104 protein-coding genes, 1 tRNA gene, 2 pseudogenes and 1 riboswitch (2 of these 108 only partly in view) are annotated in these 113363 nt (G+C 63.3%); of the genes and pseudogenes, 58 read left to right on the forward strand and 49 right to left on the reverse strand.

From position 1 onward, the window contains the following. The 3 genes from C0Z16_RS09145 to ribB form a co-directional block, all read left to right on the forward strand. On the forward strand, positions 1–567 hold the final stretch of the coding sequence (locus tag C0Z16_RS09145; protein WP_102631840.1) for an MFS transporter. It extends 621 nt beyond the left edge of the window; the window shows 567 of its 1188 coding nt (coding positions 622–1188); its start codon lies off the left edge, out of view; it ends in the stop codon at positions 565–567. A 271-nt stretch (positions 568–838) separates the two neighbouring features. Beyond that, positions 839–1528, forward strand: a complete 690-nt coding sequence (locus C0Z16_RS09150) for a helix-turn-helix domain-containing protein (RefSeq protein ID WP_102631841.1) — start codon at positions 839–841, stop codon at positions 1526–1528. Positions 1529–1643: 115 nt separating this feature from the next. Then, positions 1644–1828: riboswitch (FMN riboswitch) on the forward strand. 147 nt (positions 1829–1975) lie between these two features. Beyond that, positions 1976–2695 carry a 3,4-dihydroxy-2-butanone-4-phosphate synthase gene (ribB, locus tag C0Z16_RS09155; protein ID WP_102631842.1) on the forward strand — a complete coding sequence of 240 codons (720 nt, stop codon included), beginning with the start codon at positions 1976–1978 and terminating at the stop codon, positions 2693–2695. 147 nt (positions 2696–2842) lie between these two features. Here ribB and C0Z16_RS09160 read toward each other — a convergent pair whose 3' ends face one another. The 4 genes and pseudogenes from C0Z16_RS09160 to glpD form a co-directional block, all read right to left on the reverse strand. Continuing rightward, on the reverse strand, positions 2843–3529 hold the full coding sequence (locus C0Z16_RS09160; RefSeq protein ID WP_102631843.1) for an HAD family hydrolase: 687 nt from the start codon (positions 3527–3529) through the stop codon (positions 2843–2845). 153 nt (positions 3530–3682) lie between these two features. Next, a pseudogene (locus tag C0Z16_RS09165) lies at positions 3683–3787 on the reverse strand (aquaporin family protein); the annotation flags it as partial. Positions 3788–3925: 138 nt separating this feature from the next. Next, entirely contained in the window at positions 3926–5425 is a 1500-nt protein-coding gene (gene glpK, locus C0Z16_RS09170) for a glycerol kinase GlpK (RefSeq protein ID WP_102631844.1), read from the reverse strand. A 169-nt stretch (positions 5426–5594) separates the two neighbouring features. Beyond that, positions 5595–7124: a glycerol-3-phosphate dehydrogenase gene (gene glpD, locus C0Z16_RS09175; protein ID WP_102631995.1), complete on the reverse strand. Its 1530-nt coding sequence runs from the start codon at positions 7122–7124 to the stop codon at positions 5595–5597. Between the two features lie 199 nt (positions 7125–7323). Here glpD and C0Z16_RS09180 point away from each other — a divergent pair, with 199 nt between their 5' ends. Beyond that, entirely contained in the window at positions 7324–7698 is a 375-nt protein-coding gene (locus C0Z16_RS09180) for a hypothetical protein (protein WP_102631845.1), read from the forward strand. 205 nt (positions 7699–7903) lie between these two features. On the opposite strand, the gene C0Z16_RS09185 is transcribed toward C0Z16_RS09180, so the two are convergent. Both C0Z16_RS09185 and C0Z16_RS09190 read right to left on the reverse strand, forming a co-directional pair. Then, on the reverse strand, positions 7904–8101 hold the full coding sequence (locus C0Z16_RS09185) for a hypothetical protein (protein ID WP_102631846.1): 198 nt from the start codon (positions 8099–8101) through the stop codon (positions 7904–7906). A 333-nt stretch (positions 8102–8434) separates the two neighbouring features. After that, a complete protein-coding gene (locus C0Z16_RS09190) occupies positions 8435–9214 on the reverse strand; it encodes a DeoR/GlpR family DNA-binding transcription regulator (protein ID WP_102631847.1) in 780 nt (259 codons plus the stop codon). 330 nt (positions 9215–9544) lie between these two features. Here C0Z16_RS09190 and ggt point away from each other — a divergent pair, with 330 nt between their 5' ends. The 3 genes from ggt to C0Z16_RS09205 all read left to right on the forward strand — a co-directional run bounded on the left by ggt (position 9545) and on the right by C0Z16_RS09205 (position 13038). Next, a complete protein-coding gene (gene ggt / locus C0Z16_RS09195) occupies positions 9545–11182 on the forward strand; it encodes a gamma-glutamyltransferase (protein ID WP_102631996.1) in 1638 nt (545 codons plus the stop codon). Between the two features lie 385 nt (positions 11183–11567). After that, on the forward strand, positions 11568–12395 hold the full coding sequence (locus C0Z16_RS09200; RefSeq protein ID WP_102631997.1) for a ferritin-like domain-containing protein: 828 nt from the start codon (positions 11568–11570) through the stop codon (positions 12393–12395). A 121-nt stretch (positions 12396–12516) separates the two neighbouring features. Then, on the forward strand, positions 12517–13038 hold the full coding sequence (locus tag C0Z16_RS09205) for a hypothetical protein (protein ID WP_102631998.1): 522 nt from the start codon (positions 12517–12519) through the stop codon (positions 13036–13038). A 104-nt stretch (positions 13039–13142) separates the two neighbouring features. Here C0Z16_RS09205 and C0Z16_RS09210 read toward each other — a convergent pair whose 3' ends face one another. From C0Z16_RS09210 to C0Z16_RS09225, 4 genes are all read right to left on the reverse strand, one after another. Further along, entirely contained in the window at positions 13143–14678 is a 1536-nt protein-coding gene (locus C0Z16_RS09210) for a DEAD/DEAH box helicase (protein WP_102631848.1), read from the reverse strand. Between the two features lie 218 nt (positions 14679–14896). Further along, on the reverse strand, positions 14897–15517 hold the full coding sequence (gene trhA / locus C0Z16_RS09215) for a PAQR family membrane homeostasis protein TrhA (protein WP_102631849.1): 621 nt from the start codon (positions 15515–15517) through the stop codon (positions 14897–14899). 132 nt (positions 15518–15649) lie between these two features. Continuing rightward, entirely contained in the window at positions 15650–16948 is a 1299-nt protein-coding gene (locus C0Z16_RS09220) for a c-type cytochrome (protein ID WP_102631850.1), read from the reverse strand. A gap of 21 nt (positions 16949–16969) precedes the next feature. Next, on the reverse strand, positions 16970–17701 hold the full coding sequence (locus C0Z16_RS09225; protein ID WP_102631851.1) for a c-type cytochrome: 732 nt from the start codon (positions 17699–17701) through the stop codon (positions 16970–16972). Between the two features lie 394 nt (positions 17702–18095). On the opposite strand from C0Z16_RS09225, the gene copC reads away from it, so the two are divergent. Then, on the forward strand, positions 18096–18473 hold the full coding sequence (gene copC / locus C0Z16_RS09230; protein WP_102631999.1) for a copper homeostasis periplasmic binding protein CopC: 378 nt from the start codon (positions 18096–18098) through the stop codon (positions 18471–18473). Beyond that, positions 18470–19399 (forward strand): CopD family protein, encoded by a 930-nt coding sequence (locus tag C0Z16_RS09235; protein WP_102631852.1) that lies wholly within the window; start codon positions 18470–18472, stop codon positions 19397–19399. Before copC ends, C0Z16_RS09235 begins: the two co-directional genes overlap by 4 nt. Positions 19400–19562: 163 nt before the next feature. Here C0Z16_RS09235 and C0Z16_RS09240 read toward each other — a convergent pair whose 3' ends face one another. The 3 genes from C0Z16_RS09240 to dgoD all read right to left on the reverse strand — a co-directional run bounded on the left by C0Z16_RS09240 (position 19563) and on the right by dgoD (position 21573). Beyond that, complete coding sequence (locus tag C0Z16_RS09240) at positions 19563–19811, reverse strand: YodC family protein (RefSeq protein WP_102632000.1); 249 nt, start codon at positions 19809–19811, stop codon at positions 19563–19565. A 26-nt stretch (positions 19812–19837) separates the two neighbouring features. Next, positions 19838–20140 carry a hypothetical protein gene (locus C0Z16_RS09245; protein ID WP_102632001.1) on the reverse strand — a complete coding sequence of 101 codons (303 nt, stop codon included), beginning with the start codon at positions 20138–20140 and terminating at the stop codon, positions 19838–19840. A 284-nt stretch (positions 20141–20424) separates the two neighbouring features. Next, positions 20425–21573, reverse strand: coding sequence for a galactonate dehydratase (dgoD, locus tag C0Z16_RS09250; protein ID WP_102632002.1), 1149 nt, complete (start codon positions 21571–21573; stop codon positions 20425–20427). A 93-nt stretch (positions 21574–21666) separates the two neighbouring features. Between dgoD and C0Z16_RS09255 the strand changes: the two genes are divergently transcribed. Then, positions 21667–22374: a FadR/GntR family transcriptional regulator gene (locus C0Z16_RS09255; RefSeq protein WP_102631853.1), complete on the forward strand. Its 708-nt coding sequence runs from the start codon at positions 21667–21669 to the stop codon at positions 22372–22374. Positions 22375–22424: 50 nt separating this feature from the next. Further along, positions 22425–22529 (forward strand): annotated as a pseudogene (locus tag C0Z16_RS09260) (MarR family transcriptional regulator); the annotation flags it as partial. 33 nt (positions 22530–22562) lie between these two features. On the opposite strand, the gene C0Z16_RS09265 reads toward C0Z16_RS09260, so the two are convergent. The 5 genes from C0Z16_RS09265 to C0Z16_RS09285 form a co-directional block, all read right to left on the reverse strand. Further along, the gene (locus tag C0Z16_RS09265) at positions 22563–22913 is read right to left on the reverse strand and encodes a hypothetical protein (protein ID WP_102631854.1); all 351 of its coding nucleotides are present in this window, start codon (positions 22911–22913) and stop codon (positions 22563–22565) included. Between the two features lie 106 nt (positions 22914–23019). Beyond that, positions 23020–23096: transfer RNA gene (locus C0Z16_RS09270), tRNA-Met, on the reverse strand. 86 nt (positions 23097–23182) lie between these two features. Next, entirely contained in the window at positions 23183–24841 is a 1659-nt protein-coding gene (locus tag C0Z16_RS09275; RefSeq protein ID WP_102631855.1) for an MFS transporter, read from the reverse strand. 217 nt (positions 24842–25058) lie between these two features. After that, positions 25059–26606: a sensor histidine kinase gene (locus C0Z16_RS09280; RefSeq protein ID WP_102631856.1), complete on the reverse strand. Its 1548-nt coding sequence runs from the start codon at positions 26604–26606 to the stop codon at positions 25059–25061. A 9-nt stretch (positions 26607–26615) separates the two neighbouring features. After that, positions 26616–27422 carry a response regulator transcription factor gene (locus C0Z16_RS09285; RefSeq protein WP_102631857.1) on the reverse strand — a complete coding sequence of 269 codons (807 nt, stop codon included), beginning with the start codon at positions 27420–27422 and terminating at the stop codon, positions 26616–26618. Positions 27423–27659: 237 nt separating this feature from the next. Between C0Z16_RS09285 and recA the strand changes: the two genes are divergently transcribed. The 8 genes from recA to C0Z16_RS09325 all read left to right on the forward strand — a co-directional run bounded on the left by recA (position 27660) and on the right by C0Z16_RS09325 (position 36205). Further along, positions 27660–28736 carry a recombinase RecA gene (recA, locus tag C0Z16_RS09290; RefSeq protein WP_102631858.1) on the forward strand — a complete coding sequence of 359 codons (1077 nt, stop codon included), beginning with the start codon at positions 27660–27662 and terminating at the stop codon, positions 28734–28736. Between the two features lie 7 nt (positions 28737–28743). Then, positions 28744–29550, forward strand: coding sequence for a recombination regulator RecX (recX, locus tag C0Z16_RS09295; RefSeq protein WP_102631859.1), 807 nt, complete (start codon positions 28744–28746; stop codon positions 29548–29550). A 191-nt stretch (positions 29551–29741) separates the two neighbouring features. Continuing rightward, positions 29742–30479 carry a DUF2889 domain-containing protein gene (locus tag C0Z16_RS09300; protein WP_102631860.1) on the forward strand — a complete coding sequence of 246 codons (738 nt, stop codon included), beginning with the start codon at positions 29742–29744 and terminating at the stop codon, positions 30477–30479. After that, positions 30476–31645, forward strand: coding sequence for an ADP-forming succinate--CoA ligase subunit beta (sucC, locus tag C0Z16_RS09305; protein WP_020069250.1), 1170 nt, complete (start codon positions 30476–30478; stop codon positions 31643–31645). The genes C0Z16_RS09300 and sucC overlap by 4 nt, the downstream gene beginning before the upstream one ends. A 126-nt stretch (positions 31646–31771) precedes the next feature. Then, positions 31772–32653, forward strand: a complete 882-nt coding sequence (gene sucD, locus C0Z16_RS09310) for a succinate--CoA ligase subunit alpha (protein WP_006049960.1) — start codon at positions 31772–31774, stop codon at positions 32651–32653. Positions 32654–32798: 145 nt separating this feature from the next. Then, a complete protein-coding gene (locus C0Z16_RS09315; protein WP_102631861.1) occupies positions 32799–33503 on the forward strand; it encodes a TerC family protein in 705 nt (234 codons plus the stop codon). A gap of 160 nt (positions 33504–33663) precedes the next feature. Continuing rightward, on the forward strand, positions 33664–34287 hold the full coding sequence (locus C0Z16_RS09320; RefSeq protein WP_102631862.1) for a pilin: 624 nt from the start codon (positions 33664–33666) through the stop codon (positions 34285–34287). Between the two features lie 133 nt (positions 34288–34420). Next, a complete protein-coding gene (locus C0Z16_RS09325; RefSeq protein ID WP_102632003.1) occupies positions 34421–36205 on the forward strand; it encodes a PglL family O-oligosaccharyltransferase in 1785 nt (594 codons plus the stop codon). Between the two features lie 52 nt (positions 36206–36257). On the opposite strand, the gene moaC is transcribed toward C0Z16_RS09325, so the two are convergent. Continuing rightward, positions 36258–36734: a cyclic pyranopterin monophosphate synthase MoaC gene (gene moaC, locus C0Z16_RS09330; protein ID WP_102631863.1), complete on the reverse strand. Its 477-nt coding sequence runs from the start codon at positions 36732–36734 to the stop codon at positions 36258–36260. A gap of 174 nt (positions 36735–36908) precedes the next feature. Here moaC and C0Z16_RS09335 point away from each other — a divergent pair, with 174 nt between their 5' ends. Then, entirely contained in the window at positions 36909–38669 is a 1761-nt protein-coding gene (locus tag C0Z16_RS09335) for a M48 family metalloprotease (protein WP_102631864.1), read from the forward strand. Between the two features lie 44 nt (positions 38670–38713). On the opposite strand, the gene C0Z16_RS09340 is transcribed toward C0Z16_RS09335, so the two are convergent. The 6 genes from C0Z16_RS09340 to C0Z16_RS09365 form a co-directional block, all read right to left on the reverse strand. Next, the gene (locus C0Z16_RS09340) at positions 38714–39298 is read right to left on the reverse strand and encodes a DUF2946 family protein (RefSeq protein ID WP_102631865.1); all 585 of its coding nucleotides are present in this window, start codon (positions 39296–39298) and stop codon (positions 38714–38716) included. Continuing rightward, on the reverse strand, positions 39291–40403 hold the full coding sequence (locus C0Z16_RS09345) for a YheT family hydrolase (RefSeq protein ID WP_102631866.1): 1113 nt from the start codon (positions 40401–40403) through the stop codon (positions 39291–39293). The genes C0Z16_RS09340 and C0Z16_RS09345 overlap by 8 nt, the downstream gene beginning before the upstream one ends. Positions 40404–40445: 42 nt before the next feature. Then, the gene (locus C0Z16_RS09350) at positions 40446–40892 is read right to left on the reverse strand and encodes a nuclear transport factor 2 family protein (RefSeq protein ID WP_102631867.1); all 447 of its coding nucleotides are present in this window, start codon (positions 40890–40892) and stop codon (positions 40446–40448) included. 165 nt (positions 40893–41057) lie between these two features. Then, the gene (gene waaF, locus C0Z16_RS09355; protein WP_102631868.1) at positions 41058–42083 is read right to left on the reverse strand and encodes a lipopolysaccharide heptosyltransferase II; all 1026 of its coding nucleotides are present in this window, start codon (positions 42081–42083) and stop codon (positions 41058–41060) included. Positions 42084–42373: 290 nt separating this feature from the next. Beyond that, positions 42374–42568 carry a zinc-finger domain-containing protein gene (locus C0Z16_RS09360; protein WP_020069238.1) on the reverse strand — a complete coding sequence of 65 codons (195 nt, stop codon included), beginning with the start codon at positions 42566–42568 and terminating at the stop codon, positions 42374–42376. A 90-nt stretch (positions 42569–42658) separates the two neighbouring features. Next, complete coding sequence (locus C0Z16_RS09365; RefSeq protein ID WP_102631869.1) at positions 42659–43582, reverse strand: branched-chain amino acid transaminase; 924 nt, start codon at positions 43580–43582, stop codon at positions 42659–42661. Positions 43583–43861: 279 nt separating this feature from the next. On the opposite strand from C0Z16_RS09365, the gene C0Z16_RS09370 reads away from it, so the two are divergent. The 9 genes from C0Z16_RS09370 to C0Z16_RS09415 all read left to right on the forward strand — a co-directional run bounded on the left by C0Z16_RS09370 (position 43862) and on the right by C0Z16_RS09415 (position 53661). Beyond that, positions 43862–44608, forward strand: coding sequence for an AzlC family ABC transporter permease (locus tag C0Z16_RS09370; protein ID WP_102632004.1), 747 nt, complete (start codon positions 43862–43864; stop codon positions 44606–44608). Further along, positions 44605–44928 carry an AzlD domain-containing protein gene (locus tag C0Z16_RS09375; RefSeq protein ID WP_102631870.1) on the forward strand — a complete coding sequence of 108 codons (324 nt, stop codon included), beginning with the start codon at positions 44605–44607 and terminating at the stop codon, positions 44926–44928. The genes C0Z16_RS09370 and C0Z16_RS09375 overlap by 4 nt, the downstream gene beginning before the upstream one ends. Positions 44929–45197: 269 nt before the next feature. Continuing rightward, the gene (locus C0Z16_RS09385) at positions 45198–46391 is read left to right on the forward strand and encodes a phosphoglycerate kinase (protein ID WP_102631872.1); all 1194 of its coding nucleotides are present in this window, start codon (positions 45198–45200) and stop codon (positions 46389–46391) included. A gap of 496 nt (positions 46392–46887) precedes the next feature. After that, entirely contained in the window at positions 46888–48324 is a 1437-nt protein-coding gene (pyk, locus tag C0Z16_RS09390; RefSeq protein WP_102631873.1) for a pyruvate kinase, read from the forward strand. A 216-nt stretch (positions 48325–48540) separates the two neighbouring features. Beyond that, positions 48541–49605: a class II fructose-bisphosphate aldolase gene (fba, locus tag C0Z16_RS09395; RefSeq protein WP_102631874.1), complete on the forward strand. Its 1065-nt coding sequence runs from the start codon at positions 48541–48543 to the stop codon at positions 49603–49605. Positions 49606–49750: 145 nt separating this feature from the next. Next, positions 49751–50641: a phosphoribosylaminoimidazolesuccinocarboxamide synthase gene (locus C0Z16_RS09400; RefSeq protein WP_102631875.1), complete on the forward strand. Its 891-nt coding sequence runs from the start codon at positions 49751–49753 to the stop codon at positions 50639–50641. A gap of 36 nt (positions 50642–50677) precedes the next feature. Further along, positions 50678–51196 carry a 5-(carboxyamino)imidazole ribonucleotide mutase gene (gene purE / locus C0Z16_RS09405; RefSeq protein WP_102631876.1) on the forward strand — a complete coding sequence of 173 codons (519 nt, stop codon included), beginning with the start codon at positions 50678–50680 and terminating at the stop codon, positions 51194–51196. A 193-nt stretch (positions 51197–51389) separates the two neighbouring features. Further along, the gene (locus C0Z16_RS09410) at positions 51390–52586 is read left to right on the forward strand and encodes a 5-(carboxyamino)imidazole ribonucleotide synthase (protein WP_102631877.1); all 1197 of its coding nucleotides are present in this window, start codon (positions 51390–51392) and stop codon (positions 52584–52586) included. 10 nt (positions 52587–52596) lie between these two features. Further along, the gene (locus C0Z16_RS09415) at positions 52597–53661 is read left to right on the forward strand and encodes an L-threonylcarbamoyladenylate synthase (RefSeq protein ID WP_102631878.1); all 1065 of its coding nucleotides are present in this window, start codon (positions 52597–52599) and stop codon (positions 53659–53661) included. A 169-nt stretch (positions 53662–53830) separates the two neighbouring features. Here C0Z16_RS09415 and C0Z16_RS09420 read toward each other — a convergent pair whose 3' ends face one another. The 3 genes from C0Z16_RS09420 to dacB form a co-directional block, all read right to left on the reverse strand. Beyond that, positions 53831–55081, reverse strand: a complete 1251-nt coding sequence (locus C0Z16_RS09420) for an SGNH/GDSL hydrolase family protein (RefSeq protein WP_102631879.1) — start codon at positions 55079–55081, stop codon at positions 53831–53833. A 94-nt stretch (positions 55082–55175) separates the two neighbouring features. After that, complete coding sequence (locus C0Z16_RS09425; protein ID WP_102631880.1) at positions 55176–56129, reverse strand: sterol desaturase family protein; 954 nt, start codon at positions 56127–56129, stop codon at positions 55176–55178. A 167-nt stretch (positions 56130–56296) separates the two neighbouring features. After that, positions 56297–57994: a D-alanyl-D-alanine carboxypeptidase/D-alanyl-D-alanine endopeptidase gene (gene dacB / locus C0Z16_RS09430; protein ID WP_102631881.1), complete on the reverse strand. Its 1698-nt coding sequence runs from the start codon at positions 57992–57994 to the stop codon at positions 56297–56299. Positions 57995–58313: 319 nt separating this feature from the next. On the opposite strand from dacB, the gene C0Z16_RS09440 reads away from it, so the two are divergent. The 6 genes from C0Z16_RS09440 (at position 58314) to C0Z16_RS09465 (ending at position 63989) form a co-directional block, all read left to right on the forward strand. Further along, positions 58314–58976 carry a response regulator gene (locus tag C0Z16_RS09440; protein WP_102631883.1) on the forward strand — a complete coding sequence of 221 codons (663 nt, stop codon included), beginning with the start codon at positions 58314–58316 and terminating at the stop codon, positions 58974–58976. A 4-nt stretch (positions 58977–58980) separates the two neighbouring features. Next, positions 58981–60282 (forward strand): ATP-binding protein, encoded by a 1302-nt coding sequence (locus C0Z16_RS09445; protein ID WP_102631884.1) that lies wholly within the window; start codon positions 58981–58983, stop codon positions 60280–60282. A gap of 143 nt (positions 60283–60425) precedes the next feature. Beyond that, positions 60426–61943 carry a DegQ family serine endoprotease gene (locus C0Z16_RS09450; protein WP_102631885.1) on the forward strand — a complete coding sequence of 506 codons (1518 nt, stop codon included), beginning with the start codon at positions 60426–60428 and terminating at the stop codon, positions 61941–61943. Between the two features lie 249 nt (positions 61944–62192). Next, a complete protein-coding gene (locus tag C0Z16_RS09455; RefSeq protein WP_102631886.1) occupies positions 62193–62690 on the forward strand; it encodes a hypothetical protein in 498 nt (165 codons plus the stop codon). Positions 62691–62818: 128 nt separating this feature from the next. Then, the gene (locus tag C0Z16_RS09460; RefSeq protein ID WP_102631887.1) at positions 62819–63211 is read left to right on the forward strand and encodes a DUF427 domain-containing protein; all 393 of its coding nucleotides are present in this window, start codon (positions 62819–62821) and stop codon (positions 63209–63211) included. A gap of 31 nt (positions 63212–63242) precedes the next feature. Next, positions 63243–63989, forward strand: coding sequence for a CoxG family protein (locus C0Z16_RS09465; RefSeq protein ID WP_102631888.1), 747 nt, complete (start codon positions 63243–63245; stop codon positions 63987–63989). 164 nt (positions 63990–64153) lie between these two features. Here C0Z16_RS09465 and C0Z16_RS09470 read toward each other — a convergent pair whose 3' ends face one another. Continuing rightward, complete coding sequence (locus tag C0Z16_RS09470) at positions 64154–65176, reverse strand: helix-turn-helix domain-containing protein (RefSeq protein WP_102631889.1); 1023 nt, start codon at positions 65174–65176, stop codon at positions 64154–64156. Between the two features lie 174 nt (positions 65177–65350). Between C0Z16_RS09470 and C0Z16_RS09475 the strand changes: the two genes are divergently transcribed. Beyond that, complete coding sequence (locus C0Z16_RS09475) at positions 65351–65977, forward strand: cysteine hydrolase family protein (RefSeq protein WP_102631890.1); 627 nt, start codon at positions 65351–65353, stop codon at positions 65975–65977. An 89-nt stretch (positions 65978–66066) separates the two neighbouring features. Here the strand turns inward: C0Z16_RS09475 and C0Z16_RS09480 are convergent, their stop codons facing one another. Then, on the reverse strand, positions 66067–66699 hold the full coding sequence (locus C0Z16_RS09480) for a TetR family transcriptional regulator (protein ID WP_102631891.1): 633 nt from the start codon (positions 66697–66699) through the stop codon (positions 66067–66069). 428 nt (positions 66700–67127) lie between these two features. On the opposite strand from C0Z16_RS09480, the gene C0Z16_RS09485 reads away from it, so the two are divergent. Genes C0Z16_RS09485 through C0Z16_RS09495 form a run of 3 tightly spaced genes read left to right on the forward strand, consistent with a single transcriptional unit; the run spans position 67128 to position 73131 of the window. Further along, complete coding sequence (locus C0Z16_RS09485) at positions 67128–68360, forward strand: efflux RND transporter periplasmic adaptor subunit (RefSeq protein ID WP_102631892.1); 1233 nt, start codon at positions 67128–67130, stop codon at positions 68358–68360. An 18-nt stretch (positions 68361–68378) separates the two neighbouring features. Then, positions 68379–71600 (forward strand): efflux RND transporter permease subunit, encoded by a 3222-nt coding sequence (locus C0Z16_RS09490; RefSeq protein WP_102631893.1) that lies wholly within the window; start codon positions 68379–68381, stop codon positions 71598–71600. Between the two features lies 1 nt (position 71601). Next, on the forward strand, positions 71602–73131 hold the full coding sequence (locus tag C0Z16_RS09495) for an efflux transporter outer membrane subunit (RefSeq protein ID WP_102631894.1): 1530 nt from the start codon (positions 71602–71604) through the stop codon (positions 73129–73131). Between the two features lie 159 nt (positions 73132–73290). Here the strand turns inward: C0Z16_RS09495 and C0Z16_RS09500 are convergent, their stop codons facing one another. Beyond that, positions 73291–74700, reverse strand: a complete 1410-nt coding sequence (locus C0Z16_RS09500; RefSeq protein ID WP_102631895.1) for a nucleobase:cation symporter-2 family protein — start codon at positions 74698–74700, stop codon at positions 73291–73293. A 50-nt stretch (positions 74701–74750) separates the two neighbouring features. Here C0Z16_RS09500 and C0Z16_RS09505 point away from each other — a divergent pair, with 50 nt between their 5' ends. The 4 genes from C0Z16_RS09505 (at position 74751) to fghA (ending at position 78803) form a co-directional block, all read left to right on the forward strand. Then, positions 74751–74927, forward strand: coding sequence for a prephenate dehydrogenase (locus C0Z16_RS09505; RefSeq protein WP_244201207.1), 177 nt, complete (start codon positions 74751–74753; stop codon positions 74925–74927). A gap of 200 nt (positions 74928–75127) precedes the next feature. Beyond that, entirely contained in the window at positions 75128–76642 is a 1515-nt protein-coding gene (locus C0Z16_RS09510) for a xylulokinase (protein ID WP_102631897.1), read from the forward strand. A gap of 165 nt (positions 76643–76807) precedes the next feature. After that, positions 76808–77914 (forward strand): S-(hydroxymethyl)glutathione dehydrogenase/class III alcohol dehydrogenase, encoded by a 1107-nt coding sequence (locus C0Z16_RS09515; protein WP_042321278.1) that lies wholly within the window; start codon positions 76808–76810, stop codon positions 77912–77914. A 37-nt stretch (positions 77915–77951) separates the two neighbouring features. Next, entirely contained in the window at positions 77952–78803 is an 852-nt protein-coding gene (fghA, locus tag C0Z16_RS09520) for an S-formylglutathione hydrolase (RefSeq protein ID WP_102631898.1), read from the forward strand. A 79-nt stretch (positions 78804–78882) separates the two neighbouring features. Here the strand turns inward: fghA and C0Z16_RS09525 are convergent, their stop codons facing one another. From C0Z16_RS09525 to C0Z16_RS09540, 4 genes are read right to left on the reverse strand one after another with little or no spacing between them, the layout of a single operon-like run. Then, a complete protein-coding gene (locus tag C0Z16_RS09525; protein ID WP_102631899.1) occupies positions 78883–79665 on the reverse strand; it encodes a metal ABC transporter permease in 783 nt (260 codons plus the stop codon). Then, positions 79658–80623, reverse strand: coding sequence for an ABC transporter ATP-binding protein (locus tag C0Z16_RS09530; protein ID WP_175130624.1), 966 nt, complete (start codon positions 80621–80623; stop codon positions 79658–79660). The genes C0Z16_RS09525 and C0Z16_RS09530 overlap by 8 nt, the downstream gene beginning before the upstream one ends. Next, positions 80620–81561: a metal ABC transporter solute-binding protein gene (locus tag C0Z16_RS09535; protein WP_102631900.1), complete on the reverse strand. Its 942-nt coding sequence runs from the start codon at positions 81559–81561 to the stop codon at positions 80620–80622. Before C0Z16_RS09535 ends, C0Z16_RS09530 begins: the two co-directional genes overlap by 4 nt. 55 nt (positions 81562–81616) lie before the next feature. Then, positions 81617–82105, reverse strand: a complete 489-nt coding sequence (locus C0Z16_RS09540) for a Fur family transcriptional regulator (RefSeq protein WP_102631901.1) — start codon at positions 82103–82105, stop codon at positions 81617–81619. Positions 82106–82384: 279 nt separating this feature from the next. On the opposite strand from C0Z16_RS09540, the gene C0Z16_RS09545 reads away from it, so the two are divergent. The 6 genes from C0Z16_RS09545 to C0Z16_RS09570 all read left to right on the forward strand — a co-directional run bounded on the left by C0Z16_RS09545 (position 82385) and on the right by C0Z16_RS09570 (position 88449). Beyond that, entirely contained in the window at positions 82385–83167 is a 783-nt protein-coding gene (locus tag C0Z16_RS09545; RefSeq protein ID WP_102631902.1) for an L-iditol 2-dehydrogenase, read from the forward strand. Positions 83168–83246: 79 nt separating this feature from the next. Further along, positions 83247–84569, forward strand: coding sequence for an ABC transporter substrate-binding protein (locus tag C0Z16_RS09550; protein ID WP_102631903.1), 1323 nt, complete (start codon positions 83247–83249; stop codon positions 84567–84569). 190 nt (positions 84570–84759) lie between these two features. After that, complete coding sequence (locus tag C0Z16_RS09555) at positions 84760–85695, forward strand: carbohydrate ABC transporter permease (RefSeq protein ID WP_102632006.1); 936 nt, start codon at positions 84760–84762, stop codon at positions 85693–85695. A gap of 38 nt (positions 85696–85733) precedes the next feature. Beyond that, positions 85734–86567 carry a carbohydrate ABC transporter permease gene (locus C0Z16_RS09560; protein WP_027802807.1) on the forward strand — a complete coding sequence of 278 codons (834 nt, stop codon included), beginning with the start codon at positions 85734–85736 and terminating at the stop codon, positions 86565–86567. Continuing rightward, complete coding sequence (locus C0Z16_RS09565; RefSeq protein ID WP_102631905.1) at positions 86564–87265, forward strand: HAD family hydrolase; 702 nt, start codon at positions 86564–86566, stop codon at positions 87263–87265. Before C0Z16_RS09560 ends, C0Z16_RS09565 begins: the two co-directional genes overlap by 4 nt. Before the next feature lie 74 nt (positions 87266–87339). Next, on the forward strand, positions 87340–88449 hold the full coding sequence (locus tag C0Z16_RS09570) for an ABC transporter ATP-binding protein (RefSeq protein WP_102631906.1): 1110 nt from the start codon (positions 87340–87342) through the stop codon (positions 88447–88449). A 124-nt stretch (positions 88450–88573) separates the two neighbouring features. Here C0Z16_RS09570 and C0Z16_RS09575 read toward each other — a convergent pair whose 3' ends face one another. From C0Z16_RS09575 to dalD, 3 genes are all read right to left on the reverse strand, one after another. Continuing rightward, positions 88574–89521 (reverse strand): sugar-binding transcriptional regulator, encoded by a 948-nt coding sequence (locus C0Z16_RS09575; protein WP_102631907.1) that lies wholly within the window; start codon positions 89519–89521, stop codon positions 88574–88576. 89 nt (positions 89522–89610) lie between these two features. Then, on the reverse strand, positions 89611–91092 hold the full coding sequence (xylB, locus tag C0Z16_RS09580) for a xylulokinase (RefSeq protein ID WP_102631908.1): 1482 nt from the start codon (positions 91090–91092) through the stop codon (positions 89611–89613). A gap of 114 nt (positions 91093–91206) precedes the next feature. Further along, positions 91207–92619: a D-arabinitol 4-dehydrogenase gene (gene dalD / locus C0Z16_RS09585; RefSeq protein ID WP_102631909.1), complete on the reverse strand. Its 1413-nt coding sequence runs from the start codon at positions 92617–92619 to the stop codon at positions 91207–91209. Between the two features lie 383 nt (positions 92620–93002). Between dalD and C0Z16_RS09590 the strand changes: the two genes are divergently transcribed. Together C0Z16_RS09590 and C0Z16_RS09595 are read left to right on the forward strand one after the other, a co-directional pair. Continuing rightward, positions 93003–93983: an AraC family transcriptional regulator gene (locus C0Z16_RS09590; RefSeq protein WP_102631910.1), complete on the forward strand. Its 981-nt coding sequence runs from the start codon at positions 93003–93005 to the stop codon at positions 93981–93983. Between the two features lie 149 nt (positions 93984–94132). Beyond that, the gene (locus C0Z16_RS09595) at positions 94133–95677 is read left to right on the forward strand and encodes an FGGY-family carbohydrate kinase (protein ID WP_102631911.1); all 1545 of its coding nucleotides are present in this window, start codon (positions 94133–94135) and stop codon (positions 95675–95677) included. 365 nt (positions 95678–96042) lie between these two features. On the opposite strand, the gene kynA is transcribed toward C0Z16_RS09595, so the two are convergent. Genes kynA through kynB form a run of 3 tightly spaced genes read right to left on the reverse strand, consistent with a single transcriptional unit; the run spans position 96043 to position 98964 of the window. Continuing rightward, positions 96043–97017 carry a tryptophan 2,3-dioxygenase gene (gene kynA, locus C0Z16_RS09600; protein ID WP_102631912.1) on the reverse strand — a complete coding sequence of 325 codons (975 nt, stop codon included), beginning with the start codon at positions 97015–97017 and terminating at the stop codon, positions 96043–96045. Between the two features lie 10 nt (positions 97018–97027). Continuing rightward, on the reverse strand, positions 97028–98278 hold the full coding sequence (gene kynU, locus C0Z16_RS09605) for a kynureninase (protein WP_102631913.1): 1251 nt from the start codon (positions 98276–98278) through the stop codon (positions 97028–97030). A 47-nt stretch (positions 98279–98325) separates the two neighbouring features. Further along, positions 98326–98964 carry an arylformamidase gene (kynB, locus tag C0Z16_RS09610; RefSeq protein ID WP_102631914.1) on the reverse strand — a complete coding sequence of 213 codons (639 nt, stop codon included), beginning with the start codon at positions 98962–98964 and terminating at the stop codon, positions 98326–98328. A 129-nt stretch (positions 98965–99093) separates the two neighbouring features. On the opposite strand from kynB, the gene C0Z16_RS09615 reads away from it, so the two are divergent. Then, the gene (locus tag C0Z16_RS09615; RefSeq protein WP_102631915.1) at positions 99094–99609 is read left to right on the forward strand and encodes an Lrp/AsnC family transcriptional regulator; all 516 of its coding nucleotides are present in this window, start codon (positions 99094–99096) and stop codon (positions 99607–99609) included. Positions 99610–99670: 61 nt separating this feature from the next. Here C0Z16_RS09615 and C0Z16_RS09620 read toward each other — a convergent pair whose 3' ends face one another. Next, on the reverse strand, positions 99671–100180 hold the full coding sequence (locus tag C0Z16_RS09620; protein WP_102631916.1) for a flavin reductase family protein: 510 nt from the start codon (positions 100178–100180) through the stop codon (positions 99671–99673). Between the two features lie 267 nt (positions 100181–100447). Here C0Z16_RS09620 and msrA point away from each other — a divergent pair, with 267 nt between their 5' ends. After that, positions 100448–100996, forward strand: a complete 549-nt coding sequence (gene msrA / locus C0Z16_RS09625; RefSeq protein WP_102631917.1) for a peptide-methionine (S)-S-oxide reductase MsrA — start codon at positions 100448–100450, stop codon at positions 100994–100996. Positions 100997–101067: 71 nt separating this feature from the next. Here the strand turns inward: msrA and C0Z16_RS09630 are convergent, their stop codons facing one another. The 3 genes from C0Z16_RS09630 to pdxH all read right to left on the reverse strand — a co-directional run bounded on the left by C0Z16_RS09630 (position 101068) and on the right by pdxH (position 104611). After that, a complete protein-coding gene (locus tag C0Z16_RS09630) occupies positions 101068–102540 on the reverse strand; it encodes a DUF72 domain-containing protein (protein ID WP_244201208.1) in 1473 nt (490 codons plus the stop codon). A 71-nt stretch (positions 102541–102611) separates the two neighbouring features. After that, the gene (locus tag C0Z16_RS09635) at positions 102612–103826 is read right to left on the reverse strand and encodes an SAM-dependent methyltransferase (RefSeq protein WP_102631918.1); all 1215 of its coding nucleotides are present in this window, start codon (positions 103824–103826) and stop codon (positions 102612–102614) included. A 143-nt stretch (positions 103827–103969) separates the two neighbouring features. Beyond that, positions 103970–104611 (reverse strand): pyridoxamine 5'-phosphate oxidase, encoded by a 642-nt coding sequence (gene pdxH, locus C0Z16_RS09640; protein ID WP_102631919.1) that lies wholly within the window; start codon positions 104609–104611, stop codon positions 103970–103972. 209 nt (positions 104612–104820) lie between these two features. Here pdxH and tcdA point away from each other — a divergent pair, with 209 nt between their 5' ends. Then, positions 104821–105672 (forward strand): tRNA cyclic N6-threonylcarbamoyladenosine(37) synthase TcdA, encoded by an 852-nt coding sequence (gene tcdA, locus C0Z16_RS09645; RefSeq protein ID WP_102631920.1) that lies wholly within the window; start codon positions 104821–104823, stop codon positions 105670–105672. A 56-nt stretch (positions 105673–105728) separates the two neighbouring features. On the opposite strand, the gene trxA is transcribed toward tcdA, so the two are convergent. Both trxA and C0Z16_RS09655 read right to left on the reverse strand, forming a co-directional pair. After that, positions 105729–106577 carry a thioredoxin gene (gene trxA, locus C0Z16_RS09650; RefSeq protein WP_102631921.1) on the reverse strand — a complete coding sequence of 283 codons (849 nt, stop codon included), beginning with the start codon at positions 106575–106577 and terminating at the stop codon, positions 105729–105731. Between the two features lie 125 nt (positions 106578–106702). Further along, positions 106703–107578 carry a pirin family protein gene (locus C0Z16_RS09655; RefSeq protein WP_102631922.1) on the reverse strand — a complete coding sequence of 292 codons (876 nt, stop codon included), beginning with the start codon at positions 107576–107578 and terminating at the stop codon, positions 106703–106705. A gap of 177 nt (positions 107579–107755) precedes the next feature. On the opposite strand from C0Z16_RS09655, the gene C0Z16_RS09660 reads away from it, so the two are divergent. Further along, entirely contained in the window at positions 107756–108655 is a 900-nt protein-coding gene (locus tag C0Z16_RS09660) for an EamA family transporter (RefSeq protein WP_102631923.1), read from the forward strand. A 63-nt stretch (positions 108656–108718) separates the two neighbouring features. Here the strand turns inward: C0Z16_RS09660 and C0Z16_RS09665 are convergent, their stop codons facing one another. Next, complete coding sequence (locus tag C0Z16_RS09665; protein ID WP_102631924.1) at positions 108719–110314, reverse strand: N-acetylmuramoyl-L-alanine amidase; 1596 nt, start codon at positions 110312–110314, stop codon at positions 108719–108721. After that, positions 110296–110868: a tRNA (adenosine(37)-N6)-threonylcarbamoyltransferase complex ATPase subunit type 1 TsaE gene (tsaE, locus tag C0Z16_RS09670; protein ID WP_102631925.1), complete on the reverse strand. Its 573-nt coding sequence runs from the start codon at positions 110866–110868 to the stop codon at positions 110296–110298. The genes C0Z16_RS09665 and tsaE overlap by 19 nt, the downstream gene beginning before the upstream one ends. Before the next feature lie 17 nt (positions 110869–110885). Here tsaE and queG point away from each other — a divergent pair, with 17 nt between their 5' ends. From queG to xerD, 3 genes are all read left to right on the forward strand, one after another. Beyond that, positions 110886–112133: a tRNA epoxyqueuosine(34) reductase QueG gene (gene queG, locus C0Z16_RS09675; RefSeq protein WP_102631926.1), complete on the forward strand. Its 1248-nt coding sequence runs from the start codon at positions 110886–110888 to the stop codon at positions 112131–112133. Positions 112134–112211: 78 nt separating this feature from the next. Then, on the forward strand, positions 112212–112682 hold the full coding sequence (locus tag C0Z16_RS09680) for a methylated-DNA--[protein]-cysteine S-methyltransferase (protein WP_102631927.1): 471 nt from the start codon (positions 112212–112214) through the stop codon (positions 112680–112682). Then, positions 112679–113363, forward strand: the 5' portion of a protein-coding gene (gene xerD, locus C0Z16_RS09685; protein WP_102631928.1) for a site-specific tyrosine recombinase XerD. It continues 275 nt past the right edge of the window; 685 of the gene's 960 nt are visible here — the first part of the coding sequence; its start codon is at positions 112679–112681; its stop codon lies off the right edge, out of view. Before C0Z16_RS09680 ends, xerD begins: the two co-directional genes overlap by 4 nt.

Here is a 113363-nt window from a genome sequence, read left to right on the forward strand (position 1 = left end):
ACAGTGCTCGGCTTTGGCGGCGTGTTCGTCGTGTTCACCTATGTCGCGCCGATTCTCGAACAGGTGAGCGGCTTCTCGCCGCGTGGCGTGACGCTGATTCTCGTGCTGTTCGGTGTAGGACTCACGGTCGGCAATACGGTGGGCGGCAAGCTCGCGGACCGCGCGCTGATGCCTTCGTTGATGGCCATTCTCGTGGCGCTCGCGGTCGTGATGGCGATCTTCACGCGCACGAGTCATTCGCCCGTGGCCGCGGCGATCACGGTGTTCGTCTGGGGCATTGCCGCGTTCGCGACGGTGCCGCCGCTGCAGATGCGTGTGGTGGAGAAGGCCGCCAAGGCGCCGAATCTTGCGTCGACGTTGAACATCGGCGCGTTCAATGTCGGCAATGCTGGCGGCGCGTGGCTCGGTGGTCTCGTGATCGATCACGGCCATTCGCTCGATACATTGCCGTGGGTCGCGGCGGCAGTGACCGTGGCCGCCTTGTTGCTGACGTGGTTCGCGTCGCGCATGGATACGCCGTCCCGGGAGTTGGCGCAGCGTGGCGTGCAGGTGCGCGAGCGGGCGTGAATGTGTGAACGTGTGAAGGCTTCTGAAGGTGTCTCAACGTGCGCATCCGCCACCGCCACCGGATCCGCCACCGCGTACAGGCGAGATTGCCGGCGTCTCCAGGAAACCGCCACCGCCCGCATATGAAAAAACCGCAAAAGCTTTGCGAGAAACGCCCTCCGCAATGCTGATAACAGTGTGAAGATAACTTCGTTGGGCGCGACCGGGCGCGATGCTATCTTGCTTCCACTAACCGCTTGCCCGCCGTTTGGCGGCGCTTCTGGAGGCAATCATGCATTCCCCGCTTGCTCTGGTTCGCGATCCTACGGCTGATCCCGCTGCGCCGCCGCGTGCGGCCGAACCCTTCGATGCACTGGAACATCTCGTCGGCGTGAATCTCGCCCGCTTGCGCGCCGAGCGTCAGTTGTCGCTCGACGCTTTGGCCCGCGCGTCGGGCGTGTCGCGAGCGATGCTCGCGCAAATCGAATCGGCGCGCAGCGTGCCGTCCATCAAGGTGCTGTGCAAGGTGGCCGCGGCGTTGAAAGTGTCGGTCGCGGCCTTCCTGCGACGCCACGCGACCAACGGCGTCGAGCACTTGCCGGCGGAGCGCTCGTCGCGCGTCGTCAGTTCGAATGGACGCTATTCGGCTCGTCCGCTTTATCCCGACAACGAACCGACCGCCGCCGAGTTTCACGAGCTGCGCATTGCGCCGTTGCACACCGAAGCCGGCACGCGCCGCGCGCCAGGCACGACTGTGAACCTCGTGGTCAGCGAGGGCACGCTCGAGGTCAGCGTGCACGATCAACGCCAGTTGCTTGCCACGGGCGACGCAATCGTTTTCGACGCCGATCAACCGCACAGCTTGCGCAATCCCGGCGACACCGAAGCGCGCGCATTTCGCGTGACGTTGAAGGCCGAGACGCCGCCGCGCTGGAACGTGCCCGTCCAGCATGACACGGCGCGCGAGGCCGGACCGCTTTGATCGCATGCCTTCGGCGGGATGTGACCAGTCAGAGATCCCGTCCGGTCAGTAGGGGTTGCGCTGCAGTTCGCGCGCAGCTGTTGTATGCTTTGCCCGCCGGTTTGTCCGGCAATCAGTGCGTCTTCAGGGCGGGGTGAAATTCCCCACCGGCGGTATGCCGGCAGCGCGAAAGCGTGAGCCGACGAGCCCGCGAGCGCCCGCAGTCGTACGGTTTTCAGCGAATGGAAAGCCGCCGCGGGGTCAGCAGATCTGGTGAGAAGCCAGGGCCGACGGTCATAGTCCGGATGGAAGAAGATGTGCAGATAGTCATGTTCGTTTCCGTGGCGCCGCTCGCAGATTTGAGCGGTGCATGAGCGCCGCCGTGTGTGGCGCTCGCCGGTGCGTCTTTGTCTGTTTGCAATGCCCTGAAACGTTTCTCGCCCAACTTTTGCGATGAGCGTTTCAACTATGTCCTTTGCTACTTTTCCTGCTCCGTCGACGATTGCAGACGATGCCTTCGCCGATCTCCCGCTGCTCGACACCGAACCCGTTCCGCCGCGTATCGCCGCCGCGTTGCAAGCAATGCGCGATGGCCGCGCTGTCGTCCTGCAAGACGACCACGACCGCGAGAACGAAGCCGATCTGATCGTGTCCGCCGAGCGTCTTTCCGTCGAAACCATGGCGCTGCTGATCCGCGAATGCAGCGGCATCGTGTGCCTGTGCCTGCCCGACGAGAAGATCCGCGCGCTCGAACTTCCGCCGATGGCCGTCAACAACGAAAGCCGTCATGGCACCGCGTTCACGGTGTCGATCGAGGCGCGCGACGGCGTGACGACCGGCGTGTCCGCACTCGATCGCGTGACGACGATTCGCGCGGCGATTGCCGATACCGCGAAGCCCGCCGACATCGTGCGCCCCGGTCATGTGTTCCCGTTGCGCGCGATGCCCGGCGGTGTGCTCGCACGGCGCGGACATACGGAAGGCACAGTGGATCTCGCGATTCTCGCGGGCCTGAAGCCGGCCGGCGTACTGTGCGAATTGATGAACGCCGACGGCACGATGACGCGTGGCGCGGACGTCGAACGCTTCGCTGAACATCACAATCTGCCGATGCTGACCATTGCCGAGCTCGTCGAATTTCGCCAGGCGTTGGCGCAGGCGCGTGAATGCGTCGCGGACGAGGCTTGATGTCGTAGAAGGTGCGCGGCGCGGCGCGCTCGATTCAGCGCGCGCTGCTCAACGCAACGCAACGCACGCCGTAACCCGCTAAAAAAGGAAAAGCCGACTGCGCGCAACCAGTCGGCTTTTTGCGTTCGGCAGCGTTCGCTGTGACGATTACGACTGCACGTCGCCGAACTCACCGCGTATGCCCGCTTCGATCAGCGCGGGCAGTTCGTCCATGTGCTTCATGATGCGCGTCATGCCCATGTTGCGCAGCGCCTCCGCGTACCCATCGGGAATATGACTCGCGCCGACGAAAGCGATCGTCTTCATGCCCGCCGCGCGCGCCGCATTCAAACCCGCCACGCTGTCTTCGACGACGACGCATCGCGATGGCTCGACGCCGAGCGTCTGGGCGGCGAACAGATACACGTCGGGAAACGGTTTCGGCCGCGCGACCTGGTCGGCGCTGAAGATGCGTTCGCCGAAAACCTGCTGCAATCCGGCGCGTCGCACGGAAGCGTTCACACGCGTCATCCGACTGTTCGACACGACCGCGACCGGCAGCGTCACGCGTTGCAAAGCGTCGCGCACGCCGTTGATCGGGCTAAGCGATGCCGCGAGCGCGAGCTCGACATGGTGTTCGATGATGTTCAGAAAATCGGCCGGCAGGGTGATGTCGAACGACTTCTCGATGCCTTCGAGAAAGCGTGACGTTTGCTGGCCAAAAGCCGTCTTCACGATAGCTTCGAAGTCGAGGCCGGGAAAGGTGGCGGAGAGCGTCTCGAACATGACGCGGTCAGCAATGACTTCACTGTCGACGAGCACGCCGTCGCAGTCGCAAATGAGGTGGTCGATCATGCCTTAAGGAACGGAAAGCGAAGGCGCGTGGGCGAGAGAAGGGCAAGCTCATGCGCGCCGGGTGAAAGCGCCATGATACGTGCTTTGGGGCGACCTGCGCCGCGCCCTCGCTTTCCGCGAATTCCATTGCGCGCGAGGTGGGTGTGCGTCGGCCGCTGACGTGCCTTTGGTTCGCGCCAGCAGGACGTTCGCGACAGCGCCGTCGCCGAGCAGCACCATCAGTGCGGTGCCAATGAATTCCGGAATGTAAGGAGACATCGTTGGGTATCCGAAATATTGTTATTAGGGAAGCCGCGAGGCGGGCGGCTTCGTTACGGTTGCATCGAAGTTACGTTGCAGTTGCGTTGAGCGTGCGTTATGCCGGATGTGAGTCCATGAATAGCGCGGTGGGCGCGCTCAAGGCGTGTCGGCCCACGCTTTTGCGGCGCCAATCGCGCGCTTCCAGCCGTTGAGACATTCCTTCACGTCGGCTTGTTCCAGTTCGGGCGTGAAGCGGCGATCGAGCTTCCACTGGCTTTGCAGTTCGTCGACATCTTTCCAATAGCCGACCGCGAGACCTGCCAGATAGGCCGCGCCTAGCGCAGTGGTTTCCGACACCTTGGGACGGACCGCGTTCACGCCGAGAATGTCCGCCTGGAATTGCATCAGCAGATTGTTCGCGCACGCGCCGCCGTCCACGCGCAATTCGCCGATGCGAATGCCGGAGTCGGCCTCCATGGCTTTCAGCACATCGAGCGACTGATACGCGATCGAGTCGAGTGCGGCGCGCGCGATATGCGCGGAGGTCGTGCCACGCGTCACGCCGAACAGCGTGCCGCGAGCGCGCGCGTTCCAATGCGGCGCACCGAGGCCGGCGAACGCGGGCACCAGATACACGCCATCGCAATGCGGCACGCCGCGCGCCAATGTTTCGATTTCAGCCGCGTTCTTGATGATGCCGAGGCCGTCGCGCAGCCATTGCACCACCGCGCCGCCAATGAAGATGCTGCCTTCGAGCGCGTAGTTGATCTGATCGCCGATCTGCCAGGCGATCGTGGTGACGAGATTGTTCTTCGATTCGATCGGCTTGTCGCCGGTGTTCATCACGAGGAAGCAGCCGGTGCCGTAGGTGTTCTTCACCATGCCGGATTGCGTGCACATCTGGCCGAAGAGCGCCGCATGCTGGTCGCCGGCGATGCCCGCGAGCGGAATCTTCGAGGCGAACACGGTGGTCCTGGTCGGCCCATACACTTCCGACGACGCGCGCACTTCGGGCAGCATGCTGCGCGGAATATCGAGCGCTTCCAGCAGTTCGTCGTCCCACTTCAGTGTGTGGATGTTAAAGAGCATGGTGCGCGACGCGTTCGTCACGTCGGTAACGTGCAGGCCACCCTTGGTGAAATTCCACACGAGCCAGCTATCTACCGTGCCGAACGCGAGCCGGCCTTGCTTCGCCTTCTCGCGCGCGCCCTCCACGTTGTCGAGAATCCAGCGGATCTTGGTCGCCGAGAAATACGAGTCGATCGGCAAGCCGGTTTTCGCACGGACTTTCGCTTCGAGGCCTTGCTCCTTGAGCTGATCGCAGAAGTCGGCGGCACGGCGGTCCTGCCAGACGATCGCGTTGTAGATCGGATGACCAGTTTCACGATCCCATACGATCGTGGTTTCGCGTTGATTGGTGATGCCAATCGCGGCAATCGACGTGCCGTTCATGCCGGCGCGCGTCACGGCTTCCGCGGCGACACCCGCTTGCGTCGACCAGATTTCCTGCGGGTCGTGCTCCACCCAGCCCGGATGCGGATAAATCTGCTGAAATTCCTTTTGCGCTGTCGACACGACATTGCCGAGGTGGTCGAACAGCATCGCACGTGAGCTGGTCGTGCCCTGGTCAAGCGCGAGGATGTATTGATCCTGCATTGTCTCTTCTCCATGCGTTTTATGAATCGCCGTACAGCTTACCGGCGACGGGAACGGCATGTCGTTTCGAGCGGGCCGCGACCATGCGTATCGGCGCAGCCCGGCTCGATGCAGCCGAAGGGTGAAACGGGTTTTTTGTACCCAACGAGCGCGTGGGTTTTCGACTAGGTTACGCGCTCTGTCGCTCAGGTTCGCGAGCGAACCATGCGTCGATGTCGCGCGTAACCGAGTCGAGTGCGCCCGGCTCCACATGCAGCCCGAGTTTCGAGCGGCGCCACAGCACGTCTTGCGCGCTGCGTGCCCATTCGGTGTCGCGCAGATAGGTCAGCTCCGCTTCGTAAAGGCCTGGTCCGAAGGCGTGGCCGAGATCGGCGAGCGAGCGCGCACTGCCGATTACGTTGTTGACGCGCGTGCCGTAAGCACGGGCGAGGCGGTGTGCGAGGTCCGCCGGCAACCACGCGTGCTGCTGCTTCAGTTCGGCAAGGAAGCGTTCGAAGTTTGCGTGCGGGATGTCGCCGCCGGGCAAGGGTGCACCGGCCGTCCATGAAGGTGCGCCGTTGCCCAGAACTTGCGCAAGTTTGTCGACGGCCTCTTCGGCGAGCTTGCGGAAGGTCGTTATCTTGCCGCCGAACACCGAGAGCAGCGGCGCCTCACCCGCCGGTGCATCGAGTTCGAGCGAATAATCGCGCGTGACGGCGGACGGATCGTCCGCGCCTTCTTCCTCCAGCAGCGGCCGCACGCCCGAATAGGTCCAGCGCACGTCGGCCGGCGAAATTTTCTGCTTGAAGTAGCGATTGATCGAGTCGCACAGGTATTGCGTCTCGGCGGCATTGATCGCAACGTGGGCAGGGTCGCCGCGATATTCGAGGTCGGTCGTGCCGATCAGCGTGTAGTCCTGTTCATACGGAATCGCGAAGATGATCCGCTTGTCCGGGTTCTGGAAGATGTAAGCGTGGTCGTGTTCGAACAGACGCCGCGTGACGATGTGGCTGCCTTTGACGAGCCGCACGCTGTGCGATGCCGCGCGGCCCAGCGCGCCTTCCAGCAGTTCGCCGACCCACGGGCCGGCGGCGTTCGCGATTGACGCGGCGCGCACGTCGATGGTCGTGCCGTCCGCACGATTCAGCTGCGCGCGCCATTCCCCGCCGACGCGCACCGCGCTCAACAGCTTCGTGCGCGTGAGGATTTTCGCGCCATGCTCTTCTGCGTCGAGCGCGTTCAGCACGACGAGGCGCGCGTCGTTGACCCAGCCGTCCGAATACACAAAGCCGCGCTTGATCGAATCGACGAGCGGAATTCCGGCCGGATGATCGCGCATCACAATGCCGCGCGAGCCCGGCAGCAGCTCGCGCCGGGCGAGGTGATCGTAAAGGAACAGACCCGCACGGATCAGCCACGCTGGCCGCAGGTCGGGCATGTGCGGCATCACGAAGCGCAGCGGCCAGATGATGTGCGGCGCGGCGCGCAGCAACGTCTCACGCTCCTGCAGGGCTTTGCGGACCAGCCCGAACTCGCGGTACTCCAGATAGCGCAAGCCGCCGTGGATCAGTTTGGTACTCGCCGACGACGTGTGCGCCGCCAGGTCGTCCTGTTCGCAGAGCAGCACGGACAGGCCGCGGCCGGCCGCATCGCGTGCGATGCCGGCGCCGTTGATCCCGCCGCCCACGACGAGCAAATCGTATCTCGTGCCTTGCGTCACCTGGTGCGTCTCCTGCATCGTTTGGAAAGTCGTTTGAAGGCCTATCGAATCTATAGTGTTCGTTTTCGAACTTTAATGAACATATTCGAAAAAGTAAAGTTCGCTCTTCCTGGCGCGGCTCTATCGAATGGCGGGGGGTAGTGGCGCAACGCGCGACCACGGACGATACTCTTGCAGCAGCCAACTGGAGGTGACATACATGCGTGGACTTTTCATGGTGGGCGCCGCTGCGCTTCTTGCGGGGTGCGTCGGTTCGCCTAGCCTGAGCGGAACGATGGGCGCGCCGTCGTTCATGTCGTTGCAGCAGATGTGCAGTACGCAGACGGTCGACTACGGCAACGACGCGCAAGGCGTATATGCGGCGCTGTTCGATGCGTACGTGGCGAATCGGCGCGGCCGCTTGTCGAAGGACGATTACTGCGCGTTCCAGACGTCGATCGCGCAGCGCTACACGAGCCAGGGCGCGAGTGCGGATCCGCAGGTTCGCAATCAGTGGGTCGCGTTCTTCACTGAGCAGCGCGCGAAGGCTTTGAGCTGGCGCGCGGCCGTCGATCCCACGTTGCGCAGTGGTTGAACACGAGATAGCTGTTTAGCGGCATTACGGCTGGCCGCCGCGCCGCTTCGCCGCATCACCGGCGCAGAAGCAACGAAAGCGGACGCCGCAATGGGCGCCCGCGTTGACACAAGCCGAGTGGTCTCAGGCGCAAGCGCGCGGCTCAGCCGCTAAACGCGCGCGCCGACAATTCAGCGATACGCCCCGACGACACGCCGAGTCGATTTCAGGAAAGACGTTTGATGGCTCGAAGTGCGCTATCGCCGGATTCCGTTACACGCCATTGTTCATTGCCCGACGCGAGCCGCTCGAGTTGTACGAGCTGACGTTCGAGGAGGGCGTCGAGTTCTTCTCGCTCCATGTCGACCTGAGTGGGAGCGTCCTTGACGAGCAACAACGTGGCGAATTCGTGCGGACTCAGCATCGTTTGTCTCCATGTCAAGCAAGCGCGGACGGCCTTGACGGCGACTGGCAGTCGCTGCCGGGGCAGCGCCAGGCAGTTGCCAATGAGTCCGCAAAAAATTGGGCGGGAGGTACGGCTTACGACAGGTTCACTTCACCTAACCGGCTGCACGCGAGAGCGCGCAACGAACGCCGGGGAACTGGAGTGTAGTCAAGCGAACGTTAAACGCCAAATCGCCACCCGTAAATTTTCCCTTTGACAACTGTTCGCCGCGGAGGCGGTTCCCAGCGGCGGGAAGATCCGTGATTTCACTTGAAGTTCCGCGTGCGCTGCAACATGGCTGCGGATGCCTGGTCAGCCGGCCACGTATACCTGGCAATTGGCGGCATTGAGCGTTTCGGCCATGTCGGGCGGCGGAGGGGCGTCGGTGAACAATGCGTCGATCTGATCGAGATGGCCCTGGCGAACCAGCGCCGGGCGGCCGAATTTCGAGCTGTCGGCGGCGAGAAAAACGGTGCGCGCGTGCTGCATGATCGCCTCGGCCACGCGCACTTCGCGGGTGTCGAAATCGCGCAGCGTGCCGTCGGTTTCGATACTCGATGTGCCGATGATCGCGAAATCCACCTTGAACTGGCGGATGAAGTCGATCGTCAGCTCGCCGACGATGCCTTTGTCCCACGGCCGCACGACGCCGCCGGTCACCAGCACCTCGCAATCGGGATAGCCGCTCATCATGCTGGCGACGTTCAGATTGTTGGTGATCACGCGCAGTCCGCGGTGCCGGTTGAGCGCGCGCGCGACTTCCTCGGTGGTCGTGCCGAGGTTGATGAAGAGCGACGCCTGGTCGGGAATGTGAGTGGCTACTAGCGCCGCAATGCGCCGCTTCTCGTCATGGAACATCCGCTGACGCGCCGTGTACGAGACGTTCTCCGAGCTGGTCGGCAGGCTCGCGCCGCCGTGATAGCGGCGCAGCAGGTTCATGTCGGCGAGCCAGTTGACGTCGCGGCGGATCGTCTGCGGCGTCACGTCGAAATGCGCCGCGAGGTCGTCCACCGTTACGAAGCCGTCGCGTTGCACCCACTCCAGCAGTTCCTGTTGCCGGGCGTTGAGAGTCAGGCGGGGGTCTCGGGTCATGGGTCCTGGATTGTCGGTTTTTATCGGCGCCTGCCGGCCACGGGCGCGGCAGGCGGGCGGCGGAATCGGGCAGCGAAGGTGCGTGTATTGTAAGACCATCGCGCGACTGGTCTGCCAACTCATGTGGCGCCCATGGTGATCGCTCGCCATGGGCGGCATGCATTCAGGCCGTCGACGCATTGATCCATGCGACAAATGAATTTGTTTTTTGCGCCGGAACGCGCTGCAATCCAAGGTTTCGCGCTTCCCGATGCATTCCATCCGCGTTTCATTTTCTTATGGCGTCCGACGGCTCACACCGTCAGGACCGTGCTTCCGAGAGTGTTCGACATGACTGGCTTTAACTGGCAAAACCCTTATCCGACGCCGCGTCTGCCCGTATTCGCGCGCAACATCGTTTCGACATCGCATCCGCTCGCCGCCCAGGCTGGGCTGCGCATGCTGTGGAAAGGTGGCAACGCTGTGGACGCGGCGATCGCAGCCGCCGCCGCGATCACCGTCGTCGAGCCAGTATCGTGCGGCCTCGGCGGGGACGCCTTTGCGCTGGTCTGGGACGGCCGTAAGCTGCACGGATTGAACGCGTCGGGTGCGGCGCCGGCGGCGTGGAGCGTCGATTACTTCAAGCGCAAATACGGCGAGCAAAACGGCTTGGCGATTCAGCCGACGCGCGGCTGGGACGCCGTAACGGTGCCGGGCGTGATCGCGGGTTGGGAGGCGCTGCACCAGAAATTCGGCTCGCTGCCGTTTGCGGATCTGATGGCGCCGGCCATCGAGATCGCCGGGCGCGGTCACGCGGTGGCGACCATCGTCGCTCATAAATGGGCGGCGGCCGTACCGGAACTGCAAGATCTGCCGGGCTTCGCGGCCACCTTCATGCCGCGCGGCCGCGCGCCGGAAGTGAGCGAGCTCATGCGCTTTCCCGGTCATGCTAAGACTCTTCGCAAGCTCGCCGAACAAGGACCGCGCGCGTACTACGAAGGCGAGATTGCAGAGCGCATCGCGGCGTTTTCGCGTGAATGCGGCGGCGCGCTGACCGTCGAGGACCTGCGCAACTATCGTGCAGATTGGGTCGAGCCGATCGGCAAGGACTATCGCGGCTACACCGTGCATGAGATTCCGCCGAACGGGCAGGGCATCGCGGCGTTGATCGCGCTCGGCATCCTCGAAAAATTCGATGTGAAGGAACTGACGGTCGACAACGTCGAGTCGCAGCACTTGCAGATCGAGGCGATGAAGCTCGCGTTCGCGGATGTCTACCGCTACGTCGCCGATCCGCGTTCGATGGATGTCACGCCCGAGCAGATGCTCGATGACGCCTACCTCGCGTCGCGCGCGAAGCTGATCGATCACAAACGCGCGACGCAGTTCAATTTTGGCATGCCGAAGGCGGGTGGCACGATCTACATGTCGGTGGCGGACGAGCGCGGCATGATGGTCAGCTTTATTCAGTCGAACTACATGGGCTTTGGCTCGGGCATCGTGGTGCCGGACACCGGCATCTCCATGCAGAATCGCGGCTGCGGCTTCTCGATGGACCCGAAGTCGCCGAATGTCGTGGAAGGCGGCAAGCGGCCGTTCCACACGATCATCCCGGCGTTCCTCACGCAGCAGGTGGACGGCCAGCAGGAAGCAGTGATGAGCTTCGGCGTGATGGGCGGCGACATGCAGCCGCAAGGTCATTTGCAATCTATCGTGCGCATGCTCGACTACGGTCAGCAGCCGCAGGCCGCATGCGACGCGCCGCGCTGGAAAGTGAACCGCGACTTCACGATCGACATCGAATCGACGCTCGAGCAGAAGACGGCTGCGGCTTTGCAAAAGCTCGGCCACACGATCAAATCCGTCGACGATCCTTACATGGATTTCGGCTCGGGCCAGTACATCTGGAAGCTCGATCGCAACGATCCGGAGCGCGGCTATGTGGCCGCCAGCGATAGCCGCCGCGACGGATTGGCAGCGGGTTTCTGACGCCGGCAACCGGCGGCACGTGCGGACCCGAACATGGAGCAAAACCCGGGTTCAAACATTCCGCCGCCGCAATTCTCAAAGCGTGACGTCCTCGCTTTCTGCGAAGCCAAAGCCAGCTCACTGAGCTGGCTTTTCTGTGCCCGACGCAGTCGTGCTTGCCTCACTGAAACTTTCGTCTATCGTGGAATTGGAACTGCGGCCAATCGGCATGGTCTGTGCTGGGTTGTCTGCAGAGTTGCCAAACAGCGGCTAAGATGCAGACACAAGGGGTTAACTCTAATTCACGGCGCTGTATCCGACACGGCGAACCGCAACGCAAGGCAGCGCGAGAGCAGCGGTTTCGAGCATGCTCCACGAGTCGATACAGCTTTCGGAGCAAGACACGATGCACACAGAGCTGAACCATGTCATGCCCTGGCGGGTCGAGGATATCGACCTCACGCGCATTGATCGCCAGAAGGCGGTCGCTAACGAAGATCTGCTGTTGCTGCTGTGTGCCGCTTCGTTTATTGAAAGCGGCACCGATCTTTACACCAGTAATTTGAGCAAGTTCTTCGACGGCGATCCGGAGGTTTCCGCGTGGCTCAACAACGAATGGGAGCCCGAGGAAATGCAGCACGGCCGCGCGCTCAAAACGTATATCGCTTACGTGTGGCCCGAATACGATTGGGATACTGCGTTCCGCAATTTCATGGACGAGTATTCGCTGACCTGTTCGGTCGAAGATTTCGAAAAGACTCGCGCGCTTGAAATGGTGGCGCGCTGCGTGGTTGAAACAGGTACGGCAACGTTGTATCGCGCGATTGGCGAGTGCTCGGACGAACCGGTACTCAAGGAGATCACCGACAACATCCGCACCGACGAAGTCCGCCATTACAAGCACTTTTTCAAGTACTTCAAGAAGTACAACAAGATTGAAGGCAATGGCCGGCTAGCCGTGCTCGGCGCGTTGATGCGCCGCGTGATGGAGATCAAGAACGAAGACTCGGAGATCGCATTGCGTCATGTGTTTGCGATCCGTTATCCGGAGCGCGTGCGCGATCAGGCCTACAACCGCGAGCGCGCCGCGCGCATCAATGCACTGGTGCGGCGCAATCTGTCGGCCGACATGTGCGTGAAGATGTTGCTCAAGCCGCTCGATCTGCCGGCCAAGATTCAACCCGGCGTGCATTATCCGCTCGCGAAGATCACGCAGCACGTGTTCTTCCGCTGAAGCGATATTGCGTCGATGCGGCGTCGGCATCACGTCGGCACCGAGCAAATGGCCCGCGCGTGCGGGCCATTTCGCTTTTCAAGGCATCATTCAGATTGGCCCTTTCAACCGGATACCTGCGATGAGCGATTCTTCCTTGCCCCAACGCCCGCTCGACCAGACCGCCTTTGATGAATGGCCCGACGCGGTGCGCGCGCTGTTCGACGGCTCGTCGCTGGTGAGCAAAGCGGGTTTTACGGCGTCGCTGTTGACCGTCGATGCGAATCAGCATATCCGCACGTCGCTGCTGGGCACCGGCGAGTTGTATGCGCCCGATTCGCGCACGCTATGCATCGCGTTGTGGCCGCAAGCGAGGGCGGCGCGCGCCATCGCGCAAAGCGGACGGGCGGCGTTGAGCTTCGTCTTCGAGGAGGCGTTCTATCAGGTGCAGTTGCTGGCCACGCCGCTGCCGCCCGCCGATGGCGACGACAGTGGCCTCGTGTATATGAGCTGTTCGATCGATTCAGCGGAAATGCAAAGCGTGCGCTATGCGCGCCTGACAAGCGGCATTACGTTCGAACTTGAAGGAGAGGAAGAGAAAGTGCTCGACCGATGGGAACGGCAGATCGAGCACCTGAAGCGAGCCGCGGCGGCGGGCGTTTAGGCTCACGCCCGCGCCTTGCGCAACTTCGCTTGCTGGCATTGAGCGGCAAGGCCGTCAGACCTTCCCGCCTCGCCACGCTTAACTGCAGCGCTGAACGGCCGCGCTTAACGACCGCGCTGACCGCTGCGCGCCGGATTGCCTCCACGCGGCGCGTCGTTGCGCGGCTTCGCGCCGCTCAGCAACGCACCCGGATTGCCGCCTTGCGGCTTGCGCGGCGCATGCTGCGCGGCGCTGCCTTCATGCGCGACAGCGCGCGGACGGTCGTCGGGACGCTGACCGTCACGGCGCGGCTGGCCGCCGTTGCCTGCCGGCTTCGCGCCTTGCGGCTTCGGCTGTTGCTGGCCGTTGGCCGCACGTTGGCCCGAGCGTTGGGCAGGTTTTGCCGCGCCGCCGTTGCCACCCTTCGGCGCACCTTGACCCTGACGCGGCGAACGTCCACCACCGCCACCACCACCGCCCTGGCCGCGGCGCAGAATCGGCTCGGGCTTCGCGGTCGGGTCCGGTTCGAAACCGGCGATCACTTCCTGCGGCACGGGACGCTTGATCAGCTTCTCGATGTCCTTCAGCAATTGCAGTTCGTCAACGCACACCAGCGAAATCGCCTCGCCGGTCGCGCCCGCGCGACCGGTGCGGCCGATCCGGTGCACGTAGTCTTCCGGCACGTTAGGCAGATCGAAGTTGACGACGTGCGGCAACTGATCGATGTCGATGCCGCGCGCCGCGATGTCGGTGGCAACCAGCACCTGCAGCGTGCCGTCCTTGAACTCGGCGAGCGCCCGCGTGCGAGCCGACTGGCTCTTGTTGCCGTGAATCGCCAGCGCGCTGATGTCGTCCTTCGTCAACTGTTCGGCGAGGCGATTGGCGCCGTGCTTGGTGCGCGTGAACACCAGCACCTGAAACCAGTTGTGCTGCTTGATCAGATGCGTGAGCAATTCGCGCTTCTTGTCGCGATCCACCGGGTGAATTTTTTGCGCGACGGTTTCCGCCGTCGTATTGCGGCGCGCGACTTCGATCAGTGCCGGCGAGTCGAGCAGATTGTCGGCGAGGGTCTTGATCTCGTCGGAGAACGTGGCTGAGAACAGCAGGTTCTGACGCTTCGGCGGCAGCTTGACGAGCACGCGCTTGATATCGTGGATGAAGCCCATGTCGAGCATCCGGTCCGCCTCGTCGAGCACGAGAATCTCGAGATGCGACAGGTCGATGGTCTTCTGCTGCATGTGGTCAAGCAAACGGCCAGGCGTCGCGACGACGATGTCCACGCCGCTCCTGAGCGCGCCGATCTGCGGATTGATGCCGACGCCGCCGAACATCACCGTCGACTTCAGCTTCAGATACTTGCCATAGGCGCGCACGCTTTCCTCGACCTGCGCGGCGAGTTCACGCGTAGGCGTGAGAATCAGCGCGCGCACCGCGCGCTTGCCGGACGCCGTGGCGACGGCGGGCATCGAATTGAGACGCTGCAGGATCGGCAGCGTGAAGCCGGCCGTCTTGCCGGTGCCGGTTTGCGCTCCGGCCAGAAGGTCGCCGCCGTTCAGCACGGCGGGGATCGCTTGGGTCTGAATGGGAGTCGGAGTGGTGTAGCCGAGTTCATGTACGGCGCGGACCAACGGTTCGGACAAGCCGAGGGAATCAAAAGACATAAAAACTCTTTGCAATGCAGTTTCGCGAACGGCACACGTGGGCCCCCAGCGGGCACAAATGCAGCATGAACACGCCGCATGGCGTGATCGAGATCAAGGCCGAAGCCCAGTTCCATTCGCAGAGAAATCGGCGGCACGCTTCAGACGCGTGCCGGATGCTTCAACGCGCTATGCAGACACGTTGACTGGCCTTAAGTTGCATTTCGCCGCCGTGGACGTCACGCGACATAACGCGCGACGCTGACGAATTGACACAGACTGCCCGCCAGTACGAACAGGTGCCAGATACCATGTCCGTGCCGGATGCGCTCGTCGTTAATGAAGAAGTAGATGCCAGCACTGTAGATGACCCCGCCGGCCACGAGCCAGGCAGTGCCCGCTGCCGGTAAGGCTTGAACCAGCGGGCGGACGGCAACGAGCGCGAGCCATCCCATCAGGACATACAGCACCATCGAAACGCTGCGGGTGCGTCGCCCGAGCGTCAGTTCCTGCACGATGCCAAGAGCGGCAAGCCCCCAGCTTACGCCGAACAGCGACCAGCCCCACGGCCCGCGCAACGTGACAAGCGTGAACGGAGTATAGCTTCCGGCGATCAACAGATAGATGGCCGAATGGTCGCATTTCTGCAGCACCGCCTTGACGCGCGGGTTGCGTACGCTGTGGTAAAGCGTCGAGATAGCATACAGCACGAACAGCATCGCACCGTACACGCTGAAGCTGACCACCTTGTACGCGTCGCCGTCGAGCGCACCCATTGTCACGAGCGTAGCCAGCCCCACCACCGACAGCACGGCGCCGACGAGGTGGGTAATGCTGTTGAAACGCTCACCAACATGCACGGCTTATTTCTCCTACGCGGTTTCATCGGGGTAACAGTTGCCACGCGAGTTACCCAATGATACCGGTCATCAAAAAACGAAGGGCGCGGCCGCGAATTTCGCAGGCCGCGCCCAGGGTGCATCGAACACTGCTTAGTCGAGCGGCGCCGAACGCAGATCGGACACTTGCTGCGGCGACACGGCCGTGCCGTGGTTGCCCCACGACATACGGATATACGTCACGACAGCTGCCACCTCCTGATTCGACAGCGACTGCGCGAACGGCGGCATGCCGTACGGATGCGGGTTCGCGTCCGTGCTCGGCGGATAACCGCCGTTTAGCACCATACGGATCGGGTTGACCGCCGACGGCATCTGGATCGACTGGTTGTTCGCGAGCGGCGGGAAGGCCGGCGGCTGACCGAGACCGTTCTCCGCGTGGCACTTCGCGCAGTTGTCAGCGTAGATCTTCTGACCTTGCTTCAACAGTTCGCCGCCGAACTTTTCGGACGTCTCGAGCTGCATCGGCTCCGGTGCTTCGCTCTTCTGCGGAATCGTCTTCAGGTACGTGGCCATTGCGTTGATGTCCGCGTCGCTCATGTACTGCAGGCTGTTGTGGACCACTTCGGCCATCGGACCGAACACCGCGCCGCGGTTGGACACGCCGGTCTTCAGCAGATCCGCGATGTCTTTGGTTTCCCAGTCGCCGAGGCCAGCTTCCTTGTTCGACGTGAGCGACGGTGCGTACCAGTTCTGCAACGGGATCAGGCCGCCGGCAAACGCCGCTGAGCTGACCGGGCCGCCCATGGCGTTGATCGACGTATGGCACATGCCGCAATGGCCGAGGCCTTCGATCAGGTACGCGCCGCGGTTCCATTCGACCGACTTGGTCGGATCCGGCTTGTACTCGCCTTCACGGAAGAACAGCGTGCGCCAGCCGATCAGCATGTTGCGCTGGTTGAACGGGAATTTCAGTTCGTGCGGACGGCTCGCTACGTTGACGGGCGCGACGGAGCGCAGATACGCGTAGATCGCGTCCGAGTCGGCGCGCGTGACCTTCGTGTAGCTCGTGAACGGGAAGCCCGGATAGAGCAGGCTGCCGTCTTTCGAACGGCCGGTATGCATGGCGCGGTAGAAGTCGTCCTGCGTCCACTTGCCGATACCGTACTGGTCGTCCGGCGTGATGTTCGGCGTGAACATCGTGCCGAACGGCGTGGCCATGGGCAGGCCGCCGGCGAATTGCTTGCCGCCGCGCACCGTGTGGCAGGCGATACAGTCGCCGGCGCGGGCGAGGTACTCGCCCTTCTTGACGAGCGCAGCCTGGTCGGCGGGCGTTGCCGCCATGGCCGAACCGTTATGCAGGTTGTCGCCGCCCGACCACAGGACGGGAACGAGTGCAGCAGCCGCAACAACGACGACTGCCGAGAGGGCGAACAAAGACTTGCGTTTCATTTGAGTGTCTCTCCCGGTGCCTTATTGCGGTTCGCTGCCGCAGGCAAGCGGAGTCTTCATCGAGCGGGCCGGAGCCGGCACGGGGTTTTGTGGGGCCTGTTGCGTGGAAAGCCATGCAGCGACCGCGTTCACGTCTTCGTCCGTCAGACGCGTCGCGATCGTGTGCATGCAATCAGGCGCGATGGCGTGGCGCGAGCCGGAACGCCATGCGCCGAGCTGCGCGCTGATGTAATCCGAATGCAGACCGACCAGACCCGGGATGGCCGGCTCCATACCTGTCAAGCTCTTGCCGTGACAGGCGGCGCAAGCCGGAATCTGTTTCGATGCGTCGCCGTTCAGCACGATCTGCTGGCCGCGCGCGAGCGTGGCGGATGAAACCGTCGGCTTCGCCGGCTGCGGATACGGCGGACGTTGCTTCGAGAAGTAGGTGGCGATCTGATGCAGATAGTCGTCAGAAAGATACGTGACGAGGTAATTCATGGGCGGATACTTGCGACGCCCCTCGCGGAAATTCTGCAACTGGTTGTACAGATAGTCTGCCGGCTTGCCCGCCAGACGCGGGAAGTAGTCGTTGTCAGTACCTTGACCATGCGTGCCGTGGCAGGCCGTGCAACCTTGCACGCGCGCTTCCATCGTATCGGGGGCCTTCGGTTGAGTCTGCGCTTTCGCAGCGCTATAGACACCCGCGGAGCCGATCAGCAGAAGGGCAAGCAACGGGCGGAAAATGCGTCTTGAAGACACGCGTAACTCCATCAAAATCGGGGACCTGACCGAACTTCGAGCGGCTCGGTGTGAAGGGCAGCCGGCGCTGCGGCGACGCAGCATTCTATCATCGAAGGGTGATGATGCCTATTTGCCGCATTCGACCAGTTTGCGGCTGTCACAGGCGTGCGACAGTTTGACGCGCATTGCTGTGTGGAACTCGGGCGCGCCTTTTCGACTTCTTCGCAGCGCTGTCCAAGGTGGCAAACGCTGTACCCGGCGAACTTTCATCAGCGCTGTGTTGAACCCACGCGCGCGCGAGCCATCGAAGCGTACACTTCCGGGCGCGCCGGGCTCTGCGCGGGTCTATTTACGCAGAGCGCCCCTGTTCCAGCCGGTCCGGCCGGCGTCGACCGTTTTCCTGTTCATCCGCTATCGGCCTTACATGAAGCTAATCAAATTTTCCCGTCCGGCGCGGCTAGCGTGGGCATGCGGCGCTGCAGCGCTGCTGCTGACATCCACGGCATTCGCGCATGCGCATCTCGTTTCCAGCGAACCGGCCGCGAACGCCGAAGTCGTCGCGCCCACCGAAGTGACCATCCATTTCACCGAGCCGCTCGAGCCGGCCTTCAGCAAGATCGCGCTTGCCGATGCAAAGGGCAGGACGGCGGCGCACGCTGAGTCGCAAGTGGACAAGCAGGACGCGCGCGCCATGCATTTGCCGTTGCCGCAATTGAGCGCGGGGCGCTATGCGGTGCATTGGATCGCGGTTGCGACGGATGGCCATCGTACGCAAGGCGACTTTGGGTTCACCGTCAAATGAGCATCGACGGATTGTGGATGGGGCAGGTCGCCATGGCCGCGCTCATGAACGTCGCGTTTGCGTTTGCCATCGGTTCGGCGCTGCTCGGCGCGTGGCTGGCGAAAGATGCCAAGGCGAAGATCTCACCGGCGCGCCCCGCGTGGGTGCGAGCGCAGCGGTCGATGCTGACGGCGGCCGTCGTGCTGGTGCTCGCGGACCTCGGCTGGCTGCTGTATCAGGCGGCCTCGATGAGCGGCGTCGCTTTGCCCGCCGCGTTCGGCTTCGTGCCGACGGTGCTCACGCAAACGCATGTCGGCTACGGCTGGAGCGTTGCGTTTGCGGGCGCGCTGGTGCTGCTCGGCACGGCCATGACCGGTCATAGCGGCATGTTGCGCAACGCGCTGCTGTGGCTTGCGGTGATCGCGATTGCCGCGGGCAAGGCGTCGCTCGGACACGCGGCCGATGCAGGCCCGGCATCCGCGGCCGTCGCGATGCAAACCCTGCACGTGCTCGTGACGGGCGTGTGGGGCGGCCTCGCGATCACCGCCGGGCTTGCCGTGCTGCCCGCGCTCGGCGCGTCGACCGCGCGCGGTATTTTGATCCGCACGGCGACGCAGGTGTCGAACGTGTCGGCGGTCGCAGTGGGGTTCGTGCTGCTCTCCGGCATCTTCAACGCGGTGCAGGGCTCGGGCGGCTCGTTTCAGGCGATCGCGTCCAGCACATGGGGCCACGTGTTGACGCTTAAGCTCTCGCTCGTCGCACTTGCGCTAGTGCTCGGTGGCCTCAACCGTTTTCTCGCGCTGCCCCGCCTACGGCGGACAGCATCGACGATGGACGCGCATACGTTCGTCAACGTGCTGTATCTGGAAGCGCTTGCGATGATCGGCGTTTTTGTCGCGGCCGCCGCGCTAGCGCATAGCGCGCCCGCGCTCGCGGCGCTCGGCTGAGCGCCGACGCCCGACCTGCCGACGCCCGCTTCAGTGTCGAAGTCCCGCGGTCGTGCTTCAAACGGGACCGGCACGACCGCCCGCGCCGCATAAAAAAAAGCGCCGCACAGTTTCAGCGTGCGGCGCAACACACACGGTCGCCTGGCGTTGACCAGCGAATCCGCTACTGCCCAATATGTCGCAAGCGCGTTCTGACCCGTTCCAGTGTCTCCTCGGGAAACATCTCCTGCATCAACTCGCCCGTCTCGGCGAACCACTGGCAGATCAGCCAGTTGCCCGACGCAAACAGCACGGGGCCGCTCCACGCGACGGTCATCGCGCATCCGCCGGATTTGAGCTTCAGCACGTCGCCGACGCGATATGTCGGTGTCGCGGGTCCGGCAGGTTTGGCAAGTCGCGTTGACAAGCGCATGTTCGGCATCCGGCCGCTGAATCGATTCATTCGAAGCCCAGCCGATGTCCCAGGATCGGCGCGAAGAAGAGTGCGATCGCGCAGCCCGCGGCTTTGCCTTCGAGTTCGGCGGCCGCGGCATGCGAGCCGTAAATATGAGTGAGCAAATCGAAAAGCTGCGGCATGCAATACACGACCGCCGCGACGATAAACCACTTCTCGACGACCGCGATGCGCCAGCCGCGTTCATACGCCACGGCCGCGCTGATGATGCGAAGCACGCCGAACATTACGAGCGCGCCGACGGCGGCCTGTTCGCGCAGCAGATAGTCTGGAAGGAATTCGCCCATGATGCCCCCCGATGCATTCGACGTTGGAATGCATTTCAGCAAGGAGTGGGCCATGCGTCTGTCTGATGCCGGACAAACGGCGCGGACGCCTTGGCGGGCAAGGCTTTGCTCGCGGCATGAGCGAGCGCGGCGAGGGCGTGAAAGCGCAGGTCGAGGCCCGCGCGGTCCGGGATGTTACGTTACTGAGACGGGCGCACGTCACGTCACCGTAACGCGCGCCCGCCTTCGTTCAATGACGATGCCCAAATCCGGAACACCGCGCGCAGGCGGCGTGATTCAGGCATTTACCATTCGGCGACGCTACCGTCCGCGTGACGCCAGACCGGATTGCGCCAGCGGTGTCCGACCTTCGCCATCTCGCGCACTTTCTCTTCGTTCACTTCGATACCGAGGCCCGGGCCTTGCGGAATCGACACGAACCCGTCTTCATATTTGAAGACTTCCGGGTTCCTGATGTAGTCGAGCAGATCGTTGCCCTGGTTGTAGTGAATGCCGAGGCTCTGTTCCTGAATGAATGCGTTGTAGCTCACGGCGTCGATCTGCAGGCAGGTCGCGAGCGCGATCGGCCCGAGCGGGCAGTGCAGGGCGAGCGCGACGTCGTAGGCTTCCGCCATCGACGCGATCTTGCGGCACTCGGTAATCCCGCCCGCGTGCGACGCGTCCGGCTGAATGATGTCGACATAGCCGCCCGACAGAATGTGCTTGAAGTCCCAGCGCGAATACAGACGCTCGCCCAATGCAATCGGCGTGTTGGTCTGATTGACGATGTCGCGCAGCGCCTCGGCGTTTTCCGAGAGCACTGGCTCTTCGATGAAGAGCAGCTTGTACGGGTCGAGCTCTTTCGCCAGCACCTTGGCCATCGGTTTGTGCACGCGGCCGTGGAAGTCCACGCCGATGCCGATGTTCGGCCCGACCGCCTCGCGCACCGCCGCGACGTTGTTGATGACGCCTTGCACCTTGTCGAAAGTGTCAATGATTTGCAACTCTTCCGAGCCGTTCATCTTCACGGCCTTGAAGCCGCGTTCGACCACGGCGCGCGCGTTGTTCGCTACGTCGCTCGGACGGTCGCCGCCAATCCACGAATACACCTTGATCCTGTCGCGCACCTGGCCGCCGAGCAGCGCATGCACCGGCACGCCATGATGCTTGCCCTTGATGTCCCACAGCGCCTGGTCGACACCGGCGATCGCGCTCATCGTGATCGGGCCGCCGCGATAGAAGCCTGCGCGGTACATCACCTGCCAATGGTCTTCGATCAGAAGCGGGTCTTTGCCGATCAGGTAGTCCGACAGTTCTTCGACCGCCGCGGCCACCGTGTGCGCGCGGCCTTCGACCACCGGCTCGCCCCAGCCGACGACGCCTTCATCCGTCTCGACCTTGAGGAAGCACCAGCGCGGCGGAACGATGAAGGTTTCAAGCTTGGTGATTTTCATGGTGTGCGTCTCCAGTCCCATGCGAAATATTCGAGGGCTCTTATGCTACAACAAAGGCCGCTAAAGTACTATTAATAGTACTATTGGTCAGATATTGAGCGGCAACGCCGCAGGGAGAAAGCCATTCAACGCGATTTGCACGGGCGCGTCGCCCATCTGCTGGCGACCGCGATTCTGCGCGGCGACTACGCACCCGATTCGATTCTGCCGCGCGAAGCCGAGTTGATGGAGACGTTTGGCGTGAGCCGCACGGTGCTGCGCGAGGCGCTGCGCACGTTGACGTCGAAAGGGTTGATCGAGTCGCGTCCACGCGTGGGCACGCGCGTGCGGCCGAGGCACGCGTGGAATCTGCTCGATGTCGATGTGCTCGACTGGTATTCGCGCGTCGCCGAGCCGATGGCGTTCGCGCTGAAGCTGCAGGAAATGCGCGAGATGATCGAGCCCTACGCCGCGGGTCTCGCAGCCGCCTCGCATTCGGAGGACACGTTTGCCGCGCTCGCCGCCAGTCATGCGGCGATGGTTGCCGCGCGCAATGTCGACGAATGGGTTCGCGCGGACCTTAAGTTTCACCTGAGCGTGTTGATCGCGTGCAGCAACGAATTGCTGATTCCGCTCGGCACGCTGATCGAGCGCACGCTCGAGGCGCAGCTTCGGTTGAATGCGAAACGCGCGGAGGTTTTCAATGCGTCGCTCGCTGAACATACCTCGGTGTTCGAAGCCATTCGCGACCGCGATGCCACCGTGGCGCGCGACGCGATGGCGCGCTTGCTGGGCGTCACGCGCGGTCGCATAGAAGCGTGATCGATTTATCTCGGCTTGAAGCACCGCCGTGTCGTGCGTATTGCGCCCCGGTCGCGGTGGAAGCGCTGAACGGCTTCACCGACGACGAAGCCGCCCAGATCGTTGCGTTATTGCAGCGGGTACGAGGCAACCTCAGCCGGCTCGTGGATCGTTGATGCAACGTTGCGGAGCCAGCTTCGGATGGCTTTCTATTTGGCTTCGGAACCGGTAGCCGCGCCCGATGGCGGTGCGAGTTCATAGCAGCCGGGCGCTTTCCTGCCCACGTCCTTGCCGGCATCCGATGCTTGCGGATCGACGCATTTAAACGCGCTCTGGTCGCGCTGGACAAAAATCGTGTCGGCCGGCCCGCCGTCGCCGCGAGGCGTGTTCACGACGGCGACGATCTTGTAGCCGTTTTGCAAAAGCGTCGACAGCGTGGTCTGGCTTACGCGCCACTGATTGTCCGTCGGAGCTTGCGCCTGAACGGCGAGTGCGGAAGCGGCGCCAAGAAGCGCGATCGATGCGGTGGCCACGGCGCGCGCGGCAGTGCGGAACGTCATCAAGAAACCTCCTTGAAGTTGCGGGTGTCGCTGTCTGGATCGAACGTGGACAGCCAGAAACAAAAAAGCCGCTGAACCTTGCGGATCAGCGGCTTTTTCTTGCAACTGGTGGCGAATCAGGGACTCGAACCCCGGACCTGCGGATTATGATTCCGTCGCTCTAACCAACTGAGCTAATTCGCCGAAAGAAGCGAGATTATGAGGATAGCGCCGGGGGCTGTCAACCCCCGGCGCGCCACTTTTTCACGTTGCCGCCGCCGGGAGGCGTCTCAATCCTTCACGTAGATGTCCGAGTCCTTGGTTTCCCGGACGAACAGCATGCCGATCACGAACGTGATGAGCGCGATCACGATCGGATACCACAAGCCCGAGTAGATGTTCCCCTTCGCCGCGACGATCGCGAATGCGGTGGCCGGCAGGAATCCGCCGAACCAGCCATTGCCGATGTGATATGGCAGCGACATCGACGTGTAACGGATCCGCGTGGGGAACATTTCCACCAGCATCGCCGCGATCGGTCCGTAGACCATCGTCACGTAGATCACGAGGATCGTCATGATCGCCACGCTCATCGGCCAGTTGATCTGCGAGGGGTCGGCCTTCGGCGGGTAGCCGGCGGACTTCAGGGTCGTCGCGAGCGTCTTGTCGAACGCCTTGCCCTGGTCCTTCGCGTCGGCGGCTTTGCCGTTAAACGTGTTCACCACCGTATCGCCGACCTTGATCTGTGCAAGCGATCCCACCGGCGCGGCGACGTTCTCATAGTTCAAACCGGCCTTCGACAGCGCGCTCTTCGCGATGTCGCAGGAACTGGTGAACTTCGACGTGCCGACCGGATTGAACTGGAACGAGCACTCGTCCGGATTCGCGATCACGACGATCGGCGCCCTCGCCGTGGCCGTTTCCAGCGCCGGGTTGACGTAGTGCGTCAGCGCCTTGAACAGCGGGAAGTACGTCAGCGCGGCGATCAGCAGGCCGGCCATGATGATCGGCTTACGGCCGATGCGGTCCGACAGCGAGCCGAAGAACAGGAAGAATGGCGTGCCGATCAGCAGCGCTATCGCGATCATGATGTTGGCCGTTGCACCGTCTACTTTCAGCGTCTGCGTCAGGAAGAACAGCGTGTAGAACTGGCCCGTGTACCACACCACGGCCTGGCCGGCGGTCAGGCCGATCAGCGCGAGAATCACAATCTTCAGGTTCTTCCACTGGCCGAACGCCTCGGAGAGCGGCGCCTTGGACGTTTTGCCTTCGGCCTTGATGCGCTCGAACACCGGCGATTCATGCAGTTGCAGCCGGATCCACACCGAAATGCCCAACAGGAAAATCGACGCGATGAACGGAATCCGCCAGCCCCATGCGCCGAACGCGTCTTCGCCCATTGCCGTGCGCACGCCGAGAATCACCAGCAGCGAAAGGAAAAGGCCGAGCGTGGCCGTCGTCTGGATCCAGGCGGTGTAGAAGCCGCGGCGTCCCGGCGGCGCGTGTTCGGCCACGTAGGTTGCAGCGCCGCCGTATTCGCCGCCGAGCGCGAGGCCTTGCAGCATCCGCATCGCGATGAAGATCACCGGCGAAGCAATGCCGATCGCCGCATAGCCAGGCAGGAAGCCGACGAGGAAAGTCGACAGCCCCATGATCACAATCGTGACGAGGAACGTGTATTTACGGCCGACCATGTCGCCGAGCCGCCCGAACACCACCGCGCCGAACGGCCGGACCGCGAAGCCCGCGGCGAAGCTGAGCAGCGTGAAGATGAAGGCGGCAGTCGGATTGACGCCGGAGAAGAAGCTCTTGCTGATGAAGGCCGCCAGTGAGCCGGCCAGATAGAAGTCGTACCACTCGAAAACCGTACCTAGCGACGATGCGAAGATCACCCGCTTCTCATCGCGCGTCATCGGCACGGGCGAAAGGTGCCCGCCAACGGTAGCCATATGTCGTCTCCAATATTGATATACACGCGGTGCACCCGTCCGGGCGGACCCGTGCAACCGATTATTGGAGTGAAAACTTACGGCGTACTGACGGGAACGGGCAAAGCGGCGGTTTGTTAAGCGGTGGCATGCTGTCGTGAAAATCGGTCGATGTGTAGAAAACGTCGCCTAACGTTGCGCTAATGACGGGCAATGTGGTGATCAAGCGTTTTAGCTGTCAGTTCGCGTTAGGGTAAGTCCTGCCCCGTTCGAGCACATGCAAACTGACACGCACGAGCGTTCCGGCGAGCCGCGGTGAGGTCTGATAGACGTTGTCGTCGATCGTCAGCTCGCCGCCGTGCATCGTCGCAATCTCGCGGACGATCGCAAGCCCCAGACCGCTGCCGTCGCCTTCGCGGCCGAGAATCCGGTAAAAGCGCTCGATTACCCGCGAACGTTCGGCCACCGGAATGCCGAGCCCCGTATCCTCGACTTCGAGATGCACCAGCCGCGCAGCCGCGTCGTGCCTGACTCTGACCGTGATGCGGCCACCCGCCGGCGTATAACGAATGGCGTTGTCGATCAGGTTCGACAGCATTTCGCGCAGCATGACCGGGTTGCCTTCGACCTCGACGGGCTCCTCGGGCGCTTCATAACCCAGGTCCATCTGCTTGGCGAACGCGGCCTGCACCCAGTCGCGCACGGCACTGCGCGCGACTTCTGTCACCTCCACCGGCGTGAAAATCTGCCCGGACATACGGTTTTCCGCGCGCGCGAGTGCGAGCAACTGCGTGACGAGCCGTGCCGCGTGCTCGGAACTCGTGGCGATCTGCTGGAGCGAGCGATGCACTTCCGCCGACGCGTCCTGCCGCAGCGCCAATTCCGCCTGAGTGCGCAAGCCCGCGAGCGGCGTTTTCATCTGATGCGCGGCGTCGGCGATAAAGCGCTTTTGCAGCTCCATGTTCTGTTCGAGGCGCGTTAGCAGATCGTTGAACGAGGTCACGAGCGGCTCGATTTCCGGCGGCGCGCGACGCGCCTCGAGCGGCGACAGGTCGTCCGGACGCCGTGCGCGGATGTGCGCCTGCAACGCGTGCAGCGGCGCGAGACCGCGTGACAGGCCGAACCACACGAGCAGGATGGCGAGCGGCAGGATCACGAACTGCGGCAGGATCACGCCTTTGATGATGTCGTTGGCAAGCTGGCTGCGTTTGTCGAGCGTTTCGGCGACCTGCACCAGCACGGGCTCCGCGCCGGGCGTCTGCGGGAATTCGACCGTCGTATAGGCCACGCGGATGTCGTTGCCGCGCAGCATGTCGTCGCGGAACGCAACGAGCCCCGGCTGCGGCCGGTCGTCTTCGTGCGGCAGCGGCATGTCGCGCTCGCCGGCCACCAGTTCGCCGCGTGTGCCGAGCACCTGATAGAAAACATTGTCGACGTTGTCCGTGCGCAAAAAGTCGCGCGTGGAATCGGGCAGCGTCAGTTCAGCCACGCCGTTGACCGGATGGATCTGGCGCGCGAGTACGTAGGCGTCCGTTTCGAGCGCGCGGTCGAACGGTCCGTTTGCAATCGACTTGGCGACCAGATAGGTGACCGCGAGACTCATTGGCCACAGCAGCAGCAGTGGCGCCAGCATCCAGTCGAGGATTTCGCCGAACAGCGAACGAGGGCGCGCCTGCGCGACGGCTTCGGTTTCGTCGGGCGGGGCGAACGGATTGGCGTAGCGCTCGTCGCGCGCCTCGTCGAGATCCGCCGCGCGGGCCGTCGCGCGATCAGCGCGTGCGGACATGGGCGTGCTCTATTTGTAGTGGTGACTGGCCGGCATCCCGCCGGAGGGCGGCGATGACGGCGGCTCGGGCTCGGGCTCGGCGGGCGAGGGCGCCGTTGCGGCAGTCGCGTTTCCGCTCGTGTTCGCGTTTGCGTTGCTATTCGCGGGCGCCGCCGCTTTCTCGAGGCAGTAGCCCAGACCGCGCACGGTAATGATGCGCACGCCGCTCGGCTCGATCTTCTTGCGCAGTCGGTGCACATAGACCTCGATCGCGTTGTTGCTGACTTCTTCGCCCCACTCGCACAGATGATCGACCAGTTGCTCCTTCGAAACCAGCCGTCCGATCCGTTGCAGCAGCACTTCGAGCAGCCCCAGTTCACGCGCCGAGAGATCGATCACCTGATCGTTGACATAGGCGATCCGGCCAACCTGGTCGAACGACAGCGAGCCGTGCCGCACGACTGTCGGGCCGCCCCCCGCGCCGCGCCGCGTCAACGCGCGCACGCGCGCTTCCAGTTCGTTGAGCGCGAACGGCTTGGCCATGTAATCGTCGGCGCCGAGATCGAGGCCTTTGACGCGTTCGTCGACGCTGTCCGCCGCGGTCAGGATCAGCACGGGCAGGTTCGAGTTGCGGGCGCGCAGACGGCGCAGCACCTCCAGCCCGGACATGCGCGGCAGGCCGAGATCGAGAATCAGCAGATCGAAACTTTGCATCGACAGTGCGGTGTCGGCCTCGACTCCGCTCTTCACGTGATCGACGGCATAGGCCGATTGGCGGAGTGATCGAACCAGACCGTCCGCGAGTATGCTGTCATCTTCGGCAATCAGAATTCGCATGATGCGCCAGCTTAAGGCCTTGGCCGGCACCTTGGGTATCCCCGTGGCGCACAGCGGTCTCCGAAAATTATTGTGGGTGGTTCAGGCAGCGCGACGGTAAAAATGCGCGTTCGCATGAGAATCGCGCTTGCCAAAACTACTGTTTTTTTATACAGTGTCTGGGTTTCGTGTGCTGTCCTTCAAAAGGTGGGCCGCACATCTGCCTCAGACGCCGTTCATCATAGCAAAGGACGATTCATGGAAGAAAGCAAGAAAGGCTCGGCTGGACTGACTGCTGAAAAGAGCAAGGCACTCGCTGCCGCCCTCGCGCAGATCGAAAAGCAGTTCGGCAAAGGGTCGGTCATGCGGCTCGGCGCAGGTGAGGTAGTCGAAGACATCCAGGTCGTTTCAACGGGATCGCTCGGCCTCGACATCGCACTTGGCGTCGGCGGTTTGCCGCGTGGCCGCGTGGTCGAAATCTACGGTCCGGAGTCGTCGGGTAAAACCACATTGACGCTGCAAGTCATCGCCGAAATGCAGAAGCTCGGCGGCACCGCAGCGTTTATCGACGCGGAACACGCGCTGGACATCCAGTACGCGGGCAAGCTCGGCGTCAATGTGAACGATCTGCTGGTCTCGCAACCGGACACGGGTGAACAGGCGCTTGAAATCGCTGACGCACTGGTGCGTTCGGGCTCGATCGACATGATCGTGATCGACTCAGTCGCGGCGCTCGTGCCGAAGGCTGAAATCGAAGGCGAAATGGGCGACTCGCTGCCGGGTCTGCAAGCGCGTCTCATGTCGCAAGCGCTGCGCAAACTCACCGGCACGATCAAGCGCACGAACTGCCTCGTGATCTTCATCAACCAGATCCGCATGAAGATCGGCGTAATGTTCGGCAATCCGGAAACCACCACAGGCGGTAACGCGCTGAAGTTCTACGCGTCGGTGCGTCTGGACATTCGCCGCATCGGTTCGATCAAGAAGAACGACGAAGTGATTGGTAACGAAACGCGTGTGAAGGTGGTCAAGAACAAGGTATCGCCACCGTTCCGCGAGGCGATTTTCGACATCCTGTACGGCGAGGGTATTTCGCGTCAGGGCGAAGTTATCGACCTGGGCGTATCGGCCAAGATCGTCGACAAGGCCGGCGCATGGTACAGCTATAACGGTGAGCGTATTGGTCAGGGCAAGGACAACGCGCGCGAATTCCTGCGCGAGAATCCGGACATCGCTCGTGAAATCGAAAACCGTATCCGCGAATCGCTGGGCGTCAATGCAATGGCCGAGGCAGTGACCGGCGCAGGCGCAGAAGTCGCGGGCGAAGAAGAGTAACCACTACGTGATACGCAAGGGCCGGCCATTGTCCGATACCGGACGCAACAAGGGCGGCCCGCGCGATGACGGGAACGATTCTGACGAGAACGGTTCGTTCGATCCGCCGGAATCGTTCGACGCACATAATCGCGCTGCGGGCCGTCGCCCGCGGCGCGCGCAGTTCAAAACACAGCACTTCAAAACACCGCAGGTGAAAACACCGCTTGCCGGCTCCGATCCTTTCGAGATTACTGAAAGTACCGCTGCAGCCACCGAGCATACCCAACCCGCCGAGCCCACCTATAGCCGCTCACGCGACTCACGCCGCACATCCGGCGACGCGACCGGCGACGCGAAGTCAAGGCAAAACGAAGCAAAAAAATCCCAACGTCCCGCACGTTCGCTCAAAGGGCGCGCGCTTGGCTATCTGTCGCGTCGCGAATACAGTCGGAGCGAACTTGCTCGCAAGCTGAAGCCTTTCGTCGAAGAAACCGATTCGCTCGACACCTTGCTCGACACGCTGGAAGCCGAGAACTGGCTGTCCGATTCCCGATTTGCCGAAAGCCTGATCCATCGCCGCTCGTCGCGATTGGGTGCGAACCGGATCGTCGGCGAATTGAAGCAGCACTCGGTCGACCAGACGCTCGTCGAAGAGGCAAGCATCCAATTGCGCGAAACCGAACTTGCGCGCGCCCAGGCCGTGTGGCGCAAGAAATTTGGCCAGCTTCCCGAGACACCGGCGGAACGCGCGAAGCAGGCGCGCTTTCTGGCATCGCGCGGTTTTTCGGGCGCCACGATCGGCAAAATTCTCAAGGGAATTGACGAGGAATGAAGCGGTGCGTAGCGATGAATGCCGGCGGATAGCGACGAATAGCGTCGTCGTCGGCGGCTCGTGAGCAATACTGCTGCGATAACAGAACCGGCTCTGGGCGGCGCTCGAGCAGTCCCGCCGCATTCCGGGCCGTCTCAAATACCCAGTATGCTAAAATTCACGCGTTTTCCAATCCGGCCTTTCCTTTTCGCATGCCGCTTTCCTCGCCAGTGCCCCGTCAATTGCGCCATCGCCGCGCAATCAGAGCGGAAGCTTATGAGCGAGCCGATGGCCTGTGGGATGTGGAAGCGTGCTTGACCGACGAAAAGCCACGCGATGTGGTCCTTGAGTCGGGCGTCCGGCCCAATGGTCAACCGATCCATGAACTCTGGCTTCGCATCACCATCGATCGCAAGCTCAATGTCGTCGACGCCGAGGCGTCGTCCGACTGGGTGCCCTATCCTGGGTCGTGCCAAGCCAACAATCCTGCCTATCGTGCCCTCATCGGGCTCAATCTTTTCCACAACTTCCGTCGCGATGCTGCCCGTTTGCTGGCCGGCACGGCTGGTTGCACGCATCTCACCGAGCTGTGCGCGATCCTGCCGACGGCCGCGATCCAGGCGTTCGCCGGCGACGTGTGGAATACCGGTGACGACACGAGAGGCGCGAGCACCAGTTCAGAAAACGAGTCGACTGGCGGCATCGCCGAACGTTTAAACGACAAACCGCCATTCCAGTTGGGACGCTGCCACGCGCTGCGTTTCGACGGGGAGGCAGTGCAGAAGTTTTACCCGCGCTGGTATGGCCATGCGCCACGCCCAGCTGACCGCCCGGCATCGCCAGACAACGGGGCGGCCCGCCACGAAGGCAGGGGCAATGCGCCCGGCATGTTGGACGGTAGCGGAAACGAAGTTCAATCCAACTCTCAGACTGAAGGGAATCACGCATGAAGATTCACGAGTACCAGGGTAAGGAAATCCTGCGGAAATTCGGCGTCGCGGTACCGCGCGGCAAGCCGGTCTTCTCGGTGGATGATGCGGTCAAGGCCGCGGAAGAGCTTGGTGGCCCGGTATGGGTCGTGAAGGCTCAGATCCATGCGGGTGGCCGTGGCAAGGGTGGCGGCGTGAAGGTTGCGAAGTCGCTGGAACAGGTTCGCGAATACTCGAACCAGATCCTCGGCATGCAGCTCGTCACGCACCAGACTGGTCCGGAAGGCCAGAAGGTGAATCGCCTGTTGATCGAAGAAGGCGCAGACATCAAGAAGGAACTGTATGTCGGCCTCGTGATCGATCGTGTTTCGCAGAAGATCGTCGTGATGGCATCGAGCGAAGGCGGCATGGACGTCGAAGAAGTCGCGGAAAAGACGCCCGAGCTGATCCACAAGGTTGCCGTCGATCCGTCGACGGGCCTGAAGGACGCCGAAGCTGACGACCTCGCGAAGAAGATCGGCGTGCCCGACGCATCGATCCCGCAAGCGCGCGCGATCCTGCAAGGTCTGTACAAGGCTTTTTGGGAAACCGACGCGTCGCTCGCCGAAATCAATCCGCTGATCCTGACGGGCGACGGCAAGGTCATCGCGCTCGACGCCAAGTTCAACTTCGATTCGAACGCGCTCTTCCGTCATCCGGAAATCGTCGCATATCGCGATCTGGACGAAGAAGATCCGGCCGAAGTCGAAGCGTCGAAGTTCGATCTGGCGTACATCTCGCTCGACGGCAACATCGGCTGTCTGGTGAACGGCGCCGGCCTCGCAATGGCAACGATGGACACCATCAAGCTGTTCGGCGGCGAACCGGCGAACTTCCTCGACGTGGGCGGTGGCGCCACGACCGAGAAGGTCACGGAAGCGTTCAAGATCATGCTGAAGAACCCGAACCTGACGGCGATTCTGGTCAACATTTTCGGCGGCATCATGCGCTGCGACGTGATTGCGGAAGGCGTGATCGCGGCGTCGAAGGCCGTGTCGCTGAAGGTGCCGCTCGTGGTCCGCATGAAGGGCACGAACGAAGACCTGGGCAAGAAGATGCTCGCTGAATCCGGTCTGCCGATCATCGCGGCTGACAGCATGGAAGAAGCGGCTCAGAAGGTCGTCGCGGCTGCTTCGGGCAAGGCGTAAGCCAGCTCCACAGCGCGTTCACCAGGATTAACCAGGATTACGAATGGCGGCGCGTGAGCGACGCTGGTGAATAACACTTCGCCGCGTCGCGCCACCGCGCGCCACCAAACGAACAGAGGTCAATACATGTCGATTCTGATTAACAAAGACACCAAGGTCATCACGCAGGGCATCACCGGCAAAACCGGTCAGTTCCACACGCGTGCTTGCCGTGAATATGCAAACGGCCGCGAAGCGTACGTTGCAGGCGTGAACCCGAAGAAGGCCGGCGAAGATTTCGAAGGCATTCCTATCTACGCTAGCGTCGCTGAAGCCAAGGCCGAAACGGGCGCGACCGTCTCGGTGATTTACGTTCCGCCGGCAGGCGCTGCTGCGGCGATCTGGGAAGCCGTCGAGGCCGATCTGGATCTTGCGATCTGCATCACGGAAGGCATTCCCGTGCGCGATATGATCGAGATCAAGGACCGTATGCGTCGCGAGAACCGCAAGACGCTGCTGCTCGGACCGAACTGCCCGGGCACGATCACGCCGGACGAGCTGAAGATCGGCATCATGCCGGGTCACATCCACCGCAAGGGCCGCATCGGCGTCGTGTCGCGTTCGGGCACGTTGACGTATGAAGCAGTCGGCCAGTTGACGGCGATCGGCCTCGGCCAGTCGTCGGCAGTCGGTATCGGCGGCGACCCGATCAACGGTCTGAAGCACATCGACGTGATGAAGATGTTCAACGACGATCCGGATACGGACGCCGTCATCATGATCGGGGAAATCGGCGGTCCGGACGAAGCGAATGCTGCCGAGTGGATCAAGGGCAACATGAAGAAGCCGGTGGTCGGCTTCATCGCCGGTGTGACGGCGCCTCCGGGCAAGCGCATGGGCCACGCCGGCGCGCTGATCTCGGGCGGTGCCGATACGGCCGAAGCGAAGCTGGAAATCATGGACGCATGCGGCATCAAGGTCACGAAGAACCCGTCGGAAATGGCGCGTCTTCTGAAGGCCATGCTGTAAATCGAAACTGGCGCCCAGTCCAGGCGCCTTTTTTGATACGCTTACGAGATCCTTTCGTTAGCTCGCGGTTCTAAAAGCGGGGGAGTTTAAGACTCCTCCGCTTTTTTATTGGCCGTGCGTCCAATTCCTTCTTATTCTTTTGCTCATGCTCGAGTTCCTCGCCACGCTCCATTGGGGCGCAGTCATTCAGATCATCGTCATCGACATCCTGCTGGGTGGCGACAATGCCGTCGTGATCGCGCTCGCCTGCCGCAATCTGCCGCCCGCTCAGCGCACCAAGGGCGTGCTGTGGGGCACGGCCGGCGCGATCGTGCTGCGGGTGATACTGATTGCGTTCGCGGTCGCGCTCCTCGACGTGCCGTTGCTGAAGTTCGCGGGCGGTCTCCTGCTGCTGTGGATTGGCGTTCGCCTGATGGCGCCGGCGCATGACGCGCATGAGAACGTGAAACCGGCCGACAAGCTGATTGCCGCGATCAAGACGATCATCATCGCGGATGCGGTCATGAGTCTCGACAACGTGATCGCGATCGCCGGCGCAGCCGAAGCCGCTGACCCGGAGCATCGCCTTGCGCTCGTGATCTTCGGCCTGGTGGTGAGCATTCCGCTGATCGTGTGGGGCAGCCAGCTGGTGCTGAAGCTGCTGGATCGTTTCCCGATCGTCATCACACTCGGTGCCGCGCTGCTGGGCTGGATCGCAGGCGGCTTGATCGTCAACGATCCGGCTGGCGACCGTTGGCCGATCCTCGATACGCCGATGGCCGAATACGGCATGAGCGTCGCGTCCGCGCTGTTCGTCGTGGTCCTCGGTTATCTGATCAAGCGACGCAACGCGAATCGCGCGGCGGCCTGAAACCGGGCACGGCAGGCACGCCCTGAACCGGCTATAACGCACGCTCCGCCGACTCAACGTTAGACATTCGGCTGACTGTGTGACGCGAGGCTTCGTCGCTACGATGAAAGCGCCTGTCCCCGATCCGTGGGGCAGGCGTTTTTTTGTATGGAGCCTGCCGATGATCGTCATTTTGCCTTATTCACCTTATTCCCAATCCACGCTGGTCGCACGCTCAAGTTTGGCGCGAGCGCGTTGGTCAGCAAGGCTCGCGCGAGCATGCCGGCGCCTTGGCTTCGGCTTCACGCTGATCGAGCTGATGATCGTGCTCGCGATTGTCGGCGTGATCGCCGCTTATGCGATTCCCGCGTATCAGGACTATCTGGCGCGCAGCCGCGTGGGCGAAGGTTTGTCGCTTGCGGCGTCGGCCCGGCTTGCAGTGTCGGAGAACGCGGCGAACGGTAATGCGTTCAGCGGCGGTTATGCGTCGCCGCCCGCGACACGGAACGTCGAGACCGTTCGTGTCGACGACAACACCGGCCAGATCACCGTCGTGTTCACGACGCGCGTCGCGCCCGCTGGTTCCAACACGATTACGCTCGTGCCCTCGGTCCCCGACAACGCCGACGCGCCCACCGCGCGCGTGGCATTGACGAAGGGTTCGGTGCAGGCGGGCGCGCTCGCGTGGGAATGTTTCGCCGGCGGCAAAACGGCTTCTTCGTTGCCCGCACCGGGCGCGGGACCGACTCCCGCGGACGCGTCCACGTTGCCGTCGAATCTTGCACCACCGGAGTGCCGCGCGTGACACTGGCGAGTGGATAGTCAAATAGCCGTTCGAACGTAAAACGCTGATTTTCGGGATATTTCGGCCCAGCCGGCGCACAGCTCAAGGATTTTTTTGTATAGTGCGCCGGTTGCTGACGCCCACCGCTTACTCGATGCCCACCCCATTCGCGCGCTACCTGTCTCTCGGTCTGTTGGCTCTCGCGTTGGTGCTGCCTTATGCAGTCGTCAACCATACGTATCCGATTCCAACGTTCTACGCTGAATTCACCGCGCTCGCGCTGTACCTGTTGACGGGCGCGGGCGTAGTGCTGCTGGTGGCAAGCGCCAGGCCGCGCATCATTTTCGCGTCGCCCGTCGTCGCGTTGGTGCCGTTGCTGTTCGGTCTGTTGCTGGTCGCTCAATCGGTGCTGTTGCCGGTCTCCCAACCGTCGATGAACTGGCTCGGTGGCGGTTTTCTGCTGGCCGCTTTGATGGCGACGCATGCGGGCTACGGCTTCGCACGCGCGAAGCTCAGCGAGAACGCACTTCGCTGGGCGGCGGGCGCGCTGGTCGTCGGCGGTCTGTATGCAGTGTTCTGCCAAGTCATCCAGCTCTTTCATCTCGAGGCGCGGGTGTCGCCGCTGGTCGTCGCGTATAACGTGAGCGTCGAGCGCCGGCCGTTCGGCAATATGGCGCAGGCGAATCATCTCGCCACTTACATCGCGTTCGCGATGGCGGGTGCGCTGTTCCTCGTGCAGACGCGCCGGATCGCCGTCGGCATCTGGGCGCTGGTGTCGACTCTCTTCGCGATCGGACTCGCGCTGACCGTGTCGCGTGGTCCGTGGCTGCAAATGGGTGTGATCGTCGTGGCGGGTTTCTGGATGGCCTTTGCGCAAACTCACGCCGAGCCGCAGATGCGCCGCAGCCGTCGTGAGTGGCTCATTCCAATCGCGCTCGCCGTGATGTTTTTCGTCGTGAATGCGTTGATTCGCTGGGCCAACGTGCGCTATCACCTTGAGCTCGGACAGTCCGCGGCCGATCGTTTCAAGGACGCCGGCCAGATCGCGCCGCGGCTGGCGTTGTGGAAGTACGGCTGGACGATGTTCAAGACGCATCCGCTGATGGGCGTCGGCTGGGGCGAGTTTCCGAGCTATCAGTATCAGTTTGCAAAGACGCTCGGCGGCGTGGAGATCGCCAATAATTCGCACGATATCTTTATCGATCTGCTTGCGAAGACCGGCTTGATTGGACTTGCGATCGTGCTGTTCGGTCTGATTACGTGGCTCGTGCGCGTGGTACGCGCACCGCAAAGCGCCGCGCGTGTTTTCGGCGTTGCGTTGATCGGCGTACTCGTCATGCATGCGCTGGTCGAATATCCGCAGCAGTACATGTTCTTTCTGTTGCCGGCAATGTTCGTGTTCGGTTTGATCGAGACGCGTCCGCTGCGCCTCGTGCCCGCACGTTTGTCGTTCGGCGCGTTTGCGGTAGTCGTGTTCGGCGGAATCGCGGCGCTGTATCCGGTGTACCGCGATTACGCGCGCGCCGAGGTGCTGTACTACGGCTCGCGTCCGGCCGAGCAATATCGCGCGGATCCGTCGTTCCTGTTCCAGGCGTGGGGCGAGTACGGTATGGCGACGCTTCTGCCAATGAACTCGATGGATCTGCAACACAAGCTCGCAATGCATCGTCAGGCGATGGCGCTCCTGCCCGGCGAAACGGTCTTGCGCCGTTATGCAGTGCTGCAGGCGTTGAGCGGAGACACGGCGGCTGCGTTCGATACCGTGGCACGACTGAAAATTTTCGCCGAGGAACTGAAGGACTGGCCGTCGCAATTGAGCTATCTGTACCAACTCTGCGATGAGCAAAAGACGCTGACCGGCTTCAAGGCGGAACTGGTCAAGCGCTACGGCATTCCGCCGGACGCCGCCAATCAGGAAGACGACAGCGAGGACGAGTGAGTTGCGCTGCCGTTTGAGGAGATGTCCAAGCCGGAGCGACGCGAACCGGCCGTCAGCCCGCCACCCAATCCCCCGACTTCCCGCCGTGCTTTTCAAGCACCTTCACATCGGTGATCGTCATTCCGCGATCCACCGCCTTGCACATGTCGAACACCGTCAGCAGTCCAACCTGCACGGCGGTTAGCGCTTCCATCTCTACGCCCGTTCTGCCGAGCGTCTCCACCTGAACGGTGCAATGCACGCCGGGTAGCGTGTCATCGAGTTCGAAATCCACTTTGACGCGCGTCAATGCGAGCGGATGACATAGCGGAATCAGATCCGCCGTGCGCTTCGAGCCTTGAATCGCGGCAATGCGCGCAATGCCGATCACATCGCCTTTTTTTGCGTTGCCGTCACGGATTAGCGCGAAGGTTTCCGGCAGCATGCGGATAGAACCGCGCGCAACGGCAATGCGCTTCGTCTCCTGCTTGCCGCCGACGTCCACCATATGCGCCTGGCCGGCGGCGTCGAAATGGGTGAGTTCAGGCATGGTTGACTCCTTCAGAGGGCGCCTATCATAGCAGTGCGGCGCGGGCGTCCGGCTTGCACGAGCGGGCGGGATCCGCGCGGCGACTGATTACAATTGCGCCATGCCTGCTTATCTTAGACCGAGCCTGGTCGGAGCGGCGGGCGTCGCTTTTCGACTCCGTCATACGAACTCGCAATGCGTCTGAAACGGTTTCTTGCAGCGTTGCTGTGCGTCGCGCTAGCGGCGCCGCCCGGTGCGTTCGCGCAAGCACGGGCCGCTTCGGGCGTCGCGCCCGTCGTTACGCAGTCCGCTGAGCCGCCGCTCGTCAGCGGGCCGGTGCAATCCTATGCCGATCCGGTTCTGCCGCCTGACATCGCGCAAGGTGTATTCGGCGTGTACGGCGGCGCGCAAAGCCGCTTTTCCGGCAACTCAGGCGTGAACCGCGGCGCCAACAATGCGGCCAATGGCGGGAGCAACAATGGGACCAACACCGGCTGGCGCGCGCCGATCGCCGCCCAGCAATTACCCGACCTCGGCAGCGGCGGCTCGAGTTCGCTCACGCCGCAAGCCGAGCGCAAGCTCGGCGAACGCGTGATGCGCGAATTGCGCCGCGACCCCGACTATCTCGACGACTGGCTGGTGCGCGACTATCTCAACTCCGTTGCCGGAAAACTCGCTGCGGCGGCGAATGCGCTTTACATCGGCGGCTATCGTCCGGACTTCGACCTGTTCGCGGTGCGGGACGCACAGATCAACGCGTTCTCGCTGCCCGGCGGCTTCATCGGCGTGAACACGGGGTTGATCGTGATGACGCAAACGGAATCGGAGCTCGCGTCCGTGCTCGGTCACGAGATGGGGCACGTCCTGCAACGCCACATCTCACGGATGATCACCGCCGGCGAGCGCAGCACCTATGCCGCACTCGCCGGCATGCTGTTCGGCGTTCTCGCAGGCGTGCTCGCGCACAGCGGCGACCTGGGCAGTGCGATCGCGGTCGGCGGCCAGGCTTATGCAATCGACAACCAACTGCGTTTCTCGCGATCTGCTGAGCACGAGGCGGACCGTGTCGGTTTTCTGCTGCTCGCCGGCGCCGGCTACGATCCCTACGCAATGACCACGTTCTTCGGCCGCCTCGACCGTGCGGCGATGAGCGACACGGGCATCCCCGCATACGCGCGCACGCACCCGCTGACCGGCGAACGGATCGCCGACATGGAGGATCGCGCCCGCCGCGCGCCTTATCGGCAACCGCACCAGGCAGCCGAATACGGTTTCGTGCGAGCACGCGCGCGTCTCTTGCAGGACCGCTCCCGCAGCGAATATGCCGACGAAATTTCGCGCATGCGCACCGAGATCGAGGACCGCACGGCGCTGAACGTCGCCGCGAACTGGTACGGCATCGCCTATGGCCAGATGCTGCTCGAACGTTACGACGACGCAGCCGCTTCTCTGGCGTCGTCGCACGCGGCGTTTTCCGCGGGCGCGCAAACGGGAGGCGACGCGGCGCGCAGTTCGCCGAGCCTTGACGTGCTGGCCGCGGACATTGCGCGGCGCGCCGGTCGCGATGACGAAGCGCTTCGTCTCGCCGACCTCGCGCAGAAGCGCTGGCCGCAATCGAACGCCGCCATCGACATGCATATCCGCACCTTGCTGACCCTGCGGCGATTTACCGAGGCCCAGGCGCTCGCGCAAAAGGAGACGAGGGCGCAGCCCGATCAACCGGCATGGTGGTTATATCTCGCGCAGGCGAGTGCGGGCAGTGGCGACGTGCTGACGCGGCGTCGGGCGCTGGCTGAAAAGTTCGCGCTCGAAGGCGCGTGGCCGTCCGCCATCCGTCAACTGAAGGACGCGCGCGATATGAAGACGATTGGCTACTACGACCTCGCTACGGTCGACGCGAGGTTGCACGAGATGGAGAACCGCTACAGGGAAGAGCGGCTTGATGAGAAAAGCTAGGCCCACACCGCGCACGCATGGTTCGAAGCGCATCGGTTAATACTTCAAGCCTTTGCCGCCGGACTTTGCACGAAGCCGAACCGCGACGCAACATCGTCTAGCCTCACCGATTCCAGCGCCAACGCCACGCCGTTGTTCCAGCGAAACTCTCCGCTCAGCGAATCGTCGGCGAGCTTCGCGTGATCCGCGAACAGCTCCAGATCGTGATCGTGCAATACCGCGATTCGCGGCGGCGCGGAAGTGTCGGCGAACAGAATCCCGCCCTGGTCGTCGGCGAAAACGGCCGACGGTTCGAACGGGTTGCCAGCCTGGTCTTTCAGCGTTAGCGCGTCGTCGGCGGCGGCGTTAGCGTCGACCGACAAACGCACGACCCAAGGCGTATAACCCAGCTCGACATACACGCGCTGCGGTCCATTCTGGAAGAACCATTGCCCGCGTTCGTCGCACTCATAGTTGCGGTTGATGAAGCCGAGCAACGCCTCATGCCGGATCGGCACGCCCGGCGAACCGCTCGCCTGCGCGGCCTCGTCACGCATACGCCAGTTGCCGCGCCGGTCGAGCATCAACCAGCCGGTGCAGCTCGGTACGTTCGGCCACTTGGCCAAAGCCTGCTTGACGATGTCATCCATGATCGACGTGCTGCTCCAGATAGCCGAACACGCGTCTCGACAGCCAGTCGATGCGGCCCGGAAACGGTCCTGTCATGAAGCCGGCGTGGCCGCCGTGCCTCGGTTGGTCGAGTTCGACCGCCGCCGAAACTTCATGCCGCGACGGCAGCGCCTCGGCCGGCAGAAATGGATCGTTGCGTGCGTTCAGCACGAGCGTGGGCACCTGAATGTACGGCAGCAACGGCCGCGTGGTCGCCACGCTCCAGTACTCGTCGGTATTGCGAAAGCCGTGCAGTGGCGCCGTCACCACGTTGTCGAACTCGTACATCGTGCGGCTCGCGAGCATCGCGTCGCGATCGAAGAGGCCCGGGAACTGAGCTAGCTTCTGCTCGGACTTCTGCTTGAGCGTCTTGAGGAAATTGCGCGTATAGATCATGCCGAAACCTTGGGACAACGCGCGTCCGCCGGCGTGCACGTCGATGGGCGTGGAGATCGCGGCGGCGGCGGAGATGATCGGCACCGCGTCTTCACGCCGCTCGCCGAGCCAGCGCAGCAGCACATTGCCGCCGAGCGACACGCCCGCCGCGACGAGCGGCCCTCGATGCGCGGCGCGCAGGCGCCGCAGAATCCAATCGACTTCGTTGCTGTCGGCGAGGTGATAGAAGCGCGGCGAGCGGTTCAGCGCGCCACTGCAACTGCGAAAGTGCGGCACCACGCCGTGCCAGCCGTACTCGCGCGCGGCCGCCATCAACGTGGACGCATAGTGCGACGCCGAGCTGCCTTCGAGGCCATGAAACAGAACGAGCAACGGCGCGTCGGGGGCGGGAGACGCGGTTACTGTGGCAGTAGTGAGCACGCAGGCCGGCTGGCTATCGTGCACGACCCAGTCAAGGTCGATGAAGTCGCCGTCAGGCGTATCCCAGCGCTCGCGGCGAAACGCCACCGAAGGACGGCGCCCGAACAGCGACGGCACGATGGTCTGCACATGTTTGTTCGGCAGCCAGAGCGGAGCGCGGTAGAGCAGGTCGATGGTCGCCTCGACAGCGGCCTCGGCGCGTCCCGCGCCCGATGAAGCGGCTTTGTCTTGTGTCGCCCCCCAAGGGGACTTGCTGCGAGGCGTGCTCATGCCGGCTTTGAAGCAGAAGTATGACGGCGCAAAGCGCGCGCGTCAGTGGAGCGACCCTTGGCCATGCCGCATCTTGGTCGCGAACTGGCTGGCTGCTTCATTCGGCATCGGGCTCGCGTGAATGTGCGCGATGCGCCACTCGCCGCGTTCGTGAACCATCACATACGTGGTGAAGACCATCGCAGGCGTGGCTTTCGGATCGACGGGACGATGTGCTTCCGCGATCGCGTAGACGACGGTGCCGAGGCTGTCATACACGCGGATATCGAGCGGTTCGATAGAGACCGGCGCGGCTTCCAACTGGATCTGCAAGCCGGCGCGAATGCTGTCCAGGCCATGCAGGTGCGAGCCGTCGGCGCAGATGCAACTCACGAACTCTTCATCGATCCACAGGCCCATCAGGCTGTCGATATTGACCTCGGCGACGGCCTGGTAATAGGCGTTGAGGGTATCGGCGGCGGCTTCGAAGATGTGGGCAAAACGTGGCATGGCTCGTCAGTCTCTTGTGCGCGGCGCGCGGTTGCGGGGCAGCGGTCAGCGGGGTGGCCCGAACCGGGCCGTCGCACCCGAGCGCCAGCATGCCCCCGCCGCAAGGCGCGAACATGACGCGACGCGCTCAGGGGCGTGCGGTGTTGCGTGCAAGTGTCAGCCGGTTCAGCGTTGCGCGAGCAACATGCCGCGCAAATCGCCGAAAACCTGCTCGGCGCTCAACTGCTTCAGACAGTTCAGATGACCAAGCGGACACTCGCGCTGAAAACAGGGGCTGCATTCGAGATGAAGCCATTGTACCTTCGCAAGCTCCGACAGGGGCGGCGTGTGGCGCGGATCGGTCGAACCGTACACGGCCACGAGCGGCCGGCGCAGCGCGGCGGCGACGTGCATCAGTCCGGAATCGTTCGTGACGACTGCATTGGCCCGCGAGATTAGCGCGGACGCTTCGCCGAGCGCGGTCTGGCCGCACAGATTGCGCACGTTCGGCGCTTTCTCGGCGATGGCCTGCGCAAGCGGCGCGTCTTTCGGCGAACCGAGTGCTACGATCTGCGTGTACGGGAACGACTGGCCGACCATTTGCGCGAGCGCGGCGAAGTGCTCGAGCGGCCAGCGCTTGGCCGGACCGTACTCGGCGCCCGGACAGAACACGAGCAGCGGCACGCGCGTGTCGAGATTGAAGCGCGCCGATACGCGCGACGCCTCGTTCAGGTCGGCGTCGAGCCGCGGCATCGGCAGGTCGTCGGGGATCTTTGCGCCAGGCGCGTAGGCGAGGGCGGCGTAGTGGCCAACCATCGGCGGACGCTCGTCCTTGCGCGGATTCGCGTGACGCACGTTCAGCAGGCCAAAACGGCTTTCGCCGGTATAGCCGATGCGCAGCCGGATGCCCGCCATCCACGGAATCAGCGCCGACTTGAGCGAGTTCGGCAGCACGTAGGCCGCGTCGTAGCCGACGTCGCGCAAGTCGCTCGCGAGCTGCCAGCGGCGCAGCATTTGCAGCTTGCCGTGCGCGAGATCGGTCGCGTAGACGTCATGAATTTCCGGCATGCGTTCGAGCACGGGCGCGACCCACGAGGGCGCGACCGCGTCGATGACGATGCGGGGATGCAGTTTCACGAGGCGCGCAAACAGCGGCTGCGCCATCAATGCGTCACCGATCCAGTTCGGTGCGATAACCAACGCGCGACGCATCAGAGTGATTGTCCGGTGTCGAAACGAAGCGCCGCGCGCGCGATGCGCGTGGCGGTTCGGATAGGTAAAAGTAAAAGGGGAATGCCGTCAGCCAGGTGGCGCAATGCCGCCATGGCCGGCGCGCCGCATTGCCCGCTTTGTTGTGCGCTCCTGTTCGTGCGTTGTCTTGAGCAGGCGAGCAACAGGTCGGGCAATCCGCCCGACACTGCTTTTGGCCAAAGCCTCGCAAACAATAGCGCAATCAACCAGACACGCAACGCATCAGGCAAGCAGCATTCAGAGCGTGGTGTTCAATGGCCTTTGATCACTTCGCCGTCGCGCAGCTTGTAACGCGTGCTGCAGTACGGGCAGCGCGCTTCGCCGTGCGTGACGTCGATAAAGACGCGCGGATGCGCGCTCCAGCGCGGCATGGCCGGATTGGGGCAGTACGCCGGGAGGTCTTTTGCCGTCAGTTCGACCAGCGGCATTTCCTTGATATCGCTCATGAGACTTTCTCGTTGTATGCAGGGTGCGTGCGTTGCGCCGCGTGGGGCCGCCGTCAAACCGAGGCAGCCCAAAGTCCGGCGCAGCGCGCGTTAGATCTTGGTCAGCCAGTGCGCGTACTTCTCGCTCTTGCCGTTCACGATGTCGAAGAAGCCCGACTGCAGCTTCTCCGTGATCGTGCCGCGTGCTCCCGAGCCGATCGTGCGGTTATCCAGTTCGCGGATCGGCGTGACTTCCGCGGCGGTGCCGGTGAAGAACGCTTCGTCGCAGGTGTAGACCTCGTCGCGCGTGATGCGCTTTTCGATGACCTGGATACCCGCGTCGCGCGCCAGCGTGATGACGGTGTCGCGTGTGATGCCGTCGAGGCACGACGACAGGTCGGGTGTGTACAGCTTGCCGTTGTTCACGAGGAAGAAGTTTTCGCCCGAGCCTTCCGACACGTAGCCGTCGACGTCGAGCAGCAGCGCTTCGTCGTAACCGTCGGCGATAGCTTCCTGGTTGGCGAGGATCGAGTTCACGTACCAGCCCGACGCCTTCGCGCGGACCATCGACACGTTCACGTGGTGGCGCGTGAACGACGACGTCTTCACGCGGATGCCCTTGGCGATGCCGTCTTCACCGAGGTAAGCGCCCCACGGCCATGCCGCGATCGCCACGTGGATGGTGTTGCCCTTGGCCGAGACGCCGAGCTTTTCCGAACCCACCCAGACGATGGGGCGCAGATAGCAGGACTCGAGCTTGTTTTCGCGGACCACCTCGCGCTGCGCGGCGGCGAGCGTTTCGTGGTCGAACGGCACGTCCATCTGGAAAATCTTGGCCGAGTTCAGGAGACGCTTCGTGTGTTCCTGCAAACGGAAAATCGCGGTGCCGCCGTCTGCCGTTTTGTAGGCGCGCACGCCCTCGAAAACGCCCATGCCGTAATGCAGCGTGTGAGTCAGCACGTGGATCTTGGCATCGCGCCAGTCGATCAGCTTGCCATCCATCCAGATCTTGCCGTCGCGGTCGGCCATTGACATACGATTCTCCAGCAGGTGCGTGTTTGTGTGAGCCCCAGGCCCGTCGCCTCGCGTCAGGCCCCCGAGGGGCAGGAAACCCGGGCGTGCCGGCGGTTTCCGGTGGGGTGCAGCGAAGAGCGTCATTTTAGCGTCTTTTGCACATGGAACGGGCATTTGGGCGCACTTCGGGCGCTATAATTCGGCGCACGCATAATTCACGTCCGGATGCGCCAGCGGATGCTTGACGACCTGGCGCCGATTTCCCTCATCGCGGCCTCCTGCGCCGGCGCTTTTCGCCTCATGCTCGCTCGTCTGTCAGATATCGATCGCCGCGCCTTCCGTGAGGGCGCGCGCGACTATTCGCCCACGCTCATGGCGATCTGCTCTTGGGGCCTCGTCACCGGCATCGCAATGAGCAAGTCGGTGCTCACGCTGCCGCAGGCGCTCGCCATGTCGCTGCTGTGCTACGCCGGATCGTCGCAACTGGCGGTGCTGCCGCTCCTCGCCGCCAAGCTGCCGGTCTGGACGGTGCTGCTCACGGCCGCCATGGTCAACACGCGTTTCGTGATCTTCAGCGTCGGTCTCGCCCCGCACTTTTCCTATCTGTCGATGTGGCGCCGTATCCTGCTCGGTTACTTCAACGGCGACGTGATTTATCTGCTGTTCCTGAAGAAGAACTTCCCGCCTGGCTATGTGCCCGGCAAGGAGGCGTACTTCTGGGGCATGGCGGTGAGCAGCTGGCTGTCGTGGCAGGTGGCGTCGGTCGCGGGCATCCTGCTCGCCAGTCTGATTCCCGACAATTGGGGGCTCGCGCTGGCGGGCACGCTCGCGCTGCTGCCCATCATGGTCGCAGCCATCGCGACGCGTTCCACACTGGTGGCGGTCAGCATCGCGGGCATCGTGTCCCTGCTCGCATTCGATCTGCCGTACCGGCTCGCGCTGCCGCTTGCGGTGATCGCCGCCATCATTGCGGGCAGCGCCGCCGATCTGATGGTCGAGCGCGCCGACTTGCGGCGCATCCGCAACGGCGCGGGAGATTCGCGATGACATCCACGGAAATCTGGCTGGCCATTCTCGGCATGACGTTCGTCACCGCCGTGACACGCGCGATGTTTCTAATCGGCGGCGAGCGCACGGTGTTGCCCGCGCGCGTGCAGCGCATGCTGCGCTACGCGCCCGCCGCGGCGCTGGCGGCCGTGGTGCTGCCCGACGTGCTGGCGACGCCCGAAGGTCTGTCATTCGCGCCGTCCAACCACGAGTTCTACGCGGCGCTTGCCGGCCTCGGGTGGTTTTTGTGGCGCCGCACCATGCTTGGCACGATCGTTGTCGGAATGATCGTATTTACGTTGTTGCGTCTCTTCATGTAATTCGGGCTCCGTCTATGCTGCGCTGCGGCATGCCCCGCGCGCCAGTCAAATACGGGGCATTCGCCCGCTCACGGGTCAGAAGGCAGGTTGGATCAGTTAAAATGCCGGTTTCCGGGATGACCGCGTCGATGCCTGGCGCCCGCGCCGCGGCCTTGCCGCCGGGGCCCCGGCTTCGTGGAGCCGCCGTGCCGACGCGCTGGATTTCACCGCGCTCAAAGCCCTGTGCGACGTCCGCCACCGCCTTCCCATCAACTCGCACACAAACGCCCATGAACAAGGTATTGCGTCTCTCCGATCTGATCGCCGAAGGCAAGCTGTCCGGCAAACGAGTGTTCATCCGCGCCGATCTGAACGTGCCGCAGGACGATCAAGGCAACATCACCGAAGACACCCGCATCCGCGCCTCTGTGCCGGCTGTCAAGGCAGCGCTCGACGCGGGCGCCGCCGTGATGGTCACGTCGCACCTGGGCCGCCCGACTGAAGGCGACTTCAAGCCGGAAGACTCGCTCGCGCCGGTCGCAAAGCGTTTCGCCGAACTGCTCGGCCGCGACGTGCCGCTCGTCGCGAACTGGGTGGAAAACGGCGTGAACGTCGCGCCGGGCCAGGTCGTGCTGCTGGAAAACTGCCGCGTCAACAAGGGCGAGAAGAAAGATTCCGACGAACTCGCGCAGAAAATGGCGAAGCTCTGCGACATCTATGTGAACGACGCGTTCGGCACGGCTCACCGCGCTGAAGCGACCACGCACGGCATCGCCAGATACGCGCCGGTGGCTTGCGCCGGCCCGCTGCTCGCAGCCGAACTCGAAGCGCTCGGCAAGGCGCTCGGCGCGCCGAAGCGTCCGCTGGTCGCGATCGTCGCGGGCTCGAAGGTGTCGACCAAGCTGACCATTCTGAAGTCGCTGGCCGAGAAGGTCGATCAGCTGATCGTCGGCGGCGGCATCGCCAATACGTTCATGCTGGCTGCGGGACTCAAGATCGGCAAGTCGCTGGCCGAAGCGGATCTGCTGAGCGAAGCGAAAGCCATCATCGACGCCGCAAAAGCCCGCGGCGCATCGGTGCCGATTCCGACCGACGTGGTCACGGCGAAAGAGTTTTCGCCGACCGCCAAGGCCGAAATCAAGGCCGTCGCCGATGTCGAGGACGACGACATGATCCTGGATATCGGACCGGAAACCGCGAAGGCGCTCGCCGCGCAACTGGAAAAGGCCGGCACGATCGTGTGGAACGGCCCGGTCGGGGTGTTCGAGTTCGACCAGTTCGGCAACGGCACGAAAACGCTGGCCGACGCGATCGCGAGATCGCCGGCGTTCTCGATTGCGGGCGGCGGCGATACGCTTGCCGCGATCGCCAAGTACGGCATCCACGACAAGGTCAGCTATATCTCGACGGGCGGCGGCGCCTTCCTCGAGTTCCTGGAAGGCAAGAAGCTGCCGGCGGTCGAAGTCCTGGAATCGCGGGCTTAACGTGGCGACGCGCTCCCCAACGGCGAAGTCTGCAAGAGCGAACGTTCAGCGCGGCAAGCCGCGCGACACCGCGGCAGCAACGGCAGGGGAGCGCACAGCGCGCTCCGGCGCCGCAGCGGCGGCCCCTGAGTCCGCGCTTGCCGCCACGGTTGCCACTGCGCTTGCCGCTGTCGTCGAAGTCTCACAGGCTGTCGACCAACCAGAAGAATCCGGGCCGCCTTTAACGCCCGTGGAGTCGACCACTGTCGGCGACACAGCGGAATCGTCCAGCGCCCGAGCTGCCGAATCCGCCGGGTCGCAGTCAGAACTCCCGGACGCTGAAGTCGCGCTCGTGCCCCCGTCGGCGCCTCGCGTGCCGGCTTCGAACACCGCTTCACCTCATAAAGCGACGCTGGTTTCAACCGGCGCGCAACCCACGGCAGCATCTTTCGGTGCGCAGCCTCCGCATCCGACTCGCAGCGCTCTTTCCAGCGATCCTATCCAGACGAGGAGACTCATGCATCGCGCCACCAAGATTGTCGCTACCATCGGACCGGCTTCCAGCACGCCGGAGATTCTGCTGCAAATGATTCAGGCAGGGGCCGACGTGGTTCGGCTCAATTTCTCGCACGGCACCGCCGACGACCACCGCCAGCGCGCCGAATTCGTGCGCGAGGCGGCGCGCCAGGCAGGCCGCGAGGTCGCCATCATGGCGGACCTGCAAGGCCCGAAGATCCGGGTCGGCAAATTCGAAAGCGGCAAGGTCACGCTGGTTTCGGGCGAACCGTTCATCCTCGACGCCGACTGCGAGCTCGGCAACCAGGAGCGCGCCGGTCTCGACTATAAAGACCTGCCGCGCGACCTGAAGCCAGGCGACGTGCTGTTGCTCAACGACGGCCTGATCGTGCTGAACGTTCAGCGCGTGATCGGCAACGAAATTCACACGATCGTGAAGATCGGCGGCGACCTGTCGAACAACAAGGGCATCAACCGCCAGGGCGGCGGTCTGTCGGCGCCCGCGCTGACCGCCAAGGACATGGAAGACATCCGCACGGCGATGTCGCTCAGCGTCGATTTTGTCGCGGTATCGTTCCCGAAGAATGCAACCGACATGGAGATGGCCCGCCAACTGGCGAACATCGCCGGCGCGCCGTATGGCATCAAGCCGAAGATGATCGCCAAGATCGAGCGCGCGGAAGCCATTCCGGCGCTGCAGGGCATTCTGGACGCCTCGGACGGCATCATGGTCGCGCGTGGCGATCTGGCCGTGGAAGTGGGGAATGCCGCAGTGCCCGCGCTGCAAAAGCGGATGATCCGTATGGCGCGCGAGTCGAACAAGTTCGTGATCACCGCGACCCAGATGATGGAGTCGATGATCTACGCGCCCGTGCCGACCCGCGCCGAAGTGTCGGACGTCGCCAACGCGGTGCTCGACGGCACGGACGCGGTAATGCTGTCGGCGGAATCGGCGGCGGGCAAATACCCGGTGCAGACGATCGAGACGATGGCCGCGATCTGCGTCGAAGCCGAGAAGTCGGAACAGTCCGAGCTGGATCGGGACTTCCTCGATCGCACGTTCACGCGCATCGACCAGTCGATTGCGATGGGCGCGCTCTTCACGGCCTATCACCTGGGCGCAAAGGCGATCGTGGCGTTGACCGAATCCGGTTCGACCGCGCTGTGGATGTCGCGTCACTGGACGCACGTGCCGATCTTCGCGCTCACGCCGCGCGTCGGCAGCGAGCGGGCCATGGCGCTGTACCGCAACGTGACCTCGCTGCATCTGGACACCAACACCGACCGCGACACGGCGTTGCAACAGGCGTTGGAGACGGTGGTCAGCAAGGGCTACGCGTCGCGCGGCGACATGGTCGTGCTGACCGTCGGCGAGCCGATGGGTCAGGCCGGCGGCACGAATACGCTGAAGATCGTACGGGTCGGCGAGCCGTACTGATCCGTAGAGACTGCTCGACTGGCACAGGCTTGATGAGCGAAGCAGGCTGTCATGCCCCGCGAGAGGCGGCGCACCGGCTCAAAAACGCGCGCGAGGCGTGAAGCAACGCCCCGCGCTCGAGCGATGGTGCGAAAGGGCATGCGGTTTGCTTCGCGATAAAATCGCACAAAAGATGCCGGCGGCACAGGAATTCGTTTCAATCTAAGGAGTTACAGCATGCCTCTCGTATCAATGCGTCAACTGCTGGACCATGCCGCTGAAAACGGCTACGGCCTTCCGGCATTCAACGTGAACAACCTGGAGCAGGTGCAGGCGATCATGGCGGCGGCCGACAAGGTCAACGCACCGGTCATCATGCAGGCTTCCGCCGGCGCGCGTAAGTACGCGGGCGAAGCGTTCCTGCGCCACTTGATCGAAGCAGCGGTCGAGTCGTATCCGCACATTCCGGTCGTGATGCACCAGGATCACGGCCAGTCGCCGGCGGTCTGCATGGCGGCGATCCGCAGCGGCTTCACCAGCGTGATGATGGACGGCTCGCTCGAAGCCGACGGCAAAACGGTCGCTTCGTACGAATACAACGTCGACGTGTCGCGCAAGGTCGTGGAAGCCGCGCACTCGATCGGCGTGACGGTCGAAGCGGAACTGGGCGTGCTGGGCTCGCTGGAAACCATGAAGGGCGACAAGGAAGACGGCCACGGCGCAGAAGGCACGATGACACGCGAGCAACTGCTGACCGATCCGGAGCAGGCCGCCGACTTCGTCAAGCTGACGCAATGCGACGCGTTGGCAATCGCAATCGGCACGTCGCACGGCGCGTATAAGTTCAGCAAGAAGCCGACGGGCGACATTCTGTCGATCCAACGCATCAAGGAAATTCACCAGCGCATTCCGAACACGCACCTGGTGATGCACGGTTCCTCGTCGGTGCCGCAGGAACTGCTCGCGGAAATCCGCGAATTCGGCGGCGACATGAAGGAAACCTACGGCGTGCCGGTCGAGGAAATCCAGGAAGGCATCAAGCACGGCGTGCGCAAGGTCAATATCGACACGGACCTGCGCCTCGCCATCACCGGCGCGATCCGCCGCTACATGGCGAGGAATCCGGGCAAGTTCGATCCGCGCGATTATCTCAAGCCAGCGCGTGAAGCCGCGATGAATATCTGTATCGAGCGCTATACGCAATTCGGCTGCGAAGGCCAGGCCGGCAAGATCAAGCCGGTTTCGCTTGATAAAATCGCGGAGAAGTACAAGTCGGGCGAACTCGCGCAGGTCGTCCGCTAAGCGGCATTTGCGTCAGCGTTTGAGTCAGCGCCTGGCCGTTTGACCAGGTTGTCGTTAGATCGCCGTTCCCGCATCATCCGGGGAACGGCGTTTCCCTTTTGTTCCGGTCACACTTTCTTTGCCTCATTTTTAGCGAACTACGACGATGTCTACCCTTTACGAATCCACGCTCCGCTCGCTTCCGCTGCTCGGCCGCGGTAAAGTCCGCGACAACTATGCGGTGGGCAACGACCAGTTGCTGATCGTCACGACCGACCGTCTGTCGGCGTTCGACGTCATCATGGGCGAGCCGATTCCGAACAAGGGACGCGTGCTCAATGAAATGGCGAACTTCTGGTTCGAGAAGCTCAAGCACGTGGTGCCCAATCACCTGACCGGCGTGGCCCCTGAATCCGTGGTGGCGGCGGAGGAAGTCGAGCAGGTCAAGGGCCGCGCGGTGGTCGTAAAGCGCCTTGAGCCGATTCTCGTGGAAGCCGTGGTGCGCGGCTATCTGGCCGGTAGCGGTTGGAAAGACTATCAGGCCACCGGTTCCGTGTGCGGCGTGGAATTGCCGCCCGGTCTGCAAAACGCTCAGAAGCTGCCCGAGCCGATCTTTACGCCGGCAGCCAAGGCCGAAATGGGCCACCACGACGAAAACATCACCTACGACGAGATGGAACGCCGCATCGGCACCGAACTGTCGGCCACGATCCGCGACATCTCGGTCAGGCTGTACAAGGAAGCTGCGGATTACGCGGCCACGCGCGGCATCATCATCGCCGACACGAAGTTCGAATTCGGGCTGGACAACCACGGCAACCTGTATCTGATGGACGAGGCGCTCACCGCCGATTCGTCGCGCTTCTGGCCGGCCGACCAGTATCAGGTTGGCACCAATCCGCCGTCGTTCGACAAGCAGTTCGTGCGCGACTGGCTTGAAACGCAGGACTGGGCGAAAGAGCCGCCCGCGCCGAAGCTGCCGGACGACGTGGTCCAGAAGACAGGCGAGAAGTATCAGGAAGCGCTCGAACGTCTGACCGGGCACAAACTCGCCTGATCAGATTCGCGCCGTTCGAGAAAAGGAAGCCGCAAGATGAGTGAAGCACAGACCGCCCACACGCATGGCGCGCCGGTTATCGGCGTGCTGATGGGCTCCAGTTCCGACTGGGAAGTGATGAAGAACGCCGTGGCGATTCTGCAGGAATTCGGCGTGCCGTACGAAGCGAAGGTCGTATCCGCGCACCGCATGCCGGACGAAATGTTCGCCTATGCTGAAAGCGCGCGTGAACGCGGTATCCGCGCGATCATCGCGGGCGCGGGCGGCGCGGCGCATCTGCCGGGCATGCTGGCGGCCAAGACCACGGTGCCGGTGCTCGGCGTGCCGGTGGCGAGCAAGTATCTGAAGGGCGTCGACTCGTTGCATTCGATTGTGCAGATGCCCAAGGGCGTGCCCGTCGCGACCTTTGCGATCGGCGAAGCGGGCGCGGCCAATGCGGCGCTGTTCGCGGTGTCGATTCTGAGCGGCACGAGCGCTGAATATGCAGAAAAGCTCGCGGCGTTCCGCGTGCGCCAGAACCAGGCGGCCCACGCGATGGTGCTGCCGGCGCTGTAAGCGCGCGGGCTGTTTAATGGGCCGATTCTCGGCCCGATTTACGGCCGATTTACGGCCTGATCCACGGCTGAAAGCGGGCACAGTAACGGCCCGATTGATACCAGGACGTTCCCTGTCTGACCTACCGGACGGGCGCTTGCCATTGCAGGAGTTGCAGGACTGCATGCACGCCCGGCCGCGACCGACCACTAAGATGAACCCAGACAACACACCGGTTTCACCGATTCTGCCCGGCTCATGGCTTGGCATGGTCGGTGGCGGCCAGCTCGGCCGCATGTTCTGCTTTGCCGCGCAGGCAATGGGCTACCGCGTCGCCGTGCTCGATCCGGACGAAAACAGTCCGGCGGGCTCGGTCGCCGACCGCCACCTGCGCGCGACGTACGACGATGAAGCTTCGCTCACCGAACTCGCGCGCCTGTGCGCGGCCGTGTCGACCGAATTCGAGAACGTGCCGGCCGCGAGCCTCGACTTTCTCGCGAAGACCACCTTCGTGAGCCCCGCCGGCCGCTGTGTCGCGGTGGCCCAGGATCGCATCGCCGAGAAGCGCTTTATCGCGTCGTCGGGCGTAACGGTCGCGCCGCATGTGGTGATCGAATCGTCGGACGCGCTCGCCGCGCTCGACGATGCGAAGCTCGAAGCCGTGCTGCCCGGCATTCTCAAAACGGCCCGCATGGGCTACGACGGAAAAGGCCAGATTCGCGTGCGCAACGCCGAGGAAGTGCGCGAGGCGCACGCGTCGCTCGCCGGTGTGCCGTGCGTGCTGGAAAAGCGTTTGCCGCTCAAGTTCGAAGTCTCCGCGCTGATTGCACGCGCGGCGAGCGGCGCGTCGGTCGTGTATCCGCTCGCGCAGAACACGCATCGCGACGGCGTGCTGTCGCACACCATCGTGCCGGCGCCGGACGCGAGCCCGACGCGCGTCCAGCAGGCGCAGCAGGCCGCGCTGCAAATTGCCGACAAGCTCGGCTATGTGGGCGTGCTGTGCGTCGAATTCTTCATTCTGGAGGACGGCTCACTGGTGGCCAATGAAATGGCGCCGCGTCCGCACAACTCCGGGCATTACACCGTCGACGCCTGCGCGACCAGCCAGTTCGAACAGCAGGTGCGCGCAATGACGGGCATGCCGCTCGGCGACACGCGCCAGCATTCGCCGGCGGTCATGCTGAATATTCTCGGCGACGTGTGGTTCCCGGGCGGCCCAAAGGGCGCGTCGGTCACGCCGCCATGGCACGAGGTCGCGGCAATGCCGGCGGCGCGTCTGCATTTGTATGGCAAGGAAGAAGCACGTTGTGGCCGCAAGATGGGCCACGTGAACTTCACGGCCGCCACGCTCGAAGAAGCCCGCACGGCGGCGCGCGATTGCGCGCGGCTGCTGCATATCGCCACGAGCTGACGCGCGCGCCATGTCCGACCAACAGAGACCCGACCGACCCGATGCGCCCGCCGGCAGCGTGTTGCCCGTGAGCGCCGCCCAGATCGAGCACGCTGCGGCGCTGCTCGACGCCGGCGGTCTCGTCGCATTTCCCACCGAGACCGTGTACGGCCTCGGCGGCGACGCGGAAAACCCGGAGGCCGTCGCGCGCATTTACGCGGCGAAGGGCCGGCCGGCGAATCATCCGGTGATCGTCCATCTGGCGCCGCAGGGCGATCCGAACTACTGGGTCGAGCACTTGCCGGCGGAGGCGCAACGGCTGATCGATGCGTTCTGGCCGGGTCCGCTGACGTTGATTCTGAAGCGCGCTGCGCGGATACCCTCGGCGGTGAGCGGCGGGCAGGATTCTGTCGGGCTGCGCTGCCCGTCGCATCCGGTGGCGCAGGCTCTACTCGAGGCGTTCAGTGCGTTGCGCGACGGGCATGGCGGTGTCGCGGCGCCGTCGGCGAATCGCTTCGGGCACGTGAGCCCGACCACCGCGCAGCATGTGCGCGACGAGTTCGGCAGCGCGATTCATGTGCTCGACGGCGGTGCGTCCGACGTCGGCATCGAATCGACCATTGTCGATTTGTCGCGCGGCTTTCCCGCGTTGCTCAGACCAGGCCGCGTAACGCCGCAAGATATCGCCGATGTGCTCGGCGAGGCACCGCGCTTGCCCGACGGTTCCGACGCAACCGCGCCGCGCGCTTCGGGCACGTTGAAGGCGCATTACGCGCCGCGCACGCCGTTGGCTTTGCTGCCTTTCAATGCGCTGGAACCGTTGCTCGCCGCGCGCGAGCCGGGCGAGCGCGTCGCGTTGGTGGCGCGTGCTTCGCGTGCGGGGCATTGGGCCGACGCCGATGGCGTGCATTTCATCGCCGCGCCGGAAGACCCGCACGTCTATGCGCGCGAGCTATACGGCTTGTTGAGAGCGCTCGATCGCGCCAACGTCACGCGCATTCTGATCGAGAAGCTGCCGGACACGATCGAATGGATCGCGGTCAATGACCGCCTGGGACGTGCGGCGGCTGCGTTCGAAGCGCAAAGCCACGCCTGAGCTTTTGCTCCTCGCGTGTTCCCCCAAAGCGCCTGATAAACGCCTGATAAACGCCTGACAAAGCGTCCAATAGAAAAACGCCTGGCTGCAATCGACAGAATCGATAAGCCAGGCGTTTTTCAGTCCTTCCTTCGCCATGAAACCATCGCGCCGCGCGGCCGAACTCCGCTTATTTACCGAGCCCGGTGGCCGCGATCTGCTGCTGAACGTACTGTGCGAACAACGCGTGCATGTGCGCGCTGGGGTGGACCGTGTCCGCGAACATGTAAGTCTGGTCGGCGCCAGCCACCGTGTAGGTCTGCGGTGAGCAGAACAACGAAGAGCCGAACTGGCTGCCGTACTGCTCTGGGGTCAGCCCGTTGGTCGCGCCCGGGTTGGCCTTGGCGTAAGCCGTTGCGTTCGTCTGCATCGCGGTCAGGTTGCAGGCTGTGTCGGTGTTGGACACCGTGAAGCCGAGCGCCTTGTAGTTCGGCAACTGCTGATCCTGCCACGCGAACGCATCGACCACGATCACCTTGCCCGTACCCACGAGGCCCAGGGCCGTGAGGTTCTGAACGAAGAGATAGTTATACGCCGCGGCGATTCCCGTCAGCAGGGCGGCCGAGCCGGGCGTCTTCACGTTGGCTGCGACGCCGAGCGGCGTATTGCCGATGTCCGGCACCGTCGACACCACCACGTGAGTCGCACCCGCGTTGACAATGGTCTTTACTTGCGCGGCGAGCTGGGCGGCGGCCTGAGCGACCTGGGGGTTAGGCAGCTGTTGCAGGTAGCCGACGATGAACGCGACCTGGCCTGCCTGCGTGTTCGGCAGCTTGCCCGCCTGCACCAGCAACGGGTATTGCGTCTGCAGCGCGGTGCCGAGCGCTGTCAGGTTCCCGGTGTTTTCCGCGAACTGGAAGATGTCGTTGGCGCCGCCGTTCACGAGCACGAGCTGATTCGAGTTGAAGCTCGTATGGGCACCCAGGTAGTTCGCGACCTGAGTCACGATCGGCACCGTCGTGGCCGCCATGTTGTTCGGCGCCCAGCCTTTGCCTTGAGCGTTCACGACGTCCGAGCCACCCTGCGCATAACCGTAGCCGCCTGCCGCGACCAGCGGCTGGCCGAAGCCACCGAGGTATGCCGCCTTCAACGTGTCGCCGTAATACTCGGCCACTTTTTGCGTCCACACTTCACCCGGATTGGTCGTGAAGCGGCCGCCGCCGAAGCTCGCCTGAATCACCGGAGCATACGTGCCGACATCCGACAGGCTGTCGCCGAACGACACGACTTGCAATTTGACGCCGCCCGCGGGCGTGCTGCTGGCGTTGTTGTTGTCGTCGCCGCCACCGCCGCAAGCCGCGAGCAGCGCAAACGCAGTGCCGGCGATGGCGGTCTGCGTGACGCGCAACCAATGTTGTTTCCTCGATGCTGTGTGATTCATGTTGGCTACATCTCCTCGTATGTTTGGCCCTTGCGCCATGTATTGCAGGCCGCGTCCGCCGCGTCGGCGGCGTGACGACAGCTTACAGAATCTTCTACGGCCTGCGTCGTGCTGAAAACGCGGCCATCTCGTTGTTGTCGTTTATTTGGTTTGGCGCGTGCACGTCCCTCGAGGCGGCGACGCGGCGCGCATGATAGTCGGCGGCCCACGCGGGCGGAGCGAACAGTGCGCGCAGCTTGTTGTGCGAACCGCGCACGCTCGCGAAGTCGCGCGCCATCGACGCCCATTCGTGAAACGTCGCCTTCAGCGGGTTGTATGTATCAAGCGGCTCGACGATGCCGTAGACGGGCGACTCGAGCGGATCTTCGTCGACATAGCTGCCGAACAGGCGATCCCATATCACGAGCACGCCGGCATAGTTGCGGTCGATATAGCGGTCGTTGCGCGCGTGATGCACACGATGAATCGACGGCGTGTTGAACACGTACTCGAGCCAGCCGAGCTTGCCGCCGAATTTACCGATTGCCTGCGTGTGCACGAAAAACTGAAAGCCCAGATTGATCAGCACGATGGTGACGATCTGCTTCGGCGGAAAGCCGAGCACGGCAAGCGGAATCCAGAAGAGCCACATGCCCGCGACGGGATACATCAGGCTCTGACGGAATGCGGTGGAAAAATTCATGCGCTCCGAAGAGTGATGCACGACGTGCGCAGCCCACAGCCAGCGCACGCGATGGCTGCAACGGTGAAACACGTAATAGAGCAGATCCTGCGCGACAAACAGCAGCGCAAAGGAAGCCCAACCCGCTTGCCACGTATGGACGCGGTAGCGATCGTAGAAAAACGCATAGACGGGGATGATGGCGAGCCATGCGAGCTTGTCGGCGGCTTGCTGCATGAGCGCAAGCGCTGCATTGCACAGCGTGTCGCGCCAGCTATACAGCCGTGCGCCAGGGCGTGTTCGCCGCAGGTGCCACGCCTCCCAGCCGATACATGCGAGAAAGACTGGCGCCATGGCGAGCAGCAGCAATTCGGCATCGAATTGCATGGTGTCTTCCTCCGTGGTCCCTTGCCGCCGCGCTGCATGCCGCGGTGTTTTGTCGTGTTTTGTCTTGCATCGTCGTTATGGTTCGCGCGCGCCGCGCGGCTCGAACACTGCCCGACAGCGTACACGCTTGGAGCTATGCGGCGCGCGGGCTTCGCTAGAAGGAATCCTCAATGGGCGCCGCGCTTATGCGGGTTTCTCCTGGACTTGCCGCGTGGCGCCGCGCTCGTGGATTCAGCGGCGCGTGTTGCCGCCGACGCGGAAACAGGGGTAAAGCCCTGGGCCGGTCCTTGATACACCCACTCGAGCAACGCGTCGTGCGCGGCGCGCGCGGCTTCGGAATGCGGATCGTTGATGAAGCTGACCACGATATAGCTGTCGCCGTCCGCCGATGCCACATAGCCCGCGATGGCCCGCACGTCGCGCAACGTGCCGGTCTTGATGTGCGCGTTGCCGCCCGCGCCCTGATTGGTCAGGCGGTTGCGCATCGTGCCGTCGACACCGGCGATGGGCAGCGACTGCACGAACACCTGCGCGACCGGGCTCGCGTTCGCCCGCTGCAGCAGATCGGCGAGCGATAGCGCGGTGATGTGCTCGTCGCGTGACAGGCCCGAGCCGTTGTCGAGCGTCAGGTATTGCATGTCGATGCTGTCGCGCCGCAGAAAAGCCTCGATCGAGCGCGCCGATTTGGCGGTCGTCGCGGGCGGCTTTTCTTCGGCTGCGCCGATCGACAGGTACAGGTTGCGTGCCATGGTGTTGTTGCTGAACTTGTTGATGTCGCGAACGATGTCGGACAGCATCGGCCCCTGATGCGTGGCCACCAGTTTCGCGCCGACCGGCACCGCGCCTTCGCGCGTCGCGCCGCTGAATGTGCCGCTGGTTTGCTGCCACAACGCCAGGAAGCCGCCTGCGAAAAACGCCGAATGATCGAGCACCGCCACGTTGATCGTGCGCGGGCCGCAGCGCACGGAGTAATCGCCGGCGAACGACGCGACGACCGTGCCGTTCGGCGCCGGCGTGACGGTGGGCGATACGGCGGCGGCATCGCCGCGGCAGGGACCGTTGACGGCGCGCATCTGATTGTCGATCTGCAACTGCGCGAGGGCAGGCAATACGTCGATCGTGACGGTGCCATCCGATGAAGGCGTGAGCGTGAACGACAGCGACTTGAACGCGTACAGCAGCGGGTCGGGTCCGACGTTGTATGGCGCGGTGGCATCGTCGTCGAAGGGCGGCAGGTCGCGCGTCGACGGATCGAAGTAGCGCTTGTCGAGCACGAGTGCGCCGTCTATGCCGTGAATCCCCGCCTTGTGGATCTGCTGCACGAGGTCGATCAGTTCTTCGGGCACGAGCTTGGGGTCGCCCGTGCCTTGAATGTACAGATTGCCGTGCAACACGCCGTTGGCGTCGAGCGTGCCGTCGGCGTAGGCGTTCGTGCGCCAGCGATAATCGGGGCCGAGAATCGACAGGGCGGAATAAGTGGTGACGAGCTTCATCGTCGACGCGGGCATCATCGGTTTGCCAGCGTTCAGCGCGACGATCGGCGTGCGGTCGCCGACTTTTTCGACGACCACGCTGACCGACGACAAAGGCACATGGGCGCGCTGCAAGCCGGCCATGACCGATTGCGGCAGCACAGTGCTGACGTTGACGCTCGGATGCGCGGCTTTGACGCGGGCCTGTGCGCCATGCGGCAGCGATGCCCCGCCGGCGAGCGCGGCGCACACCAGCAGCCAGGCGCTCGCGCGCGGCGCGAGGCGCTGCGGCAACGAACATGCAGTAGATGCGGTGACAGCGGCAGTGATACGTGAACGCAGCGCCGCATGACGAAATGGGCGTGCGACGGAAGACAGGAAAGCGTGCGTCATGGACGGGCGAAAAAGCAAAATGTCAGGGCGTGGGGCACGCGGCAATTCAAAGAGGGCGATGCATCGCGCGAAGGCGTTCGCTCAACGGCTGCGTCGTTTGCTCTTTCCCTTGCAGCATCTGAATGTTGTGCGAGCGCGCAGCGGAATCGACGCGTCGCGCATATATCGCGCGCCACGCCGCAGCCAGGCCGCCGCGCGACGCAAAGCGCCCATTGTAGTGACATGCCGTCAGACTGCGGTGGAAAAAGCGTCACACCGGCGCGCATACCGAAGCGGACGCTAGAATGCGGCATCATCGAATGTTGAGGAAAGTGAAACCATGCGCATCTTGCTAGTCGAAGACGACCGGATGATCGCCGAAGGCGTGCGCAAGGCGCTGCGCGGCGAAGGCTTCGCGGTCGACTGGGTGGAAGACGGCGAAGCGGCGCTCAGCGCGGCGGGCAGCCAGCCTTACGATCTGGTGCTGCTCGACCTCGGCCTGCCGAAACGCGACGGCCTCGACGTGTTGCGCACGCTGCGCGCGCGCGGCCATGCATTACCCGTGCTGATCGTCACGGCGCGCGACGCGGTCGCCGACCGCGTCAAAGGCCTCGACGCCGGCGCCGACGACTACCTCGTCAAGCCATTCGATCTCGACGAACTAGGCGCGCGCATGCGGGCGCTGATCCGTCGTCAATCGGGCCGCAGCGATTCGACGATCCGCCACGGCAACCTCACGCTCGATCCCGCTTCGCATCAGGTCACGCTCGACGGCGCGCCGGTCGCATTGTCGGCGCGCGAGTTTGCGTTGCTCGAAGCGCTGCTCGCGCGGCCAGGCGCGGTGCTCTCCAAGAGCCAGCTCGAAGAAAAAATGTACGGCTGGGGCGAGGAAATCGGCAGCAATACCGTCGAGGTCTATATCCACGCGCTGCGCAAGAAGCTCGGCGCGGAACTGATCCGCAACGTGCGCGGCCTCGGCTACATGATCGCGAAGGAAGCCTGAGCCGATGCGATCGATTCGCCGTCAATTGCTGGTGTGGCTGCTGGCGCTCGTGCTGCTCGGCGTCGGCATAGCGGGCTGGCTGATTTACCGCCAGGCGCTTGCCGAAGCCAATGAACTGTTCGATTACCAGTTGGAGCAGATCGCGGCGGCGCTGCCGTCCGAACCGTTCTCGCAGGTGCTCGGCTCGCGCGATACCGGCGACGAAGGCATCGTGCTGCAAATCTGGAATCGCAACGGCGTGCTGATGTATTACTCGCGTCCGCGCGCGCCGCTCGCGCCGCGTGCCGAACTCGGGTTTTCGACAGAACACACGGATCGCGGCGACTGGCGCGTGTACGGCGCCATCGTCGGCGATAACGTGGTGCAGTTGGCGCAGCCGCTTTCGGTGCGCAACCGCCTTGCCGCCGACGTCGCCTTGCGCACGTTGTGGCCATTGATCGTGCTGCTGCCGGTGCTCGGGCTCGCGGTGTGGGTGATCATCGGACGCGGATTGCAGCCCTTGCGGCGCGTGACGAGCGCGCTCGACACGCGTCATCCGGAAGCACTCGATCCGTTGCCCGATCAGCGCCTGCCGCTCGAAGTGCAGCCGCTCGTGCGTGCGCTGAACGGCCTGCTTCAGCGGCTCGCCACCGCGCTCGACATCCAGAAGGCGTTCGTCGCCGATGCCGCGCACGAGCTGCGCACGCCGCTTGCCGCGGTGCAGATTCAATCGCAACTGGTGGCGCGCGCGAAAGACGACGCGGCGCGCAGCGAAGCGCTCGCTGATCTGCAAGCGGGCGTGACGCGCGCGACGCGGCTCGCCGAGCAACTGCTCGCGCTCGCGCGTTCGGAACCGGACGGCCTCGCGGCGACCGATGCCATCGACTTGCGTGCGCTGCTCCAAGGCTGCGTGCTGGCCTATGCGCCGCTTGCGCAGAATCGTGGCGTCGATCTCGGCATCGAGGCGAGCGAGGCGGCCACCGTGATCGGCGATGCCGAGTCGCTGCGTGTGATGTTCAACAATCTTGTCGATAACGCGACCAAGTACACGCCGCGAGGCGGGCGCGTCGATGTGAGCCTGCACGTTGAAGAAGGGCATCCGGTGGTGCGCATCGCCGACAGCGGCCCGGGCATCGAACCGGCGGAACGCGAGCGCGTGTTCGATCGCTTCTACCGCGCCGGTGCCGGCGAAAACCGCGTGCGCACCGACGTCGCCGGCAGCGGACTCGGCTTGGCGATCGTGCGCCGCATCGCCACGCAACATCACGCGGCCGTGTCGCTCGACGAATCGTCGGCGGGCGGCTTGCAAGTCACCGTGCGTTTCTGAGCCCGAAGCTTTCAATTCGCTTGACGAGCAAAAGTGCCTCAAACAAGGCATAAAACGCGATCTGGCGCTGCTTAAGACTCTTTTAAGCGATGCCCCGTACGCTTCCTGACATCCAAGTTTCCTTCTCCAGTCAGGAGTCCACGATGAACGCGAAAACCTTGTCTCGTAGCGCCGTTGCAGCGGCTGTCGCCGTGGCGCTTTCCGCCGGCTATGTGGCGGGCCATCGCGACGTGCCCGCGCCGCAGGTCATCTCACCGGCGCAAGCTGCGATGATGCCCGCGGAAGCCGCCGCGAAAACCGGCATTCCCGATTTCTCCGGTCTCGTCGAAACGTATGGGCCGGCCGTCGTCAACATCAGCGCGAAGCACGTGGTCAAGCGGGCGGCGCTGCGCGGCAACGGTGGCATGGGCAACGGCGGCGGCAATCAGTTGCCGATCGATCCGAGCGATCCGTTCTACCAGTTCTATAAGCACTTCTTCGGCGGCATGCCGGGCGTGCAAGGCGGCGACGGCGGCGATGCGCCCGATCAGCCGAGCGCGAGTCTCGGTTCGGGCTTTATCGTCAGCAGCGACGGCTATATCCTGACCAACGCGCATGTGGTGGACGGCGCGAACGTCGTCACCGTGAAGCTCACGGACAAGCGCGAATTCAAGGCGAAGGTGATCGGCACCGACAAGCAGTCCGACGTCGCAGTGCTGAAGATCGACGCGAGCAGTCTGCCGACGGTGAAGATCGGCGATCCGCGCCAGAGCAAGGTCGGCCAATGGGTCGTCGCGATCGGCTCGCCCTACGGTTTCGACAATACGGTGACCTCGGGCATCATCAGCGCGAAGTCGCGCTCGCTGCCCAACGAGAACTACACGCCATTCATTCAGACCGACGTGCCGGTGAATCCCGGCAATTCCGGCGGACCGCTGTTCAATCTGCAAGGCGAGGTGATCGGCATCAATTCGATGATCTACTCGCAGACCGGCGGCTTCCAGGGGCTTTCGTTCGCAATCCCGATCAATGAAGCTATCAAGGTCAAGGACGAGATCGTCAAGACCGGGCACGTGAGCCGCGGACGCCTGGGCGTCGCGGTGCAGGGCATGAACCAGACGCTGGCCAATTCGTTCGGTATGCAGAAGCCGCAAGGCGCGCTCGTCAGTTCTGTCGATCCCGACGGTCCTGCGGCCAAGGCCGGCTTGCAGCCTGGCGACGTGATCCTGTCGGTGAACGGCGAGCCGGTGGGCGATTCGTCGGCGCTGCCTTCGCAGGTCGCGGGGCTCGCGCCGGGCAGCACGGCCACGGTGCAGGTCTGGCGCGACAAGAGCACGAAGGACCTGAAGGTGACGATCGGCTCGTTGTCGGATACCAAGCTTGCGTCGGACAAGGCCGATCAGCCGGCGCAGTTGCAAGGCCGTCTCGGCGTGGCAGTGCGTCCACTGACGCCGGAAGAGAAAAACAGCGCTTCGATCTCGCACGGTTTGCTGGTGCAGCAGTCGGGCGGCGCGGCGGAAAGCGCGGGCATCCAGCCGGGCGACGTGATTCTTGCAGTCAACGGCCGGCCGGTGGGGAGCGTCGATCAGTTGAAGCAGATGATCGCGGGCGCGGGCAACAGCATCGCGTTGCTGATCCAGCGCGACAACGCGCAGATTTTCGTGCCGGTCGACCTCGGTTGATCGACGTCTGAACTTAACGTACGAAGTGAAGTAACGAAGTAACGCTTGCCGGTCGTTTGCACTTACTGCAAACAGACCGGCTTTTTTTCTTCATCGCAGACGTCGCCAGGCAGCGCGCTTCGCGGCATGCGGCGTGCGAAACAGCGGTTTCCGCACTGCGAGAGCGCTCGCGTGGCACGGCGGTTGCATGCATCCAGAACCCGGTCCCACCTATGCACAGGGCGAAGGACGTCAAGAAGGAGCGAACCGATGAAAAACCAGCACACTCAGCGAAAGATCGTAGCCGCCGCGGCCAGCGTGGCGCTCACCGTCGCTCTGGTGAGCGGCGCGTACGCGCAGCAGGCGAGCGAAGTAACCGGTGGCACCACCACCGACCAGAGCAGCGCAGGCAACGCCAACGGTGGTGGTCTGCCGCAAATCCAGCAGCAGGGCGACGTCTCGTTCGTCTCCGGCGGCGTCGGTCTCGACGAATCGAAGGCGCTACAGCAGGCGCAAAGCGAGTGGCCGCTGTCGCTGCGCTTTACGGGCCCGGGGTCCGACTATCTCGCCGATGTCCGCGTGCGTATCGTCGATGCGCACAACGGCGAGGTGCTGAGCACCACGTCGCGCGGGCCGTACATGCTCGTGAAACTGCGTCCGGGCCGCTACACCGTGCATGCGGCGTACAAGGATCGCGACCAGTCGAAGGCGCTGACCGTGCCGGCCAAGGGCACCGCCAAGGCCGCGTTCTACTGGAACACGCAGTGAGCCCGAGGCTTGCCCGGCCAGCAGCACGGAGGCCGCGCAATCGGCGGGACTTTGACCGATAATGAAGCCACGGGCGTGTCCCGTGGCTTTACTGTTTGCACGACCGCACACTTTCACGGAGCCGAGACATGAGCGATGCCTTGACACCTCACGGAAGCCCGAGCAAATCCTCCGGCGGGCACGCCATCGCCATCACGGGCAATCATCACCGGGTGCGGGTGATACACGGCGGCGTGACCATGGCCGACACGCACGCGGCGTTGACCCTCGCCGAAACCGGTTTGCCCGATGTTTTCTATTTCCCCCGCGAGGACGTGAACATGGCGCGGCTCGAACGGTCCACGCATACCTCGCACTGTCCATTCAAGGGCGACGCGTCCTACTTTCATCTGCATACCGAAGACGGTCTGATCGAAAACGCGGTATGGAGCTACGAGTCGCCCTTCGAACAGGCAGCCCGGATCAAAGGGTATCTGGCTTTTTACTCATCGCGCGTCGACCGCATCGATCAGACCTCCTGATTCGCTGTCGCGTGTTCATCGGGAGGCTGAGATGGAACTGAACGACGCGTTACGGATTCCACTTGCGCCGTCCGATGTCTGGGACGCGTTGCAAGACCTCGCGCTGCTGCGCGCTAGCCTCGATAACTGCGAGTCGTTCACGCGCCTCTCCCACGGTGAATATGCGCTGACCATGACGGTCCCGCTCGGGCCGTTGCGTGCGCGATATGAAGCGCGTGCCCACGTCGCGGGCCAGGATTCAGGGCCGGCCGATGCCGAGCGCCGCACCATCAACTTCAAGGCGCGCGCCGAAGGCATCGGCTCGCTGCGCGGACAGATCGAGGTGCGCCTGCGCGCGGAAGACGGCGCGCTCGACGGCAGGGAGCGCGGCACGCGGATCGACTACACGATCTGGGCGACGTCCTCGGGGCCGCTCGCTGAACTGCCGACGCGTCAACTCGAAAACGCGCTTCATCATCTCGCCGACGATTTCTTCGCCGAATTCAGCGCGGTCGTGCGCGCGAAGCACGGGCAGGGCCCGAACCGCGCGCGCGGGTCGGCGGCGCGGCGCCAGCATGTGTTTCTGCGGCCGATCACGCTTGGCGGCATCGCGCGGCGCACCCGCGCGGAACACGGCAATGCGCTGACGGGCCGCGCGGCGAGCGCGTCGCACGGCGTGTCGCCTGGTGTTTCGCATCCCGAGCCGAGTCCGCATGCCGTGCCGAACTGGGCGTGGGCGGTGATGATCTTCCTGGTCGCCCTTCTACTGTATGTGGCGCGCTGGATCAGCGAGCATTGACGGCGCGTCCGGCAATCCAGTGCTGTGAATCCAGGCGCGCGCGAAACCTGGCGCGCGTGATGACTGTCGCGCCGGCGCGACTACGAAATCGCGGTGACTGACTACGAAAGGGCGTTGCTTTGCGGATGGTTTGCACACCGCATACACCTCGCCGCCATCCCACACTACGCGCCGCGAAAGTCCCTGCGCCATGCCGACGGCGACGTGCGAAACGCGTCCGCGAAATGCTGACGCAGCGACGCTGCCGAGCCGAACCCGGCAATGCCCGCAATAGCTTCCACCGACTCGTCCGTGCTTTCCAGCAACTGCTGCGCGCGCGCGAGCCGCTGCGCGAGCAGCCATGCGCCGACGGTCGTGCCCGTGGCGAGCCTGAAGCGCCGCGTGAAGGTGCGGCGGCTCATCAGCGTGCGTCCAGCGAGGCTGTCGAGCGTGTGAGGCGCGTCCAGATTGCCGCGCACCCAGTCGAGAAGGCTGGAGAGCCGGTCTTCGCGGACGTTCGGGGGCACCGGCTGCTGAATGTATTGCGCCTGTCCGCCTTGCCGATGCGGCGATACGACGAGCCGGCGCGCGACGAAGTTCGCCACCTGGGCGCCGCACATCTTGCGCAGCACATGCAGACAGCAATCGAGCCCGGCCGCGGTGCCCGCCGACGTCAGCACGTTGCCGTCGTCGACATAAAGCACATCGCGGTCTAGCCGCACGCGCGGATAGCGGCTCGCGAAGTCGTCTGCCCATGCCCAGTGGGTGGAGGCCGGGCGGTCGTCGAGAATGCCCGCGGCGGCCAGCACGAACGCGCCAAGACACAAGCCGACGAGTTGCGCGCCGCGCGCGTGAGCCGTGCGCAAGGCGTCGAGCAGCGCGGCCGGCGGCGGCTCGTCGGGATCCCGCCAGCTCGGCACGATGATCGTGTGAGCGTCGGCGAGCGCTTCGAGTCCGTGCGTCACGGCAATCGAGAAACCCGCGGTCGTCGCGAGCGGGCCGGTTTCGGCCGCGCAGACGCGGAAGTCGAAATCGGGCACGCCGCCGCCGCTACGGCGTTCGCCGAAGACCACGCACGGCACGGAAAGGTGGAATGGGCTGATGCGGTCGAAGGCGACCACCGCGACGATGTGCCGGCGGTCTTCGCTGGGCTTGGTGGTGGGTGAAGAGGACGCAGCGGACGCAGCGGATTCAGCAGATGCAGCCATGAGTCGGTCACCTGGCGAAACGACGATGGCCCGATTCTAGCGAATATTGTCAAACGGGCCGCTGTTGCCGAAGCGGCCGCGGGAGAACAATGCGTCATCGCCGCTGCTTGCCTGGCCTTGAACCTTGCGGGCAGGCGGCGCGCCACCTCATTGAATTTCCACAGGAGTCTTGCCATGACTACACCGCGCCGTGCGCTCATCGTCATCGATGTGCAAAACGAATACGTGACCGGCGATCTGCCGATCGAATTTCCGGACGTGCAGAGTTCGCTCGCCAACGTCGGCCGCGCGATGGATGCAGCCCGCGCCGCGGGCGTGCCGGTGGTGGTGGTGCAGAACTTCGCGCCGGCCAGTTCGCCGCTGTTCGCGCGCGGCAGCGCAGGCGCGGAGTTGCATCCGGTCGTCGGTTCGCGGGAGCGCGATCACTATATGGAGAAGTCGCTGCCGAGCGCCTTCACCGGAACGGATCTCGCGGACTGGCTAGCCGCACGGGAGATCGACACGCTGACGGTGGTCGGCTACATGACCCACAACTGCGATGCGTCGACGATCAATCACGCGGTCCACGCCGGGCTCGCCGTCGAGTTTCTGCACGACGCGACGGGCTCGGTGCCGTACGAGAACAGCGCGGGCTTTGCGAGCGCCGAGGACATTCATCGGGTATTTAGCGTGGTGTTGCAGTCGCGCTTCGCGGCGGTGGCGAGCACGGACGAATGGCTTGCGGCGGTGAAAAGAGGCGTGCCGCTGGAGCGCGGCAACATCTATGCGTCGAACCAGAAGGCGCGTAACAGGAATCGCTGAAGCGGGCGTGAGGATGCGGCCGAAAGGCAGAGCCGAGCCGTTGTCAAATGCGGCAACAGACTCAATCAGCCCGCCGGCCCGCCCGGCATTCACTTGCGCAGTGCCGTACTCGAGCGCAGCGCGTCGAAGATGCCTTCGACCATCCGTTCCCCGAGTGCGGCGAAATCCGTTGCATCGGGTAAAAAAAGCATGTCGCGCAACGAGCCGCTGACAAACGCGTGCACCATGGCCGCGGCCAGCTTCGTATCCAGATTCACGGGCAACTGTCCCTTCGAGATCGCGTTGCGCAAGCCGCCTTCGATCTTCGTCAGCGCCTCGCGCATGTTGGTCTGATAGCGGACCATCACCGGTCCCATCTCTTCGACCAGCTCGCACTTCAGAAACAGGATGTCGAACACGCGGCGGCGGCGTGGGTCGTTCGCGGTATCGCGCAGACAGACGATGCAGATTTGCATCAGACGCCCAAGCGGATCGGGCTCATTGGGATCCAGCGACGCGGCTTTGAGTTCGTCCAGCGGCAGCAGCACGCGGTCGAACATTTCGGTGAACAGATCGCTCTTGTGCGAGAAATGCCAGTAAATGGCGCCGCGTGTGACGCCTGCCGCCTGCGCGATGTCCGCGAGCGACGTGCGTGACACACCCTTTTCGAAAAAGACCTGCTCAGCTGCGTCGAGAATGCTGTTGCGCGTCTCCAGCGCTTCTTCTTTGGTTCTTCGGACCATATTTGTGTGACCTGCCCTGATTATGGGGTTTTCCCGAGCACTTTTAAGTACGCTCGATGACAATCCGTTTGCTTCGGAGTCTTTGGCGAAGCTTTCTTGCGGGCCCCCGCCCCGTAAGAGAAGTAACGTACTTTTACATCCATTCGTGAATGTATATATAATAGCACCCCACGATCGGATAGCCCAAGCTGTGACGACCGGTTAATATCCGTCACTGTTGCCTTTCAAAACGCTCTTGCGCCGTGCTTTCAACGGACGGCGCCGTGCGGCATTTCCCGGTATGGCGCATGTCGCCCAGGGTGCCTCGCAGCTTCGGTATGCATCCATGGGCTTCCGGTCGAGCGTCGCAAGACGCATGTGTGCGCTGTCGTCCCCGGGGTAGGGATGCGCGCACTTTTTCATTCTCAGTCCTAGACAGAGGTCGCTCCATGCGCGTCGAACGGGTTCCATTCCGCTTAATCAGTGCCGCGACGGCTGCCGTATTGCTGGCAGCATGCGGACCAAAACAATCTGCCCCGCCGCAACAGACGCCCGAAGTTGGCGTCGTCACCGTCCAGCCGACTACCGTACCTGTCGTCACCGAATTGCCGGGCCGCACCAGCGCCTTCCTCGTCGCGCAAGTGCGTGCGCGGGTCGACGGCATCGTGCTGCGCCGCGAGTTCACCGAAGGTGGCCAGGTCAAGGCGGGCCAGCGTCTGTACAAGATCGATCCGGCGCCGTACATCGCCACCCTGAACAACGCGAAGGCGACGCTTGCCAAGGCGCAGGCCAACCTCGCGTCCACCACCGCGCAGGCCAATCGCTACAAGGTGCTGGTTGCCGCCAATGCGGTCAGCAAGCAGGACTATGACAACGCAGTGGCTGCGCAAGGGCAGGCCGCCGCCGACGTCGCCGCCGGCAAGGCGGCAGTCGAGACCGCGCAGATCAACCTCGGCTATACGGACGTGACTTCGCCGGTGACGGGCCAGATCGGCGTGTCCCAAGTCACGCCGGGCGCCTATGTGCAGGCAAGCGCCGCGACGCTGCTCGCCACCGTCCAGCAACTCGATCCGGTCTATGTGGACCTGACGCAATCGAGCCTCGACGGCCTGAAGCTGCGCCGCGAGATGCAGGAAGGGCGTCTGAAGACGAACGGTCCTGACGCCGCGAAGGTTTCGCTGATCCTCGAAGACGGCCGCACGTATTCGGAAAAGGGCAAGCTGCAGTTCACCGACGTGACGGTCGACCAGGGCACCGGTTCGGTCACGGTCCGCGCAATCTTCCGGAACAAGGACAAGGTGCTGCTGCCGGGCATGTTCGTGCGCGCGAAGATCGAGGAAGGCGTAAACGAGAACGCGCTCGTCGTGCCGCAAGTCGGCATCACGCACGACCAGAAGGGTCAGCCGACCGCGCTGGTCGTCGCGGACGACAGCAAGGTCGCGTTACGTCAGCTCGTCACCTCGGGCACGTACGGTTCGAACTGGGTGGTCGAGAGCGGCCTGAAAGCCGGTGACCGCGTGATCGTGCAGGGCACCGACAAGGCGAAACCGGGCATGCAGGTCAAGGCAGTCGCCGCGCAACTTCCCACTACACCCGCCTCCGGCGCAGCCGCTCAAGGTTCGCCGGCCGCCAGCGGCAGCGCGCAGACGGCTCAACCTGCCTCCGCTGCATCGGGCGCGTAATAACAGGGAGCCCGCCACATGGCAAAGTTCTTCATTGATCGCCCGATTTTTGCATGGGTGATCGCCATCATTCTGATGCTCGCGGGTATCGCGTCGGTGTTCACATTGCCGATCGCGCAATACCCGACGATCGCGCCGCCGGCTGTGCAGATCAGCGCAACCTATCCGGGCGCTTCGGCGAAGACGGTCGAAAACACCGTCACGCAGGTGATCGAGCAGCAGATGAGTGGTCTTGACCACTTGCTGTATCTGTCGTCCACGTCGGACGACTCGGGTACGGCAACCATCACACTGACGTTCGCGGCCGGCACCAATCCTGACATCGCGCAGGTGCAGGTGCAGAACAAGCTGCAGCTCGCCACTCCGTTGCTGCCGCAAGCGGTGCAGCAGTTGGGTACGAAGGTCACGAAGTCGAGCAGCAGCTTCCTGCTGGTCATGGCGTTCGTGTCCGAAGACGGCAGCATGAACAAGTACGACCTCGCGAACTACGTGGCGTCGAACATTCAGGACCCGGTTAGCCGTATCGACGGCGTGGGCACGGTCACGCTGTTCGGCTCGCAGTACGCCATGCGCCTGTGGCTCGACGCTAACAAGCTGACCAACTTCGGCTTGACGCCGGTGGATGTGCAGACCGCGTTGCAGGCGCAGAACGTGCAGGTCGCGGGCGGCTCGCTCGGCGGCACGCCGTCGGTGCAGGGCCAGGTGCTGCAGGCGACCATCACGGAAGCCACGTTGCTCAATACGCCTGAACAGTTCGGCAACGTGCTGCTCAAGGTCAATCCTGACGGCTCGCAGGTCCGTATCAAGGACGTGGCGCGCGTCGAGCTGGGTGGCGAAAACTATAACTTCGACACCAAGTACAACGGTCAGCCGACCGCGGGCTTCGGTATTCAGCTAGCCACGGGCGCGAATGCACTGGCCACGGCGAAGGCAGTGCGCGCAAAGATCGACGAGTTGTCGAAGTACTTCCCGCACGGTCTCGTCGTGAAGTACCCGTACGACACTACGCCGTTCGTGCGTCTGTCGATCGAGGAAGTGGTCAAGACGCTGCTCGAAGGTATCGTGCTGGTGTTCCTGGTCATGTACCTGTTCCTGCAGAACCTGCGCGCCACGCTGATCCCCACGATCGCCGTGCCGGTGGTGCTGCTGGGCACGTTCGCGATCATGAGCATGGTGGGCTTCTCGATCAACACGCTGTCCATGTTCGGCCTCGTGCTGGCAATCGGCCTGCTGGTGGACGACGCGATCGTGGTGGTGGAAAACGTCGAGCGGGTGATGGCGGAGGAGGGCTTGTCGCCTCGTGACGCCACCCGCAAGGCGATGGACCAGATTACCGGCGCGCTGATCGGCGTCGCGCTCGTACTGTCGGCGGTATTCGTGCCGGTGGCGTTCTCCGGCGGTTCGGTCGGCGCTATTTACCGGCAGTTCTCGCTGACGATTGTGGCAGCCATGGTGCTGTCCGTGCTGGTCGCGTTGATTCTGACGCCGGCTTTGTGCGCGACGATCCTCAAGCCGATTCCACAAGGTCATCACGAAGAGAAGAAGGGCTTCTTCGGCTGGTTCAACCGGAACTTCAACAAGAGCCGCGACAAGTACCACTCGGGCGTGCACCACGTGATCAAGCGCTCGGGCCGCTGGCTCATCATCTACATGGTGGTGATCTTCGCGGTGGGCCTGCTGTTTGTGAAATTGCCGAAGTCGTTCCTGCCCGATGAAGACCAGGGCACCATGTTCGTGCTGGTGCAGACGCCGTCCGGCTCGACGCAGGAAACCACGGCGCGCGCGCTGAAGGACGTCTCCGACTATCTGCTCGACGGCGAGAAGGCGATCGTCGAATCCACCTTCACGGTGAACGGCTTCAGCTTCGCGGGTCGCGGTCAGAACGCCGGTCTCGTGTTCGTGCGGATGAAGGATTACGCGCAGCGTCAGCACGCCGATCAGAAGGTGCAGGCGCTGGTGGGCCGCCTCTTCATGCACTTCGGCAGCTACAAGGGCGCGCTGGTATATCCGGTGAATCCGCCGTCGATTCCCGAACTCGGCACGGCCGCGGGCTTCGACTTCGAGTTGCAGGATCGCGCGGGCGTCGGCCACGAAAAGCTGATGCAAGCACGCAACATGCTGCTCGGCATGGCGGCGCAAGATCCGACGCTGGCTCAGGTGCGTCCGAACGGCCTGAACGATACGCCGCAGTTCAAGGTGAGGATCGACCACGAAAAGGCATCCGCGCTGGGCGTGTCGCTGTCCGCGATCGACCAGACGTTCTCGATCGCGTGGGCCTCGCAATACGTGAACAACTTCCTCGATACCGATGGCCGGATCAAGAAGGTGTACATGCAGGGCGATGCACCGTTCCGCATGAAGCCGGAAGACCTTAACGCCTGGTACGTGCGCAACACGGCGGGTGGCATGGTGCCGTTCTCGTCGTTCGCAAGCGGCCAGTGGACCTACGGTTCGCCGAAGCTCGAGCGTTACAACGGTATTTCCGCGGTGGAAATCCAGGGCGCGGCCGCGCCGGGCAAGTCGACCGGTCAGGCAATGACGGCGATGGAAGCACTCGTTGCGAAGCTGCCCGCTGGCGTGGGCTACGAATGGACGGGTCTGTCGCTGCAGGAACGCCAGTCGGGTTCGCAGGCGCCGATCCTGTACGGCATCTCGATCCTCGTCGTGTTCCTGTGTCTCGCGGCGCTGTACGAAAGCTGGTCGATCCCGTTCTCAGTGATCATGGTGGTGCCGCTCGGCGTGATCGGCGCACTGCTGGCCGCTACGCTGCGCGGGCTCGAGAACGACGTGTTCTTCCAGGTCGGTCTCTTGACTACGGTGGGGCTGTCGGCGAAGAACGCGATTCTGATCGTCGAATTCGCACGCGAGTTGCAGCAGAGTGAGGGAATGGGCCCGATCGAGGCCGCGCTGGAAGCAGCGCGTCTGCGGTTGCGTCCGATTCTGATGACCTCGCTCGCGTTCATTCTCGGCGTGATGCCGCTCGCGATCAGTAACGGCGCCGGCTCGGCCAGCCAGCACGCAATCGGTACGGGCGTGATCGGCGGTATGTTGACGGCGACCTTCCTCGCGATTTTCATGATCCCGATGTTCTTCGTGGTGATTCGCGCGAAGTTCGGCGGCGAGAAGGAAGACCCGGACGAGGCGCTCGCACACTACAACCAGCACCATCCGCATGATCCGCAAGGCGGCGGGACAGCTGCCGGGTCGGACAGCATTGGCTCGGGCAAGGACGGACATTGAGATGCAAAAACACTCTTTGATTGCAGTGGCGGTCGCGTTCCTCGCCGCCGGTTGCACGATGGCGCCGAAGTACGAGCGCCCCGCCGCGCCGGTGACGAACACCTTCCCGACCGGCGGCGTGTACGAGACGCAGCCCGGTGCGGCCCAGCCTGGCGGGGCCGGCGCGCGCAGCGCGAACGGCCAGGCCGCGGCAGACATCGGCTGGCGCGATTTCTTCGTCGATCCGCGCATGCAGCGGCTGATCGACATCGCGCTGAAGAACAACCGCGATCTGCGCGTGTCGGTGCTGAACATGCAGGCGTCGCAGGCGCAGTTCCGGATCGTCGGTGCGGGCCTGTTCCCGACGCTCGATGCTGCGGCTTCGCAAAGCAAATCGCGCACGCCGAAGAACCTGTCCGTGTTCGGCAATACGATCTCGAACTCGTATTCGGTGGGTCTGAACGCTTCGTGGGAAATCGACTTCTTCGGGCGCATTCAAAGCCTGAAGGATCAGGCGTTGGCTCAATACCTGTCCACGGCTCAGGCGCGCAAGGCGGCTGAAATCGCGCTGGTCTCGCAGGTCGCGAACCAGTATCTGACGGTGCTCGAACTCGACGATCTGCTGAACGTCACGCAAGGCACGCTGAAGACGGCGCAGGAGTCATACCGCATCACGAAGCTGCAGTTCGACAACGGCACGGGTTCGGAACTCGATCTGCGCCAGGCAGAGACCGTGGTCGAGCAAGCGGGCGCGAACCTGCAGTCGCAGGAACGTTTGCGGGCTCAGGCGGAGAACGCGCTGGTCCTGCTGCTCGGCGAGCCGTTGCCGGCCGATCTGCCGCCGGGGCTCACGCTGAGCGATCAGAACCTGCTCACGGATATTCCGGCGGGTCTGCCGTCCGATCTGCTGACGCGTCGTCCGGACATCATGGAGGCGGAGGAGAACCTGCTCGCGGCCAACGCGAATATCGGCGCGGCGCGTGCGGCCTTCTTCCCGAAGGTTTCTCTGACGGGCAGCTTCGGCACGTTGAGCCCGACGCTCGGCGGATTGTTCAAGCCGGGTTCGGCGGCGTGGAGTTTCGCGCCGTCGATCACGCTGCCGATTTTCGAAGGCGGCGAGAACAAGGCCAACCTCGATCTTGCCAACATCCAGAAAAACGTCCAGATCGCCACGTATGAAAAGGCGATCCAGACGGCCTTCCGCGAAGTGGCGGATGCGCTGGCCGCGCGCGGCACGTACGACCAGCAGATCCAGTCGCTCGAGCGCAACACGTTTGCGCAACAGCGCCGGCTGGATCTGTCGAATCTGCGTTATACGAACGGCGTCGACAGTTATCTGTCGGTGCTGACCGCGCAGACTGATCTGTATTCGTCGCAGCAGTCGTTGATTACCGCGCGCATGGAGCGTCTGCAGAACCTGGTCACACTGTACCAGGCGCTCGGCGGCGGCTGGATCGAGCATAGCGGCGATCAGCCCCGTCCGGCTGACGCGCCGGTCGACTACGGCGCGGCAAGCGCGCCGAAGGCGGCTTCGGCTGCTACCGCGGGTTGAGCGTTGTAGCAGCTCAACCGAAAAGCAGAAACGCCACGGCATGCCGTGGCGTTTTTTTGTCCGCGGTGCGCCAGGGCGATCATGTCGCGCGCGCCGCGTTGCCGGTCAAGCTCACCGGTTCACCGATTCACCAACTCATCGATTCACCAGGACGGCGCTTCAATGCAGATCCGCCGCACGCAGCATCTCATCGCGCTGCGTTTCACTGCCGCTGCGTCCGTCGAAATCATGGCCTGCTTTGCGGATTTCGCACTGCGCTTTCTTCTCGTTCTTCACGCCGTTGAAAATCAGGTTCAGCCCGACCGCGGACACGGAAGCCAGCAGAATCCCGCTATGCAGCAGCGGCGATAACGCGGCCGGCAGCTTCGAAAAGAAGTGCGGCGATACAACCGGCACGAGACCCAGACCGATACTCACCGCGACGATGAACAGGTTGTGGTGATTCTTCACGAAGTCCACCTTCGACAACACCTTGATGCCGTTGGCCGCGACCATGCCGAACATCACGATGCCCGCGCCGCCGAGCACGAAGGCCGGCACCGAGGCGACCACTTGCGCCATCTTCGGGAACAGGCCGAGAAGCACGAGAATGACGCCGCCCATCGCGCAGACAAAGCGGCTCTTCACGCCCGTCACGCCGATCAGGCCAACGTTCTGTGAGAACGACGTATGCGGAAACGAGTTGAAGATGCCGCCGACCAGCGTGCCGAGCCCATCCACTCGCAGGCCGCGCACCAGCGTTTTCTGATCGACCGGACGATCGACCATATCGCCGACTGCGAGGAACATGCCCGTCGATTCAATGAACGTGACGAACATCACGGTGACCATCGTCGCGATCGACAACGGATCGAAGTGCGGCAGGCCGAAGTGGAATGGCATCACGAAGCCGACCCACGGCGCGTGCGTTACGCCTTCCATGTTGACGCGGCCGAGCGCCAGCGCGATCGCGAAGCCCGCGACAATGCCGAGCAGCACTGAAATATTCGCGATGAAGCCCTTGGCAAACTTGTTGATGAGCAGAATCAGCATCAGCACGAGCAGCGACAGGCCGAGGTAGACCGGGTTGCCGTAGTCGGGATTGCCCACGCCGCCGGCCGCCCAGTCGATGCCGACGCCCATCAGCGACAGGCCGATCACCGAGATCACCACGCCGATCACCACCGGCGGGAAGAAGCGCAACAGCTTGCCGACGGCGGGCGCAAGCAGGATGCCGATCACGCCGGCGGCGATCGTCGAGCCGAAAATGTCGAGAATGCCGAGCGACGGATTGGTGCCGATCGCGACCATCGGACCGACCGCCGCGAATGTGCAACCCATGATGACCGGCAGACGGATGCCGAAGATCCATAGGCCGAGCGTCTGGATCAACGTGGCGATGCCGCACGAGAACAGGTCGGCGCTGATCAGGAACGCGATCTGGTCTTTAGGCAGCTTGAGCGCCGCGCCGACGATCAGCGGCACAGCGACCGCGCCCGCGTACATGACCAGGACGTGCTGAATGCCGAGGGTGAGCAACTGGCCCGCGGGCAGCCGCTCGTCGCACGCGTGAACCGTGTTCGATTGCATATCGTCTCTCTCCACCATCTAGTTTTGGGATGGACTCCAAGGTATCGGGGATGAAAAAGCGCAACAAGACCGCTGGCGCCTATTCCGGCATTCCCGGTGACGATATGCGCGAGCCCGCTTTGAGAGCCGAAATCAGAGCGCGCGGCGGTTTCATCGGCGGTCAGCCCCTTGCGGCCGCGATGCGCGGCGAGCCGCGCGGTGTGCCCGAGCTGGTGCGATATATGTGAGAATCCATGCGGTGTATCCGGGCGCGCGCATAGTGGTGTTTTGATGCGGCTTCCGGCGTGGCGGGGTTAACCCGCGATTCGCGGCGTTTCAGCTCGTGGCCGCGCCACGTCTCACAGCACGCGCGGCCGGCAAAGATACGCGCTTCCCGCAGCATCGGCGTGCTCATACTCATGCCTCAACTGACGACACGCTATCGCCCATGAGCTTTCTCGGCATCGACCTCGGCACAGGTTCCCTCAAAGTCGCAATCGTCGACGAAGACGGTCGTGAGCAGGCTGTCGCGAGCGTCGCTTATGCACTCGAGACGCCGCACGCGGGTTGGGCGGAAACGTCCGTGCAAACGTGGTGGCGCGCGCTCTGCGAAGCGGCGGCGCGCTTGCCCGACGGATTGCGTCGCGAGGTGAAGGCGATCGGTTTTTCCGGGCAGATGCACGGCGTCGTGTTGATCGACGAAGCGGGCGAGGCCGTGCGGCCGGCGATGCTGTGGCCCGACACGCGCGCGCTTGCTTTGCTCGACGGGTGGCCGGAGCCGCAGCCGAATCCGGTCGCGCCCGGCATGGCGGGCCCGTTGCTGCGCTGGATCGTGCGGCACGAACCGGAGTCCGCGCGCCGCACGCGCTGGGCGCTGCAACCGAAAGACTGGCTGCGGGTCGCGCTCGGCGGCGTGGTGGCCACCGATCCGTCCGACGCCTGCGCAACGGCACTCGCCGATCCGGATGGTGTCTGGGATGCGGCGTTGCTCCTGAGGCTCGGCATTCCGCATGAATGGTTCGCGCCGTTGGGGCCGTCGTATGCAGCCGCCGGGGTGTTGTCGCCGGACGCCGCTCAGGCCTTGGGTCTGCGTGCGGGCATCGTGCTCGCGACCGGCGCCGCCGACACGCCGTGCGCCGCGCTGGGCAGCGGACTTGCACGCGACGGCGACGCGCTGCTCACCACCGGCACCGGTGGGCAGATCGTCGTGCTCGCCGAACAGGAGCCTGCGGCGCTCAAGGGCTTGCATCGCTATCGGGCGGCGAGCGATCACTGGTATCGGATGGCGGCGATGCAAAACGTCGGCATCGCGCTGGAACGTGTGCGCGGATGGCTGTCGTATGAATGGGCCGATGCCTACAGCGATGCGTTTGGTGACGCGTTAGGCGATCACGCCCGCCTCGCATCGGGCATGAACGCCAACGCCAGCGGCGGCGCCAACGGAACCCCAACGGCGCCACTAACCTTCCTCCCGTACCTCACAGGCGAGCGCACTCCGTGGCTCAATCCGGCGGCGCGTGGCGGCTGGCTCGGCCTCGCTCTCGATCACACGCGTGGCGCGATGATGCGGGCCGCGTTCGAAGGCGTCGCCTTTTCGCTGCGCGCTGGGCTCGACGCCATTCGCGCGAGCGGCGCAACCGTAACGACATTGAAGCTGGCGGGAGGTGGTTCCGTCGATGCACGCTGGCGCCAGTTGCTCGCCGATGCGCTGAATGCCGAGCTGCATGCGGTCGATTGTCCGAATGCCGCGCCGCGCGGCGCGGCCATTCTCGCGGGCATCGCGAGCGGCCACTGGCATGTGCACGATCTCGCCGCACTCGCGCCCGGCGCGACACACGTGGCGAGCCCGCGAGACGATGCGGCGCTCGCCGAACGTTACGCGCGTTTTCTCGATCTGTATGGCCGCGTCGAAACTTGGTTCGACGCGCCGGCGTCTCGCGAGAAAAGCGGCCATGTCACCTGATGACATTGCCGCGGCGCACTTTGCAATACCATGACGCTTTTCCCGCGTTAGGCTATGGCTCGCGCGGCACTGGCATCGACCGCAGCTTGAACCCGCATATTCGCGCGCCGCAAGGCAGTACACCGCGACGCGCGTCGCATTCACAGACTCACAGGAGCATTCACGATGAAGACCAAAGCAGCAATCGCATGGAAAGCCGGCGCACCGTTGACGATCGAGGAAGTCGATCTCGAAGGACCGCGTGCAGGTGAAGTGCTGATCGAAGTGAAAGCGACGGGCATCTGCCACACTGATTACTACACGCTCTCGGGCGCCGACCCCGAAGGCATTTTCCCGGCGATTCTCGGCCACGAAGGCGCCGGCGTGATCGTCGATACGGGGCCGGGTGTCGGCACCCTGAAGAAGGGCGACCACGTCATTCCGCTTTACACGCCGGAATGCCGTCAGTGCAAGTTTTGCCTGTCGCGCAAGACCAACCTGTGTCAGGCGATCCGCTCGACGCAGGGCAAGGGGTTGATGCCGGACGCGACATCGCGCTTCTCGCTGGACGGCAAGCCGTTGTTTCATTACATGGGCACGTCCACGTTTTCGAATTACATCGTCGTGCCGGAAATCGCAGTCGCGAAAGTGCGTGAAGATGCGCCGTTCGACAAGATCTGCTACATCGGCTGCGGCGTGACGACCGGTGTCGGTGCGGTCGTGTATTCAGCGAAGGTCGAGGCCGGTGCGAATGTGGTCGTGTTCGGGCTCGGCGGCATCGGTCTGAATGTGATCCAGGGCGCGAAGATGGTCGGCGCGGACAAGATCATCGGCGTCGATCTGAATCCGGGTCGCGTCGAACTGGCGAAGAAGTTCGGCATGACGCACTTCATCAACCCGAACGAAGTGGAGAACGTGGTCGATCACATTGTGCAGCTCACCGATGGCGGCGCCGATTATTCGTTCGAATGCATCGGCAATACGAAGGTGATGCGCCAGGCGCTCGAATGCACGCATAAGGGCTGGGGCCAGTCGTTCATCATCGGCGTGGCGGCGGCGGGCGAGGAGATCAGTACGCGTCCGTTCCAGCTCGTCACGGGCCGCGAGTGGAAGGGCTCGGCGTTCGGCGGTGCGCGTGGCCGGACCGACGTGCCGAAGATCGTCGACTGGTACATGGAAGGCAAGATCAATATCGACGATCTGATTACCCACCGTCTGCCGCTCGAGCGCATCAACGAAGGCTTCGATCTGATGAAGAAGGGCGAATCGATCCGCTCGGTCGTGCTGTATTAACGCGCCTCACTGAAAGCGACCAACAAGGAGCAAGACGATGCTTGAGCTACTGTCGTCGCACGCCTGCCATGGCGGCGAACAGCGTTTTTACCGGCATGAATCGCAGACCATCGGCCTGCCGATGCGCTTCTCGGTGTATCTGCCGCCGCAGGCCTTGCAGGCGAACGCGAAGGTGCCGGCACTGTTCTATCTCGCGGGGCTGACCTGCACGGAAGAGACCTTTGCGATCAAGGCCGGCGCGCAGCGCTTCGCCGCGCACCATGGCGTTGCGCTCGTCGCGCCGGACACGAGCCCGCGCGGCGCGGGCGTGCCGGGCGAAAGTGCCGCGTGGGACTTCGGCGTGGGCGCGGGCTTTTATGTCGATGCAACGCAGGAACCCTGGGCGCGGCACTATCGGATGTACTCGTATGTGCGTGACGAGTTGCGCGAAACGGTGGTGAACGAACTGCCCGTCGACGGTTCAAGGCTCGGCATCTTCGGTCATTCGATGGGCGGCCACGGCGCGTTGATGTTGGCGCTGCGCAATCCGGAGATCTATCGTTCCGTGTCGGCGTTCGCGCCGATTGTCGCGCCCACGCGCTGCCCGTGGGGCGAGAAAGCGTTCAGCGGTTATCTCGGCGAAGACCGCGAAGCGTGGAAGCAGTACGACGCTAGCGAACTGGTGGCACACGCGTCGCACAAATTCGAGGAGGGGATTCTGGTCGATCAGGGACTCGCGGACCAGTTTCTCGCGGAGCAGTTGTACCCCGACGTGTTTGAAGCTGCGTGCCGCGACGCGGGCCAGCCGCTGACGTTGCGCCGTCATGCGGGTTATGACCACGGCTATTACTTCATCTCGACCTTCATCGAGGATCACATCGCGCATCATGCGAAGGTGTTGCTCGGCTGACATTTCCTGATGCCGATGGCGGCGCCTTTGCGGGCCGCTATCGCATCAAGCGCATGCAACTCATTCAACGCGCTGAACGTTACCGACGCTTCAGCAAACTCCCGCCATACACCACCGCCGACAGCGCGGTGATCCAGAAGCTCGTCGGCCAATCGGTGTAGAACGCGAGCGTGAGCCCAAGCCACGCTTGCAGTAACGCGAACACAGCGGCCAGCACAAGGCCGGCCGAAAGCCGCGTCGTCATGTTTTGCGCGGCGGCGGCGGGGCCGACCATCAGCGTGAATACCAGCAGCACGCCGACGATCTGCGTGCACGCGGCCACCGCGAGGGCGGCAATCGCGAGAAACAGCACGGACACGAGACGCAACGACACGCCCTTCGCTTCGGCCAGTTCCGGCTGCAACGAAGCAAACAGCAAGGGCCGCATGATCGCCGCGAGCGCCAGCAGACTGACCACGCCCAAGGCCGCAAGCACGCCTAGCGTCGATTCATTTACGCCGAGCACATTGCCGAACAGCAGTGCCGTGACTTGCGTCGCGTAGGCGGTAAAGAAGTGCAGAAACAGCAGGCCGAAGCCGAGCGACAGCGACAGGATCACGCCGATGGCCACGTCGCGTCCGGCGAGGCGTTCGCCGAGCGCGCCCATGCCGACGCCCGCCGCGAGCGTGAAGCCAATCATCCCCCAGATCGGCGAAATGCCGATCAGCACCGCGCCGGTCGCGCCGGTGAAGCCGACGTGCGACAGCGCGTGGCCCGCGAACGTTTGTCCGCGCATCACGAGAAAATAGCCGACCACACCCGCGAGCACCGCGACGATCCCCGACGCCGCGAACGCGTTCACCATGAAGTCGTATTCAAACATCGTGCGTGTGTCCGTCGCGGGAGTCGTGTTCGTGTGAATGATCGTGGGCATGTCCATGCGAATGCCCGTGCGAATGCGAGTGGCCGCCATCCTCGTCGTGTTCGTGCTCGTGATCGTGCTTTTCCACTTCGACGCCGCCCGACATCACGAAGATGCGGCCGTTCACACGCATCACGTCGATCGGCGAACCATAGAGGCGCGACAGCACGGGCCGCGTGATGACTTCATCGACGGTGCCGAGGGCCGCCACGCCGCTGCCGAGATACAGCACCCGATCCAGCGAGTTCAGGAGCGGATTCAGTTCGTGTGCCGAGAACAGCACGGCAATGCCAAGTTCGTGCTGCACGCGCCGCACGAGTTCGACCACGCTTTTCTGATGATGCGGGTCGAGGCTGATCAGCGGTTCATCGAGCAACAGCAGTTTCGGATCGCCGAGCAGGCATTGCGCGAGCAGCAAGCGTTGACGCTCGCCGCCCGAGAGTTCCGACAACGGCCGCTCGGCGAGCTTGCGGCCGCCCACCAGATCGAGCACGCGCTCGACATCGGCACGTGTTCTGGCGTCCGAGAGAGGCAAGCCCCAGCGGTGGCCGTCGGCCGCCATCGCGACGAAATCGCGGCCACGCACGCGTCGTCCGGCGAGCGCAGTGCGCGTCTGCGGCATATAACCGATCGACGCGTTGCCGCGTTCGACCGGCTGCCCCAGCACGCGGATCGCGCCGCTTGCCGCCGGCACGAGGCCGAGCACGGCGCGCATCAGCGTGGTCTTGCCGGCGCCGTTCGGCCCGAGCACGCCGATGAATTCGCCCTGATTCACGACGAAACCGGTGTCGCGCAAGATCGTGCGGCCGCCGAGTTCCAGCGTGACATGTTCGAGTTCGAGCACAGGCGCCTGGCCGAGCGCGCTCGTCGGTCCGCTCGCGGGCATGCTGGCTGGCGTACCGCGGCCAGTTTCATTCATTGCGTTTTTCCTTTGATGCCCGAGGCTGCCGCATTCGCGCTGCCCGCATCGCCTTTGGCGAGCGCGGCGCCGAGCGCATCGAGCTGCGAGAGCATCCACGTCTGATAGCTGTTGCCGGCGGGTTCGGTCTCGGTGACGCTCACGCTCGGTACCTTCGATTGCTGCGCGAGTTTCAACATGCGTTTGGTCAGGGCCTCGGTTGCCTGGCTGTTATAGATGAGAGCGCGCACGCGCCTTTCGCGCAGATCGCGTTCGAACGCGGCGATATCGGCCGCGCTTGCTTCAGTGTCGTTCATGGTCGCCATCTGGAAGCGTAGATTGCGCATGGTGAGGCCGACTGCATCCGACATATAGCCGAACACCGGTTCCGTTGCCGTGACCGGCGTGCCGGCATAGCGGCCATGCAGTTCGGCGACCTTCGCGTCCACCGGTTTCAGCGAATCCAGAAACTTTGCGAGGTTCGCATCGTACGCCGACTTGTGCGCCGGGTCAGCCGCGACGAGCGCCTCGCTCACCGCGCGCGCCACCTTGGGCATGGTGGCCGGGTCATACCAGAGATGCGGATTGTCGCCGCTCTTCTTGCCGGTGAGTTCTGCGGCAACGATCGTCGTGCGCTTTGTGCCCTTCGACGCCGCCAGCAATTTTGCCATCCACGGATCGTAGTCGGCGCCGTTGTAGACCACAAGGCTCGCATGCTGCAACGCGCGCGCCGTCTTCGGACTGGCTTCGAACAGATGCGGGTCCTGGTCCGGATTGCTGAGAATGCTCGTCACGTCGACACGATCGCCGCCCAGTTGCTGCACTACGTCGCCGTAGAAGTTTTCCGCGGCGACCACGGGGATTTTCGCATCCGCGGCAAAGGCGGCTTGGCTTAACGCGAAGGCGGCTGTGACTGCGGCGACATATTTCGAGAGCAACATCGTGCGGGTCTTCTTCATTGTGTGTGCTGTTGCGTGAGGGTTGAATGAATCACAAACGTGAGGGCGCTGGACTTCATGCCGACGCCGACGCCGATGCCGAGGACCGCGACGCGCGGGCGCAAAGCGCGCACAGCCCGCTCAATTCGACGACCTGGCGGTGGACCTCGAAGCCGTGTGCCGGCGGGCTATGCGACAACTGTTCGGCGAGGCCGTCGCCGGGAATTTCGACGGTCGCGCCGCAGCCGTCGCAAATCAGAAACTGGCTGCAATGCGGCACGCCGACTTCGCAGCAGGCGACGTACGCGTTCTTCGACTCGATGCGATGGACGAAGCCGTGCGCGAGCAAAAAGTCGAGCGCACGGTAGACGGTGGTCGGCGGCACGCGGCCGCGCTGCGGTTTCAGCGCATCCAGCAACTCATAGGCGCCGACAGGCCGTTCGCTCGCGACGATCGCCGCATACACCTGCCGGCGCAGCGGCGTGAGCGACAAGCCGTGCAACGCAGCGTGCGCTTCGGCGTGCGCCAGCCGCATGGCGTGATGTTCTGCCATCGATGTAGCCATCAGGGCGAGCTCCTGTCGGTGAACTGATGCCCACGCAAGGGCGGGTCGTGAAGTGAGGTCGCAATGATATAACGTATCTCCAATTTTTGTCACAGAGAGAGCCTGAATAGCGGGCAAGCGCCCGGCAGGATTGTTCCGCGCTGCACCATCGAAATCTGATTGCGCGCCTTGACATGACCCGGTGCGTATCCGATCATTCGATCACAAACAGAGCAATTGATCGCGCAACGAGCGTTCGCTCACCGCGCTTCGAAAAGCGAAACGAACCGGAGACAAGCAGTGGCGGCACGATTGCAAGACAAGGTGGCCATCCTGACGGGCGCGGCAAGCGGAATCGGTGAAGCCGTGGCGCGGCGCTATCTGGACGAAGGCGCGCAATGCGTGCTGGTCGACGTGAAGCCGGCGGACAGTTTCGGCGACACGCTGCGCGCCTCATACGGCGAGCGCGTGCTCACAGTCAGCGCCGACGTCACGCGCCGCGAGGACATCGAGCGGATCGTGGCGAGCACGCTGGAGCGCTTCGGCCGCGTCGACATTCTGTTCAACAATGCGGCGCTATTCGACATGCGCCCGATCCTCGATGAATCCTGGGACGTGTTCGACCGCCTCTTCGCGGTCAACGTGAAGGGCATGTTTTTCCTGATGCAAGCCGTCGCGCGGCAGATGGTCAAGCAAGGCCGCGGCGGCAAGATCATCAATATGTCGTCGCAAGCAGGGCGGCGCGGCGAAGCGCTCGTGTCGCATTACTGCGCGACCAAGGCCGCTGTACTCAGCTACACGCAATCCGCGGCATTGGCGCTCGCGCCGAACAAGATCAATGTGAACGGCATCGCGCCGGGTGTCGTCGATACGCCGATGTGGAACGAAGTCGATGCGCTTTTCGCCCGCTATGAAAACCGGCCGTTGGGCGAGAAGAAGCGCCTCGTCGGTGAAGCGGTGCCGCTCGGACGCATGGGCGTGCCCGACGACCTGACCGGCGCGGCCCTGTTTCTCGCGTCCGCGGATGCAGACTACATCACCGCGCAAACCCTGAACGTCGACGGCGGCAACTGGATGAGTTGAGCGGCTGACCCGCGTTATCCAGCGTCATTTTCGTAGAACAAACGCAGCATTACATAACGCACGAGAAAGGAGACAACACATGAAACCAGCCCTCAAATCCGCGCTAAAGGCGGCTAGCGTCGGCGCCGCTGCATGCTTTGCGCTGAGCGCGTCGGCGGCCACGGTGACGATCGCGACGCTGAACAATCCGGACATGATCGAGCTGAAGAAGCTGTCGCCCGAATTCGAAAAGGCGAATCCGGACATCAAGCTGAACTGGGTGATTCTCGAAGAAAACGTGCTGCGTCAGCGCGCCACGACCGACATCACGACCGGCAGCGGCCAGTTCGACGTGATGACGATCGGCGCATACGAAACGCCGCAATGGGGCAAGCGCGGCTGGCTCACGCCGCTTACGAACCTGCCCGCCGATTATGATCTGAACGACGTGGTGAAGACCGCGCGCGACGGCCTCTCCGCAGGCGGCCAGTTGTACGCGCTGCCGTTTTACGTCGAAAGTTCCATGACGTATTACCGCAAGGACCTGTTCGCGGCGAAGGGCCTGAAAATGCCCGATCAGCCGACCTACGACCAGATCGCGCAGTTCGCCGACAAGCTCACCGACAAAGCCAACGGCATGTACGGCATCTGCTTGCGCGGCAAGGCGGGCTGGGGCGAAAACATGGCGTATGGCACGACCGTAGTGAACACATTCGGCGGACGCTGGTTCGACGAGAAGTGGCACGCGCAACTCACGTCGCCGGAATGGAAGAAGGCGATCACGTTCTACGTCGATCTGCTGAAAAAGGACGGCCCGCCGGGAGCAAGCTCGAACGGCTTCAACGAAAACCTCACGCTGATGTCGTCGGGCAAGTGCGCGATGTGGATCGACGCCACGGTGGCAGCCGGCATGCTGTACAACAAGCAGCAGTCGCAGATCGCGGACAAGGTTGGCTTTGCCGCGGCGCCGGTGGCGGTCACGCCGAAAGGTTCGCACTGGCTGTGGGCGTGGGCGCTGGCGATTCCGAAGTCGTCGAAGCAGGCTGACGCGGCGAAGAAATTCATTGCGTGGGCTACCTCGAAGCAGTACATCGAACTCGTCGCGAAGGACGAAGGCTGGGCCTCGGTGCCGCCGGGAACGCGTCAATCGACGTACGCGCGCCCCGAGTACAAGCAGGCTGCACCGTTCGGCGATTTCGTGCTGAAGGCGATCGAAACGGCCGATCCGGAACATCCGACGGCGAAGCCCGTGCCGTACACCGGTGTGCAATTCGTTGGGATACCTGAATTCCAGTCGTTCGGCACCGTGGTCGGTCAGAGCATCTCCGGTGCAATTGCCGGTCAGATGACGGTCGATCAGGCGCTGGCAGCGGGCCAGGCCACCGCGGATCGTGCGGTGAAGCAGGCCGGATACCAGAAGTAACGAAGAAGTAAATCGGAAAGCTCGCCACTCAAGTTACGTGGCACGCGCCGGCTGGCGCCCGTCAGCCGGCTCACGCAGTACAGCGGGCCGTCACGGCCGCGCATACGCCGCAGCGCCGCTTCGTATTGATAGCGATATGGCGATTCTTGCGGTTCGTGCCGCCCGCGCATTACCGAACAGGTGGTCAATCATGCGTCCTCTGCGCCTGCCTCTCATGCATGCCCATCCCCAGACAGAAAAGGAACGCGAAGTCCGCAAAGCCAATTCCGCCCGCTGGCTCGTGTCGCCGTCGGTTGCGGTTCTGCTGCTGTGGATGACGATTCCGCTCGCGATGACGATCTGGTTTTCGTTCTCGCGCTATAACCTGTTGAATCCAGATCTGAAGGGTTTCGCCGGTTTCGACAACTATCAGTTCCTGGCCAGTGATCCGTCGTTCGGTCCGTCGATCGGCCACACGCTTGAACTGATCGTGTCCGTGCTGGTGATCACCGTGGTCGGCGGCGTGCTGATGGCGATCCTGTTCGATCGCAAGTTTTATGGCCAGGGCATCGCGCGGCTGCTTGCCATCGCGCCGTTCTTCGTGATGCCGACCGTCAGCGCGCTGATCTGGAAGAACATGATCCTGCATCCGGTGTATGGCCTGATAGCGAGCGGCATGCGTGCAATCGGCATGCAGCCGATCGACTGGTTCGCCGAATATCCGTTGACGGCGGTCATCATGATCGTCGCGTGGCAATGGCTGCCGTTCGCGTTTCTGATTCTGTTCACGGCAATCCAGTCGCTCGACCAGGAGCAGAAGGAAGCGGCGCGCATCGACGGAGCGGGTCCATTCGCGATGTTCTTCTACATCACACTGCCGCACCTGAGACGTGCAATTGCCGTGGTGGTGATGATGGAGACGATTTTCCTGCTGTCCATTTTCGCTGAGATCTATACGACGACCGGCGGCGGTCCTGGCACTGCGACCACCAACCTGTCGTACCTGATCTATTCGCTCGGCCTGCAACAGTTCGACGTCGGTCTCGCATCGGCGGGCGGCATTCTCGCTGTCGTGCTGGCCAATATCGTGTCGTTCTTCCTCGTGCGGATGCTCGCGAAGAACCTCAAAGGGGAGTACGAAAAATGAGCCACGTTGCCTCTACTCCGGCGTCGACCACGACGCCCATGACCGTGCCGGCGAAGTCGCCATTCGCCGCGATCCGCCGCGGCATTCCCGGCGTGATTGCCTGGCTCGTCGCGTTGCTGCTGTTCTTCCCGATCTTCTGGATGACGATCACCGCTTTCAAGACCGAGCAGCAGGCGTATTCGTCGTCGCTATTTTTTACGCCGACGTTCGACAGCTTCCGCGAGGTGTTCGCGCGCAGCAACTACTTTTCGTTCGCGTGGAACTCAATTCTGATCTCCGTCGGCGTGACGGTGCTGTGTCTGATTCTCGCCGTGCCGGCGGCGTATGCGATGGCGTTCTTCCCCACGCGGCGCACGCAAAAAGTGCTGCTGTGGATGCTGTCCACAAAGATGATGCCGTCGGTCGGCGTGCTGGTGCCGATCTATCTGCTGTGGAAAAACAGCGGCTTGCTCGATACGGTGTCCGGTCTCGTGATCGTCTATACGCTGATCAATCTGCCGATTGCGGTGTGGATGTCGTTTACGTATTTCGCTGAAATTCCACGCGACATTCTCGAGGCGGGCCGCATTGACGGCGCGGCGACGTGGCAGGAAATCGTCTATCTGCTGATGCCGATGGCGCTGCCCGGACTCGCTTCCACTGCGCTGCTGCTCGTGATCCTTTCGTGGAACGAAGCGTTCTGGAGCATCAACCTGTCGAGCTCGAACGCCGCGCCGCTCACTGTTTTCATTGCGTCGTACTCGAGTCCTGAGGGCCTGTTCTGGGCGAAGCTGTCCGCCGCTTCGCTGCTTGCGGTGGCGCCGATCCTGATCGTCGGCTGGCTGTCGCAGAAGCAGCTCGTGCGCGGCCTCACGTTCGGGGCGGTCAAATGACGGCAGGCACGAGTGCAGGGAATTTCGCGCTGATCTGCGATTGCGACGGTGTATTGATCGACAGCGAAGCGGTGGCTGCGCGCATGCTCGTGCATGAACTCGAAGCGCGCTGGCCCGGCGCCGATGTCGAACAGGTTGTGCTGCCGCTCCTCGGATTGCGCATCGAAAGCGTGCTGGAAGGCACGGCGATGCAGCTCGGCAAAAGCCTCGGTCTGGATGACATCGACGCGATTCGCCGCTCTGTGGAAGCGGCCGCGATGCAGGCACCGGCAGTGGAGGGCATCGAGCAGGCGCTGGCCCAGGTGCCGCTTATCAAGGGTTGCGCGAGCAACAGTTTTCGGCCTTACGTGGAGACTGTTCTTGCACGGACGGGTCTCGTGAAATTTTTCGGCGACCGTCTTTTTTGCGCCGACGCAGTGGCCAATCCGAAGCCCGCGCCCGATGTCTATCTGGCGGCGGCGATGGGCTTGCGGCTCGCGCCGTCGGCGTGCCTTGTGGTCGAGGACAGCGTCACCGGCGTAACGGCGGCGAGCGCGGCGGGCATGACGGTGCTCGGCTTCATCGGCGGCGGTCATGCAAGCGACGCGCAGATCGACAAGCTGCATGCAGCCGGTGCACGTCACGTATTCGACGACATGCAGCAGTTGCCCGAACTGGTCGCGCAATGGACGCTGAGCACGACGGCAGCGGCGCCGTAAGCGAAAACGCAGTTCACGCACAGGCAACGCGTAGCAACACACAAGCAACACAGAGCATTACACGGAGACACATCATGGCAAGCGTAACTCTGCGCAACATCCGGAAGGCCTACGACGACACTGAGGTGATGCGCGACATCAACCTCGACATCGCGGACGGCGAGTTCGTCGTGTTCGTGGGCCCGAGCGGTTGCGGTAAATCGACACTGATGCGGATGATCGCCGGCCTCGAGGACATCAGCGGCGGCGACCTCACCATCGACGGCACACGCATGAACGACGTGCCGCCCGCCAAGCGCGGCATTGCGATGGTGTTTCAGTCGTACGCGCTGTATCCGCATATGACGCTGTACGACAACATGGCGTTCGGGCTCAAGCTCGCCGGCACGAAGAAGCCGGAGATCGACGCGGCCGTGCGCAACGCGGCGAAGATCCTGCATATCGATCATCTACTCGACCGCAAGCCCAAGCAGCTATCGGGCGGTCAGCGTCAGCGCGTTGCAATCGGCCGCGCGATCACGCGCAAGCCCAAGGTGTTTCTGTTCGACGAACCGCTGTCGAATCTCGACGCGGCGTTGCGCGTGAAAATGCGTCTGGAATTCGCGCGTCTGCATGACGAACTGAAGACCACGATGATCTACGTGACGCACGATCAGGTCGAAGCGATGACGCTCGCGGACAAGATCGTCGTGCTGTCGGCGGGCAATCTCGAGCAGGTCGGCAGTCCGACGATGCTGTATCACGCACCGGCCAACCGTTTTGTCGCGGGCTTCATCGGCTCGCCGAAAATGAACTTCATGGAAGGCGTCGTGCAATCGGTCGCCCACGACGGCGTGACCGTGCGCTACGAAACCGGTGAGACGCAGCGCGTCGCGGTGGAACCGGGCTCAGTCAAGCAGGGCGACAAGGTGACGGTCGGCATTCGTCCCGAGCATCTGCATGTGGGTATGTCCGACGACGGCGTCTCGGCCCGCACGATGGCCGTCGAATCGCTTGGTGACGCTGCGTATCTGTACGCGGAGTCGAGCGTCGCGCCGGACGGTTTGATCGCGCGCATTCCGCCGCTCGAACGTCATGCGAAGGGCGAGACGCAGAAGCTCGGCGCGACGCCCGAGCATTGTCATCTGTTCGATAGTGAAGGCAAGGCGTTCCAGCGCAAGATTGTCGAAGTGCTGGCGGCTTGATGATGGCGGGGAGGGGCGAGCGCTGCCTTCCTGCGATTTTGTGTTTAATGGGCAGCGGCGCGCGGTGCGTGAGCGGTGCTGCGCGAACGTTCGGCCAAGCACGTTCAAACGCGCTTAAATCAGTTCAAGCCTCCAACGCCGCCCGCGCGCATAGCTCGTCGGTGACGAGTCCCGATAGCCAGCCGCCTTTGAGCACCGCGATCAGCGCTTCGCGCTTGCGCTTGCCTCCGGCGAAGCCGATGGTTGGCCGCTGCGGCGGCGAGTCGATTTCGATGCTGGTCACGCGCCTGCCGGTCGGCGATTCGACACGCGCGCCGGCAGCGTCGATTGGCAGTCCGAGCATTTCGGCCACCGCGCCGTTCTGCATCAACTCCTTCACTTCCGCCGACGTAATGAAGCCGTCTTCGTGCAGCGGGCATTTCGGCCCGATATTGCCAATGCCGACAAACGCGACGTCCGCTTGCGCCGACAGCGACTCGACGATCCGATACAGCCGGTGGTTGCACCATTGCGCGCGTTCGGCCTCGCTGTCGGCGATCAACGGCGCGGGCAGCAGAAAATGCTTGCCGCCCGTCTTCTCCGAAATGTGCAGCGCGACGTCGTAGCGGTTCGAGGAGCCGTCCTGGGCGATGGCCCCGACCATTGATACCAACCGGTGCTGCGGACGGTCCAGCTGCGCGATCTGATCGACCGCGGCTTTCAGGGTCCGGCCGCTGCTCACGGCGACCACCATTGGCTTTTCCTCGGCGAGGTAACGCTCCATTACCTGTGCGCCGGCCACCGCCAGTTTGCGGTCGACTTCGTCCGGCGTATCGCTGTCGATCGGCACCACTTCGCACATGGCGAGGCCATAGCGTTTCGACAGTTGATCGGCGAGGGACAAGCAGTCAGCCAGTTGATGATCGACGCGCACTCGAATCAGATTCTTTTCGACGGCAAAGGCAACGAGACGTTGCGCGACCGGGCGCGACACCTGCAGCTTCTCGGCGATCTCGTTCTGAGTATTGCCCGCGACGTAGTAAAGCCACGCTGCGCGGGTAGCAAGATCTAGTTTTTCTGTGGACTTAGGCACGGTGACGATTCGCTTGAAGTGCGCCGATGATAGCAGCCGGCTCTCGCCTTCAGACGCCGCCGGCTGCGGCTTGCGCTGTGGTTATGCGCTCAGGCGAGCCGTTCCCGCGCCGGGTCGAAGAGCGGCCGCACGTGACGGTACAGCGCGCGATAGGCGTCGAGCCGCGCGCGCAGTTCAACATGCCGTCGAGGATTCGGCGTGAACTCCTTTTCGATCGGCGGTTTGCTGAGCACCACGGCCGGATCGCCGCCCGCCGCGAGCCAGCCGAGGCGCGCCGCGCCGAGCGCCGCGCCAGTCTCGCCGCCGCCGTGCTTGCGCGTCGCAGTGCCGAGTGCGTCGGCGAGCAACTGGGCCCAGTAGTCGCTGCGTGCGCCGCCGCCGAGCAGCGACAACGCCTTTGCTTCGGTGCCGGCCGCGCGCAGCGCGTCCAGGCCGTCGGTGAGCGCAAGCGTCACGCCTTCGAGCACCGCATAACCGAGCAGCGCGCGATCCGTCGCGTGAGTCATCCCGAAGAACACGCCCTGCGCATACGGGTCGTTGTGCGGCGTGCGTTCACCGGACAGATACGGCAAGAAGAGCGGAGCGGTGTTGAGCGCGTCAGCGGGCAGTGCTTCGATTTCGGCGAGCAGCGTGGGTTCGTCGGTCGACGTTAGCTTGCAGACCCAACGCAGACAACTCGCCGCCGACAACACCACGCTCATCTGATGCCAGCGGTCAGGAATCGCGTGGCAGAACGCGTGCACCGCGGATGCCGGGTTCGGCCGGAAACTGTCGCCCACCACGCACAACACGCCCGACGTGCCGAGTGACACGAAGCCGTCGCCCGGTTGCGTCGCGCCGATGCCGATCGCGCTCGTCGCATTGTCGCCGCCGCCCGCCGCGACGATCACGCCGTCGCTCAAACCGAATTCGCGCGCGACTTCGGGCCGTAATGTGCCGGACGGCGCGCTGCCTTCGGCGAGGTTCGGCATCTGCGCACGTGTCATGTTGCAGGCCGCGAGCAGCGAATCGGACCAGTCGCGTTTGGCGACGTCGAGCCACAGCGTGCCGGCCGCATCCGATGGATCGGACACCTTGCCGCCCGTCAGTTGCATGCGCAAGTAATCTTTGGGCAGGAGGACGCACGCGGTCCGCGCAAAAATATCCGGCTCATGACGCGCGACCCACAGCAATTTCGGCGCGGTGAAACCTGGCATGGCGAGATTGCCGGCCACGCTATGCAAGTCCGGCGCGCGCTCGGTGAGTTCGGCGCATTCCTTGTCGCTGCGCATGTCGTTCCACAGAATCGCGGGCCGCAGCACGCGGTCCTCCGCATCCAGCAGTACGGCGCCGTGCATCTGCCCCGACAGGCCGATGCCGCGAATCTGCGCGAACTCGTCCGGATGTTTCGCGCGCAACGCGGCGAGCGCGCTCTGCGTACCGGCCCACCAGTCTTCGGGATTTTGCTCGGCCCAGCGCTGATGCGGACGCGAAACGGTAAACGGGGAGCCTGCCGTGCCGATCACGCGTCCGGTGGAGGCGAGCAGCAGAACTTTCACTTCGGACGTGCCGAGGTCGATGCCGAGATACATGGGCGCGAAACCTTCGTCGTTAGAGATGCGCTACTTTAGCCGCACATGGCGCGCGGTGCCATGCGCATTAAGCCTGGCACCAGTGCGATTCGAACATGGATGTACGGTGCTCTTTTACGGGTGCCCACGTTTGGCGAGCCACACGTCGACCCGCGCCAATGCGCCCGCCAATGCCGATTCCAGTTCCGGCGTTTGCGCCATGCTGCCCCACAACAGCCGGTCTGCGGCGAACGCCTGCAACGGATCGGGCGCGGCGAAGAAGCCGCGCGCGACGCGCTCGTCCATCACGCCGTCCTGATACGTGTAGGGCAGCGTGCCCGCCTGCCAGCGTTCGAGAAAGCGGAAGAACAACGCGGGCAGCATCGCGGTTGCCGAGGGCGCGACGCCGCGCTCGAAACATTCCGCCAACGTGGGCGCAATGAAGCCGGGCAGTTTCGAAAAGCCGTCCGCCGCGACGCGCTGGTTCGTGTCCTGGATATAAGGATTGCCGAAGCGTTCGAGCACGACGTCGCGATAGCGTTCGAGATCGAGCGGACTCGGCGACAGACACGGGATCACGTCCTCAGTCACGTAATCGAATGCAAACTTGCAGATGTCCGCGTCGTGCGTGCCTTCGTGGATGTAGTTCAGTCCCACCAACGTCCCCGCCCACGCGATGCAGCTATGCGTCGCGTTGAGAATGCGGATCTTCGCTTCTTCGTACGGCAGCACCGAGTCCACCAGTTCCGCGCCGACCTTTTCCCACGCGGGACGGCCCGCAATGAACCGCTCTTCGATCACCCACTGGATAAACGCTTCGCCCATTACCGGACAGATGTCGTCGACGCCCGTTGCGGCCTTCACGCGCTCGCTCACGTCCGGCGTCGGGCGCGGCGTGATGCGGTCTACCATCGAACTCGGACATGCAGTGTTGTCGTCGAACCATTGCGCCAGTTCGTTCGCGCCACGCAGTTCGAGAAACGCGCTCATGCCCGCATGGAAACGCTCGCCGTTGCGGCGCAGGTTGTCGCACGTTTGCAGCGTGACCGGGCCCGCGCCGTTTTTCATGCGCGCGTCGAGAATCGCCGCGAGCGCGCCGTAGATGGTCGCATGTCCACCTTTGAGATCGGCTGCAAGATCGGGATTGGCCGTGTCGAGCTGGTCCTGTTCGTCGAGGTAATAACCGCCCTCTGTGACTGTGAACGCAATGATCTTGCAGGCAGGATCGGCGCCCGCTTCGATCAGCGTGTCGAGGCTTTCTGTCCATGGCACGACGCGTTCAATGGAGCGAATCGTCTCGTAGGCGCGTTCGCCCTGGGGCGTGACAGTCTCGAGCGTATAAACGCCGTCTTGCGCGGCGAGCGCTTCGAGCACCGCGTTCATGTCGCTGCGAATATTGCCGACCGTGAGCGACCAATGCGGTTCGCCCGGCAGCTTCGCTTCATTCAACCTGTGGAGATACCACGCCTGATGCGCGCGATGAAACGAACCTGCGCCGATGTGCAGGATCACGCGTGCGGCGTCGCCGCTGTCTTGCCCGCTGCTCATGTGTGTCTCCTGATGTCCGGTTCGCGCGGCTTATCGCGCGCGTCTCTTCTTGAGTCGGAGCATTTGCTCTGTATGTGAGCGAATGATCGTGCCCGGCGAAACGAAAGTCAAGGTGACGCGCGGGTGTTTTCGTGGCGCAGCGCGGCGGGGCGCGGCCTTCGTGCGAGTTCGAGCACATGCCATGAGCCCGCGCGGCGCGCTTCGTCGCGTGTTTTGCATTGCATCATTCTTGACGTCGCGCGGGTCGGGACTTACCCCAATGCAAAAAAGTATCGGTCCGCAGTCTCATTGTTAGTGGCGGTTCGCGCGTTTGAAGGCTACTTTTCGCAGTACAAGAATGAAGACAGCGGCATTCCTCGTGAGCCGCTACATGGAGGCAGACAGTGCAACCCGATCTCGAGATCGTGGCCGTACGCCGCGACGAATCGTTCAAAGTGTGGTCTCACGGCTATCCGTATCGCACGGTGCGCTGGCACTTTCACCCCGAGTACGAGATTCATCTGATTGTGGCGACCACCGGCAAGATGTTCGTCGGCGATCACATCAGCAGCTTTGCACCTGGCAACCTGGTGTTGATGGGCCCGAACCTGCCGCACAACTGGGTGAGCGATGTATCCGACGGCGAGAGCATCGTGCAACGCAACCTCGTCTTGCAGTTCGGCCAGGAGTTCGTGTCTGGCTGCATCGAGAGCTTTCCGGAGTGGCGTCAGGTCGAAGCGCTACTTGCCGACTCGCGCCGCGGCGTGTCGTTTGGCGCACGCACGAGCGCCGCGATCCAGCCGCTGTTCCTCGAATTGCTGGCGGCGCGCGGACTGCGCCGTCTTGTGCTCTTCATGTCGATGCTCGAAATCCTGATGAACGCCGAAGATCGCGATACGCTTGCGAGTCCCGCGTATCAGGCGGACCCGAAGGGCTTTGCGTCGACGCGCATCAATCACGTGCTCTCGTATATCGGCAAGAACCTCGCGAACGAGTTGCGCGAATCGGATCTTGCGCAACTGGCGGGTCAAAGCGTGAGCGCATTCTCACGTTATTTCCGCCGGCATACGGGCTTGCCGTTCGTGCAGTACGTGAACCGCATGCGCATCAACCTTGCTTGTCAGTTGCTCACCGATAGCGAACTCAGCGTGACCGATATCTGCTTTAAGGCGGGCTTTAACAATCTGTCGAATTTCAACCGGCAGTTCCTCGCGGTAAAGGGCATGGCGCCGTCGAAGTTCCGTCGCTATCAGCAACTGAACGACGCGAGCCGTGACGCCTCGGAAGAAGCCGCCGCGCGTGGCGCGGGTATCGACGATGCGCCCGCTATCGTGCTCGCGCCGGGTCTGCCGCGTTCTGCCGCCGCTGCCTATCCACCAACGTAGCGCCTGCATGGTCCAGCCGCGCTGTTCAGCGAATGGGACGAGGCGATCTTGGTCGCCCCGGTTCGCTCGATTCGATCAAGGTGCTCATGAAGCCGCGCGCCTGAGCTTGTGCAAGAGTGCAAGCCGGGCGGCACATAAACGGAGACTGTATGGACTACGTCATCGGCGTCGATATCGGCACGCAAAGCACCAAGGCGTTACTCGTCGATCAGCATGGCGCTATCGTTGCGCAGCATGCGTCGAGCTATCAGCCGGATACGCCCAAGCCGCTATGGGCCGAACAGTGGCCGGCGGTATGGTTCAAAGCGGTCACGGAATGCCTCGCCGCGTGTGTCGGCAAGGCGAAACAGGCAGGCGTCGCGGCGGATTCGATCAAGGCGGTGTGCGTGAGCAGTCTGTATGGCGGCTCGGGTATTCCCGTCGATAGCGATATGCGGCCGCTGTATCCCTGTCTGATATGGATGGACCGGCGCGCGACCGATCAGGTCGAGTGGGTGCGTAACCACGTCGATCTCGAACGGCTCTACACGATCACGGGCAACGGCGTGGACAGCTATTACGGCTACACGAAGATGTTGTGGCTGCGCGATCAGGAGCCGGACGTGTGGGCGCAGACGCGCTATTTTCTGCCGCCGAATGCGTATGTGATCTACATGCTCACGGGCGAAATTGCAGTCGATCATAGTTCGGCGGGCAACATCGGCGGCATCTACGACATTGCGAAGCGCGACTGGTCGGACGAAGCGCTCGATATGCTCGGCATTCCCGCAACGATGATGCCGGAGCGCCTCGTCGAATCGTCGGAGGTAGTGGGTGGCCTGCTATCGCAGTGGACCGAGCAATTGGGCCTCGCGGCAGGCACGGCGATTGTCGCGGGCGGAGTTGACGCCGCGGTCGCAACGTTCGCGGCCGGCGTGAGCAGCGCGGGCCAGCACGTGGCGATGATCGGCACGAGCATGTGCTGGGGATACATCAATCAGACCGTGGATGCCCTCCACGGATTGATCAGCATGCCTCACGTTTTCAACGGCCAGCGCGACATCTATGTGTTCGGTGGGGCGATTACCGCGGGCGCGTCGGTTGCATGGTATCGCGATCAGTTCTGTCATGCGGAAATCGAAGCCGCACGCGCAACGCCGCATGGCGATCCGCATCGACTGCTTGAAGACAACGCCGCAAAGGTGCCGGCGGGATCGGATGGCGTGATGTTTTTGCCTTATTTAATGGGCGAACGCAGTCCTGTGTGGGACGCGAGGGCGAGTGGCGCGTTCGTCGGCCTGAGCCTCTTTCATACGCGCGCGCATTTGTATCGCGCGGTGCTGGAGGGCGTGTCGTTTGCGCTGAAGCACAACATCGAGGCGGGACGCAAAGGCGCGCAGTCGCTGGAAGACAAGCTGATCGTGGTCGGCGGCGCCGCGCATTCGGACTTGTGGATGCAGATCATCGCGGACATCACGGGCTATCCGGTCTATACGATCGAGCAGGAAGTGGAGGCGGCGATGGGCGCTGCATTGCTCGCCGCGTTTGGCGTGGGATTGATTTCGCGTGAAGCGGCGCAGCGCGGCTGGATCACGTTGATCGAGCGAGCGCAACCCGACGCGGCACGAATGGCCCTGTACGAACAGCGTTTTGGCATCTATACGGATTTGTATCCGGCGTTGAAGCCGGTGATGCATCGGTTGCAATCGCCGTGAACAGTCGATGGATTCGTGAACCGCGCGGGGGTTGCGTTACTGGAGCGCGCTGTCGGGCGAACGCTGCAATGGCGGGCGGGCGCTCAGCGCCGAGGCCCAACGAACCGGCACTGGCGCCTCAAGCGCAAGCGCCCACTGGTTGAAGAGCGACCGCTGCGGCGCGCGTAGCGTCGCCGGAAGTATGACTGCCTTGTCACGATGTTCGAATGTGCGAGAGCACAGATTCCAGATGCACCACTACCTCAGGCAAGCCAGGAGCCCAGCTTATGAACTGGCGGTGTGAGCCGCTTTCTTTGCATACTTTCTTTGCGGCCGCAAAGAAAGTATGTGCCGCCCCGCACAAACACCGCCGGAGGCAAAAAAACCTACAACATAGTCCTCACATGCCAAAGCTCAGGAAACAAAACCACATCCAACATCTTCCTCAAATAAGGCGCACCACTCGTCCCCCCGGTGCCCTGCTTGAACCCAATAATCCTCTCAACAGTAGTCACATGCCGGAACCGCCACTGCCGGAAAGCATCCTCGAGATCGACAAGCTCCTCAGCCATCTCATACAACTCCCAATGCTGCGAAGGATTGCGATAAACCTCCAGCCAGGCCGCTTCGACAGAAGCATCATGAACCGTAGGCTGTGTCCAGTCCCGCTCCAGCCTCGCAGGCGAAATAGCAAACCCGCGACGCGCCAGCAGCCTTACTACTTCATCATAGAAAGACGGCGACTCCAACGAAGTCTTCACCTCGGCAAGCACGTCGGCGCGATGCGCATGCGGCTTCAACATCTGCTCATTCTTGTTGCCGAGTAGAAACTCGATCTGCCGATACTGATAAGACTGAAACCCCGAAGAACTGCCCAGATAAGGCCGCATCGCGGTGTACTCGGAAGGCGTCATCGTCGCCAGAACGCTCCAGGCCTGCACGAGTTGCTCCATGATCCGCGAGACGCGCGCAAGCATCTTGAACGCCGGCGGCAACTCGTCGCGATGCACCGCTTTTAACGCGGCGCGCAACTCGTACAACGCCAGCTTCATCCACAATTCGCTCGTCTGATGCTGAACGATGAACAGCATCTCATTGTGATCCGGCGACAAGGGATGCTGCGCATTCAGCACTGTCCCCAACGACAGATAATCGCCGTAACTCATCGACTCCGAAAAGTCGAGCTGCGCGTCATGCCAGCCATCGTCGGAAGCCTGTGCAACGGAAGCCTCGGCAACCGAAGCATTGCCGCCTGAAGCGCTGGCCGAAGGCGCATTCGACGCAACTTGCCCGTGCCCGAACGGACACCCTTGCGCGGGTTTCTCTTCCGGCAAGCCCGGCGTTTGCATGTGATCGTTCATCGTGCACTCCTTAGGTCACAGCGCCGCGTGCGGCAAATTCTGGCGCGCGCCAGGTCTCGTTCGCGAGTACCTCGCGCAACGTTTCGACGGCGTCCCAGACATCGACGAAGCGCGTATAAAGCGGCGTAAAGCCGAATCGCAACACATGTGGCTCGCGATAATCGCCGATCACACCGCGCGCGATTAACGCCTGCATCACCTCATAGCCATGCGGATGTTCGAAGCTCGCATGCGAGCCGCGCTGCGAGTGCGCACGCGGCGTCACGAGTTTCAACGGGAACGGGCTGCAACGCGTCTCGACGAGTTCGATGAACAGATCGGTCAGCGCCAACGACTTCCTGCGGATTGCCTGCATGTCGGTTTGCAGGAACACGTCGAGACCGCATTCGACGAGCGCCATCGACACCATCGGCTGCGTGCCGCACAGAAAGCGGCCGATGCCATCATCGGGCTCATAGGCCGGGTCCATCTTGAACGGCGCGCGATGACCCCACCAGCCGGAAAGCGGTTGCGCAAAATCGTTCTGATGACGCTTGGGCACCCACACGAACGCCGGCGAGCCCGGACCGCCGTTCAGATACTTGTACGTGCAGCCGACCGCGTAATCCGCGCCGACGCCGTTCAGATCGACCGGCACCGCACCCGCCGAATGCGCGAGGTCCCACAGCGCGAGCGCGCCGTTGTCGTGGATCAGTTTCGTCAACGCGGCCATGTCGTGCATGTAGCCGGTGCGGTAATTGACGTGAGTGATCATTGCGATGGCCGTGTCGTCGCCGATTGCCTCGGGCAGCTCGGCCGGATCGTCCACGAGACGCAGTTCATAGCCGCGATCGAGCTGCTCGATCAAACCTTGCGCGATGTACAGATCCGACGGGAAGTTCGAGCGCTCGGAGACGATCACGCGGCGTTTCGGGTCGCGTGCATTCGCGAGCCGCAGCGCAGCGGACAGCAGCTTGAACAGGTTGATCGAGATCGTATCGGTGACCACCACTTCGCCTTCGGCCGCGCCGATCATCGGCGCTAGCTTGTTGCCGAGGCGGCGCGGCAGCGCGAACCAGCCGGCGGCGTTCCAGCTGCGGATGAGCCCTTCGCCCCATTCGGCGGCGATCACTGTCTGCGCGCGTTGCGCGGCGGCGGCCGGCGGCACGCCGAGCGAATTGCCGTCGAGGTAGATGGTGGTCGGCGACAGCGCGAACTGGTCGCGCAGTGTCGCAATCGGATCGGCGCTATCGAGCGCCAATGCTTCTTCGCGGCGATTCATGATGGTCTCGTTCGGTGTCGTTCGGTCACGTGATAAGGATCGGAAAATCAATGCGAGTCGGGCAGCGCGCGCAGTACCGCGCGCACCGGGCTCGCGTCGAGCGTGGTCAACTTCAGCGGCAGCGCGATCAGTTCGTAGTCGCCGGGCGCGACTTCATCGAGCACGATGCCTTCGAGAATCGCCATGCCATGCGCACGGATGCGGTGATGCGCGTCCATGGTTTTCGATTCCTGCGGATCGAGCGACGGCGTGTCGATGCCGATCAGCTTCACGCCTTTGGCCGCGAGCACATCGATGGTTTCGGGGGCGACCGCGCAGAATGCGCTGTCCCACGCCGTAGTCGGCGCGCTTCTGTAAGTGCGCAGTAAGACTCGCGGCGGCAGATGGTCGAGCGAATTAGCGAGGTGTTGTGGCGTCACAACAGGCGCGGCGCCGATGCAGTGGATCACGCGGCATCGTCCGAGATAAGTGTCGAGCGGCACATGGCCGATCGCCGCACCTTGCGCGTCATAGTGCAACGGGGCGTCGGTGTGAGCGCCCGTGTGCGGCGACAAGGTCAGTCGCGCGACGTTCACGGGCGAGCCGGCCTCGATCCGCCATACGCGCTCGATCCCGACCGGTGTGTCGCCCGGCCAGACGGGGGTCGCGGTGTCGACGGCGGGGGTGATGTCCCAGAGTGTTCGCATGTCTCCATCGGCGGTTGATGTCTATACGGAATGATAGGTGTCCGACGGCGAAATGTGATTGCGAAAAAATCTCCTTCTGAGCCGTGTCTTGGAACATAATTTGAGACAAATGGGAAAGGGAGACCGAATATGAACGCGATCTCGCTCGACGCCACCGATTGCCGTATCTTGACGGTGCTTCAGCAAGAAGGACGAATCAGCAATCTCGATCTCGCGGAGCGCATCTCGCTCTCGCCGTCCGCCTGTCTGCGCCGTTTGCGTTTGCTGGAAGAGCAGGGCGTCATCGAGCACTATCGCGCGTGTCTGAATCGCGAAGTGCTCGGCTTCGAACTGGAGGCATTCGTGCAGGTGTCGATGCGCAACGACCAGCAGAACTGGCACGAGCGCTTCGCCGAGGCGCTGCGGGATTGGCCGGAAGTGGTCGGCGCCTTCGTTGTGACGGGCGAGACGCACTATCTGCTGCGAGTTCTCGCACACAACCTCAAACACTATTCGGATTTCGTGCTGCAGCGTCTCTATAAGGCGCCGGGCGTGATGGATATTCGCTCGAATATCGTGCTGCAGACGTTGAAGGAAGATTCGGGCGTGCCGGTGTCGCTGGTCGCGAAGACTGGCGGGCACGGGGCGCCGCACAACGATCGTTGAGGACGCTGCCGCGCGTTCCCGGAGCGCTCAAAGCGCTCACGGGTTCACGGGTGCACTGCGCTTACAGCGCTTTAAGTCCGTGGAACTGGCCGTTCTGGAACACGAGCGGCGCAATCTCCGCGGCATTCTCGTGGACGCCGCAGCGCTCCACTTCGCCGACAAAAATCACGTGATCGCCTTCTTCATACCGGCTGCGGTTATGGCACTCGAACCAGGCAAGCGCGCCGTCGAGCACGGGCATGCCAGTGTCGCCCGCCGCATGCGACACGCCTTCGAAGCGGTCGCCTTTCAGCGTCGCAAAGCGCTTGCATAGGTCGAGCTGCGACCCAGCTAGCACGTTGACGACGTAATGGCTGTTCGTGCGGAACACGGACATGGACGCGGAGCGCGTCGCGAGACTCCACAGCACGAGCGGCGGATCGAGCGAAACGGAATTGAATGAGCTGGCGGTGATGCCGATCAATTGGCCCGACGCCGCGCGCGTTGTAATGACGGTGACGCCGGTGGCGAACTGACTGAGCGCCTGCCGGAAGGCCGACGGGTCGAAGTTGGGCGGGTTGGCCTGCTTCATCGCATGTAGCCTGTTGATGCAGGCCGGCTGGCAGCCAGGCTGAAGCTCTCGCGCGCACGGCGGGATACAGATGATTCTAAAGTCATAGTGAAAATCGTCGATTTGTCCCAATTTTAACTGCAATCGCGGTGCACTGGCCGCGACGCCAGCCGGCGAGCGCAAAACCCGCTAAGCTGGAACGCCGCGCCGGTGGCATGCCCGTTGCGGCTAAACGGAAGCAAAGCGGAAGCGGCATCGGCCGATCACGAGTTTGAAGGAGCGAGCAGCATGAGTCAGACAGGCGAAGTCGCCACCCTTGGTGGCGGATGTTTCTGGTGCCTCGAAGCGGTTTTTCTGGGCGTCGATGGCGTGAACTCGGTGGAATCGGGCTATGCGGGCGGCAAGACGCAGCGTCCGACTTATGAACAGGTGTGCGACGGCGCGACCGGCCACGCTGAAGTCGTGAAAGTCGACTTCGATCCGGCGAAGATCAGCTACCGGGAGATTCTTGATATTTTCTTCGCGATCCACGATCCGACGCAGTTGAACCGGCAAGGTAACGACGTCGGCACACAATACCGTTCGGCGATCTTCACGCACTCCGACGCGCAGCGCGAAACCGCCTTGCAGGCGATCCGCGAGATCGGCGAGCAGGGCCTCTACGACGGCCAGATCGTCACGCAAGTGTTGCCGCTCGACGGTAACTACTGGGCTGCCGAGGCCTACCATCAGAACTATTTTGCGCAGCATCCGAACCAGGGCTATTGCTCGTTCGTGGTTGCGCCGAAGGTGGCCAAGTTTCGTCAGAAGTTTGCTCACCGGATCAAGGCGGGATGACGCGAGTGGCTAGCAAAACCTGAGCCGGCGTGGGGCGGTGCGGCCTGCCTTGTAGCGGCGGGCGCGCGGGCCTAGACGGGCGCGCCACTGCCTTGGTCGCTGCATTTGTCGCTGCACTGACCGAACTGAGGGGGCTTCTCCGGCTCACCGTCTTCGGCCTGTGCAAACTGTTCGCGCTGCTGTGAGTCTGCGTCGTCGTGCGCCGGTTGGTCTTCATGCTCCTGCTCATGTGCGAGCCGCGCATACGCCTCGATAATCTCGCGCGCCAATTCCACGCAGCTCAACGGCGCCGAACCTTCCGCTTTGTTATTGATCGCGATCACCACCGGCTGGCCGGCGAGCGCATAGCGCGCGGCCAGTTCGGCGAGCGAAGCCCGCGTCGCCGGATCGCGATCGACGAGCTGATTGAACGGCTCGTACTTCGCCTTCGCCTGCTCATATCTGGAGCCGCCATGGAGGCTCCAGCGCACGACCAGCAGCCCGGCCGGCTCGCCGTCCAGCAACGCGAGCGCTGCCGCCTGGCGCAGCGGCTCCGGCATGCGCGCATGAATTCCCACGCAATAGCGCACGCCCGCCGCTTTCAGCGTACGAATGAAGCGCGGCGTCAGCAAACTCGCGTCGCGGATTTCAATCGCATAGCAGGTGCCTTCCGGCAGCTTTGGCAACGCCATCAGAAATTCGGCGAGCCGTTCGATGAACGCCGCCGGTTGCGCGAGCATCTGGTCGGGCAGCGGCGAAAGCTGGAACACCAGCGCACCGGCCTTCGCGCCAAGGCCTTCCAGACACGGCGTGACGAAGTCGTCAATCGCCATCTGAGCGTTAAGGAAGCACGGGTTCAGCGACACCGGCTCGCCGCGTTCGGCGCGCACGGTGGCGTCGGTGATCGTCATCGGCGCCTTGACGATGAAGCGGAAATGCTCGGGCACCTGTTGCGCATAGCGCAGGTATTCGGTGACCGTGAGCGCCTGATAGAACGACCGGTCGATGCTCACCGTCTTCAGCAGCGGATGCGCGCCGTAGGCCGGGAGACCGTCGCGCGAAAGTTTGCTGTTGCTGTATTCGTCGCCGTAGACGATCCCGTTCCAGCCCGGAAACGACCAGGTCGACGTGCCTAGATGAATCTGCGGCGGCAGTTTGGCGGCGAGCGCGAGGACGTCTTGCGAGGGCGGCGCGGCGAGGATTTCGCGAGTGCGGCGTTTTTTGGGCGCCTCGGCGCGAACGTCCGAAGGGGCGGGCTCCGCTGCCTCTTCTTCCTGCCACAGCGAAGCGTCGGCAGCGGTTTTCGCCGGAACTGAACGCCGGCGCTCGGGCTTCGGCGTGGCGTCGGGCGTGGCGTCGGGCGCGGCGGTATCCGCGTTCGGCGGCGGTTCGTCGTCGGAAAGCGAGCGCGACGGCTTCGCGCCGGCCTCGTTTTTCAGCGATGCCCCCGCCGATTCCACCGGCATCCCGAACAGATCGAACTGCACCGCTTCCGTGTCCGCTTCCATTGATGCGTCAGGCCCGCTGACCGCCTGTCCGACTTCGCTTGTCCCGCTCTGGCCCATCGAGATTCGACCTGCTGTCCAATAGTTTGCGCCGCGGCGGCACACTTATGCACGAGGCCGCGGCGCTACCGTCACAGCGGTTTCTCGTACATATAGCGGCGCGACCACGGCAGGGTTTTCGCGCTGCGGCCGGCCTTGCGGCATACGACCTGATAGATGGAGACATCGTCGGTTTCGAACGCGTACGCACAACCGGCAAGATACACGCGCCAGATGCGGAATTTTTCGTCGTCGACCAACTTGCGGGCTTCTTCCGCATGCGCCTCGAAATTCTCCGCCCATAGGTTGAGCGTGTGCGCATAGTGACGGCGCAGGCTTTCGACGTCAACCGCTTCGAGCCCGCCGCGCTGCATCGCCTCGAGCGCGAGGCTGATGTGCGGCAGTTCGCCGTCGGGGAACACATAGCGGTCGATGAACTCGCCGCCGCCGAGCGCAGTCTCGCCGCTGTCCCAATCGCTCGACGTAATGCCGTGATTCATCGCAACGCCGTCGTCGGCGAGCAGGTCGTGCACTTTCTGGAAGTAGCCCGGCAGATTCTTGCGGCCCACGTGCTCGAACATGCCGACACTCGTGATGCGGTCGAATTGCCCGTCGACGTCGCGATAATCCTGCAGACGGATCTCAATCTTGTCTTCGAGTCCCGCGGCCTTCACGCGCGCCGTTGCGAGGTCGAACTGGTTCTGCGACAGCGTCACGCCCACGCACTGCGCGCCGAATTTCTGCGCCGCGCGCAGCACGAGCGCGCCCCAGCCGCAGCCGATGTCGAGCAGGCGTTGCCCCGGTTGCAACTGGATCTTGGTGAGGATGTGGTCGATTTTCTTGACCTGCGCGGCGGCCAGATCTTCGTCGCCGTTCTCGAAGTAGGCGCACGAGTACACCATGTTCTCGTCGAGCCACAGCCGGTAGAACTCGTTCGAGACGTCGTAGTGATACTGGATCGCCTTCCTGTCCGACGACTTCGAATGCTGGAAATAGCGCCGCACGCGTGCGAGTTTGCCCGCGCTGGTGACGGTATTGCGTGCGAGTTGATAGCCGACGTTGATGATGTCCGAGAGCTTGCCCTCGATGTCGATCTTGCCCTTGACATAGGCCTCGCCGAGATTGTCGAGGCTTGGTTCCAGCAGGTAGGGCAGCGCCGTCGCGCTTTTGACATGCAACGTGACCTGAGGCGCGGCGAACCGCCCGAAGTCGTGTTGCTGGCCGTCCCACAGCACCAGACGTGCCGGTAAATCAGCCTTGGTTTTTACTTCTTCCACCCACTGCGCCAGCTTTTTCTCCCAGAACATGCGATTTCTCCGTGTCCGTTGAATTAAAGCAAAGCTTGTGTGGATCGCAGCTCAGTGCGGTGCAACTCCCATGCCGCGAGATGCAATCCGTGCGCCGCGCGCTGCTGCGTTGGCAACGCGCTGACGGCATTGTTTATATCGATTCAAGGCGACAGGCGGGAGATCTGCCAGTCGCTGGTTTCGCTTGAACGGGTGTAGAGCAGACGGTCGTGCAGACGCGACGGCCGGCCCTGCCAGAATTCGATTGCTTCGGGCACCAAACGATAGCCGCCCCAATGCGGCGGACGCGGCGGCTCATCGCCGTATTGCAGGCGCATTTCGCGTTCGCGCGTTTCTAGCCGCGAGCGGCTTTCAATTACCTGACTCTGATTGGACGCCCACGCGCCGATACGCGAACCGGCCGGCCGCGACAAGAAGTAAGCGTCGCTTTCTTCGGCGCTCGTTTTGACGACGCGCCCCTCGATACGCACCTGGCGCTCGAGCTCGATCCAGTAGAACAGCAGGCTCGCGTAAGGATTGGCGGCCAGTTCGCGGCCCTTGCGGCTTTCGTAGTTGGTGAAGAACACGAAGCCCCGTTCGTCGACACCTTTGATCAGCACGATGCGCGCCGAAGGCCGGCCGCGTGAGTCGACCGTGGCGAGCGTCATCGTATTCGGTTCGGGTAGTTTGGCTTCAACGGCTTGTTGAAACCAGACGTCGAATTGCCGGACCGGGTTGCGGTCGACATCGCCGATGTCCAGAGAACCCAACGCATAATTTTTTCGAAGTTCGGCAAGTGAGGTCATGTTCTTATGCGAGCGCTACAGTCAGACCAGTATAGCTAAGGAGCCAATTTCTTGCGCGCTGACAGATCAAGCCTGTGCGTATGTCGTATGGTGCTTCGGCGCGCAACCCGGCGATTCGTGCGGCGATGCTGATCGATGCGTTCAGGCAAAATACGGGCTGCGCGAGTTAAAAGCGCCTTCTCTGTTTTGCCTTCCCAACGAGTCCCATCATGTCCACCATCGCGCAATCCGATCTTACTACCAGCCTCGATGGGAGTGAAACCGCCGACCGCGCGCGGCGCTTCGGCGGCATAGCGCGTCTGTATGGCGCGCCGGCCCTCGCGGCATTCGAAGGCGCGCACGTCGCGGTGATCGGCATCGGCGGGGTCGGCTCGTGGGTGGCGGAAGCGTTGGCGCGCAGCGCCGTCGGCACTTTGACGCTGATCGATCTCGACAACGTCGCCGAAAGCAATACGAACCGGCAGATCCACGCGCTCAACGGCAACTACGGAAAGCCGAAGGTCGAGGCGATGGCCGAGCGCATCGCGGCGATCAATCCGTCTTGCGACGTGCGCCTCGTCGAAGACTTCGTGGAGCCGGACAATTTCGCGGCAACGCTTGGAGGCGGCTTCGATTACGTGATCGATGCGATCGACAGCGTGCGCACCAAAACGGCGTTGATCGCATGGTGCGTCGAGCGTAAGCAGCCGTTGATCACGATTGGCGGCGCGGGCGGCCAGCTCGATCCAACGCGCATTCGTATCGACGATCTCGCGTCGACGATCCAGGACCCGTTGCTGTCGAAAGTACGCGGGCAGTTGCGCAAACAGCACGGTTTTCCGCGCGGCCCGAAGGCGAAGTTCAAGGTGAGCGCGGTGTATTCGGACGAGCCGCTGATCTATCCGGAAGCCGCGGTCTGCGACATCGATGTAGAAGCGGAGCACCTCACCACGTCGCCCGGTCATACGGGGCCGATCGGCCTGAACTGCGCGGGATTTGGTTCGAGCGTGTGCGTGACGGCGAGCTTCGGTTTCGCCGCGGCCGCGCATGTGTTGCGGGCGTTGGCGAAACAGGCGGGTTGAAACGTGCTCGATGCGTGCAGCGCATGTGAAAACGCCGCACGCGAAAACCACGCGGTTTAGTACAGCGCGGCGCTCAGCTTGCGGCGCCATTGCGCCACCAGTTCGGGCTGATGCGCGGCCAGATCGAACACGGAGAGCATCGTCTTACGGCCGATGTCGTCGCGGAACGTGCGGTCGCGCTGCACGATCGCGAGCAGATGTCCGAGCGCATCTGCATATTTGCGGCGGGCGATCAGCGCGCTCGCCAGATCGAAGCGTGCGTCCAGATCGTCCGGATGACTCGCGACCCGCGCTTCCAGCGCGTCCGTGGGCGGCAGATCGGCGGCGGCGTCGACGGCATCGAGCCGCGTCTTGATCGCGTTGAAGCGCGCGTCGATGCCTTGCGTCGTTTTCGGCGACAGCAGATCGACTTCGTTGCGCGCTTCGTCGATACGGTGATCGTCGAGCAGCATCTCGATGCGATCCATGCGTGCGTCGTCGAAGCCTGGGTCGTAGGCGAGCGCGGCTTGCAACGCATCGTAAGCGTCGTCGCGGCGGCCTTCGGCCAGCGCGGCTTGCGCTTCGAGACGCGCGGCATCCGCGCCTTGCGGCAGGAGCCTTTCGATGAATTCGCGCAACTGGCCTTCCGGCAGCACGCCGACGAACTGATCGACCGGCTGTCCGTCCGCGAACGCCATGACGTGCGGGATGCTGCGCACCTGGAAATGCCCGGCAAGCTCCTGATTCTCGTCCACGTTCACCTTGACCAGCTTCCATTTGCCGGCCGCTTCGGCTTCGAGCTTTTCCAGCATCGGGCCGAGCGTCTTGCAGGGGCCGCACCATGGCGCCCAGAAATCGACCAGCACCGGGGCCAGTGTCGACGCCGCGATGACGTCCTTTTCAAATGTGGCCAGAGTGGTGTCCATTGCGTCCTCGTCGATAAAACGGTTTGTCTGGTTTCTCTGTTAACTTGGGGCCGAACGGCGCGGATTCAATGCGCGCGCCAACATCACGCCGATTCTTCAAGCCGATTCATCGCGCCGATTTGCCGTCATTTCTTTTGCGGCAGCGGAATCCATTCCGTTTCGCCCGGCACTTTGCCCATTTCCTGATTCGTCCAGGCGAGCTTCGCGGCGGCGATCTTCTCGCGCGAACTCGCGACGAAATTCCATTCGATAAAGCGCTCGCCCTCGAGTTTCTCACCGCCGAGCACCATCACGCGGGCGCCGTGCGTGCTCGCGAGCGTGACGGTTTCGTCGAGCGCGAGCACCGCCATCTGGCCGACTTCGAGCGGCGTGCCGTCGATTTCCAGATCGCCCTCCACGAGATACACGCCGCGCTCTTCGTGCTCCGGTTCCAGCGCGAAGGCGCTGCCCGGGGCGAACTCGCCGGCGACGTACAGCGTGCCCGAAAAGGTCGTGACGGGCGAGCTTTGGCCGAAGGCCGTGCCGGCGATCACGCGCAGCGTCACGCCGTTGCGCTCGACCACAGGCAGCGTATCGGCGGCGTGATGGGTGAACGACGGCTCCACGTCTTCGTCTTCGAGCGGCAGTGCCACCCAGGTTTGAATGCCGTGGATGGTCTGGCCGTTCGCACGGTCCTCGGCGGGCGTGCGCTCCGAATGGACGATGCCGCGTCCGGCCGTCATCCAGTTGACGTCGCCCGGGACGATTTTCTGCTCCGAGCCGAGACTGTCGCGATGCACGATTGCCCCTTCGAACAGAAAGGTCACCGTGGCGAGACCGATATGCGGATGCGGACGCACATCGAGGCCGACGCCCGGTTCCAGCGTCGCGGGGCCCATGTGGTCGAAGAAAATGAACGGTCCGATCAGACGCGCGGCCATTGCAGGCAGCACGCGCCGCACAGTCAGACTGCCGACATCGCGCAGATGCGGTTTGAGAACTGTTTTGATCGATGAGGACATGGGCGGACTCGGCGCAATAGGAGGAGGAAATTTCCTAATGGACGATTCTACTGCGGAGGGCGAAAGCACGACGTTTCACAGCACACCGGCGTTCCGGAAACCCGTAGAGCGAACGATCACATGCCGCGCCGCCCTCCGCTAAACTGACGGGTCGAACAATCAATTGGAGAGGCTGGGATGTCGCCCAGGGACCTGTTGCTCGCGCTGATCGTCGTGATCGCGTGGGGCGTCAATTTCGTCGTGATCAAGGTGGGCTTGCATGGCGTGCCGCCCATGCTGCTCGGCGCGCTGCGCTTTACGCTCGCCGCGTTGCCGGCGGTGTTTTTCGTCAAGCGGCCGCAGTTGCCGTTGCGCTGGCTGTTTGCCTACGGCATGACAATCTCATTGGGCCAGTTCGCGTTCCTGTTCTCGGCCATGTATGTCGGCATGCCGGCGGGGCTCGCGTCGCTCGTATTGCAGGCGCAGGCTTTTTTCACGCTGATATTTGCCGCGTTCTTTCTGCAAGAGCGCTTTCGCTTGCCGAACGTCGCCGGTTTGCTGGTCGCGGCCGCGGGTCTCGCGGTGATCGGCATGCAAGGCGGCCACGCAATGACCCTTGCCGGCTTCGGCCTCACGCTGTGTGCCGCGTGCTGCTGGGCGCTTGGGAATATCGTCACGAAGAAGGTTGGCAAAGTCGACCTCGTCGGGCTCGTGGTGTGGGGGAGCCTGATTCCGCCGTTGCCGTTCTTCGCGTTGTCGTATGCGTTCGAGGGTCCGCAGCGCATCGCCGCTGCACTTTCCGGCATCAGCGCCATGTCGATCTTCGCTATCGTCTATCTGGCGTTTGTCGCCACGCTGATCGGCTACGGTTTGTGGAGCCGCTTGCTGTCCCGCTATCCGGCGAGCCAGGTCGCACCGTTTTCGCTGCTCGTGCCGATTGTCGGCCTCGCGTCCGCCTCTCTCTTTCTTGATGAGCGGCTGTCCGGGGTGCAGATCGTCGGCGCGTTGCTCGTGATGGCGGGCCTCGCTGTGAATGTGTTCGGGGAATGGGTCGTGCAGCGCTTTTCACAGGCAGTTGAATCTCGCAACCTGGAATGAAAACGGCCGCATCGCTGCGGCCGTTTTCATTGCATCGTCGTATGCGGATGCGCTACGCACGTATCACGTCATGCGATTCTTCGCCAGCGGCGGATTGGCCGCGAAATAACGTTTGATGCCGGTCATGATCGCGTCGGCCATCTTTTCGCGATACGCGTCGTCGTTCAGGCGGCGCTCCTCGTCCGGGTTGCTGATGAACGCGGTTTCCACGAGGATCGACGGAATGTCCGGCGCCTTCAGCACCGCGAACCCCGCCTGTTCGACCGAGCCCTTGTGCAGCTTGTTGATCCCGCCAATTTCTTTCAGCACGAAGTTGCCGTAGCGCATGGAGTCGCGAATCTGCGCGGTGGTGGACATGTCGAACAGCGCGCGGTTGACGGTAGCGTCGGCGGATTTGATGTTGATGCCGCCAATCTGATCCGACGAGTTCTCCTTGTTCGCCATCCAGCGCGCGGCCGCGCTCGACGCGCCATGCTCCGACAGCGCGAACACCGACGAGCCGCGCGCGTCGGGCGTGGTAAACGCATCCGCGTGGATCGACACGAAGAGGTCCGCACCGACGCGCCGCGCCTTCTGCACGCGCACGTTCAGCGGCACGAAGAAGTCGGCGTCGCGCGTCATCATTGCGCGCATGTTCGGCTGCGCGTCGATTTTCGCGCGCAGCTTTTTCGCGATGTCGAGCGCGACATGCTTCTCGTAAGTGCCCGAGCCGCCGATCGCGCCCGGGTCTTCGCCGCCATGGCCGGGATCGATCGCGACGGTCACTAGGCGCACCGTATTGCTCTTGCCGGATTTAGGCGCCGTGAACGCGTAGGTGTCGTCGCTGCTGTCGTCGTTGCCGAGATTGTTGCCAGCGTTGTTCGTGCTGCTGTTGCCCTTGTTGCGTGCAATCGCGCTGGGCGGCACGGGCGGCGCACCGGGCGTCGACGGCTTCCCGGGCATAGGCGGCATCGGCACCGGCGTCGGCGCACTATGCATCGGCGGACGCGGCACGTTCGGCGCGTTTCCGCTGCTGCCGTTCTGCGCATAACGCTCGAAGAACGCTTCGCTGTTGTCGGCGGTGGGCGGCGTTGTGCCCGGGCCGCTCAATGTCGCGGGCGGCGCGCTGTTTCCTTCGTTCAGCGTTTGCTGCTTGCGCTCGCTCTGCGCGAGCAGTTCCATCAGCGGATCGGGTGCGACGGCCGGATACAGGTCGAACACTAGCCGGTACTGGTATGCGCCGACGGGCGGCAGCGTGAACACCTGCGGCTTTACCGAGCCCTTCAGATCAAACACCATGCGTACGACGTGCGGCTGGAATTGCCCGACTCGTACAGACTGAATCTGCGGATCGTTCGGCGTAATCTTCGAGACCAGGTCCTTCAGCGCCTGGTCGAGATCGAGGCCGCTAAGATCGACCACGAGTCGGTCGGGACCCTGGAGCAACTGCTGCGCGTTTTGCAGAGGCTGATCGGATTCGATCGTCACACGCGTGTAGTCGCGCGCGGGCCACACCCGCACGCCGAGCACCGAACTCGCCAGCGCGAGACGCGGCGCGACGAGACCGAGCACGAGCGTGGATGCGCCCGCGCGCAGAATCTGCCGCCGCCGCCAGTTATGCGTTGCGGTGGCCGCCGATTCGATTGAGCGGAACGGTTTGATCAACATCTTTCGAGACATGCCTTTCCTGTTTCGCTGTATGCCCGTGCGACGAGTAGGCGGCCGTCGCCCTCGCTATCCAGGTCGAGCGCGAAGACGAGATCCGGCACGCCGAGAAGCCGGCCTACGCGCTGCGGCCATTCGACGAGGCAGACCGCGCCGCTGTCGAAATATTCGCGAAAGCCCGCGTCGGCCCATTCGGCCGGATCGGTGAATCTGTACAGATCGAAGTGATAGAGCGCGAGTTCCCCAGCGGGCCGCTCGAGCACGTACGGCTCGACGAGTGTGTACGTCGGACTGCGCACGCGGCCTGTGTGACCGAGGCCCCGCAACGTGGCGCGCACGAGCGTGGTTTTGCCGGCGCCAAGGTCGCCGACCAGTTGTACTTGTAGACCGTGGAATGCCTGAGCACTTGCGTCGCCGTCATCGCCGCTTTCGCTGATAGCCACGCTTTCGATTGCCCGCGCAAGACGTTCACCGAATGCCAGCGTGGCGGCTTCGTCCGCGAGCGCGTAGTAGCGTTCGAGCAGAACTTCGGCGGGCGGCGCGATCGCGCGATCGGGATTGTCAGGCATTCTCGTAAAATGGCGTGATGAACCGAAGTCCGGAGTCACCCGTGTCCCCAGTGTCCAATGCGCCAACGCCTTGCGACGAAGCGCGTGCCGAGCGTCAATTCGATGAAGCGGCGCTGCAGGCGCTCGCGCGAAACATCAAGACGTGGGGCCGCGAACTGGGTTTCGGGGCGATCGGAATTAGCGATACCGACCTCTCAGCTGCCGAAGCGCCGCTTGCAGCCTGGCTGGAAGCGGGTTGCCACGGCGAGATGGATTATATGGCGAAACACGGTATGAAACGCGCACGGCCTGCCGAGCTTGTGGCCGGCACGCTACGTGTGATTACCGCGCGCATCGCCTATTTGCCCGCTCATGCATCGAGCGGAAAGCCAGACGAAAGCGAGCGGTGGGAAGGGCCGCTGACGCAGGACTGGCGGGCTGTCGAGCATGCGCGGCTCGCGGATCCATCGGCGGCCGTGGTGTCGATTTATGCACGCGGCCGCGACTATCACAAGGTGATGCGTAACCGTCTGCAACATCTGTCAGAGAAAATTCAGGCGGAGATCGGCGCGTTCGGTTATCGCGTGTTTACCGACTCTGCGCCGGTGCTCGAAGTCGAGCTTGCGCAGAAGGCCGGCATCGGCTGGCGCGGCAAACATACACTGCTGCTGCAACGCGATGCGGGTTCGCTGTTCTTTCTCGGCGAAATCTATGTCGACGTGCCTTTGCCGACCGACGCTGAGACTTCGCCGGAAGTCGCGCCTGAAACGCCGGGCTCGCATTGCGGCAGTTGCGCGCGCTGCATCAGCGCATGTCCGACAGGCGCGATCGTCGCGCCCTACAAGGTGGATGCGCGTCTTTGCATTTCATATCTGACGATCGAACTGAAGGGCAGTATTCCTGTCGACATGCGTCCGCTGATCGGCAACCGCGTTTATGGCTGCGACGATTGCCAGCTAGTGTGTCCATGGAACAAGTTTGCGCAGGCCGCGCCGGTCGCCGATTTCGACGTGCGGCATGGGCTTGATCGCGCGTCGCTGGTGGACCTGTTCGGCTGGAGTGCAGACGACTTCGACACGCGCATGCAGGGCAGCGCGATTCGCCGCATCGGTTACGAAAGCTGGTTGCGCAATCTCGCCGTGGGGATGGGAAATGCGTTGCGTGCGTCGCGCGAGACTTTGAATGCGGACGCTCGCAAAGCGATCGTAGAGGCGCTCAAGCGCCGCGCCGACGACCCTTCCGCCGTGGTGCGCGAGCATGTGCAGTGGGCGCTCGAAGCGGCGTAAAAAGCGGCGTAAAGTATCGGCAATCCATGAATCCGTTGTAGGTCTCAAATGAAAACGCTGCGCGACAGAGGATGCGCCATGTTCAACGCAGTGATCGATGCGCCGTTCGGCAAGATCGGCATTCGCCTGGAAGGCGAGGCCGTGCGCGAGATCGTCTATTTGCCGGAGTCGATGCAAAACGTCGCGCCTGACACGCCTTTGGCGCAACAGGCGGTCGAGCAGATCGAGCGATATTTCGAGCAGGCGTCGGCGACATTCGAATTGCCGCTCGCGCCGGTCGGCACCGCGTTTCAGCGGCGCGTATGGGAGGCAATCTGCGATATCCCGCCGGGCGTCGTGCTGACTTACGGGCAACTGGCCAAGCAACTCGGCAGCGTGCCGCGCGCGGTCGGTCAGGCGTGCGGCGCCAATTACTTTCCGATTGTGATTCCGTGTCATCGCGTGGTGAGTTCGCGCGGCATCGGCGGATTCGCGCATCACGCCGAAGAGGGTTTCTTTCGCAACGTCAAACGCTGGCTGCTGGCGCATGAAGGCATTCCCTACGCATGAGCGATACCCTGGTTGAAGACGCGAGCGCGGGGTTGCCTCTGTCGTCGCCTCTGTCGTCGCCGTTGTTCGTGACGAGTTCCGCGTCGATCGACGCATTCTGCGACGCGCTCTGGCTTGAACACGGCCTGTCGCGCAACACGCTCGACGCGTATCGCCGCGATCTGCGTCTCTTTAGCGAGTGGCTCGCGCAAACGCGCAACGCCTCGCTCGACATCGCCACCGAGGCCGACCTGAACGCCTACAGCGCGGCGCGTCAGAAAGACAAATCGACGTCGGCGAACCGGCGCCTCTCTGTGTTTCGCCGCTATTACGGCTGGGCCGTGCGCGAGCACCGCGCGAAAGTCGATCCGACGCTTCGCATCCGTTCGGCCAAGCAACCGCCGCGTTTTCCGTCGACGCTCAGCGAAGCGCAAGTCGAAGCGCTGCTCGGCGCCCCCGACATCGACACGCCCTTGGGCCTGCGCGATCGCACGATGCTGGAACTGATGTATGCGAGCGGCTTGCGCGTCACCGAACTCGTCACGTTAAAAACGGTGGAAGTCGGTCTGAACGAAGGCGTGGTTCGCGTGATGGGCAAGGGCTCGAAAGAGCGGCTGATTCCGTTCGGCGAAGAGGCGCACGGCTGGATCGAGCGCTACTTGCGCGACGCGCGCCCGGCGTTGCTCGGCGCGCGCGCGACAG

Origin of the sequence: Paraburkholderia rhynchosiae, assembly GCF_002879865.1 — a bacterium.
In the GTDB taxonomy this organism is placed as follows: Bacteria; Pseudomonadota; Gammaproteobacteria; order Burkholderiales; family Burkholderiaceae; genus Paraburkholderia; species Paraburkholderia rhynchosiae.

Bases quoted from the DNA above. Each gene is read 5' to 3' on its own strand.
- C0Z16_RS09150 (WP_102631841.1), top strand. From the start codon at position 839: ATGCATTCCCCGCTTGCTCTGGTTCGCGATCCTACGGCTGATCCCGCT.
- ribB (WP_102631842.1), top strand. From the start codon at position 1,976: ATGTCCTTTGCTACTTTTCCTGCTCCGTCGACGATTGCAGACGATGCC.
- C0Z16_RS09160 (WP_102631843.1), bottom strand. From the start codon at position 3,529: ATGATCGACCACCTCATTTGCGACTGCGACGGCGTGCTCGTCGACAGT.
- glpK (WP_102631844.1), bottom strand. From the start codon at position 5,425: ATGCAGGATCAATACATCCTCGCGCTTGACCAGGGCACGACCAGCTCA.
- C0Z16_RS09180 (WP_102631845.1), top strand. From the start codon at position 7,324: ATGCGTGGACTTTTCATGGTGGGCGCCGCTGCGCTTCTTGCGGGGTGC.
- C0Z16_RS09185 (WP_102631846.1), bottom strand. From the start codon at position 8,101: ATGCTGAGTCCGCACGAATTCGCCACGTTGTTGCTCGTCAAGGACGCT.
- C0Z16_RS09190 (WP_102631847.1), bottom strand. From the start codon at position 9,214: ATGACCCGAGACCCCCGCCTGACTCTCAACGCCCGGCAACAGGAACTG.
- ggt (WP_102631996.1), top strand. From the start codon at position 9,545: ATGACTGGCTTTAACTGGCAAAACCCTTATCCGACGCCGCGTCTGCCC.
- C0Z16_RS09200 (WP_102631997.1), top strand. From the start codon at position 11,568: ATGCACACAGAGCTGAACCATGTCATGCCCTGGCGGGTCGAGGATATC.
- C0Z16_RS09205 (WP_102631998.1), top strand. From the start codon at position 12,517: ATGAGCGATTCTTCCTTGCCCCAACGCCCGCTCGACCAGACCGCCTTT.
- C0Z16_RS09210 (WP_102631848.1), bottom strand. From the start codon at position 14,678: ATGTCTTTTGATTCCCTCGGCTTGTCCGAACCGTTGGTCCGCGCCGTA.
- C0Z16_RS09220 (WP_102631850.1), bottom strand. From the start codon at position 16,948: ATGAAACGCAAGTCTTTGTTCGCCCTCTCGGCAGTCGTCGTTGTTGCG.
- C0Z16_RS09225 (WP_102631851.1), bottom strand. From the start codon at position 17,701: ATGGAGTTACGCGTGTCTTCAAGACGCATTTTCCGCCCGTTGCTTGCC.
- copC (WP_102631999.1), top strand. From the start codon at position 18,096: ATGAAGCTAATCAAATTTTCCCGTCCGGCGCGGCTAGCGTGGGCATGC.
- C0Z16_RS09235 (WP_102631852.1), top strand. From the start codon at position 18,470: ATGAGCATCGACGGATTGTGGATGGGGCAGGTCGCCATGGCCGCGCTC.
- C0Z16_RS09240 (WP_102632000.1), bottom strand. From the start codon at position 19,811: ATGCGCTTGTCAACGCGACTTGCCAAACCTGCCGGACCCGCGACACCG.
- C0Z16_RS09245 (WP_102632001.1), bottom strand. From the start codon at position 20,140: ATGGGCGAATTCCTTCCAGACTATCTGCTGCGCGAACAGGCCGCCGTC.
- dgoD (WP_102632002.1), bottom strand. From the start codon at position 21,573: ATGAAAATCACCAAGCTTGAAACCTTCATCGTTCCGCCGCGCTGGTGC.
- C0Z16_RS09265 (WP_102631854.1), bottom strand. From the start codon at position 22,913: ATGACGTTCCGCACTGCCGCGCGCGCCGTGGCCACCGCATCGATCGCG.
- C0Z16_RS09275 (WP_102631855.1), bottom strand. From the start codon at position 24,841: ATGGCTACCGTTGGCGGGCACCTTTCGCCCGTGCCGATGACGCGCGAT.
- C0Z16_RS09280 (WP_102631856.1), bottom strand. From the start codon at position 26,606: ATGTCCGCACGCGCTGATCGCGCGACGGCCCGCGCGGCGGATCTCGAC.
- C0Z16_RS09285 (WP_102631857.1), bottom strand. From the start codon at position 27,422: ATGCGAATTCTGATTGCCGAAGATGACAGCATACTCGCGGACGGTCTG.
- recA (WP_102631858.1), top strand. From the start codon at position 27,660: ATGGAAGAAAGCAAGAAAGGCTCGGCTGGACTGACTGCTGAAAAGAGC.
- C0Z16_RS09300 (WP_102631860.1), top strand. From the start codon at position 29,742: ATGCCGCTTTCCTCGCCAGTGCCCCGTCAATTGCGCCATCGCCGCGCA.
- sucC (WP_020069250.1), top strand. From the start codon at position 30,476: ATGAAGATTCACGAGTACCAGGGTAAGGAAATCCTGCGGAAATTCGGC.
- sucD (WP_006049960.1), top strand. From the start codon at position 31,772: ATGTCGATTCTGATTAACAAAGACACCAAGGTCATCACGCAGGGCATC.
- C0Z16_RS09315 (WP_102631861.1), top strand. From the start codon at position 32,799: ATGCTCGAGTTCCTCGCCACGCTCCATTGGGGCGCAGTCATTCAGATC.
- C0Z16_RS09320 (WP_102631862.1), top strand. From the start codon at position 33,664: ATGATCGTCATTTTGCCTTATTCACCTTATTCCCAATCCACGCTGGTC.
- C0Z16_RS09325 (WP_102632003.1), top strand. From the start codon at position 34,421: ATGCCCACCCCATTCGCGCGCTACCTGTCTCTCGGTCTGTTGGCTCTC.
- moaC (WP_102631863.1), bottom strand. From the start codon at position 36,734: ATGCCTGAACTCACCCATTTCGACGCCGCCGGCCAGGCGCATATGGTG.
- C0Z16_RS09335 (WP_102631864.1), top strand. From the start codon at position 36,909: ATGCGTCTGAAACGGTTTCTTGCAGCGTTGCTGTGCGTCGCGCTAGCG.
- C0Z16_RS09340 (WP_102631865.1), bottom strand. From the start codon at position 39,298: ATGGATGACATCGTCAAGCAGGCTTTGGCCAAGTGGCCGAACGTACCG.
- C0Z16_RS09345 (WP_102631866.1), bottom strand. From the start codon at position 40,403: ATGAGCACGCCTCGCAGCAAGTCCCCTTGGGGGGCGACACAAGACAAA.
- C0Z16_RS09350 (WP_102631867.1), bottom strand. From the start codon at position 40,892: ATGCCACGTTTTGCCCACATCTTCGAAGCCGCCGCCGATACCCTCAAC.
- waaF (WP_102631868.1), bottom strand. From the start codon at position 42,083: ATGCGTCGCGCGTTGGTTATCGCACCGAACTGGATCGGTGACGCATTG.
- C0Z16_RS09360 (WP_020069238.1), bottom strand. From the start codon at position 42,568: ATGAGCGATATCAAGGAAATGCCGCTGGTCGAACTGACGGCAAAAGAC.
- C0Z16_RS09365 (WP_102631869.1), bottom strand. From the start codon at position 43,582: ATGTCAATGGCCGACCGCGACGGCAAGATCTGGATGGATGGCAAGCTG.
- C0Z16_RS09370 (WP_102632004.1), top strand. From the start codon at position 43,862: ATGCTCGCTCGTCTGTCAGATATCGATCGCCGCGCCTTCCGTGAGGGC.
- C0Z16_RS09375 (WP_102631870.1), top strand. From the start codon at position 44,605: ATGACATCCACGGAAATCTGGCTGGCCATTCTCGGCATGACGTTCGTC.
- C0Z16_RS09385 (WP_102631872.1), top strand. From the start codon at position 45,198: ATGAACAAGGTATTGCGTCTCTCCGATCTGATCGCCGAAGGCAAGCTG.
- pyk (WP_102631873.1), top strand. From the start codon at position 46,888: ATGCATCGCGCCACCAAGATTGTCGCTACCATCGGACCGGCTTCCAGC.
- fba (WP_102631874.1), top strand. From the start codon at position 48,541: ATGCCTCTCGTATCAATGCGTCAACTGCTGGACCATGCCGCTGAAAAC.
- C0Z16_RS09400 (WP_102631875.1), top strand. From the start codon at position 49,751: ATGTCTACCCTTTACGAATCCACGCTCCGCTCGCTTCCGCTGCTCGGC.
- purE (WP_102631876.1), top strand. From the start codon at position 50,678: ATGAGTGAAGCACAGACCGCCCACACGCATGGCGCGCCGGTTATCGGC.
- C0Z16_RS09410 (WP_102631877.1), top strand. From the start codon at position 51,390: ATGAACCCAGACAACACACCGGTTTCACCGATTCTGCCCGGCTCATGG.
- C0Z16_RS09415 (WP_102631878.1), top strand. From the start codon at position 52,597: ATGTCCGACCAACAGAGACCCGACCGACCCGATGCGCCCGCCGGCAGC.
- C0Z16_RS09420 (WP_102631879.1), bottom strand. From the start codon at position 55,081: ATGAATCACACAGCATCGAGGAAACAACATTGGTTGCGCGTCACGCAG.
- C0Z16_RS09425 (WP_102631880.1), bottom strand. From the start codon at position 56,129: ATGCAATTCGATGCCGAATTGCTGCTGCTCGCCATGGCGCCAGTCTTT.
- dacB (WP_102631881.1), bottom strand. From the start codon at position 57,994: ATGACGCACGCTTTCCTGTCTTCCGTCGCACGCCCATTTCGTCATGCG.
- C0Z16_RS09440 (WP_102631883.1), top strand. From the start codon at position 58,314: ATGCGCATCTTGCTAGTCGAAGACGACCGGATGATCGCCGAAGGCGTG.
- C0Z16_RS09445 (WP_102631884.1), top strand. From the start codon at position 58,981: ATGCGATCGATTCGCCGTCAATTGCTGGTGTGGCTGCTGGCGCTCGTG.
- C0Z16_RS09450 (WP_102631885.1), top strand. From the start codon at position 60,426: ATGAACGCGAAAACCTTGTCTCGTAGCGCCGTTGCAGCGGCTGTCGCC.
- C0Z16_RS09455 (WP_102631886.1), top strand. From the start codon at position 62,193: ATGAAAAACCAGCACACTCAGCGAAAGATCGTAGCCGCCGCGGCCAGC.
- C0Z16_RS09460 (WP_102631887.1), top strand. From the start codon at position 62,819: ATGAGCGATGCCTTGACACCTCACGGAAGCCCGAGCAAATCCTCCGGC.
- C0Z16_RS09465 (WP_102631888.1), top strand. From the start codon at position 63,243: ATGGAACTGAACGACGCGTTACGGATTCCACTTGCGCCGTCCGATGTC.
- C0Z16_RS09470 (WP_102631889.1), bottom strand. From the start codon at position 65,176: ATGGCTGCATCTGCTGAATCCGCTGCGTCCGCTGCGTCCTCTTCACCC.
- C0Z16_RS09475 (WP_102631890.1), top strand. From the start codon at position 65,351: ATGACTACACCGCGCCGTGCGCTCATCGTCATCGATGTGCAAAACGAA.
- C0Z16_RS09480 (WP_102631891.1), bottom strand. From the start codon at position 66,699: ATGGTCCGAAGAACCAAAGAAGAAGCGCTGGAGACGCGCAACAGCATT.
- C0Z16_RS09485 (WP_102631892.1), top strand. From the start codon at position 67,128: ATGCGCGTCGAACGGGTTCCATTCCGCTTAATCAGTGCCGCGACGGCT.
- C0Z16_RS09490 (WP_102631893.1), top strand. From the start codon at position 68,379: ATGGCAAAGTTCTTCATTGATCGCCCGATTTTTGCATGGGTGATCGCC.
- C0Z16_RS09495 (WP_102631894.1), top strand. From the start codon at position 71,602: ATGCAAAAACACTCTTTGATTGCAGTGGCGGTCGCGTTCCTCGCCGCC.
- C0Z16_RS09500 (WP_102631895.1), bottom strand. From the start codon at position 74,700: ATGCAATCGAACACGGTTCACGCGTGCGACGAGCGGCTGCCCGCGGGC.
- C0Z16_RS09505 (WP_244201207.1), top strand. From the start codon at position 74,751: ATGAAAAAGCGCAACAAGACCGCTGGCGCCTATTCCGGCATTCCCGGT.
- C0Z16_RS09510 (WP_102631897.1), top strand. From the start codon at position 75,128: ATGAGCTTTCTCGGCATCGACCTCGGCACAGGTTCCCTCAAAGTCGCA.
- C0Z16_RS09515 (WP_042321278.1), top strand. From the start codon at position 76,808: ATGAAGACCAAAGCAGCAATCGCATGGAAAGCCGGCGCACCGTTGACG.
- fghA (WP_102631898.1), top strand. From the start codon at position 77,952: ATGCTTGAGCTACTGTCGTCGCACGCCTGCCATGGCGGCGAACAGCGT.
- C0Z16_RS09525 (WP_102631899.1), bottom strand. From the start codon at position 79,665: ATGTTTGAATACGACTTCATGGTGAACGCGTTCGCGGCGTCGGGGATC.
- C0Z16_RS09530 (WP_175130624.1), bottom strand. From the start codon at position 80,623: ATGAATGAAACTGGCCGCGGTACGCCAGCCAGCATGCCCGCGAGCGGA.
- C0Z16_RS09535 (WP_102631900.1), bottom strand. From the start codon at position 81,561: ATGAAGAAGACCCGCACGATGTTGCTCTCGAAATATGTCGCCGCAGTC.
- C0Z16_RS09540 (WP_102631901.1), bottom strand. From the start codon at position 82,105: ATGGCTACATCGATGGCAGAACATCACGCCATGCGGCTGGCGCACGCC.
- C0Z16_RS09550 (WP_102631903.1), top strand. From the start codon at position 83,247: ATGAAACCAGCCCTCAAATCCGCGCTAAAGGCGGCTAGCGTCGGCGCC.
- C0Z16_RS09555 (WP_102632006.1), top strand. From the start codon at position 84,760: ATGCGTCCTCTGCGCCTGCCTCTCATGCATGCCCATCCCCAGACAGAA.
- C0Z16_RS09560 (WP_027802807.1), top strand. From the start codon at position 85,734: ATGACCGTGCCGGCGAAGTCGCCATTCGCCGCGATCCGCCGCGGCATT.
- C0Z16_RS09565 (WP_102631905.1), top strand. From the start codon at position 86,564: ATGACGGCAGGCACGAGTGCAGGGAATTTCGCGCTGATCTGCGATTGC.
- C0Z16_RS09570 (WP_102631906.1), top strand. From the start codon at position 87,340: ATGGCAAGCGTAACTCTGCGCAACATCCGGAAGGCCTACGACGACACT.
- xylB (WP_102631908.1), bottom strand. From the start codon at position 91,092: ATGTATCTCGGCATCGACCTCGGCACGTCCGAAGTGAAAGTTCTGCTG.
- dalD (WP_102631909.1), bottom strand. From the start codon at position 92,619: ATGAGCAGCGGGCAAGACAGCGGCGACGCCGCACGCGTGATCCTGCAC.
- C0Z16_RS09595 (WP_102631911.1), top strand. From the start codon at position 94,133: ATGGACTACGTCATCGGCGTCGATATCGGCACGCAAAGCACCAAGGCG.
- kynA (WP_102631912.1), bottom strand. From the start codon at position 97,017: ATGAACGATCACATGCAAACGCCGGGCTTGCCGGAAGAGAAACCCGCG.
- kynU (WP_102631913.1), bottom strand. From the start codon at position 98,278: ATGAATCGCCGCGAAGAAGCATTGGCGCTCGATAGCGCCGATCCGATT.
- kynB (WP_102631914.1), bottom strand. From the start codon at position 98,964: ATGCGAACACTCTGGGACATCACCCCCGCCGTCGACACCGCGACCCCC.
- C0Z16_RS09615 (WP_102631915.1), top strand. From the start codon at position 99,094: ATGAACGCGATCTCGCTCGACGCCACCGATTGCCGTATCTTGACGGTG.
- C0Z16_RS09620 (WP_102631916.1), bottom strand. From the start codon at position 100,180: ATGAAGCAGGCCAACCCGCCCAACTTCGACCCGTCGGCCTTCCGGCAG.
- msrA (WP_102631917.1), top strand. From the start codon at position 100,448: ATGAGTCAGACAGGCGAAGTCGCCACCCTTGGTGGCGGATGTTTCTGG.
- C0Z16_RS09630 (WP_244201208.1), bottom strand. From the start codon at position 102,540: ATGGGCCAGAGCGGGACAAGCGAAGTCGGACAGGCGGTCAGCGGGCCT.
- C0Z16_RS09635 (WP_102631918.1), bottom strand. From the start codon at position 103,826: ATGTTCTGGGAGAAAAAGCTGGCGCAGTGGGTGGAAGAAGTAAAAACC.
- pdxH (WP_102631919.1), bottom strand. From the start codon at position 104,611: ATGACCTCACTTGCCGAACTTCGAAAAAATTATGCGTTGGGTTCTCTG.
- tcdA (WP_102631920.1), top strand. From the start codon at position 104,821: ATGTCCACCATCGCGCAATCCGATCTTACTACCAGCCTCGATGGGAGT.
- trxA (WP_102631921.1), bottom strand. From the start codon at position 106,577: ATGGACACCACTCTGGCCACATTTGAAAAGGACGTCATCGCGGCGTCG.
- C0Z16_RS09655 (WP_102631922.1), bottom strand. From the start codon at position 107,578: ATGTCCTCATCGATCAAAACAGTTCTCAAACCGCATCTGCGCGATGTC.
- C0Z16_RS09660 (WP_102631923.1), top strand. From the start codon at position 107,756: ATGTCGCCCAGGGACCTGTTGCTCGCGCTGATCGTCGTGATCGCGTGG.
- C0Z16_RS09665 (WP_102631924.1), bottom strand. From the start codon at position 110,314: ATGTCTCGAAAGATGTTGATCAAACCGTTCCGCTCAATCGAATCGGCG.
- tsaE (WP_102631925.1), bottom strand. From the start codon at position 110,868: ATGCCTGACAATCCCGATCGCGCGATCGCGCCGCCCGCCGAAGTTCTG.
- queG (WP_102631926.1), top strand. From the start codon at position 110,886: ATGAACCGAAGTCCGGAGTCACCCGTGTCCCCAGTGTCCAATGCGCCA.
- C0Z16_RS09680 (WP_102631927.1), top strand. From the start codon at position 112,212: ATGTTCAACGCAGTGATCGATGCGCCGTTCGGCAAGATCGGCATTCGC.